General features: G+C 48.6%; 107 protein-coding genes and 1 pseudogene (2 of these 108 only partly in view). 39 read left to right on the top strand and 69 right to left on the bottom strand.

Features of this window, described 5'->3' with window-relative positions:
- From ACOJUO_RS18290 to preA, 3 genes are all read left to right on the top strand, one after another.
- Window positions 1-1,081: the 3' portion of an alanine/glycine:cation symporter family protein gene (locus ACOJUO_RS18290; RefSeq protein WP_422137741.1), read on the top strand. It extends 290 nt beyond the left edge of the window; 1,081 of the gene's 1,371 nt are visible here — the last part of the coding sequence; its start codon lies off the left edge, out of view; the stop codon is at window positions 1,079-1,081.
- Window positions 1,082-1,291: 210 nt separating this feature from the next.
- Complete coding sequence (locus ACOJUO_RS18285) at window positions 1,292-2,641, top strand: NAD(P)-dependent oxidoreductase (RefSeq protein ID WP_422137740.1); 1,350 nt, start codon at window positions 1,292-1,294, stop codon at window positions 2,639-2,641.
- A gap of 13 nt (window positions 2,642-2,654) precedes the next feature.
- Window positions 2,655-3,890, top strand: a complete 1,236-nt coding sequence (gene preA / locus ACOJUO_RS18280) for an NAD-dependent dihydropyrimidine dehydrogenase subunit PreA (RefSeq protein WP_422137098.1) — start codon at window positions 2,655-2,657, stop codon at window positions 3,888-3,890.
- Between the two features lie 20 nt (window positions 3,891-3,910).
- Here preA and ACOJUO_RS18275 read toward each other — a convergent pair whose 3' ends face one another.
- Together ACOJUO_RS18275 and ACOJUO_RS18270 are read right to left on the bottom strand one after the other, a co-directional pair.
- Window positions 3,911-4,714 carry a hypothetical protein gene (locus ACOJUO_RS18275; RefSeq protein WP_422133373.1) on the bottom strand — a complete coding sequence of 268 codons (804 nt, stop codon included), beginning with the start codon at window positions 4,712-4,714 and terminating at the stop codon, window positions 3,911-3,913.
- 89 nt (window positions 4,715-4,803) lie between these two features.
- Window positions 4,804-5,085 (bottom strand): hypothetical protein, encoded by a 282-nt coding sequence (locus ACOJUO_RS18270; RefSeq protein ID WP_422133372.1) that lies wholly within the window; start codon window positions 5,083-5,085, stop codon window positions 4,804-4,806.
- Window positions 5,086-5,463: 378 nt separating this feature from the next.
- Here ACOJUO_RS18270 and ACOJUO_RS18265 point away from each other — a divergent pair, with 378 nt between their 5' ends.
- The 4 genes from ACOJUO_RS18265 to gcvT all read left to right on the top strand — a co-directional run bounded on the left by ACOJUO_RS18265 (window position 5,464) and on the right by gcvT (window position 12,134).
- Window positions 5,464-6,087, top strand: a complete 624-nt coding sequence (locus ACOJUO_RS18265; protein ID WP_422137739.1) for a bZIP transcription factor — start codon at window positions 5,464-5,466, stop codon at window positions 6,085-6,087.
- A 395-nt stretch (window positions 6,088-6,482) separates the two neighbouring features.
- A complete protein-coding gene (locus ACOJUO_RS18260; protein WP_422137738.1) occupies window positions 6,483-7,862 on the top strand; it encodes an L-serine ammonia-lyase in 1,380 nt (459 codons plus the stop codon).
- 172 nt (window positions 7,863-8,034) lie between these two features.
- Entirely contained in the window at window positions 8,035-10,941 is a 2,907-nt protein-coding gene (gene gcvP / locus ACOJUO_RS18255) for an aminomethyl-transferring glycine dehydrogenase (protein ID WP_422137737.1), read from the top strand.
- 74 nt (window positions 10,942-11,015) lie between these two features.
- The gene (gcvT, locus tag ACOJUO_RS18250; RefSeq protein ID WP_422137736.1) at window positions 11,016-12,134 is read left to right on the top strand and encodes a glycine cleavage system aminomethyltransferase GcvT; all 1,119 of its coding nucleotides are present in this window, start codon (window positions 11,016-11,018) and stop codon (window positions 12,132-12,134) included.
- 70 nt (window positions 12,135-12,204) lie between these two features.
- Here the strand turns inward: gcvT and ACOJUO_RS18245 are convergent, their stop codons facing one another.
- On the bottom strand, window positions 12,205-13,506 hold the full coding sequence (locus tag ACOJUO_RS18245; protein ID WP_422137735.1) for an anaerobic C4-dicarboxylate transporter: 1,302 nt from the start codon (window positions 13,504-13,506) through the stop codon (window positions 12,205-12,207).
- Window positions 13,507-14,004: 498 nt separating this feature from the next.
- Here ACOJUO_RS18245 and ACOJUO_RS18240 point away from each other — a divergent pair, with 498 nt between their 5' ends.
- Window positions 14,005-14,976 carry a trypsin-like serine protease gene (locus ACOJUO_RS18240; RefSeq protein ID WP_422137734.1) on the top strand — a complete coding sequence of 324 codons (972 nt, stop codon included), beginning with the start codon at window positions 14,005-14,007 and terminating at the stop codon, window positions 14,974-14,976.
- A gap of 188 nt (window positions 14,977-15,164) precedes the next feature.
- On the opposite strand, the gene nqrF is transcribed toward ACOJUO_RS18240, so the two are convergent.
- The 8 genes from nqrF to ACOJUO_RS18200 form a co-directional block, all read right to left on the bottom strand.
- Complete coding sequence (nqrF, locus tag ACOJUO_RS18235) at window positions 15,165-16,391, bottom strand: NADH:ubiquinone reductase (Na(+)-transporting) subunit F (RefSeq protein ID WP_422133365.1); 1,227 nt, start codon at window positions 16,389-16,391, stop codon at window positions 15,165-15,167.
- Window positions 16,392-16,406: 15 nt separating this feature from the next.
- Complete coding sequence (gene nqrE / locus ACOJUO_RS18230; RefSeq protein ID WP_317141965.1) at window positions 16,407-17,003, bottom strand: NADH:ubiquinone reductase (Na(+)-transporting) subunit E; 597 nt, start codon at window positions 17,001-17,003, stop codon at window positions 16,407-16,409.
- Window positions 17,004-17,006: 3 nt separating this feature from the next.
- Window positions 17,007-17,672, bottom strand: coding sequence for an NADH:ubiquinone reductase (Na(+)-transporting) subunit D (locus tag ACOJUO_RS18225; RefSeq protein WP_422133364.1), 666 nt, complete (start codon window positions 17,670-17,672; stop codon window positions 17,007-17,009).
- Complete coding sequence (locus ACOJUO_RS18220; RefSeq protein WP_422137733.1) at window positions 17,672-18,460, bottom strand: Na(+)-translocating NADH-quinone reductase subunit C; 789 nt, start codon at window positions 18,458-18,460, stop codon at window positions 17,672-17,674. The genes ACOJUO_RS18225 and ACOJUO_RS18220 overlap by 1 nt, the downstream gene beginning before the upstream one ends.
- Window positions 18,460-19,659 carry an NADH:ubiquinone reductase (Na(+)-transporting) subunit B gene (locus tag ACOJUO_RS18215; protein WP_422133362.1) on the bottom strand — a complete coding sequence of 400 codons (1,200 nt, stop codon included), beginning with the start codon at window positions 19,657-19,659 and terminating at the stop codon, window positions 18,460-18,462. The genes ACOJUO_RS18220 and ACOJUO_RS18215 overlap by 1 nt, the downstream gene beginning before the upstream one ends.
- Window positions 19,660-19,662: 3 nt before the next feature.
- Window positions 19,663-20,997, bottom strand: coding sequence for a Na(+)-translocating NADH-quinone reductase subunit A (locus ACOJUO_RS18210; RefSeq protein ID WP_422137732.1), 1,335 nt, complete (start codon window positions 20,995-20,997; stop codon window positions 19,663-19,665).
- Between the two features lie 599 nt (window positions 20,998-21,596).
- A complete protein-coding gene (locus ACOJUO_RS18205) occupies window positions 21,597-22,400 on the bottom strand; it encodes a TatD family hydrolase (protein WP_422137731.1) in 804 nt (267 codons plus the stop codon).
- 62 nt (window positions 22,401-22,462) lie between these two features.
- Window positions 22,463-22,807 (bottom strand): PilZ domain-containing protein, encoded by a 345-nt coding sequence (locus tag ACOJUO_RS18200; RefSeq protein WP_422137097.1) that lies wholly within the window; start codon window positions 22,805-22,807, stop codon window positions 22,463-22,465.
- 129 nt (window positions 22,808-22,936) lie between these two features.
- On the opposite strand from ACOJUO_RS18200, the gene ACOJUO_RS18195 reads away from it, so the two are divergent.
- Window positions 22,937-23,191 carry a hypothetical protein gene (locus ACOJUO_RS18195; RefSeq protein WP_422137730.1) on the top strand — a complete coding sequence of 85 codons (255 nt, stop codon included), beginning with the start codon at window positions 22,937-22,939 and terminating at the stop codon, window positions 23,189-23,191.
- Between the two features lie 65 nt (window positions 23,192-23,256).
- Complete coding sequence (locus ACOJUO_RS18190; protein WP_422137729.1) at window positions 23,257-25,011, top strand: hypothetical protein; 1,755 nt, start codon at window positions 23,257-23,259, stop codon at window positions 25,009-25,011.
- A gap of 141 nt (window positions 25,012-25,152) precedes the next feature.
- Here the strand turns inward: ACOJUO_RS18190 and ACOJUO_RS18185 are convergent, their stop codons facing one another.
- The 8 genes from ACOJUO_RS18185 to fabD all read right to left on the bottom strand — a co-directional run bounded on the left by ACOJUO_RS18185 (window position 25,153) and on the right by fabD (window position 32,602).
- Complete coding sequence (locus ACOJUO_RS18185) at window positions 25,153-26,142, bottom strand: DNA polymerase III subunit delta' (RefSeq protein WP_422133358.1); 990 nt, start codon at window positions 26,140-26,142, stop codon at window positions 25,153-25,155.
- A complete protein-coding gene (tmk, locus tag ACOJUO_RS18180) occupies window positions 26,142-26,783 on the bottom strand; it encodes a dTMP kinase (protein ID WP_422137728.1) in 642 nt (213 codons plus the stop codon). Before tmk ends, ACOJUO_RS18185 begins: the two co-directional genes overlap by 1 nt.
- Window positions 26,783-27,829: an endolytic transglycosylase MltG gene (mltG, locus tag ACOJUO_RS18175; protein ID WP_422133356.1), complete on the bottom strand. Its 1,047-nt coding sequence runs from the start codon at window positions 27,827-27,829 to the stop codon at window positions 26,783-26,785. Before mltG ends, tmk begins: the two co-directional genes overlap by 1 nt.
- Window positions 27,822-28,655: an aminodeoxychorismate lyase gene (pabC, locus tag ACOJUO_RS18170; protein ID WP_422133355.1), complete on the bottom strand. Its 834-nt coding sequence runs from the start codon at window positions 28,653-28,655 to the stop codon at window positions 27,822-27,824. Before pabC ends, mltG begins: the two co-directional genes overlap by 8 nt.
- A gap of 5 nt (window positions 28,656-28,660) precedes the next feature.
- Window positions 28,661-29,914 carry a beta-ketoacyl-ACP synthase II gene (gene fabF, locus ACOJUO_RS18165; protein WP_422133354.1) on the bottom strand — a complete coding sequence of 418 codons (1,254 nt, stop codon included), beginning with the start codon at window positions 29,912-29,914 and terminating at the stop codon, window positions 28,661-28,663.
- A gap of 421 nt (window positions 29,915-30,335) precedes the next feature.
- Window positions 30,336-30,569, bottom strand: a complete 234-nt coding sequence (gene acpP / locus ACOJUO_RS18160) for an acyl carrier protein (RefSeq protein WP_034842413.1) — start codon at window positions 30,567-30,569, stop codon at window positions 30,336-30,338.
- A 182-nt stretch (window positions 30,570-30,751) separates the two neighbouring features.
- Entirely contained in the window at window positions 30,752-31,498 is a 747-nt protein-coding gene (fabG, locus tag ACOJUO_RS18155; RefSeq protein WP_422137727.1) for a 3-oxoacyl-ACP reductase FabG, read from the bottom strand.
- A gap of 171 nt (window positions 31,499-31,669) precedes the next feature.
- Window positions 31,670-32,602 (bottom strand): ACP S-malonyltransferase, encoded by a 933-nt coding sequence (fabD, locus tag ACOJUO_RS18150; protein WP_422133352.1) that lies wholly within the window; start codon window positions 32,600-32,602, stop codon window positions 31,670-31,672.
- 422 nt (window positions 32,603-33,024) lie between these two features.
- On the opposite strand from fabD, the gene ACOJUO_RS18145 reads away from it, so the two are divergent.
- The gene (locus tag ACOJUO_RS18145) at window positions 33,025-33,870 is read left to right on the top strand and encodes an MIP/aquaporin family protein (RefSeq protein ID WP_422133351.1); all 846 of its coding nucleotides are present in this window, start codon (window positions 33,025-33,027) and stop codon (window positions 33,868-33,870) included.
- A 76-nt stretch (window positions 33,871-33,946) separates the two neighbouring features.
- On the opposite strand, the gene plsX is transcribed toward ACOJUO_RS18145, so the two are convergent.
- The 3 genes from plsX to ACOJUO_RS18130 all read right to left on the bottom strand — a co-directional run bounded on the left by plsX (window position 33,947) and on the right by ACOJUO_RS18130 (window position 35,809).
- On the bottom strand, window positions 33,947-34,993 hold the full coding sequence (gene plsX, locus ACOJUO_RS18140) for a phosphate acyltransferase PlsX (RefSeq protein ID WP_422137726.1): 1,047 nt from the start codon (window positions 34,991-34,993) through the stop codon (window positions 33,947-33,949).
- 69 nt (window positions 34,994-35,062) lie between these two features.
- Entirely contained in the window at window positions 35,063-35,242 is a 180-nt protein-coding gene (rpmF, locus tag ACOJUO_RS18135; protein WP_422133349.1) for a 50S ribosomal protein L32, read from the bottom strand.
- Between the two features lie 3 nt (window positions 35,243-35,245).
- Window positions 35,246-35,809, bottom strand: a complete 564-nt coding sequence (locus ACOJUO_RS18130; protein ID WP_422133348.1) for a YceD family protein — start codon at window positions 35,807-35,809, stop codon at window positions 35,246-35,248.
- 253 nt (window positions 35,810-36,062) lie between these two features.
- Between ACOJUO_RS18130 and ACOJUO_RS18125 the strand changes: the two genes are divergently transcribed.
- On the top strand, window positions 36,063-36,647 hold the full coding sequence (locus ACOJUO_RS18125; RefSeq protein ID WP_422133347.1) for a Maf family protein: 585 nt from the start codon (window positions 36,063-36,065) through the stop codon (window positions 36,645-36,647).
- Between the two features lie 99 nt (window positions 36,648-36,746).
- Entirely contained in the window at window positions 36,747-36,863 is a 117-nt protein-coding gene (gene ccoM, locus ACOJUO_RS18120; RefSeq protein WP_422133346.1) for a cytochrome c oxidase subunit CcoM, read from the top strand.
- Between the two features lie 16 nt (window positions 36,864-36,879).
- Here the strand turns inward: ccoM and ACOJUO_RS18115 are convergent, their stop codons facing one another.
- Window positions 36,880-37,806 carry a LysR family transcriptional regulator gene (locus ACOJUO_RS18115; RefSeq protein WP_422137725.1) on the bottom strand — a complete coding sequence of 309 codons (927 nt, stop codon included), beginning with the start codon at window positions 37,804-37,806 and terminating at the stop codon, window positions 36,880-36,882.
- A gap of 506 nt (window positions 37,807-38,312) precedes the next feature.
- Between ACOJUO_RS18115 and ACOJUO_RS18110 the strand changes: the two genes are divergently transcribed.
- A complete protein-coding gene (locus ACOJUO_RS18110) occupies window positions 38,313-39,374 on the top strand; it encodes a porin (protein ID WP_422137724.1) in 1,062 nt (353 codons plus the stop codon).
- Between the two features lie 178 nt (window positions 39,375-39,552).
- On the opposite strand, the gene ACOJUO_RS18105 is transcribed toward ACOJUO_RS18110, so the two are convergent.
- Window positions 39,553-39,753: a hypothetical protein gene (locus ACOJUO_RS18105; RefSeq protein WP_422137723.1), complete on the bottom strand. Its 201-nt coding sequence runs from the start codon at window positions 39,751-39,753 to the stop codon at window positions 39,553-39,555.
- Between the two features lie 475 nt (window positions 39,754-40,228).
- Between ACOJUO_RS18105 and ACOJUO_RS18100 the strand changes: the two genes are divergently transcribed.
- Window positions 40,229-42,421 carry a WD40 repeat domain-containing protein gene (locus ACOJUO_RS18100; protein WP_422137722.1) on the top strand — a complete coding sequence of 731 codons (2,193 nt, stop codon included), beginning with the start codon at window positions 40,229-40,231 and terminating at the stop codon, window positions 42,419-42,421.
- 313 nt (window positions 42,422-42,734) lie between these two features.
- Here ACOJUO_RS18100 and ACOJUO_RS18095 read toward each other — a convergent pair whose 3' ends face one another.
- From ACOJUO_RS18095 to rluC, 3 genes are all read right to left on the bottom strand, one after another.
- Window positions 42,735-43,721 (bottom strand): S49 family peptidase, encoded by a 987-nt coding sequence (locus ACOJUO_RS18095; protein ID WP_422133341.1) that lies wholly within the window; start codon window positions 43,719-43,721, stop codon window positions 42,735-42,737.
- A gap of 82 nt (window positions 43,722-43,803) precedes the next feature.
- The gene (locus ACOJUO_RS18090) at window positions 43,804-44,466 is read right to left on the bottom strand and encodes an HAD family hydrolase (RefSeq protein WP_422133340.1); all 663 of its coding nucleotides are present in this window, start codon (window positions 44,464-44,466) and stop codon (window positions 43,804-43,806) included.
- 76 nt (window positions 44,467-44,542) lie between these two features.
- Window positions 44,543-45,526 carry a 23S rRNA pseudouridine(955/2504/2580) synthase RluC gene (gene rluC / locus ACOJUO_RS18085; RefSeq protein ID WP_422133339.1) on the bottom strand — a complete coding sequence of 328 codons (984 nt, stop codon included), beginning with the start codon at window positions 45,524-45,526 and terminating at the stop codon, window positions 44,543-44,545.
- A 571-nt stretch (window positions 45,527-46,097) separates the two neighbouring features.
- Here rluC and ACOJUO_RS18080 point away from each other — a divergent pair.
- Window positions 46,098-49,049: an Rne/Rng family ribonuclease gene (locus tag ACOJUO_RS18080; protein ID WP_422137721.1), complete on the top strand. Its 2,952-nt coding sequence runs from the start codon at window positions 46,098-46,100 to the stop codon at window positions 49,047-49,049.
- A gap of 299 nt (window positions 49,050-49,348) precedes the next feature.
- Complete coding sequence (locus ACOJUO_RS18075) at window positions 49,349-49,714, top strand: RING finger domain-containing protein (protein WP_422137720.1); 366 nt, start codon at window positions 49,349-49,351, stop codon at window positions 49,712-49,714.
- Between the two features lie 196 nt (window positions 49,715-49,910).
- Here the strand turns inward: ACOJUO_RS18075 and ACOJUO_RS18070 are convergent, their stop codons facing one another.
- The 10 genes from ACOJUO_RS18070 to ACOJUO_RS18025 all read right to left on the bottom strand — a co-directional run bounded on the left by ACOJUO_RS18070 (window position 49,911) and on the right by ACOJUO_RS18025 (window position 59,635).
- Window positions 49,911-50,675 carry a DeoR/GlpR family transcriptional regulator gene (locus ACOJUO_RS18070; protein ID WP_422137096.1) on the bottom strand — a complete coding sequence of 255 codons (765 nt, stop codon included), beginning with the start codon at window positions 50,673-50,675 and terminating at the stop codon, window positions 49,911-49,913.
- Between the two features lie 164 nt (window positions 50,676-50,839).
- A complete protein-coding gene (locus ACOJUO_RS18065; RefSeq protein ID WP_422137719.1) occupies window positions 50,840-52,297 on the bottom strand; it encodes a L,D-transpeptidase family protein in 1,458 nt (485 codons plus the stop codon).
- 171 nt (window positions 52,298-52,468) lie between these two features.
- On the bottom strand, window positions 52,469-53,482 hold the full coding sequence (gene murB / locus ACOJUO_RS18060; RefSeq protein ID WP_422137718.1) for a UDP-N-acetylmuramate dehydrogenase: 1,014 nt from the start codon (window positions 53,480-53,482) through the stop codon (window positions 52,469-52,471).
- Between the two features lie 3 nt (window positions 53,483-53,485).
- Complete coding sequence (locus ACOJUO_RS18055) at window positions 53,486-53,968, bottom strand: low molecular weight protein-tyrosine-phosphatase (RefSeq protein WP_422133334.1); 483 nt, start codon at window positions 53,966-53,968, stop codon at window positions 53,486-53,488.
- A 25-nt stretch (window positions 53,969-53,993) separates the two neighbouring features.
- Window positions 53,994-54,785 carry a 3-deoxy-manno-octulosonate cytidylyltransferase gene (gene kdsB / locus ACOJUO_RS18050; protein WP_422133333.1) on the bottom strand — a complete coding sequence of 264 codons (792 nt, stop codon included), beginning with the start codon at window positions 54,783-54,785 and terminating at the stop codon, window positions 53,994-53,996.
- Window positions 54,785-55,006, bottom strand: coding sequence for a Trm112 family protein (locus tag ACOJUO_RS18045; RefSeq protein ID WP_422133332.1), 222 nt, complete (start codon window positions 55,004-55,006; stop codon window positions 54,785-54,787). Before ACOJUO_RS18045 ends, kdsB begins: the two co-directional genes overlap by 1 nt.
- Window positions 54,987-56,048, bottom strand: a complete 1,062-nt coding sequence (lpxK, locus tag ACOJUO_RS18040; protein ID WP_422137717.1) for a tetraacyldisaccharide 4'-kinase — start codon at window positions 56,046-56,048, stop codon at window positions 54,987-54,989. The genes ACOJUO_RS18045 and lpxK overlap by 20 nt, the downstream gene beginning before the upstream one ends.
- A gap of 97 nt (window positions 56,049-56,145) precedes the next feature.
- Window positions 56,146-56,574: an ExbD/TolR family protein gene (locus ACOJUO_RS18035; RefSeq protein ID WP_422137716.1), complete on the bottom strand. Its 429-nt coding sequence runs from the start codon at window positions 56,572-56,574 to the stop codon at window positions 56,146-56,148.
- On the bottom strand, window positions 56,574-57,203 hold the full coding sequence (locus ACOJUO_RS18030) for a MotA/TolQ/ExbB proton channel family protein (RefSeq protein WP_422133329.1): 630 nt from the start codon (window positions 57,201-57,203) through the stop codon (window positions 56,574-56,576). The genes ACOJUO_RS18035 and ACOJUO_RS18030 overlap by 1 nt, the downstream gene beginning before the upstream one ends.
- A gap of 131 nt (window positions 57,204-57,334) precedes the next feature.
- Window positions 57,335-59,635, bottom strand: coding sequence for a DNA internalization-related competence protein ComEC/Rec2 (locus ACOJUO_RS18025; protein WP_422140080.1), 2,301 nt, complete (start codon window positions 59,633-59,635; stop codon window positions 57,335-57,337).
- Between the two features lie 486 nt (window positions 59,636-60,121).
- Between ACOJUO_RS18025 and ACOJUO_RS18020 the strand changes: the two genes are divergently transcribed.
- Both ACOJUO_RS18020 and ACOJUO_RS18015 read left to right on the top strand, forming a co-directional pair.
- The gene (locus ACOJUO_RS18020; RefSeq protein ID WP_422133328.1) at window positions 60,122-60,649 is read left to right on the top strand and encodes a DUF2062 domain-containing protein; all 528 of its coding nucleotides are present in this window, start codon (window positions 60,122-60,124) and stop codon (window positions 60,647-60,649) included.
- Between the two features lie 196 nt (window positions 60,650-60,845).
- Window positions 60,846-61,136 (top strand): hypothetical protein, encoded by a 291-nt coding sequence (locus ACOJUO_RS18015; protein WP_422133327.1) that lies wholly within the window; start codon window positions 60,846-60,848, stop codon window positions 61,134-61,136.
- A gap of 177 nt (window positions 61,137-61,313) precedes the next feature.
- Here the strand turns inward: ACOJUO_RS18015 and ACOJUO_RS18010 are convergent, their stop codons facing one another.
- Together ACOJUO_RS18010 and ACOJUO_RS18005 are read right to left on the bottom strand one after the other, a co-directional pair.
- Window positions 61,314-61,859, bottom strand: coding sequence for a hypothetical protein (locus ACOJUO_RS18010; protein WP_422133326.1), 546 nt, complete (start codon window positions 61,857-61,859; stop codon window positions 61,314-61,316).
- A 24-nt stretch (window positions 61,860-61,883) separates the two neighbouring features.
- Window positions 61,884-62,222, bottom strand: a complete 339-nt coding sequence (locus ACOJUO_RS18005) for a hypothetical protein (protein ID WP_422140106.1) — start codon at window positions 62,220-62,222, stop codon at window positions 61,884-61,886.
- On the opposite strand from ACOJUO_RS18005, the gene ACOJUO_RS18000 reads away from it, so the two are divergent.
- Complete coding sequence (locus ACOJUO_RS18000; RefSeq protein WP_422140079.1) at window positions 62,197-62,685, top strand: lipocalin family protein; 489 nt, start codon at window positions 62,197-62,199, stop codon at window positions 62,683-62,685. The genes ACOJUO_RS18005 and ACOJUO_RS18000 overlap by 26 nt on opposite strands.
- Before the next feature lie 607 nt (window positions 62,686-63,292).
- Here the strand turns inward: ACOJUO_RS18000 and ACOJUO_RS17995 are convergent.
- The 4 genes from ACOJUO_RS17995 to ACOJUO_RS17980 all read right to left on the bottom strand — a co-directional run bounded on the left by ACOJUO_RS17995 (window position 63,293) and on the right by ACOJUO_RS17980 (window position 69,685).
- Entirely contained in the window at window positions 63,293-64,510 is a 1,218-nt protein-coding gene (locus ACOJUO_RS17995; protein ID WP_422137715.1) for a hypothetical protein, read from the bottom strand.
- Window positions 64,511-65,180: 670 nt separating this feature from the next.
- Window positions 65,181-65,576 (bottom strand): GNAT family N-acetyltransferase, encoded by a 396-nt coding sequence (locus tag ACOJUO_RS17990; protein ID WP_422137714.1) that lies wholly within the window; start codon window positions 65,574-65,576, stop codon window positions 65,181-65,183.
- Between the two features lie 271 nt (window positions 65,577-65,847).
- Complete coding sequence (locus ACOJUO_RS17985) at window positions 65,848-68,178, bottom strand: DUF2357 domain-containing protein (RefSeq protein ID WP_422137713.1); 2,331 nt, start codon at window positions 68,176-68,178, stop codon at window positions 65,848-65,850.
- Window positions 68,179-68,191: 13 nt separating this feature from the next.
- Window positions 68,192-69,685, bottom strand: coding sequence for an McrB family protein (locus tag ACOJUO_RS17980; protein WP_422137712.1), 1,494 nt, complete (start codon window positions 69,683-69,685; stop codon window positions 68,192-68,194).
- Between the two features lie 558 nt (window positions 69,686-70,243).
- On the opposite strand from ACOJUO_RS17980, the gene ACOJUO_RS17975 reads away from it, so the two are divergent.
- Window positions 70,244-70,606, top strand: a complete 363-nt coding sequence (locus ACOJUO_RS17975; RefSeq protein WP_422137711.1) for a hypothetical protein — start codon at window positions 70,244-70,246, stop codon at window positions 70,604-70,606.
- Between the two features lie 90 nt (window positions 70,607-70,696).
- Here ACOJUO_RS17975 and ACOJUO_RS17970 read toward each other — a convergent pair whose 3' ends face one another.
- Both ACOJUO_RS17970 and ACOJUO_RS17965 read right to left on the bottom strand, forming a co-directional pair.
- A complete protein-coding gene (locus ACOJUO_RS17970) occupies window positions 70,697-70,915 on the bottom strand; it encodes a hypothetical protein (protein ID WP_422133318.1) in 219 nt (72 codons plus the stop codon).
- Window positions 70,916-70,995: 80 nt separating this feature from the next.
- Complete coding sequence (locus ACOJUO_RS17965; RefSeq protein WP_257275284.1) at window positions 70,996-71,202, bottom strand: cold-shock protein; 207 nt, start codon at window positions 71,200-71,202, stop codon at window positions 70,996-70,998.
- 465 nt (window positions 71,203-71,667) lie between these two features.
- Between ACOJUO_RS17965 and ACOJUO_RS17960 the strand changes: the two are divergent.
- Window positions 71,668-72,411 (top strand): annotated as a pseudogene (locus ACOJUO_RS17960) (IS5 family transposase); the annotation flags it as partial.
- 619 nt (window positions 72,412-73,030) lie between these two features.
- On the opposite strand, the gene nadS reads toward ACOJUO_RS17960, so the two are convergent.
- From nadS to ACOJUO_RS17945, 3 genes are all read right to left on the bottom strand, one after another.
- Window positions 73,031-73,321, bottom strand: coding sequence for a NadS family protein (gene nadS / locus ACOJUO_RS17955; RefSeq protein ID WP_422137710.1), 291 nt, complete (start codon window positions 73,319-73,321; stop codon window positions 73,031-73,033).
- A complete protein-coding gene (locus tag ACOJUO_RS17950) occupies window positions 73,314-73,634 on the bottom strand; it encodes a type II toxin-antitoxin system RelE/ParE family toxin (protein ID WP_422140078.1) in 321 nt (106 codons plus the stop codon). The genes nadS and ACOJUO_RS17950 overlap by 8 nt, the downstream gene beginning before the upstream one ends.
- A 92-nt stretch (window positions 73,635-73,726) precedes the next feature.
- Entirely contained in the window at window positions 73,727-74,752 is a 1,026-nt protein-coding gene (locus ACOJUO_RS17945) for a hypothetical protein (RefSeq protein WP_422137709.1), read from the bottom strand.
- 126 nt (window positions 74,753-74,878) lie between these two features.
- Between ACOJUO_RS17945 and ACOJUO_RS17940 the strand changes: the two genes are divergently transcribed.
- Entirely contained in the window at window positions 74,879-75,901 is a 1,023-nt protein-coding gene (locus ACOJUO_RS17940; RefSeq protein WP_422137708.1) for a hypothetical protein, read from the top strand.
- Window positions 75,902-76,246: 345 nt separating this feature from the next.
- On the opposite strand, the gene ACOJUO_RS17935 is transcribed toward ACOJUO_RS17940, so the two are convergent.
- A complete protein-coding gene (locus ACOJUO_RS17935) occupies window positions 76,247-77,764 on the bottom strand; it encodes an IS1182 family transposase (protein ID WP_422137198.1) in 1,518 nt (505 codons plus the stop codon).
- 269 nt (window positions 77,765-78,033) lie between these two features.
- Here ACOJUO_RS17935 and ACOJUO_RS17930 point away from each other — a divergent pair, with 269 nt between their 5' ends.
- The 12 genes from ACOJUO_RS17930 to ACOJUO_RS17875 all read left to right on the top strand — a co-directional run bounded on the left by ACOJUO_RS17930 (window position 78,034) and on the right by ACOJUO_RS17875 (window position 92,888).
- On the top strand, window positions 78,034-80,904 hold the full coding sequence (locus tag ACOJUO_RS17930; RefSeq protein ID WP_422137707.1) for an ATP-dependent helicase: 2,871 nt from the start codon (window positions 78,034-78,036) through the stop codon (window positions 80,902-80,904).
- A gap of 71 nt (window positions 80,905-80,975) precedes the next feature.
- Window positions 80,976-82,886 carry a DNA methyltransferase gene (locus tag ACOJUO_RS17925; RefSeq protein WP_422137706.1) on the top strand — a complete coding sequence of 637 codons (1,911 nt, stop codon included), beginning with the start codon at window positions 80,976-80,978 and terminating at the stop codon, window positions 82,884-82,886.
- Window positions 82,879-85,548, top strand: a complete 2,670-nt coding sequence (locus ACOJUO_RS17920; RefSeq protein ID WP_422137705.1) for a type III restriction endonuclease — start codon at window positions 82,879-82,881, stop codon at window positions 85,546-85,548. Before ACOJUO_RS17925 ends, ACOJUO_RS17920 begins: the two co-directional genes overlap by 8 nt.
- Window positions 85,549-85,614: 66 nt before the next feature.
- The gene (locus tag ACOJUO_RS17915; RefSeq protein WP_422137704.1) at window positions 85,615-85,929 is read left to right on the top strand and encodes a hypothetical protein; all 315 of its coding nucleotides are present in this window, start codon (window positions 85,615-85,617) and stop codon (window positions 85,927-85,929) included.
- Window positions 85,926-86,561, top strand: coding sequence for an ABC-three component system protein (locus ACOJUO_RS17910; protein ID WP_422137703.1), 636 nt, complete (start codon window positions 85,926-85,928; stop codon window positions 86,559-86,561). Before ACOJUO_RS17915 ends, ACOJUO_RS17910 begins: the two co-directional genes overlap by 4 nt.
- A 232-nt stretch (window positions 86,562-86,793) precedes the next feature.
- The gene (locus ACOJUO_RS17905) at window positions 86,794-88,563 is read left to right on the top strand and encodes a DUF2326 domain-containing protein (RefSeq protein WP_422137702.1); all 1,770 of its coding nucleotides are present in this window, start codon (window positions 86,794-86,796) and stop codon (window positions 88,561-88,563) included.
- Between the two features lie 371 nt (window positions 88,564-88,934).
- Window positions 88,935-89,456 carry a hypothetical protein gene (locus ACOJUO_RS17900; protein ID WP_422137701.1) on the top strand — a complete coding sequence of 174 codons (522 nt, stop codon included), beginning with the start codon at window positions 88,935-88,937 and terminating at the stop codon, window positions 89,454-89,456.
- Between the two features lie 44 nt (window positions 89,457-89,500).
- The gene (locus tag ACOJUO_RS17895; RefSeq protein ID WP_422137700.1) at window positions 89,501-90,415 is read left to right on the top strand and encodes a metallophosphoesterase; all 915 of its coding nucleotides are present in this window, start codon (window positions 89,501-89,503) and stop codon (window positions 90,413-90,415) included.
- Window positions 90,416-90,563: 148 nt separating this feature from the next.
- Window positions 90,564-90,776 carry a hypothetical protein gene (locus ACOJUO_RS17890; RefSeq protein ID WP_257275279.1) on the top strand — a complete coding sequence of 71 codons (213 nt, stop codon included), beginning with the start codon at window positions 90,564-90,566 and terminating at the stop codon, window positions 90,774-90,776.
- A 401-nt stretch (window positions 90,777-91,177) separates the two neighbouring features.
- Window positions 91,178-91,978, top strand: a complete 801-nt coding sequence (locus ACOJUO_RS17885; protein WP_422137699.1) for a GIY-YIG nuclease family protein — start codon at window positions 91,178-91,180, stop codon at window positions 91,976-91,978.
- Complete coding sequence (locus tag ACOJUO_RS17880) at window positions 91,975-92,061, top strand: DUF4357 domain-containing protein (RefSeq protein WP_422140077.1); 87 nt, start codon at window positions 91,975-91,977, stop codon at window positions 92,059-92,061. Before ACOJUO_RS17885 ends, ACOJUO_RS17880 begins: the two co-directional genes overlap by 4 nt.
- 44 nt (window positions 92,062-92,105) lie before the next feature.
- Entirely contained in the window at window positions 92,106-92,888 is a 783-nt protein-coding gene (locus ACOJUO_RS17875) for a restriction endonuclease (RefSeq protein ID WP_422137698.1), read from the top strand.
- Here the strand turns inward: ACOJUO_RS17875 and ACOJUO_RS17870 are convergent.
- The 7 genes from ACOJUO_RS17870 to ACOJUO_RS17840 form a co-directional block, all read right to left on the bottom strand.
- On the bottom strand, window positions 92,885-93,118 hold the full coding sequence (locus ACOJUO_RS17870; protein ID WP_317146054.1) for a hypothetical protein: 234 nt from the start codon (window positions 93,116-93,118) through the stop codon (window positions 92,885-92,887). The genes ACOJUO_RS17875 and ACOJUO_RS17870 overlap by 4 nt on opposite strands.
- 12 nt (window positions 93,119-93,130) lie before the next feature.
- Window positions 93,131-94,972: a hypothetical protein gene (locus ACOJUO_RS17865; RefSeq protein WP_422137697.1), complete on the bottom strand. Its 1,842-nt coding sequence runs from the start codon at window positions 94,970-94,972 to the stop codon at window positions 93,131-93,133.
- On the bottom strand, window positions 94,973-96,181 hold the full coding sequence (locus ACOJUO_RS17860) for a hypothetical protein (RefSeq protein ID WP_422137696.1): 1,209 nt from the start codon (window positions 96,179-96,181) through the stop codon (window positions 94,973-94,975).
- Entirely contained in the window at window positions 96,181-99,729 is a 3,549-nt protein-coding gene (locus ACOJUO_RS17855) for a hypothetical protein (protein WP_422137695.1), read from the bottom strand. The genes ACOJUO_RS17860 and ACOJUO_RS17855 overlap by 1 nt, the downstream gene beginning before the upstream one ends.
- Window positions 99,730-99,810: 81 nt before the next feature.
- Window positions 99,811-100,290, bottom strand: a complete 480-nt coding sequence (locus tag ACOJUO_RS17850) for a hypothetical protein (RefSeq protein WP_422137694.1) — start codon at window positions 100,288-100,290, stop codon at window positions 99,811-99,813.
- A gap of 55 nt (window positions 100,291-100,345) precedes the next feature.
- Window positions 100,346-100,735 carry a hypothetical protein gene (locus ACOJUO_RS17845; protein WP_422137693.1) on the bottom strand — a complete coding sequence of 130 codons (390 nt, stop codon included), beginning with the start codon at window positions 100,733-100,735 and terminating at the stop codon, window positions 100,346-100,348.
- Window positions 100,735-103,722, bottom strand: a complete 2,988-nt coding sequence (locus tag ACOJUO_RS17840) for a tape measure protein (RefSeq protein WP_422137692.1) — start codon at window positions 103,720-103,722, stop codon at window positions 100,735-100,737. The genes ACOJUO_RS17845 and ACOJUO_RS17840 overlap by 1 nt, the downstream gene beginning before the upstream one ends.
- Before the next feature lie 116 nt (window positions 103,723-103,838).
- Between ACOJUO_RS17840 and ACOJUO_RS17835 the strand changes: the two genes are divergently transcribed.
- Complete coding sequence (locus ACOJUO_RS17835) at window positions 103,839-104,615, top strand: DNA polymerase beta superfamily protein (protein WP_422137691.1); 777 nt, start codon at window positions 103,839-103,841, stop codon at window positions 104,613-104,615.
- Window positions 104,616-104,671: 56 nt separating this feature from the next.
- Here the strand turns inward: ACOJUO_RS17835 and ACOJUO_RS17830 are convergent, their stop codons facing one another.
- From ACOJUO_RS17830 to ACOJUO_RS17795, 8 genes are read right to left on the bottom strand one after another with little or no spacing between them, the layout of a single operon-like run.
- Window positions 104,672-105,415 carry a hypothetical protein gene (locus ACOJUO_RS17830; RefSeq protein WP_422135485.1) on the bottom strand — a complete coding sequence of 248 codons (744 nt, stop codon included), beginning with the start codon at window positions 105,413-105,415 and terminating at the stop codon, window positions 104,672-104,674.
- A 25-nt stretch (window positions 105,416-105,440) separates the two neighbouring features.
- Window positions 105,441-105,842 carry a hypothetical protein gene (locus ACOJUO_RS17825; RefSeq protein ID WP_422137690.1) on the bottom strand — a complete coding sequence of 134 codons (402 nt, stop codon included), beginning with the start codon at window positions 105,840-105,842 and terminating at the stop codon, window positions 105,441-105,443.
- Window positions 105,835-106,437: a hypothetical protein gene (locus ACOJUO_RS17820; RefSeq protein ID WP_422137689.1), complete on the bottom strand. Its 603-nt coding sequence runs from the start codon at window positions 106,435-106,437 to the stop codon at window positions 105,835-105,837. Before ACOJUO_RS17820 ends, ACOJUO_RS17825 begins: the two co-directional genes overlap by 8 nt.
- A complete protein-coding gene (locus ACOJUO_RS17815) occupies window positions 106,421-106,720 on the bottom strand; it encodes a hypothetical protein (protein WP_422137688.1) in 300 nt (99 codons plus the stop codon). The genes ACOJUO_RS17820 and ACOJUO_RS17815 overlap by 17 nt, the downstream gene beginning before the upstream one ends.
- Window positions 106,705-107,700: a major capsid protein gene (locus ACOJUO_RS17810; protein ID WP_422137687.1), complete on the bottom strand. Its 996-nt coding sequence runs from the start codon at window positions 107,698-107,700 to the stop codon at window positions 106,705-106,707. Before ACOJUO_RS17810 ends, ACOJUO_RS17815 begins: the two co-directional genes overlap by 16 nt.
- Window positions 107,697-108,077, bottom strand: a complete 381-nt coding sequence (locus ACOJUO_RS17805) for a head decoration protein (RefSeq protein ID WP_422137686.1) — start codon at window positions 108,075-108,077, stop codon at window positions 107,697-107,699. Before ACOJUO_RS17805 ends, ACOJUO_RS17810 begins: the two co-directional genes overlap by 4 nt.
- Before the next feature lie 51 nt (window positions 108,078-108,128).
- Entirely contained in the window at window positions 108,129-109,115 is a 987-nt protein-coding gene (locus ACOJUO_RS17800) for a head maturation protease, ClpP-related (protein WP_422137685.1), read from the bottom strand.
- A complete protein-coding gene (locus ACOJUO_RS17795) occupies window positions 109,093-110,586 on the bottom strand; it encodes a phage portal protein (protein ID WP_422137684.1) in 1,494 nt (497 codons plus the stop codon). Before ACOJUO_RS17795 ends, ACOJUO_RS17800 begins: the two co-directional genes overlap by 23 nt.
- Window positions 110,587-110,625: 39 nt before the next feature.
- Here ACOJUO_RS17795 and ACOJUO_RS17790 point away from each other — a divergent pair, with 39 nt between their 5' ends.
- Complete coding sequence (locus ACOJUO_RS17790; RefSeq protein WP_422137683.1) at window positions 110,626-110,970, top strand: hypothetical protein; 345 nt, start codon at window positions 110,626-110,628, stop codon at window positions 110,968-110,970.
- On the opposite strand, the gene ACOJUO_RS17785 is transcribed toward ACOJUO_RS17790, so the two are convergent.
- The 4 genes from ACOJUO_RS17785 to ACOJUO_RS17770 are packed head-to-tail and all read right to left on the bottom strand — an operon-like array spanning window position 110,967 to window position 113,946.
- Window positions 110,967-111,167, bottom strand: a complete 201-nt coding sequence (locus ACOJUO_RS17785; RefSeq protein WP_422137682.1) for a phage head-tail joining protein — start codon at window positions 111,165-111,167, stop codon at window positions 110,967-110,969. The genes ACOJUO_RS17790 and ACOJUO_RS17785 overlap by 4 nt on opposite strands.
- A 3-nt stretch (window positions 111,168-111,170) precedes the next feature.
- Window positions 111,171-113,018, bottom strand: a complete 1,848-nt coding sequence (locus tag ACOJUO_RS17780) for a phage terminase large subunit family protein (RefSeq protein ID WP_422137681.1) — start codon at window positions 113,016-113,018, stop codon at window positions 111,171-111,173.
- Window positions 113,019-113,025: 7 nt separating this feature from the next.
- A complete protein-coding gene (locus tag ACOJUO_RS17775) occupies window positions 113,026-113,412 on the bottom strand; it encodes a hypothetical protein (RefSeq protein WP_422137680.1) in 387 nt (128 codons plus the stop codon).
- A gap of 42 nt (window positions 113,413-113,454) precedes the next feature.
- Window positions 113,455-113,946 (bottom strand): hypothetical protein, encoded by a 492-nt coding sequence (locus ACOJUO_RS17770; RefSeq protein ID WP_422137679.1) that lies wholly within the window; start codon window positions 113,944-113,946, stop codon window positions 113,455-113,457.
- 153 nt (window positions 113,947-114,099) lie between these two features.
- On the opposite strand from ACOJUO_RS17770, the gene ACOJUO_RS17765 reads away from it, so the two are divergent.
- A complete protein-coding gene (locus ACOJUO_RS17765; protein ID WP_422137678.1) occupies window positions 114,100-114,273 on the top strand; it encodes a DUF6900 domain-containing protein in 174 nt (57 codons plus the stop codon).
- A gap of 19 nt (window positions 114,274-114,292) precedes the next feature.
- Complete coding sequence (locus ACOJUO_RS17760) at window positions 114,293-114,772, top strand: DUF3489 domain-containing protein (protein WP_422137677.1); 480 nt, start codon at window positions 114,293-114,295, stop codon at window positions 114,770-114,772.
- 411 nt (window positions 114,773-115,183) lie between these two features.
- Here ACOJUO_RS17760 and ACOJUO_RS17755 read toward each other — a convergent pair whose 3' ends face one another.
- A protein-coding gene (locus ACOJUO_RS17755) for a 3TM-type holin (protein WP_422137676.1) crosses the window boundary here: on the bottom strand, window positions 115,184-115,343 show its 3' portion. It continues 200 nt past the right edge of the window; 160 of the gene's 360 nt are visible here — the last part of the coding sequence; its start codon lies beyond the right edge, outside the window — the gene reads right to left on this strand; the stop codon is at window positions 115,184-115,186.

Raw genomic sequence — 115,343 nt, 5'->3', positions numbered from 1 at the left:
GCTGTTCTGGATGTGGTGTACTGCTCTGGTGGGTATGGCCACCAAATTCTCGGAAGCTGTATTGGCCGTAAAATACCGTGAGGTCGACGAAAACGGCAAGCACTACGGTGGCCCTATGTACTACATCAAGAATGGTCTGGGTTCACGCTGGGCATGGCTGGGTACAGCCTTCGCTATTTTCGGTGCGATCGCCGGCTTCGGTATCGGCAACACCGTTCAGTCCAACTCGGTGGCTGACGTCCTGCAAAGTAACTTCAACCTGCCTCCCGTCGTGACCGGTTTTATTCTGATGTTCCTGGTAGGTGCTGTACTGATTGGCGGCATCCGTAGAATTGGCGCGGTGGCCAGTACTCTGGTTCCCCTGATGGCCATTGCCTACCTGGTCGCCGGTCTGGTTGTTCTGGCTATCAATGCTGAGCAAATTCCTGCCGCCCTGAGCCTGGTCTTCACCCACGCCTTTACACCTACTGCGGCTACCGGTGGTTTTGCTGGCGCTGCGGTATGGGCTGCTATCCGCTTTGGTGTCGCTCGTGGTGTGTTTTCTAACGAAGCCGGTCTGGGTTCTGCGCCTATCGCTCACGCGGCAGCAAAAACCAACGACCCCGTTCGTCAGGGCCTGATTGCCATGCTGGGTACTTTCCTGGACACACTCATCGTCTGCTCCATCACCGGCCTGGTCATCATTACTTCCGGTGCCTGGACCTCAGGTGCGACAGGGGCCGCGTTAACTTCTGCCGCATTTGCTGAGGCACTGCCGGGTGTCGGTAACTATGTGGTTGCCATTTCTCTGGCTATCTTCGCCTTTACAACCATTCTGGGCTGGAGCTTCTACGGCGAGCGTTGCATAGTATTCCTGATGGGCCCAAGAGCGGTAAAAGCCTATCGCTTCCTTTGGATTGTCGCCGTTCCAGTGGGCGCTACTGTGAGCCTGGATTTCATCTGGCTTGTAGCTGACACTATGAACGCTATGATGGCTATTCCCAACCTGATTGCCCTGGCGCTGCTAAGCCCCGTTGTATTCAAGCTGGTGCGTGAATACTTCGGCAAGCAATCTGAAGCATCAGAGGCAGTGACTGAGTAAACAGTGCCTCTAATCAGCTCCAACGAAGCTGCAAACAGATCGACCATCTGTTTGCAGCTTTCTTTCCCACCCTCTCATTCTTGAGTACTTCACGCCTTACCCAAACCCTGAAACATATTCAGAGGGCCATAAAAAAGCGCTACCCGACAGCCCTGTCACTGCTACTATTCCAGAACCTGTCGTTTCAGTTACCGGTCAGGAGTCTTTTTTATGACCAGTAAAGATATCAGGAACCATCGAATGTCTGACGAGGTTTATCAGGAGAACTTTTCCGATATCAAGCCTCCGTTATCGTGCTATCAGGCCAATATGGAAGCCAGTCGTTGCCTTTATTGTCACGATGCCCCCTGCATTTCTGCCTGCCCGACAGGTATCAATATTCCCTCGTTTATCCACCGAATCGCTGATCATAATGAAGACGGTGCCGCCCGGGTTATTCTGGAAGAAAACATTCTGGGGGGGAGCTGTGCCCGGGTCTGTCCAACAGAAGTCCTTTGTGAGCAGGCTTGCGTTCGAAACCACTCGCCAGAATGTAAACCGGTGATGATTGGTCGCTTGCAAAGGTATGCCATTGATCACCGGCAAAAAGCTTCTCACCCATTTATCCGCGCTCAGAAAACAGGCCAAAACGTCGCCGTTATTGGCGCGGGCCCTGCCGGTCTGGCCTGTGCACACAAACTAGCCAGACTGGGACATGACATCACCCTGTTCGAGGCTCATGACAAACCCGGCGGGCTCAATGAGTACGGCATAGCCGCTTACAAACTGGTAGAGGATTATGCCCAGGAGGAAATCCGATTCATTTTCGAAATCGGCGGCATAAACCTTGAGACAGGACGCAGAATCGACCTTGCGCAACAGCTTGCCGACCTGACCATTCAGTTTGATGCCGTCTTTCTTGGCATTGGACTGGGGTCTGCGAAAGCCATTGGATTGCCCTGTGAGCAATCCGGAGGTATCCAGGAAGCGCTTGGCACCATTGAAACCGTTCGTCAAACCAAAAACCTCGCCGAACTGCCCGTAGCTTCAAAGGTCGTTGTGATCGGCGGCGGTAATACAGCCATTGATGTGGCCAGCCAGATGCGCCGACTGGGAGCCGATGAAGTGACGATCGCTTATCGAAGAGGTCTTCAACAGATGTCAGCCACTCATCATGAACAATCATTCGCAAAAGAAAGCGGTGTTCGCATTATTCCCTGGCTGAAACCCAAAGGTTTTGAGACAAAAGCCGGGCAATTGCATGGTGTTCGTTTTGTGAAAACAACTCAGGACTCTGCTGGCCAGCTGCTTGAAACCGGCGAGCTGAGAGTAATTCCCGCTGACCGGGTTTACAAGGCCATTGGCCAGACAATAACAGCAGAGTGCTTTTCTTCTGGAAAGCTCGCCAGAAGTCAGAACGGAAAAATCAGAGTGGACGATCAATTCAGAACCTCTATCGGTAATGTCTGGGCAGGAGGCGACTGTGTTGATAACGGGGAAGATCTCACCGTCCATGCAGTCCAGCATGGCAAACTGGCTGCTGAAGCCATCAACCGGTTTCTGCAACCGCTCGAAGTATAGGCAGTAAAAGATGATGGCAGACCTTAGCACCGGTTTTCTCGGGATTCGGTCCCCCAATCCATTCTGGTTAGCCTCAGCACCGCCCACGGATAAGGCATACAACATTTACCGGGCATTTTCGGCAGGCTGGGGAGGTGCCGTATGGAAAACTCTGGGTGAAGACCCGGCGCCGACCAATGTTTGCTCAAGGTACTCTGCTCATCGGGATACTCACGGGCGGATTCTGGGCATCAATAACATTGAGCTGATTTCAGATCGCCCGTTACAAGTCAATCTGGATGAAATCAAACAGACCAAAAAAGACTGGCCCGATCGGGCTTTAATTGTCTCTCTGATGGTGCCCTGCGAAGAAGCGAGCTGGCAACGTATTCTCAATCAGGTTGAAGCAACCGGCTGTGACGGCGTCGAACTCAATTTTGGTTGCCCCCATGGCATGCCGGAGCTCGGTATGGGCGCGGCGGTAGGGCAAGTCCCCGAACTCATTACCAAAGTCACCGGATGGTGTAAACAACATACACGACTGCCGGTTATTGTTAAACTGACGCCTAATGTCACCGATATTGTCCAGACAGCCAGTGCCGCTCTTGCAGGTGGAGCAGATGCGGTGTCACTGATCAATACCATTAACTCCATTACCAGCATCAATCTCGATACCATGGTCGGCTACCCGGCCGTCGGCAATTATTACACCAGCGGTGGTTATAGCGGCGAGGCCGTCAAACCTGTTGCCCTGAATATGGTGGGACAACTGGCACGACACGATGAAACAGCCAAACTCACGATATCCGCCATGGGCGGAATCACGACCTGGCGGGATGCTGCAGAATATCTGTCACTGGGGGCAACAAGCCTGCAAGTCTGCACAGCGGTGATGCTGAATGGATTCAAGATCATTGATGAACTGGTTGACGGACTCTCAAGATGGATGGATCAGAAAGGTTATCAGGCGCTGTCTGAATTTCGTGGGGCTGCCGTTGCCAGCCTTACTGACTGGAACAGACTGGATCTGAGCTACAAAAGTGTTGCTCATATTGACCAGAGTCATTGTATCCGGTGTGGCCGTTGTTTTGCGGCCTGCGAAGATACTGAACATCAGGCCATAGCCTTGCAAACATCTGATGACGGAAAAGACCGAACCTTTGAAATCATTCCGGGGGAGTGCGTCGGTTGCAACCTTTGTCAGATCACCTGTCCCGTTGAGGGGTGCATCACGATGATCAGTCTTCCTGGCTCAAATCCAGAGCTGTAGGTCATTTGAGCCTGCTGGATTTATTGCGTTCCGGCATTGTGTACAATTCTCCATATATCCATAAACACCTCATCAGCGTCGCCTCCCAAAGCATCTTCATATTTTCCATATCTCTCTTCTGCTATTTTTATGGCTGGTTTGGGGTCTGCTCCGTGATCTAAAAGGCATCTGGCGATTTTATAAAACTCTCTCAAATCCTCATCATTTAATTCACAGTCTGAAATACGAAACATTACTAATCTTAAAGGCGTAATCGGTTGTATAAACCCGTTTGGATCGTCCTGATCTGTGGCCTGCCTGTAACTTGGATCAGCTCCTCTGTTCAAACAGTCTTCAACTCTTTCAAAATCATAATTACTTACCGCCTCCATTAATTCTTCGTCAACGGCTCTCTTCTGACTTGCTATTACTACCAAACCTGGATCCGAGGTCAGTAATACTGTGTCAGAACCGCTCGCTGCAACATGTGTAGTCGCGGATGCTACCGGAAACCCTGAATTGAATGTTGCTAAAGAATAATCATTTGATGAAATTGTTTCTGTGCTTCCAGCAGTGGTGCTTTCAGCATAACTGCCTGTACTCGATGGGGCCAACCTAACCGTAAAGGTAAACGGACTGTCATCTTCACTACTGCTATATGGCGCGCTTGAACTCGGCATGATCCTTGAGCTATCAAGCCCGGCACCTAAAAATAAAGCACCCGCCCATAACCGTCCAGCCATCGCTGGAGTTGGAGGCAGCGACGAATCGAAAACCTGAGTAAAGCCTGACTGTAAAGTTAAAGTGGACATCAAAGGCAATAGATAGGAAGCGGAGTGTTTCATAATGACGGAATTCCTCTCAACAGCTACAACCTCTGTAGCCAGAACGAAGCCAAACTTTCAATATTAATCAAAACTCAGGATTTTTCTATTTAACAACTCGTTCCCACGCTCTGAGGGTGTCGCAAAACTCCAACAGCTCGTTCCCATGCTCTGAGTTCGTCATTCCCGCGAAGGCGGGAATCCAGCGCCAACGGTGGATCTCTGCCTTCTCGGGGATGACAAGGCCAGGGGAGCACCGGGCAGTATGGTTCTGGTGGTGAGTCAGTGTGGATTCCCGCCTTCGCGGGAATGACGAGAATGAAATCGGGAATGACGGGGGTGAAGGCGGGAACCAGAGTTTTGCGACACCCTCGCTTTGCGTGGGAATGCATACCTCCCCTGATGTTGGAGTTTTGCGACAGCCTCAAAGGCGGGAATCATTCAGATTGAGTTAATAAGCTTGCAGTTGTAACTGCTGGCGAGTACCCACTCTCCCTATAACAAAGTTGTCAGATTTACTGTCAGAAACGGAACATTCCATGTATGGAGAGTGTCTAGGTTTTATGAGTCATAAATAAACAGAGACAGCAACAATGAATATATCTTCGACTCCGAGCACTTCCTCATTGAATCTTGTGTCGACAAAAGACGCTGAGGGCAGTAGTGATGAAACTGATAAGGCTGATGCAAAATGCAGTATTGTGGATCTGGATCATTGTTATGCCGAACTTTCGCAGGAGCTTACTGATACTCTGACGACCATAGAAAAAATGCCTGTTCTGGAAAGGGTGGCAACTTCTTACGTCAACCCACAGCCTCCTGCAAAGAAAATATCGATTTGCCCGCAGAATTATTCATTGACAGGCAAGAGCCTATCGAGTTGGAGCTCCATCACTACCTGCCAGCTTGATCAAGTTGTTCAGGTAGCTTGTGTCGTAGAAGTCGAAACAGCAACAGGGCCTTCTTCATCCGCAGCAGTCAGAAGCAAGAAGTCAAGGAATAAAAAAGCAAGATCACCTGAAACAAGAAGGCTTGAGAACAGGGAGTCTGCTCAAAGAGCCAGACAAAAGGCAAAAACTCGTATGGCATACCTGGAAGAAGAATTGCAAAACATTAAAATGGAGAATTTGTACCTGCAGGTTAAGAACACTGAAATGGCAGAGCACATTTCCGAAAGGAAAGCAGAAAATATGATTTTAAGAGGAGTATTGCCAGGGGAGAGATTTGTGCCAATTGCTGACAATTATAAATGGGATTCTAACAAAATGGGCGACCCGGAGGATGAAGACGAGTGTGCAGAGAAAATACCGCCAAAGAAGGAATTTGCATCTGCTCCTGAGTACTTCGAACTGGATGATCAAGCAATATTTGATAGCGATGATGATGCCAGCTAGACCATACGAAATATTCGATTCCTAATGGCTGGGTGCTTAGTCTCAACTACCAGATGCAATGACATTAAGTGGTGCAAGCGTGAATGAATGGGCTCATACAAGAGTGGACAAGACAGCAGCACTGTTACCATTACTTTCCCCGAAATCTTATAAATCATTGATTTTTATAAATTTTTACCCACCTCGTTTCCTATAGGAAACAAATGGGTTGATGTGAAACCTCCAGATTTGCTACTCTGCCAATTCTCTGAATGTATGTTGAATTTTTTTAGTCGTTTAATTCAGGGATCTTATCGTGGAAAAACAACGGCTTCTTTCAGACCAGAATCGTTAGTCCGATAAAAATCTAAAATACAAAAGGTTTTTATGAGATAAGAATACAGAGGGAGCAGATCATGGGACTGAGCATTTTCGACCTTTTTAAAATTGGCATCGGGCCTTCATCCTCACATACCGTGGGTCCCATGGTGGCTGCCAACCGTTTTCTGGATGAACTCCACACCAACCAGCACTTCGAGCAGACACACCGCATTAAGGCCGACCTCTATGGTTCTCTGGCCATGACCGGAGAAGGACACGCTACAGATGTTGCCGTCCTTCTGGGACTTCTGGGCGAACACCCTGATAGCGTGAGTCCCGACAAAGTGCCTGAATACGTCTCTGACATTAAGAACAACGATCGACTCAAGCTGGGTGGAATCAGGACTATAACCTTTCATTTCGATACTGATCTGCAATTTCATTTTGGAAACTCCCTGCCCAATCACCCCAATGGCATGTCACTTACGGCTCTCGATGCCGATGGGCAAGTCCTTTACAAGAACCGATATTACTCGGTAGGTGGCGGTTTTGTTCTCAACGAGCAGGAAGCCTCTTCCAATCTATCCACCAACCTTCAAGCTGCCCCCATTCCCTACCCTTTTGAAAAAGGTCAGGACCTACTGGACCACGGCAAAAACAGTGGTTTATCCATCGCCGAGCTGGTGCTTGAAAACGAAAAACATCTGGGTCGCAGTCAGGATATTTCCGGGGATCTGATGGCCATCTGGCAGGTGATGGATCAATGCATCCAGCGCGGTTGCCAGCAAACCGGGAAACTGCCCGGGGGACTGGATGTTGCCCGCCGCGCCAGTGACATACACAAACGCTTAATCAACAAGCCAAAAGAGCATTGGGATGACCTGCAAAGCATGGACTGGGTAAGTCTTTTTGCCCTGGCCGTGAATGAAGAAAATGCAGCAGGGGGCCGGGTCGTCACCGCACCGACTAATGGTGCTGCCGGTGTCATACCCGCCGTTCTGGCTTATTATGATCGCTTTGTTCCCGGCAGCTGCGAACAGGGCATTCAGGCTTTTCTGGCTACCGCAGCCGCCATTGGTATGCTGTACAAAAAAAATGCCTCCATTTCAGCCGCTGAAGTGGGCTGTCAGGGCGAGATCGGGGTAGCCTGCTCCATGGCAGCAGGGGCACTCTGCGCCGTTCTGGGCGGCACCAATGAACAGATAGAAAATGCGGCAGAAATTGGTATGGAACATAACCTGGGACTGACCTGTGACCCGGTTGGAGGTCTGGTTCAGGTGCCATGCATAGAGCGAAACACTATGGGTGCAGTCAAAGCCATTAATGCGGCACGACTCGCCCTACAGGGTACCGGCCAGCATCGGGTCTCACTGGACAGCGTGATAGAAACCATGCACCAGACTGGCCTGGACATGCAGGATAAGTACAAGGAAACCGCCACTGGCGGACTGGCAGTCAATGTTGTCGTGTGCTGAGACTCGTGACAGATGCCAATAAAAGCAAAAATAATCAGCACAAATACCCGGAATGCTCCGTATAACCCGGAGCATTCCCATGGGAGCATGGGCCGAGGTCCGTGGTTCAGGTATTTTCAGACCATCACAGGGCTGTCCCATCCACCGACGGCCGTCAGAGAAAGGTAGAAACATGGCTGTTGATAAACAGGCACTCAGCGCTCTGGAACAGAGCAACGCATTTACCGGTCGTCACATTGGCCCGGATCAGGCTCAGCAACAGGCAATGCTGTCCGAACTGAAACTGGAGTCACTGTCTGATCTGATTGAACAGACCGTTCCCAAAGCCATTCGCCCATCCACTACCCCAGGAGAGAACACCCTGGCGGTTGCAGCGGGCAAGACAGAAGTTCAGGCGCTGGCATACCTGCGTTCACTGGCTGACCAGAACAAGGTGAACAAATCCTACATTGGTATGGGCTACTACAACACCCATATTCCAAACGTCATCCTCAGAAACGTTCTGGAAAACCCCGGCTGGTACACTGCCTACACGCCTTATCAACCCGAAATCTCCCAGGGCCGTCTGGAAGCCTTGCTGAACTTCCAGCAAATGGTCATGGACCTGACCGGTATGGAAGTCGCCAACGCTTCCCTGCTGGACGAAGCCACCGCAGCTGCAGAAGCGATGGCACTTTGCCATAGATCCAGCCGCAGCAAGAACAGGGTGTTCTTTGTTGCAGACGACGTCCACCCGCAAACCATCGACGTCATCAAAACCCGTGCTGAGCACATGGGTATTCAGGTAGAAGTCGGCAACCCTGTTACCGATCTCGAAAAACACGACATCTTCGGTGTACAGCTGCAATACCCTGGCACTTACGGACAGATTACCGATGTCGCCAGCATCGTCGCCAAAGCCAAAGAACAAAAAGCCATGGTGTCTGTCGCCACCGACCTGATGGCTCTGATGCTGCTGAAGTCACCCGGTGAGCTGGGGGCTGACATTGCTTTGGGCAGCAGCCAGCGATTTGGTGTCCCTATGGGCTTTGGTGGTCCGCACGCCGCTTTCTTTGCTGCCAGTGAAAAACTGAAGCGCTCCATTCCCGGTCGTATTATTGGTGTTTCCATCGACCGCCGTGGTAACCAGGCTTACCGCATGGCGATGCAGACTCGTGAGCAGCACATCCGTCGTGAAAAAGCGACGTCCAACATCTGTACTGCCCAGGCTCTGCTGGCCAACATTTCTGCGTTCTATGCCGTTTATCACGGGCCACAAGGTCTGAAGACCATTGCTGAGCGCATCCACCGCCTGACCACTATTCTGCATAAAGGCCTGACCACTCTGGGCGTTCAGTGTAATAATACTTTCTTCGACACCCTGACCCTGAAAGTGGGCAGCCAGCAGGAAGCGATCTATAACCGCGCCCTCGAAGCTGACTGCAATCTGCGTCGCATCAGCTTCGATCAACTGGGCATCAGCATTGATGAGACCACAACAGCGGAAGACATCACGCAGCTGTTCAATATCATTCTGGGACAGGGTCAGGATCTGGATATTCAGACCATTGACAGCCAGTTTGCAGTGTCCGGCCTCAAAGACGAGCATCGTCGTACTGATGCCGTACTGACTCACCCGAATTTCAACAGCTATCATTCCGAAACCGATATGATGCGCTACCTGAAGCGTCTGGAGAACAAGGATTACTCCCTGACCCACGGCATGATTCCTCTGGGCTCCTGCACCATGAAACTGAATGCCGCTGCTGAAATGATTCCGGTGTCATGGCCTGAATTTGCCAACATCCACCCGTTTGCACCCAGAGATCAGGTCAAGGGTTATATGACCATGATCAACGAACTGGAAGCGGCACTGGAAGAAATCACCGGTTACGACAAAATCTCCATGCAGCCCAACTCAGGGGCCCAGGGAGAATATGCCGGTCTGCTGGCCATCCGTAACTATCAGGAAGCCAATAACCAGGTACACAGAAATATCTGCCTGATCCCCTCTTCTGCCCACGGCACCAACCCAGCTTCTGCCGCTATGGTCGGCATGAAAGTGGTCGTCGTTGACTGTGATGAGAATGGTAACGTCGATGTTGCCGATCTTCAGGCCAAAGCTGAACAACACAGTGAAAACCTGTCCTGCCTGATGGTGACCTACCCTTCCACCCACGGTGTTTATGAAGAAGAGATTCGCAACATCTGCGACATCGTTCATGAGCACGGGGGACAGGTCTACATGGACGGCGCCAACATGAACGCCCTGGTCGGCATTGCCAGGCCCGGCAAGTTCGGCTCCGACGTTTCGCATCTGAACCTGCATAAAACCTTCGCTATTCCTCACGGTGGCGGCGGTCCCGGCATGGGCCCCATCGGCGTCAGAAGTCATCTGGCGCCTTACCTGCCAAACCACTGCGTCAGCCCGATTGAAGGCGATAACGAAGGTATGGGTGCAGTATCAGCAGCGCCATTTGGCAGCGCCTCTATCCTGCCCATCAGTTATCTGTACATTGTCATGTTGGGACAGCAGGGTCTGCAACAATCCAGTGAAGTCGCCATTCTCAACGCCAACTACATGGCTGAGAAACTGGCTGCTCATTACGACGTTCTGTATCGTGGCCGCAACAACAAGGTGGCTCATGAGTGCATTATCGATATTCGTCCGATCAAAGAAGCCTGCGGTGTCACCGAAGAAGACATTGCCAAGCGCCTGATGGATTACGGTTTCCATGCACCGACCATGTCCTTCCCGGTTGCCGGCACTCTGATGATTGAGCCGACCGAATCCGAGTCCAAAGACGAGATCGATCGTTTCGTCAGCGCCATGATTGCCATCCGCAAAGAAGTTCACAAGGTACAGGAAGGCGAATGGCCTGCCGAAGATAACCCGCTGTGCAACGCTCCGCACACTATGGAAGATCTGGTAGACAGCGAATGGAGCCATCCGTACAGTCGTGAAGAAGCCGTCTTCCCGTTGAAAGGCTCTATCGATGGCAAATACTGGCCCACTGCCAACCGTATCGATAATGTCTACGGCGATCGCAACTTTATCTGCTCCTGCCCATCTATCGAAAGCTATCAAGAACAAGACTAAAGTCGTCTGAGAACCAGCATTGAAACGGGGAAGTCACTTCCCCGGCTTCTTCACAATTTCAGGGAGTATCCCTAATGACCGAACTTAAAAAAACACCACTGCATAGCCTGCACCAGGAGCTGGGCGCGAAAATGGTTCCTTTCGCAGGCTTCGATATGCCGGTTCAATATCCTCTGGGGGTTAAAGCCGAGCATCTGCACACCCGTGCAAAAGCGGGTTTGTTCGATGTCTCCCACATGGGGCAGGTTCGTCTGACAGGCAACAATCCGGCCAGGGCTCTGGAAGCTCTGGTACCTGTCGACATTATTGATCTGCCTGAGCGCAAGCAACGCTACGCCCTGTTCACCAATGAACAGGGGGGCATAATGGACGACCTGATGGTCACCAACGAAGGCAATGACAGCCTGTACATTGTTGTCAACGCCGCCTGTAAGGATCAGGACATTGCTCACATGAAGGCTCATCTGCCTGAGGATGTTAAGCTGGAGGTTCTGGATGACCGTGCTCTGGTCGCCATTCAGGGTCCTGAAGCAAAATCCGTTATGGCCCGCTTCGCGCCTGAAACAGAGAAGATGGTCTTCATGGACTCCATTCACATGACTATTGAAGGCGTTGACGTTTACATCAGTCGCTCGGGTTACACTGGTGAAGATGGTTTTGAAATCTCAATCCCGGAAGCGGACGCTGACAAATTCTGTCGTATGCTGCTGGATCAGCCGGAAGTCGAGTTCATTGGTCTGGGTGCTCGTGACTCCCTGCGTCTGGAAAGTGGACTCTGCCTCTATGGTCACGATCTGGATACAGAAACCACGCCTATCGAAAGCAGTCTGATCTGGGCCATCAGCAAAAACCGTCGTAAGGATGGTGAGCGTGCTGGCGGCTTCCCCGGCGCAGACAGGATCCTGAGCCAGATTGAAAACAAAGACCTCACCCGTAAACGTGTTGGTTTAATCGGCAGCAGTCGTGCTCCGGTTCGTGAAGGGACTGAGGTCGTCAATGCCGAAGGCGAGAAGATCGGTATGGTGACTTCGGGAACCTTTGGACCCACTGTCGGCGCTCCTGTCGCCATGGCTTATGTTGCCAATGAGTATGCCGCTCTGGAAACAGAAGTTTTCGCACAGGTACGTGGCAAGAAACTGCCTATGACTGTCAGTCGTATGCCGTTTATTGAACAGCGTTACTATCGCGGTTAACCCCCGCAAAAAAGCCCGGCTAACCGGGCTTTTTTTCCGTTCATTAAAAACTCGTTTCTGCTTTGCCCACTCAAATAACCATTGGTGCAAAAGCAAAACCAAAGGCAACACAAAGTGCAATACAGACTGTCCCCGGCATAAAGAATGGGTGGTTAAATACCAGTTTGCCGATACGGGTAGACCCGGTCTCGTCCATTTCTACGGCTGCCAGCAGTGTTGGATAAGTAGGCAGAACAAACAGAGCGGATACCGCTGCGAAAGAAGCGATAGCGGTCACAGGATCAACCAGAGCCAGAGCAGCAGGCATCAGGGCTCGAGTGGTGGCAGCCTGAGAGTAAAGTAGCATAGAGGCGAAGAACAGTGTAACCGCCAGCAGCCATGGGTAGCTGTTCAGTAAATTGCCTGCCAGAGCCTGGATAGAATCAATGTGCGCCCCCACAAACGTATTACCCAGCCAGGCAACACCCAGTACGCAGACGCAGGCACTCATACCGGACTTGAAGGTCTGGGCATTGAGGATATTGCCAGAATCAATCTTGCAGAAGATAGTGATCAGGCCAGCCGCAATCATCATAAATACCATGATGGCAGAGTCGCGGGGCAAAACAGGATTTTCAATCAGACCGACGTTACCGCTGATAGCCGTAGCGTAAAGCACCACAGCCAAAATACTGACAGCAAAAATACCGACAGACAGACCGGCGCCTTTCCTGCAGTCCTGACGGGCTTTGGTCTCACGCAAGGTAATCAGACCAGCTTTCAATCTTTCCTGATAGATAGAATCCTTGTCCAGATCCACACCCATGAAATTACAGATAACAGCGGTCAGCATAACCGCCGCATAGGTAGTAGGAATGCAGATGGCCAGCAGTTGCAGGTAATCAATGCCATAGGGCTCGAGGAAGCCACTGAACACGACCACTGCAGCAGAGACAGGTGACGCAGTAATGGCTATCTGGGAAGCAATCACAGCGATACTCAGTGGGCGAGATGGACGAACACCGTTTTCTTTAGCCACTTCAGCAATCACTGGCAGAGTAGAGTAAGAAGTATGACCTGTACCTGCCAGCAGAGTCATAACGTAAGTGACAGTCGGTGCAAGAAAAGTAATATACTTTGGCTTACTGCGAAGAAGCTTCTCGGCCAGCTCAACCAGATAATCCAGACCGCCAGCCACTTGCATGGCAGCCACTGCACCAATCACCGACATAATGATCAGGATAACATCTATAGGTATTGCCCCGGGTTCGAGCCCGAGGCCCAGAGTCAATACCAGCACCCCCATAGCACCGGCAAAACCAATCCCGATACTACCCAGCCGAGCCCCAAGAAAAATAGCCCCAAGTACAACCGCTAACTGAACCCAAAGCATGAAGAGGTCCCCTCTATCGTAATAATGCTTCAACCAGACAATGGCAATGTCACTGCCTGAAACAAACAAACTTAGCGTTAATATATTAACTAGTTTCCAACAGGGAAATAATAAGTTTATATGCTAACTATTTACGGATTACCGAAACATCTTTCTCTACTCTTCCCATGAATAAAACTCGACTTACTGTTAACTCCTTTTCCGTCGTGTCAGCATTTAGTCGTCAGATCCATAAAAAATAAATAGGAAGGAAAAATGCTTCAGTCGAAAAATAGCAGAGTCAGGAGCTCGAGAGGTCATGAAATTTATGGGTCAACTTCAGGCCACCGCCACAGTTTTTGAAGATAATGCCTGATAGAACTGACCATCGACATAATTTAGGGCGACAAGGTCATCAGCACTTACTCTGCCTTAACCTACAAGTCGATGTTATATGGCTCGCGCCGGTAATATGTTCTAGCCTTATGCCTTCGATTTTCATAATTCGAAGGTAAGTACATGAATTTGCTGAAACTTGTGTTCACATTTTTTATCTTATGTTACCCAATGCAGTTGTTGGCAAGAGACAGGGTGGAAAGATACACTGATCCAGCAGAAGTAGTTCCTGTAGGGCAGCTTCCCTGGATTGTACAGCTAAATAATATTTTTGATCCCTGTTGTATAACAAGGTGTACCGCATTTTTGATCACTCAAAGACATGTTTTAAGTGCGGCTCACTGTTTCCTTTCTGAAAAAAAAGCATTAGATTCATATGTAGATTTCAAAAACATGGATAGCAAAAAAAGAATTAAAGTTAAAAGATTCATTCTTCATCCGGATCTTGAAATGCCAAGAACAGATATTGCAATTATGGAACTTTCAGAAGATGTCATTCTTGACAATCATCCCCTTCTTGATTTTTCAATATATAATTGTTTAAATCTAGCCAGTTTTATAAGAAACCCTTTTGCAGCAGGCTACCAGGGAACCTCAGTACTTAAAAAAGTGAGCTTATCATGGCTAACACGGCGGATGTGCCAACATAAGGATCTTAGATATATCTTAAACTATCCAGGGGATGGAAAAGGTGGAGATTCAGGCTCACCGCTATTTTATAAGTTTAATAATACTGAATATCTAATTGGTATACATTCAACCGGGTCTACTTACAATGGAAGCCCGATAATCTATACGCCAATATTCACTAACGCTGATTTTATAACCAAAAGCATTTACCTTAATTCATCAGCTAATCGAACATACTTTTATGATGCATTGACATCAAATGATTCTGAGTGGACTGATTTAGTTACTTCAACTGATCCGGCTACTTCAACTACCTCGACTGCTTCAACTACTTCAACTACCTCGACTGCTTCAATTACTTCAACTACCTCGACTGCTTCAACTACTTCAACAACATCTATTACTTCTGCTAGTCGAATTTACACATTGATTATACCAATAGCTATTATTTTTTTTGCTGAGTGACGTGATTATCTCTTGAGATAGTCATGGGCAAAAAGTTTCTGAAGTTAACCGTCGGATATTGGTTCAATGATAAATCCAACAAAAAAACCGGTGAACTCTGAGAGTATCGCCGGTTTTTTGTATCGAGAACAACTGAGTGCTCACGAATAAACATCTGCATCAGACTGCTGGATTAACCACCGAAGTGATTAACCACCAAAGTCGTCCAGCATGATGTTTTCAGGTTCAACGCCCTGATCTTCAAGCATCTTGATTACCGCAGCATTCATCATGGGAGGTCCACACATATAGAACTCACAGTCTTCAGGTGCAGCGTGTTGCTTCAGGTAGTTGTCAAATAGCACCTGGTGAATAAAGCCGGTGTAACCTTCCCAATTGTCTTCTGGCTGAGGATCAGACAGAGCTAAATGCCAGGTGAAGTTAGGGTTATCTTTTGCCAGCTTGTCGAACTCGTCTACGTAGAATGCTTCACGCAGGGAGCGGGCACCGTACCAGAAAGAAATCTTGCGGGTAGATGACAGACGCTTCAGCTGGTCGAAGATATGAGAACGCATAGGCGCCATACCTGCACCACCGCCGACAAAGACCATTTCGTTGTTGGTGTCTTTCGCGAAGAATTCACCGAAGGGTCCGTAAACGGTCATCTTGTCACCTGGCTTCAGGTTAAAGACGTAAGAAGACATCTTGCCCGGCTCAAAGTCGGTACCCGGAGGCGGTGAAGCGATGCGGATATTGAATTTGAGGATACCTTTCTCTTCAGGGTAGTTAGCCATGGAGTAGGCACGGATGGTCTCTTCATCCACCTTGGAAACGTACTTCCACTGGTCAAACTTGTCCCAGTCGCCACGGTACTCATCCTGAATATCGAAGTTCTTGTACTCAACCGTGTGCGCAGGCGCTTCCAGCTGCACATAACCACCGGCGCGGAAGTTAACGTCTTCTCCCTCTGGCAGTTTCAGAACCAGCTCTTTGATGAAGGTGGCAACGTTCTCGTTGGAAACAACTTCACACTCCCACTTCTTAACACCGAAGAGCTCTTCTTCAACTTCGATTTCCATGTCCTGCTTGACGTTCACCTGACAGGACAGGCGCCAGCCTTCCTTCTCTTCACGCTTGGTGAAGTGAGAACGTTCGGTGGGCAACATCTCGCCGCCACCATCCAGTACTTTACACTTGCACTGTGCACAGGTACCACCACCACCACAGGCAGATGGCAAGAAGACGCCCGCACCTGACAGAGTCGTCAGAAGCTTGCCACCGGCCACCGTGGTGACGGCCTTATCGGGGTCTTCGTTGATGTTGATGGTTACATCACCGGTGCTGACCAGCCGCGAGCGAGCTGCCAGAATGACCGCTACGAGCGTCAGCACGATAACGGTAAACATGACTACGCCCAATACGATAGTAGAATCCATATTTACACGACCTCCTTAGAGCTGTACGCCAGAGAATGACAGGAAGCCCAGTGACATCAGACCAACAGTTATGAAGGTGATGCCCAGGCCACGCAGGCCCGAAGGCACGTCACTGTACTTCAGCTTTTCACGGATACCGGCCAGGGCGGCGATTGCCAGAGCCCAGCCAACACCAGCTCCCAGCCCATATACCGCAGACTCGCCAAGATTATAGTCACGCTCAACCATGAACAGGGAAGCTCCCATGATAGCGCAGTTCACGGTAATCAGCGGCAGGAATACACCCAGCGCGTTATAAAGTGACGGTACAAACTTGTCCAGGAACATTTCCAGAATCTGGACCAGAGCCGCGATAACACCGATGTAGGTGATCAGACCCAGGAAGCTCAGATCGATACCGGGTGCCAGCGCCCCATCTTTCAGGATATTCTGATAAATCAGATTGTTAATGGGTACAGTAATGGTCAATACGGCCACTACAGCAACTCCCAGACCCAGAGCTGTTTTCACCTGCTTGGACACCGCCAGGAAGGTACACATACCCAGGAAGAAAGCCAATGCCATGTTTTCAACGAACACTGCTTTCACAAAAAGTGAGATGAAATGTTCCATGGCTTAGTGGGCCTCGCTGAACTTGGTGTTAGGAGCCATTTTGAACTCGTTGTCTTCAACCTGATCCGGCTTGCGACTGCGAATCACCCAGATCAGCAGACCGATCAGGAAGAACGCGCTTGGAGCCAGCAGCATCAGGCCGTTAGGCTGGTACCAGCCACCGTTGTTAACAGTCTTGAGGATTTCAACACCGAACAGGTTGCCGGCACCGAACAATTCACGGAAGAATGCCACAATCAGCAACACCGCACCGTAACCCAGACCGTTACCAATACCGTCCAGAAACGACAGCCTGGGACCGTTCTTCATAGCGAAGGCCTCAGCACGCCCCATCACGATACAGTTGGTAATGATCAGACCAACAAACACAGACAGCTGCTTGGAGATGTCGTAAGCGTAAGCTTTCAGAATCTGATCTACCACGATTACCAGGGAAGCAATTACGGTCATCTGACAGATGATACGAATGCTGTTGGGAATGTGGTTACGAATCAGAGATACCGCCAGGTTGGAACAGGCGGTAACACCGATTACCGCCATGGCCATTACCAGGCTGACCTGCATGCTGGTGGTCACCGCCAGTGCCGAGCAGATACCGAGGATCTGCAGGGTTATGGGGTTGTTGTTAACGACCGGTTCCAGCAGGATATCCTTAGTCTTCTCAGACATTATGCATCCCCCGCTTTCAAATTAGTAAGGAACGGTTTGAAGCCATCTTTACCCATCCAGAAATGAATCAGATTGGTTACACCGTTACTGGTCAGAGTGGCGCCGGAAAGACCGTCGACCTTGTAAGGAGACCTGGGATCCGCACCGCCTTTTACCAGGCCTGCTTCCACTACACCTTTATTGTCGTAGATCTTCTTGCCAGGCCATTTGTCCTTCCAAAGTGGGTTGTCTACTTCGCCACCCAGTCCCGGAGTTTCCTTCTGGTCGTAGAAACCGAATCCCTTAACGGTGTTCAGGTCGCTATCCAGAGCCATAAAGCCATACATGGTAGACCAGAGTCCGTAGCCGTGTACGGGCAGAATGATGGTTTCCAGCTTGCCATTTTTCTCAACGATATAGACCTTGGCAATGTCAGCCTGACGCTTGATGCTGGCAATATCTTCAGCACCACTCAGGGCACGGGACTCATCAGGAATCTTGGCTGCAACACGCTGGTCGTAGTTATCAGCGGTTTGACCTTCAGGTGTTTCCTCAACGAACTTGCCTGTTTTGAGGTCAACCAGTCGCGGCTGAACCTGTTTGTAAAGTTCGGCCACTTCGCTGTTGCTCAGCGCCTTGGCATCTTTGGTGAGACCAGAAATACTCAGAATGTTGCGCTGCACGTCGAGCTCAACATTCTGGGTCTGCTGCGGCTTCAGGAAAACAGCTGCAGCAGATACCACAACGGAGCACACCAGAGAGAGCAGAATCGTTACAAATAACGTCTTCTTGATACTATCGTTACCCATCAGGCACGAGCCTCCCTACGCTTGATGTTGGCTTCAACCACGAAGTGGTCAATCAGCGGCGCAAACAGGTTGGCGAACAGAATGGCCAACATCATACCCTCTGGGTAAGCCGGATTAACGGTACGGATCAGGATGACCATGATGCCAATCAGAATACCGTAATACCAGCGACCGGTATTGGTCATGGAAGCGGATACAGGATCGGTTGTCATAAAGATCAGACCGAAAGCAAAACCACCCATAACCAAGTGCCAGTACCATGGAGTACTGAACATCATGTTGGTTTCGGAACCAATCATGTTAAACAGGGTTGCCGTTGCAATCATACCCAGCATGGTACCGGCGACGATTCTCCAGGAAGCAATACGTGTCGCCAGCAACACAGCACCACCAATGAAAATTGCCAGAGTAGAGGTCTCACCGACAGAACCCTGGATGGTACCCAGGAAAGCGTCAAACCAGGTAATGCCATTGGAGACTACCTGATCTATACCTCCCTGCTGCGCCAGACTCAGGGCAGTCGCACCAGAGAAACCGTCTACAGCAGTCCAGACCAGGTCACCGGAAATCTGTGCAGGGTAAGCGAAGAACAGGAACGCACGCCCCGTCAGCGCCGGGTTAAGGAAGTTCTTGCCGGTACCACCAAACACTTCCTTACCGATTACAACACCGAAGGAAATACCCAGGGCTACCTGCCAAAGCGGAATACTGGGGGGAACAATCAGGGCGAACAGGACAGAAGTGACAAAGAAACCTTCGTTGACTTCGTGACCACGAACGATAGCGAACAGTACTTCCCAGAAACCGCCGACCAGGAATGTCACGGCATAAATAGGCAGGAAATAAACAGCACCATAGATGAAGTTATCCCACAGACTTGCCGGATCATGACCCGCCAGCAGGCTGATCAGGGCACCGTGCCAGTCAGCAGGAGCAGCCAGACCACCAGCAATAGCCGTGTTGGCCTGGAAGCCAACATTCCACATACCAAAGAACATGGCCGGGAAGGTGCAGAGCCAAACCATGCCCATCATACGCTTCAGGTCGATCGCATCGCGAACGTGAGCGGTGTTATGGGTCTTGTTAGGAGCTGTATAGAGCAGAGTGTCTACTGCCTCATACAGTGCGTACCACTTCTCGTGCTTGCCACCTTTGACAAAGTGGGGCTCGAGGGAGTTAAGGAGTTTTCTCAAAGCCATTTCTCAGCCCTCCAGCTCGATACGGGTCAGGTTGTCGCGCAGGATGGGACCGTATTCATACTTGCCGGCACATACGTATGTACACAGTGCCAGATCGTCTTCTTCCAGTTCCAGGGCGCCCAGTTTCTGGGCCATTTCCGTATCGCCAACCACAATCGCACGCAGCAATTGTGTCGCCAGGATATCCAGAGGCATGACTTTTTCATACTGTCCCACTGGTACCATGGCACGTTCACTGCCGTTGGTGGTGGTTGTAAAGTTGAACAGCTTGCTTCTGCTCAAGCCGGAAGTCAGAACATTCAGCACAGAGTAACGGTTCACAGTAGGGTTTATCCACCCCATGAACAAACGCTCATTGCCTTCTTCCAGAACAGAAACCTGTGTGTGATAACGACCCAGGAATGCAAAGGAGCCTTTAGCAGTACGGCCACCAAATACAGAACCAGAGATAATACGGTTATCACCCTCTTTCAGTTCACCTGCAGCCAGCTCATCAGTGCTGGCACCCAGTCGGGTCCGCATCAGACGAGGCTTCTCAACCTGAGGACCTGCCAGAGCTACAACACGATCAGTAAAGAGTTTACCAGTGGTGAACAGTTTGCCAACGGCAATAACGTCCTGGTAGTTAATCTGCCAAACGGTCTTTTCAGCACTCACCGGATCCAGAAAGTGAATATGGGTACTGGGCTGTCCAGCCGGATGAGGCCCATCAAACTCTTCTGCAGTCGCAATACCGGCCGGAATACGAGCACCGGGTGCTTTACACAGGAAGATTTTGCCACCGCTGAGTTTGCCGAGGATATTGATGCCCTGTTCAAACGCTTCAGCATGCTCACTGATGATGACTTCCGGGTTAGCTGAGAGAGGATTGGTATCGATGGCAGTAACAAAAATGGAAACCGGGCGAGAACCCAAGGCTGGCACTTTACTGAAGGGTCGGGTGCGAAGGGCAGTCCACAATCCGGATTCATTCAGTTGTGCTTCTACCTGATCAGCAGTCAGGGCTGACAGTGCTTCTGGCTTGTGCTCAGTAAACGAGACTTCATCGTCACCATCGACATCAATAACAACGGATTGTAGTACCCGCTTTTCACCACGATTAATCGCAGCAACTACACCGCCGGCAGGCGCAGTGTAGCGCACACCCGGTGTTTTCTTATCGGTAAAGAGCTCTTGCCCTTTTTTAACTCGATCTCCGACAGCGACGGCCATTGTAGGTTTCATACCTACATAATCAAAGCCAATCACGGCGACAGAGCGAACTGCTCGGCCATCGGATATGCTTTGATCAGGCGCCCCTGTAATCGGAAGATCCAGCCCCTGTTTGATTTTGATCATACCTTTCGCCTAATCAATCAATTTTCAGGTCCGGAATAAACCCGCCTCTCCAGTGATAACCGACAACTGACCAGAACAACCCCGAATACACAGCTTTTCTCCAACCGGAAAGTCAGAATTCAAGCTATGATCTCTACTTCAATCAGATACACAGAAGGGTGTCAGTCAGACCTGAGTCCGTCCTGCAGGCTCCCTGAAGAACGCACCCAGGTAGAATGAACCCTGTTTGGCAGTATTCTGATCCAAGCAAAATGACGGTTAACATCCCCAAGCCTCATGCTGTCGAAGAGCGTGTCGGCCTCATGCTTGAAAGCATAAGTCCGAAAGGCTTCTGTCTGAGACTCAAGTAAAATCGCACATCAATTCATCGTTATGTGGCCGCAGCGGCTCACCATTGAAAAAAATGGTTGCGCAATTATAAAGACAGTCTTCTGGATATGCCATAGGCGAATGATCGTGGAATCCCTTAATGTAGAAAGAAGTCACCATTATCTTGATAGTGGAGATCGACTCAGTGAATATCCACTCATTGATCGTTACCGACAATCTGGAGAGTCGGCTAATTGATTGGATGCCTGCATTTACAACCAACCCTCTCTTCAGTCAGAAGCCGCTTTGGGGAACAACCGGAAAAAATTTTCAGAAGTGACCTCAGCCAGCTTTTCTGGTGAGATACCTTTTAACTCTGCCACACATTTTGCAACATCAGGCAGATAACGAGGCTCATTGGGCTTGCCTCGATGAGGAACGGGTGCCAGGTAAGGGGAGTCGGTTTCAATCAGCAGCCGATCCAGAGGCACCTTCTTGACGACCTCTCTTAATTCAGTCGCATTCCTGAAGGTTACGATGCCGGAAATAGAGATGAAGTAGTTCAGCTCCATTGCCTCTTTCGCCATCTCCCAGCTCTCTGTAAAGCAGTGCAGCACTCCTGCTTTTTCCAGATCGCCATGCTGGCGTATCAACTTAAGGGTATCCTCTCTTGCGTCTCTGGTATGGACAATCATTGGAAGTTGTGACCGCTGAGCTGCCTGCAAATGAATTCTGAACCGTTCCTGCTGCTTTTCTTTATTGTCAGCCGAGTAATAATAATCAAGACCACTCTCACCCAGTGCAATCACTTTTGGGTGTGCCGCATAATGCAACAGGGTTTGCAGATCCGGCTCGGCGGCCTCTTTTTCGAGAGGGTGTATTCCAACCGAGGCATACACATCCTGATATTTGTCAGCCAGACCAACCACAGCATCTGCATGCTCAAGATCAATCCCCACGCAAAGTATTCTTTCAACCCCCGCCTGCCTTGCCGCATTGAGTGCTGCTTCCAGATCACCGTCGTAGCTGTCGAGCTTGAGACGGTCGAGATGGCAATGTGAATCAATCAACATATTCAGTCGTAAAAAATCCAATACTGTTCAGATAATGAATGAAGTCAAAACCTCAGGCAACGAGACTGCCTCAGGCCAGAGCTTTACATGGTACTGGTTTCGCGATCGGACTTGAGCGCCCCCGCCAAATACATTTCTATTTTAGTTCTGACCGTGTCTGTTGCGTCAGTAAACTGAACACCTATCCCGGCCATTCGGGCAGAGCCCTGGGGTGTGATCCAGACCACTTTGCCGGGAACAGGTAATTTATCCGCTTCATCCATCAGAGTCAGACGAATAAAAACCTCATCTCCCAGTGAGTAACGCTTTGAAGTCGGAATAAATAACCCACCACCCGTTATAAAAGGCATATAGGATGAATAGAGAGAAGAGGAGTCTTTGATCGTCAATGACAAAATGCCTGACATACCACCCTTTGCACGGTTCATCATTCTTCTCCTGTTATTGTGATTCTTCTTTTTCCCATAGCCCAGACTGAATTTGAGCTTATCTTTCAGTCAGTGTAACCCGTCCATCGATGAGTTGACAGAGACTATTTTCTCAAGAAAAACTCCGATTTGTGCGCACAAAAAGATCTGGTCGACACTTCCTGTCGCACCGTCAGTGATGACTTGGGAGCTTTCAGGAGCATTGCCGATGCAGGACATCAACACTGCCATCGTGAGGGTGATGGTGATGAGTCAATAATGACCCTCTGTCTGATAGTCTATCCTGCTATCTGGCATCGAATTCGTTATGGACTGAACGCATTCATCTCTGAACAACTGTTTGGACGGAAAAGCACCTGGCTGGCATTGCGGAAAGTTCTTTGACTGTAATTTTCATGTTCGGTGATTGAAGCCTGAACGGGATAGTGTATGACGGATACCAGAGTGATATGAAAAAAACATATTACGCACTCGCTGTTTGCAAATTTCTTTCGTCCTGTTTTATGGTGCAACTGGCAACGATTCAGCTGGCAGTGGCCGTCAATAGCATCTCCGGGCAGATGTCATTAAGTTCGCTTTTGCCTCTTATGGCCACTGTTTACCGGACTATTCCCGAAACAAAACACCATTTGCCTGACCTGAATACGCCACCACAGCCTGCTCAGCATGTCGGAAGCAGCTCATGTCCTTTTGATAAAAAGCTTTCTGTCATTTCTCCACAATACGCTCAGATAAAATTACCAGTCACTCTGGCTGCAGGCAGCGGTTTTGATAGCTCTGATAACAATGACCTTGACGCAGTCGAAAACCCGTTAACCTGTCTCCTTCGTAGCCCCTTGCCTCTGTCAATCCGTTATGTTGAATCCGGTATTCCGGTTTTATTTCAGGATGAAATCTGGCTAAGGCTTGATCAGGAAGAATCGCTGATTCTTGCACCTTCTGAGTTTGCTGCTGCGGCGAGAGTCAGCGATATTGCCGGGGAAAACTGGCCGCAATTCATTGCGGCTGAATCTGTTCAGAGTGACACCGGCAGTGTCAGATCTGTCTTCAGATGGGCTAATAAACTGACACTGGACTCATTATTCGATGACCCGCTATTAAGATTTCTCGCATTCACTCACGGCACCGCTTTTTATATTCAGGACAGTAATGGGCAACCGTCATACATCATCCAGGACAACGGCAAGCTGATATTTATTAGCAGGATTGAGGCCTGCTTGCGGTTCAGTCAGTTCAGCCAGAACTTTCTTGAGTCATTGTATCCGGAGATTTTCGGCCCATCGCTGCCAGCGGGTGGTGGTTGGCATGAATGGAACCGCTGCATTCGCAAGAAGCCTTTCCATCCTGATCATTCAGAACGCCCCTCGGAACCCGACACAGCCTCTAACGAAAGGGATGGCAGGCAAATACGGATCAACCCACAGAAAAATACGGCTGCTGGTGGTGGTCTGTCCTCTGGAGACGGTCGTATGTTCTCCGGAGACGGTCGTCTGTTACAAGTGGAGTACGCTGGAGAGGCTGTCGGTCTTGGTCTCTGCGTGGTCGGAGTAAAGTCTGCCGATACCGTCGTCCTGGCTGTGAGAAAGAAGTCGTTGCAGCTGCTGGAGAGCCACACTATCGGTAAAATCGTCAGGCTTGATGAGCACGCTCACCTGGCCTTCGCTGGTCTGTCTGCTGACGCCCGTATTCTGATCCGGAAGGCTCAGCTGGAGTGCCAGAGCTACCGTTTGTCCTACGAGGACGCTATGGATATCAACTGCATAGCCCGTCATATTGCTGAAATCCAGCAGAAAGCTACTCACTCTGCAGGTTGTCGCCCTTTCGGTGTTGCCTGTGTCATTGGTGGCTTCAACATGGATGGTACCCCTCAGCTCTGGCAGACTGAGCCCGCCGGTGTCTGCGCCAGCTGGAAGGCCTGCTCTGTCGGACAGAAGAGTAAGGCTGTGTTGGAGCTTTTGGAGAAAGAATACAGGGATGACATGAGCCGCGATGAAACGATTAAATTCGCCCTGAAGGGCCTGCTGGAGGTTGCCGACTCTGGTGCTCGCAACGTTGAGCTGTTAGTCCTTGAACGTGATCACTCCTCCAGGTGGTTGGATGACACCGAGCTTGAGCAGCTGGTGACTACTCTGAACAAGGAGCGTGAAGAGGAGGCCGCCAAGAAGAAGCGCCCCCGTGATGAGCAAAAATCAGCAGCGAACTGATTACCCGGATGCGACGATGCGTTTTTATTTTCCTGCCGCCACTTTTTGCGAGGACGTAAGGTTAAGAGGGCGTTTGTAGGGCTCTAATCCTGAACTTGCAGTCTGTCTGATGAAAAACTGACATTGTTCATTCGACATCATTTACAACACCCACTCAAGACAGCGACAGAAGACACCTTCCATTAACATCTGCGGGTTAAGATTCCCCCCTTCGAGTAGTGACTGTCTTTGCGACATCAACCACTCCCTCTCCTGCAGAAGTGCTTTGGCATCGCTTTTTCGAGCCAGATACTCGAGCATTTTCAACTGGTCGCGATTTCGAAGGTCTGAAGGGTCGCCGTTTAAACCCAGCTTAACGGCATCATCGAGCCAACCAATGATCCAGCTGATCGTAAGAGTCAAATCTGCTGACTGCCAGTTTTTTGCCAATTCAACAGGGGTTAGCTTTCCCTTGAAAAGTCCTTTTATGCCATCAGCCAGGGCTTCTCTTTTTTCAAGGAGTCCCTGATCGGCAAATCGTTTGGCCTCCAAAGGCGAGTTAGCGGTGAGATCCAACAATTGCGATACCAGACTTGAGTCTTCCAGCTGCAAAGCTAACCATTGCTCCGCTTCTGATCTTTTGGGAGTCGCAAAGTTTAATTGCTGGCAACGACTGCGTATGGTGGGCAACATATCGCCGGAGCGAGCACTGACCAGCAGGAAAATGGTATCTTCTCCCGGCTCTTCGAGACACTTGAGCAGCGCGTTGGCCGCATTGACATTCATCGCCTCTGCCGGACTCAGGATAATCACCCTGCGCCCCCCCTGCTGAGCTGTTTTATGGGCAAACTCGTTCAATTTTCGAATACTGTCAATCCGGATAGGTCGACCGGGATCATCAGGCTCCAGCACTGTAAAATCAGGATGCGTGCCGGCCTTCAGTAGCTCACACTCCTTGCAGTGACCACAAGCCCCTGTCGCCTGAGGATTCATACACAACAGATAAGCCGCTAATGCTTTGGCAAACTGGAGTTTTCCGGTACCTGGCAGACCTCTTAACAAATAGGCATGGGCCAGGTTGTCCGACTGCTGACAGTGAACCATCTGCTCCCACTGAGCGTTTTGCCAGGGAAAAATACTCCAGTCTTTCATTATCGACCTCCCAGTCTTCTCTCAAGCACTTCCAGCAACTGTTGTTGAACACTTTCAAGAGACTGTCCGGCAGCAATCACTTCAAACCGCCCCGGAGACTGCTTTGCCCTTTCCAGATAGGCATTACGAACCCGAATAAAAAAGTCCATTTTTTCTTGCTCAATCCGATCCAGCCTACCGCCTCGTCCTTTGGCTCTGGCCATACCGGTTTCAGGATCAACATCCAGCAGAATGGTCATGTCCGGACGCAGGGAGCCCTGCACCAGGTTCTCCAACATCTCAACCGGTTGGGTATTCAGACCACGACCGCTCCCCTGATAGGCATAGGTGGCATCGGTAAAGCGATCACAGAGTACGATTTTTCCCGCTTCCAGCCCGGGCAAAATATTATGAAACATATTTTGCGAGCGAGCGGCAAACATCATCAGCAATTCAGTCATATCAGACAAGGGTTCGCCATGATGCCCCAGCAACAGCGAGCGAAGCTCTTCAGCTACCAGGGTACCGCCCGGCTCACGGGTTTCAGTAAATGCCAGCTGATGCTCAGTCATCCAGCTCTTGATAAAATCAACCGCCGTCGTTTTACCCGCACCTTCGCCACCTTCAATCGTCAGGAAAAAACCGGAGGGAGCATTAGCCATTATTGAGTCTCCACAGTCGATCGGTAATCCTCTCGACGCTGTTCGATCTGATACTTTCTGACAGCACGATTATGCTCTGCCAGAGTTTTCGAAAAATAGTGAGTACCGTCACCCTTGGCGACAAAATAGAGTGTTTTGCCATCTTTCGGATGCAAAGCAGCATGAATCGCTTCCCGACCGGCCATGGCAATAGGCGACGGAGGTAATCCTTTTATCAAATAAGTGTTGTATGGAGTGGCTCTGCGAAGCATTTGACGACTAATGTTTCCTTTATAGCTATCACCCAGGCCATAAATCACGGTGGGATCAGTTTGCAGCCTCATACCTTTTTGCAAACGCCTGACAAAAACACCTGCTATTTCACCTCGCTCATAAACGACACCCGTCTCTTTTTCCACCAAAGAAGCCATAATCAGTGCCTCGTAAGGATTTTTGTAAGGGAGTCCTTCGGCACGTTTTCCCCATTCTTCGCCGAGTACTGAATCCATCCGGTTATATGCTCGCCTGAGTATGGATTCAACAGAAGCACCGGACTGGAAGAAATAAGTATCAGGGAAAAACAGACCTTCCGGGTTCAATTCTATTGCCAGACTTTTGTAAAGTGATTGCAACGCCTTGTCGTCCATAGGTGAGGATAGTTTTTCGTGTTGATTCAAGGCAGTCACGACCTCTTCCAGCGTATGACCTTCAACCAGTGTCACGTTGTAGTAGCGCACCTGGCCAGAAGTAAAAATCTTCAGCAACTCCCTGTGACTAATGCCAGCCGGAATCAGATAATCCCCGGCGTGAATCCCGGCGGCAGCCTTCTCTATTCGAGCCAGCAGTACAAAGATTTTCGGGTGTTGAAGCCAGCCCAACTCAGCCAGACTGTCTGCTACAGCAGTCATGGACTCGCCCTGAGAAATAGTAAACTCCAGGTTATCATTACCGTCGGGCGCCATCACAGGTTGATCACCGTACCAACCCAACGCCTCCCAAAACACGACGGCTGTCAGCAACCCTGCAAGACAGAGACCTACCACAACAAACAACAACTTCTTAAGCATTCAAAACTTCCTGAACCTTGTCTCTGAATGTCCGGGTCACACTGCCTACTGACCAGTGTAAATGTCCGCAGGCGATCACCGGCCAGACTCCATTAACGCTGTTACAAACGAATACTTCATCGGCCTTTGCAAGATCTTGCAGGCGATAATCCCCCACCTCTGCTTGAAAACCCCATTGACAGGCCTGCTCCAGAATCAGATCCCTGCAAACCCCTTTGACACCTGATTTGTCGAGAGCGGGCGTCCTCAAGGTTTTACCCGATACCAGGAATAAATTGCTCATGGTTCCTTCTATAAGCCTGTCGTCCATACCCAGCAATAAACCTTCCAGGCATTCGGTACCCTGCCATTCAGAGCGAGCCATGACGTTCTCAAGACGATTAAGGTGTTTAATTCCTGCAAAGACATTATCACCGAGCCTGATTTTACATTGATGCAATCTGACACCTGTGATGGCGGGGTCGTCAGGATAGACCGGAAATGGATGAAAGGAGAGAATCCGACTGGGACGGTCACAACCCTCCGGGTTGTACCCACGACCACCAGAACCACGGGTCACTATCGCTTTGAGCACTCCTTCCTTCAGATTCTGCTTTTGCAGAAAGTCTCTGACTTCATTTTTAAACGCTTCCAGATCAAAAGGAATACCCAGCACAGCAATACCGTAACAGAGCCTTTTACAATGAAGATCAAAAAGAGTGGGGACCCCGGCCTGAACCCGGATGGTCTCAAAAAGACCATCTCCATAAGCCAGACCTCTGTCGCTGACCAATACTTCAGAAGCTGGCTCTCCATTGACCCAGCTGACAGGATGATGATTATCCAAAGTTTTTAACCCAGTTTCGAGAAAGCCAGAGTCACATTAGTACCCCCGAACCCAAAGGAGTTGGTGAGCACATGCTCCATCTCAATGGATCTGGCTTTTCCGGGCACGTAATCCAGATCACAACCTTCACCCGGATTTTCCAGATTAATCGTGGGAGGTGCCATATTATCCTGCAGCGATTTCACTGCAAACACGGCCTCCAACGAACCGGCCGCCCCCAGCAAATGACCGGTCATGGATTTGGTGGAGCTGACGGCAACCTGCCTGGCAGCCTGACCAAAAACAGTGTGCACTGCCCTGGTTTCAGCGATATCACCGGCAGGCGTGGAGGTACCATGGGCATTAATATAGGCCACCTGTTCTGCCTTGAGGCCGGCATCATCCAATGCTGATTGCATGGCCCTGGCGGCTCCACGACCATCTTCAGGTGGTGATGTCATGTGGTAAGCATCACCACTCATTCCTACGCCACTGAGCTCAGCATAAATAGTGGCTCCACGTCGTACAGCATGTTCGTATTCTTCCAACACCACAACACCAGCACCATCACCCAGCACAAAGCCATCGCGATCCTTATCCCATGGGCGGCTGGCCGCTTCAGGCTGGTCATTCCTGGTAGACAGGGCTCTGGCCGCCGCAAAACCAGCCATCCCCAGTGCTGAAGAGGCTTTCTCAGCACCACCGGAGACCATAATGTCAGCATCACCGTAGGCAATGGTTCTGGCAGCCAGAGCAAGGGCATGACTACCCGTTGCACAGGCAGTGGAGGTGGAAAAATTAGGTCCTTGCAAGTTGTAGTGCATGGACAACCAGCCCGCCGCCATATTGATAATAGCCGCTGGTATGAAGAAGGGAGATATACGACGAGGGCCTGACTTCTGAAGCGTATCATAGCTCTGTTCAATAGAAGTGATACCACCAATACCGGAACCAATGACAACACCATAGCGACCAACATTATCGCCTTTCAGCAAATCACTGCCATCAAGCCCTGCATCTTTCATCGCTTCAACAGAAGCCGCCAGTGCGTACTGAATAAAGACATCCATTTTTCGGGCATCTTTAGGGTTGAAGTGATCACCTGCTCGAAAGCCTTTTACTGTACCACAGATACTGACGCTGAATTTCTCAGTATCCAGATGATCGATGGTATGAATACCACTGCGACCAGCCAACACTGACTGCCAGCTCTGATCAACACCCAGACCTACCGGAGATAAAGCTCCAAGCCCTGTTACCACTACCCTTCTGTGCGACAAAACAATTCACTCCTGCATCAGATCTTCTGACTTTCTTTTTTTATACCCGGGCATTGGGGGCGCTGACAATTAATCATCGAGCTCAGCCCTTTCATGAGTCATAAACCAGTTAAGGCCACAGGTTTACAAAAAATCATGCTAAATGATTATGTAAAAATGATGACATTATCTTTGTGTGAGTAGCTTATACCAATCGTGCTTTCTAACTCCCGTGATAAGCACGGAGATTTTTGCCTCAAGACAAGGCTACGATCGTCAACGCAGGATTAAGGCTCAAATCTTCAGCGCAATAGGGAGTTAGAAAGTTCGATTGGCATTATATCCCAGTCAGGTTACTCACTGTAAAAACACAAAAGCCGCACGCATTTTATTGCGTACGGCTTTTTCAGGACACATTTACTCGCATGCAACCCGGACAGAATCAGGAATGAGCGACAACGTAATCAATGGCTTCCTGAACCGTAGTGATCTTTTCAGCTTCCTCGTCCGGAATCTCAGTTTCAAACTCTTCTTCCAGAGCCATTACCAGCTCAACAGTGTCCAGAGAGTCCGCGCCGAGGTCCTCTACGAATGACGCACTGTTGGTGACTTCCTCTGCTTTTACGCCAAGCTGTTCGCAAACGATCTTTTTGACGCGCTCTTCAATGGTACTCATACCTGGTTGTGCTCCTATGGATATTCGGGTGCAGTAGGGCGATTCAAAGCCACCCTGTCTGCGGTCAATTACTATATATAAACGCTTGCGGTAATTTCAAGGACAGGCCTGTTATATTACCGAAAATTTCATCTTTATCGGAGGGGTTTTTGACACGAGTCAAGTGCAAATAACACCAAACACTAGCCCATGTACATCCCACCATTCACGTGAATGGTTTCTCCGGTAATGTAACCGGCTGCGTCACTGGCCAGAAAAGCCACCACACCGGAAATTTCCTCGGGCTGCCCAAGGCGAGCCATAGGCACCTGGGACTGCAAAAAGGTTCTTTGCTCTTCCGGCAACTCACGGGTCATATCGGTATCAATAAAGCCCGGAGCTACTGTATTCACAGAGATCTGGCGAGAGCCAATTTCTCTGGCCAGAGAGCGACTGAAGCCTTCTATTCCGGCCTTGGCCGCCGCATAGTTGGATTGCCCCTGATTGCCCATGGAACCTACCACGGAACTGATGTTGATGATACGACCCCAACGGGCTTTGGTCATGCCTCTCAATACCGCCTTACTCATTCTGTATATGGAGCTCAGGTTAGTATTGACGACATCGTCCCACTCATCATCCTTCATTCTCATCAGGATATTGTCACGAGTAATGCCAGCATTATTAACCAGAATTTGCGGGGCACCAAATTCGGATGTCACTGCTTTTACCACTTCAGTACAGCTTCCAGTCTCAGAGACATTCAAGACCATACCGCAGCCCTTTATTCCCTCAGCCTGCAGCATTTCAGTGATTCTTGCAGCACCCGGGCCAGAAGTAGCGGTACCTACCACTACAGCCCCCTGCTGGCCCAGATCAAAGGCAATGGCCTTGCCAATTCCGCGACTGGCGCCGGTAACCAGAGCCACCTTGCCTTCAAGGTTCGACATAGTTATATCCTGTTGTTCTAGTGCGAAACTACTTCTTCCAAGCGCCTAAAATAAGCACGTTTTTTTCGCTTATAGCTATCAGTCACAGAAGTGCGTACCAGTCAGCCCTGCAGACTTGAATGTAATGCAAGCCCGACAAACTGCCAGATACCGCATACCTGAAAATGACAATCAAGAATGACCTGGCAAATCATCGAAAGAGGATGCCGATTCAAGAGTCAGTACAGGTGACCTGCGCAGAATCCGCTTGTTAAGCCCAGCAAGCACCTTGCCAGCACCACACTCAACAAACCGAGCCACTCCCGCTCCATTCAGATACTGAATCGTCTCCACCCAACGAACAGGACTATAGAGCTGCCTGACCAGGTTTTCACGCATTTTATCCGGCTCTGAACAAGGCTCTGCAGTGACATTCTGAATCACAGCGATTGAAGGTTGGCTCAACTCAACAAGCTCCAGCTCAACAGCCAGCTTCTGTGCCGCTGGCTTCATCAGTGCGCAGTGAGAGGGCACGCTCACTGGCAAAGGCATTGCCTTTCTGGCACCCACCTCCTTAGCCAGATCAACTGCACGGGCCACTGCTTCTTTTTCACCGGCAATAACCACCTGGCCCGGAGAATTAAAGTTAACCGCTTCGACCACACTTCCCCGGGCAGCATTCTGACAGAGTGAAATCACCTGCTGATCTTCAAGTCCGAGGATGGCAGCCATGGCGCCCGTACCGGTCGGAACGGCCTCTTGCATAAAGAGACCACGCTGACGAACAACCCGAACGGCATCGGCAAACTTCATTACCCCCGAACAGACCAGTGCCGAGTACTCCCCCAGACTGTGACCCGCCATAAAGACAGGCTGCTCACCGCCCTTCTCAAGCCAGAGACGCCACAAAGCTACACTGGCAGTGAGCAGTGCTGGCTGGGTATTCTCCGTTTTGTTGAGTTCCTCTGCAGGCCCCTCACTGATCAGCCTCAGCACATCAAACCCGAGCACTCCAGCAGCCTCAGTGAATGTTTGCACGACAACAGGGTCGTCGATATGGTCAGCAAGCATGCCCACCGACTGGGATCCCTGCCCCGGAAAAACAAATGCAAGTAAATCCGTCATTGCTTTGGGTCTAATCCTGATATAGCCAACCTTTGAAAGAAGCACGCCCTTCCCGGCGATTCAGTTCTTCCTGAAAATCCTGACAATTATAGAAAAAGTCGAACCTCAGGTTGGTAAATTTATGTTTACTTCTGAAACAGCCATGCACGCTATGAAATTAATCCATGACTTTTAAGCTCAATGCCTATGTTTGCCGATAGCCTGCAACAAAGCGGACGAGCAGAGACCAGTTGCGAGAAACAAGCCTGTGAACTACCTTTTTTCCTGCCCCTTGCAGACCTGCCGAGACACCCGGGAGAAGCGATAACACCCCGGAGGAACTCACCACCAGGATCATAACATTCTGTAAATTGCTTCAGAAACAGTTTATCTCCCCGCCTGCGCACCGGATGACCAGACTTCAAATCAGGAGAATGATTCAAATGAACTATCTAAAAGGCTTTGCCGGAGAATTTATAGGCACGTTTATCCTTGTGTTATTTGGCTGCGGCTCAGTGGCCGTCACGGTGCTATTTTCTGCCCATGCCGGACTCTTTCAGGTGGCCATGGTCTGGGGACTGGCAGTGATGCTGGCGATTTACGCCACCCGACGTCTTTCCTGCGCGCATCTCAATCCGGCAGTGAGTATTGCTATGGTGATCAGTCGTCGGATGCCTTTGACCTTACTACCCTGCTATCTGATTGCCCAGTTTGCCGGAGCATTTGCGGCAGCCGCCCTGCTTTACCAGCTTTTCTCCAGCTCAATCGTGCAGTATGAATTAGCCCATGACATTGTCCGTGGTTCCGAGTCATCCATAGCCAGTGCAATGATATTCGGTGACTACTACCCCAACCCGATGGCCGGAGAAACAGCCTCTGTTTCCACTACCAATGCTTTTTTTGCCGAGTGTACAGGCACATTCACTCTGGTATTTATGATTCTCGCCCTTACCGAAACCTGCAACACAGGGCGGCCGGATCAGGCTCTGGCCCCGCTATTTATCGGTTTAACCGTTGCCGCCATTATCTCAATTATTGCGCCACTGACCCAGGCAGGACTCAACCCGGCCAGAGATTTATCCCCTCGTCTGTTAGCCTCAATGTCCGGCTGGGCGAGCGCGGCGTTTCCCGATAACCATTATGGCTTTTTGACGGTGTATGTTTTGGGCCCAATTACCGGAGGAATCATGGCCGCTTTGTGTTTCACGGGGATTATTGAACCACTGATGAACAAAGCACCAGCTGAAGAACATGGCAAAAGCAACAAAGCAGCAGCCCCTGACAAATAACAATCCTCTGACTGTGTCTGCCAGCAGCTCCGGGAGGCTGAGCAAGCGAAAAGGGTAGCCAGACAAACAGGCTCTCTCAGAGCAACCGCTCTTCAACCTCTCGGGCAATCCTTGCCGGAACATCATTTTGTGCTTCTTTTACTGCCTGAAGAATCGCTCGATAGAAACCCTCTTCATCGGCCCCACCGTGACTTTTGATGACAACCCCCTGCAAACCGAGCAAACTGGCACCATTATGCAACACTGGGTCAACCTTGCGATTAAATTCCTTCAGCAGAGGCGATATTAAAAAATAAAGACACCGGTTTAACAGAGAGCGCTGAAAAATAGCCCTCAGGCCATCACGCACCAGGTTCGCAACTCCCTCTCCGGTTTTAAGGGCAACATTACCGACAAAACCATCACAGACAATCACGTCAGCCCGGCCACTGAAAATATCATGCCCTTCAACAAAACCGATATAATCCAGCCCCTGCTGTACCTCAAGCTTTTCCAGCAACAGATGATGAGCCAGCCTGACCTGCTCGTTCCCCTTCATTTCCTCAGAACCAATATTCAGCAAAGCTACTTTCGGAGACTCCACACCATAAACTGACGAGGCTAACTGAGCCCCCATAATGGCAAACTGGTAGAGATGCATCGAAGTGCAGTCAACATTTGCGCCCATATCCATTAGCAGAGCACTGCCATTAGAGGTAGGCACACTGGCCGCTATTGCCGGACGATCAATACCAGCAAAGGTTTTAAGCACATAACGCCCCATAGCCATCAGCGCTCCGGTATTGCCTGCACTTACACAGGCTTGCGCCTCCCCTTTTGAGACTGTCTCAAGCACCTTCCACATAGAGGAATCTTTTTTTCCACGAAGTGCCAGCGAAGGCCTGTCATGCATGGCTACCGTTTTATTGGCATGAATCAGGGTATAACGTGACTGATCAGAAAATTCGATATCGGAAATATAATCTTCCATGAGCTGTCGATCGCCGACAAGCAGAAGATGGAGAGAAGAATAATGCTTGAGCGACCTGACAGCCGCCTGGATACGAGAACGGGGACTATCGTCCCCGCTCATTACATCAAGCGCAACCGTTATTGTTCTATCTTCGTTTGCACCTGATGTCATTTTATCTCATGCCTTTGAAAGACAGCGAAACAGTCACTGTATCACTCCTTTGGGCAAACAGCCTGGGGCTTAATCTTCGCTGCTTTCAACCACTTTCTTGCCACGGTAGAAACCTTCAGCAGAAACATGGTGACGACGATGAGTTTCGCCGGAAGCTGCTTCTACAGACAGCTGAGCAGAAGTCAGACTGTCGTGGGAACGGCGCATATTACGCTTGGAACGGGTTTTACGGTTTTGCTGAACAGCCATGTGTCAACTCTCCTGGGTCGTAGTATCTTTTTTCAATTTGGCCAGAACGCTGAAAGGGTTACTGCTCCTGCGTTCTTTATCTGCCTCAATGGCAGCAGCCTGAGCCTCTTCTTCAGACTCAGTGGTGTAATATTGCTGAGCTGAACAGTCTTCAGGCGGATGATAGGCCACCAGCGGAAGTGCCAGAATCAGCTCTTCCTCGAGAATAGGCAATAATTCTACCGGCTCATCACCGTACATTAGCGGTTCAAAGTCTTCCGGCAGGGCTTTGGCCTGCTCGTCGGTCAGTACCCCCATCAAATGGAGATCAGCTCGCACCGATAGCTTGGCCACATCCAGACAGCGCTGGCAGATCATGCTCAGTTCCGCCTCAACATGCCCTTCCAGCACAACCCGGTTGTTTTCGCTCAATGAAAAGCGAAGGTCAACCTGGACTTCGCCTCTGTCATCAACCAGACTGCTTACCAGCCGGTCGAATTGACTCAGCGCCAGCGAACCTTGAAACTGCCTGCCTTGACGCGCGAATTTACGCGGATCAAAGGTTTTGGGTAATTGTCCGATAGCCATGAGCTCACGGGTTGGTTGTCATAAGCGCGCAATAATAGGGGCAAGAAAAGTCTCTGTCAAAGGGTTTAACCGCTTTAGACTGTTTAAGGCTCAGACATGGGGCCAGCAGACTCCAGAGCAACAAAAACAATAGGTAATTTCCGCCTCTGACACGTCTTATTCTGGCCTTCCGGGTAGTTATCCCTTAACGTTTGGAATGACTGCCAAAAACCTCTATCAATGAAAGCTTTTCCAACCTGAACAACCAAAATTTATGAAAATCATTCTGGCTTCCAGCTCTCCCTATCGAAAATCCTTATTGGCAAGGCTTGACCTCGCGTTTGAATGTCATTCACCTGATATTGATGAAACACCCGTTGCAGGCGAATCCGCAGAAATGCTGACCCAACGACTTGCCAGGAAAAAAGCCGATACGCTCAAAGCTCACTATCCCGAGCATCTGATTATCGCTTCAGACCAGGCAGCACAACTCAACAATATCACTCTTGGAAAGCCCGGAACCGAACAGCAAGCCATAGAGCAACTGCTGAAGTGCAACGGCCAGTCAGTGACCTTCTACACCAGCCTTTGCCTACTCAACACCCAAACTGACCGATATCAGCTTGCTGTAGTGCCTTACACCGTTCATTTCAGAACCCTGAAAAGGGTCGAAGTTGAGAACTACATAAAGAAGGAAAAACCACTGGATTGCGCAGGCAGCTTTAAGTGTGAGGGACTGGGCATCAGCCTTTTTTCCAGAATGGAGGGGAATGACCCAAACAGCCTGATTGGCTTACCCCTGATTCAACTAAACCACATGCTGATCAACGAAGGCATCAATCCTCTGCTTAGTCATTAGTTAAGAATTTAACAATCAAGAAAAAAGTTGACCCGGATCAATACCCTGCGCCATTCCCCGCTCTATCCTGTGGAAAACAAAAACTCAGGAGAATCAATTATGTATATGGACACGGTCGTGGTCGCAGGATTATTGGTGGTTGCAGCCACACTTATTTTTGGTTGTGCGGTAGCGGGCTTCATTATCAACGACAACCGTAAAAACCGGGGCAAATAAGCCCTGGTTCACCAGCTCAAAGTCTTTCGACCGGTTTGAAAAATTCCTGGAATTTACTTAACAGAAAGCTTCTCATCCACTGATGCGCCTGGTTAAACTGCCAATGCTCTGGCCACACCAGTTCAAATGTCAGGGGTGGAGAATCTGACAAAATAGGGAGGAGGACATAATCCTCAAACAGGTCCATTGCCAGGTACTCTACATTGGTGACAATGGTAAATGCGTCATTGGATCGAATCGCCTTCAAGGCAGCTTCGAGGCTTGGCAGCTTCAGCCAGGGGTTCTGTAAAAAGGCATACTGTTCACGCAATCCATTAATATACGGACTGGCGGCAATCACCGCCTGGGTTACAACAAAAGGATACTGGTCCATCTCGGTCAGATCGAGTGTGTCCCGACCACTCATCGGATGCCCCTTGCGCATCAGAACATTAAACGACGCTGAGGCAATCACTTCTTTGCAGAGATTCTCAGTGGTATCAGGAAAAGCAACAATGGCCCCGAGATCTAACTCGCCCGACTCCATTGAGTAAATTGTTTCCTCATTCGGCAGCGACACCGAACTGCTGATACCAGGCGCAACCCGCTTAAGCTCAATCAAAGCCTGAATGAGAAAATTATCAAGAACAACCGAACTTGTCCCTATCCGGAAATGATGTTCACTGGTTGCAGGGTCAAAGCTCTGATTCTCAAACAGGGTCTCAGAGTCTGCCATCAGTTTTGAAACCAGCGGCTGAATCTGACGCGCTTTTTCGGAAAGAAAAATATGATTGCCTTCCCTGACCAGAATGGGGTCATTCAAGGCTTCTCGCAGCTGTGACAAAGTCCTGCTCATAGTGGATTGGGTCACATGCATCTGATCTGCTGCGCGGGTTACACTTCCGGTATCCAGAATTGCCTGTAAAGCGGGCAGCAAACTCATTTTCAGCCGATTACTGGCCATGAGCACAACTCTCTCTGTTAGACATTGAAATGCCCATATCGCAAAAAAGGTTGCCTGGCAGCCTGACGGACGACTCATTCGATGCACTGAAACAAACTGTTTTTACGCTCTATGAAAGCACTTTGTTTTAGCCTCTTTTAATAAAGAGGAGAAGACAAAACCCTTTCAGCAACCCTATTATGCCGGAAACACTTTAAAGACAATAAACCCTGAAAACAAAAAAGCCGGCATCAATGACTCTGGGTTGATGCCGGCAAATACACACAACACATGAACCGGAGTAGACGATTCATGACGATTAGATTACCCACCCCAACTCCTCTCAGCCAGTGAAAGAAATCACTCAGCCCATTGAACTCACCAATAAGTAATTTACACACTAAGCGGCCAACTAGCACATTCGCGATTTCGATATAACCATTGATGCTTTCAACGTGACCCGTTAGTACAACTACATAACAATCTTGGCTCAACATTAAACACACAATCAGTTGGGATACGTAACCATGCACAAAAAGATTCTGGCCGCAGCAGTAGCCACCGCAGTGGCAGGTCCAGCAATGGCAGTGAACGTTTTTGACGACGGCACAAGCAGCCTGAGTATTGGTGGCCGTGTTGGTGTTGTTGCCAAGAATAATAATGGCAATAACACCCTGAACAACGACAGCGCTCGTATTAATTTTAAATTCGCGCACAAGTTTGACAGTGGATGGACCGGCCAGGGTGTTGCAGAGTGGGGCTTCCGTGCCAAGGATGAGTACGAGGCTATTGACGACAAAGAAGAGACCTTCTTTAACCGTCTGGGCTACGTCGGCCTGAGCCATGAAGAAATGGGTGCATTCGCTGCCGGTAAAAACTGGAGCGTAACTTATGACGTTTCCGGCTGGACAGACATGTATGCCATCGGTGGTGGTAGCGCTCTGGGTATCTATGACGGTCGCAACGGCGGTGACTTCGACGGTACTGCCCGAGCCGATGATGTTATCCAGTACCGCAACAGCTTCGGTGGCCTGAACATCGGCCTTCAATACCAAATGGAAGATCACTCGGTATCAGGTGCTCAGCGTGATTATGGTTATGGCATCTCTGCCAGCTATGATCTGGCCATGGGCCTCTCTCTGGGTGCCACTTACTCTGAAACCAAGTATATAGACAAGGAAAAGTCCAAGTCCGCCACTGCCGGTCTGAAATTTGAAAACGAAAGACTGTACCTGGCTGCCATGTACGGCGAGCTGACAAATAAAACTCAACTGAATGGCAACATCAACGTCGACGTCGACGTCTACGCCGACGCCAAGTCCAAGGGTATTGAACTTTATGGTCGACTGGCTATGAACAATGTTCTGCAGGGTTTCTCTCTGGAAGCAGGTTATAATGAGCTGAAAGACAACAGTTCAGCAACCACTGACCAGTTTAAGGAAACTCTGAAAGAAACCATGATTGGCGCCATTTATGAAACTGGCCCAATGCAGTTTGCCGTTGAATACGCCATCGATGACAGCAAAAATGATACTGGCAAGAAAGAGGGTGACAACACCCTGTCTCTGCAGGCGCGTTACTACTTCTAATTGCCCATCAGACACAGCATGAAAAAGGCCAGCAAATCGCTGGCTTTTTTTTACAGAAATCCATTTCAGCCTTAATTTCTCAAGCACTCAATGACAAAGACACATTCTGACCTTTAAACATCAGCTTGACATCCTCCCCGCCGTGAAGAGGGTGTCGCAAAACTTCAACAGCTCGTTCTCACGCTCTGAAGTCGTCATTCCCGCGAAGGCGGGAATCCAGCGCCAACGATGGATCTCTGCCTTCTCGGGGATGACAAGGCCAGGGGGACACCGGGCAGTATGGTTCTGGTGGAGAGTCAGTGTGGATTCCCGCCTTCGCGGGAATGACGAGAATGAAGCCGGGAATGACGAGAATGAAGCCGACAATGAAGGGAGTCAACGCGTTCCCACGCCGGAGAGAGTTTTGCGACACCCTCTGAACGACGGGGATTCCTACAGCTAGACGGTCATGCCCGACCGCAGTGTATACCTTACCCAATAGCGGCATACACCTTATTCGACAATCTGCTCTACCTTTCGGATTGTTAACAAACACGGGCAGAAAGCGGAAGGTATTTTACTTTTCCTGTCAGGTAGCGTAATCGCTAAAAACGCCTAACGGATAGTAAAGTAGCACAAGGGGCTTGCTCTGCAAGCCGAGCTTTCATCCCCGTCCTCAAAGTACGGGGTTTTACGCTCATTCGATAAGAATCATTAATCAATACTCATTCTTAATGGCAAATCAGCATATCACCCAATTTGCATGTGGTTCTATTTTTTTGAACTATTGTCCCAAAAAAGACTCTAATCTACTAAATCAACTCTGAATATCATTCTTGATTGCAGGAAAATATCTATCCAGGGAGGGAGCAAGTATGACTCGCATAAATGATAATTACGGCATTGTTGGCCTGTCAGAACCAAAGCAATCTCAGTCAGAGACAACGACCAGAGTCAGTTCGGGGAAGCATGTAACGGCACCTGATAAGCCACAACATTCATTGGCAAATTTGCCCCCCTTGGCACAATCGGAAATTTTTAAATTTCTGGATCTCCGATCTGTTAGCAGCTTAGAAAGGGCATCTCGCCTTTTTCAGGGTGCTACCAAACAAGGCGATACTCTGGCAAAGAATTGGTATGGCCGGTTTCCCTCTTCACACCAGGCTCAATTAAAGACAATACTCAGTAACAAAGATGACAAGCAGCTCACTGAATGGTTGCAGCGCTTTACCGATGATGAGGCGTTAATCGATTCAGTCATGAAACGCCGGGAGAGTGTTTATTTTCCTGCTCTGTTCTTTTTCACTGTCAGTAAAGTGATGTCTCAATGTAAAACATTTAAATTAGAGACAACCAGCATTTCCCATAACAGCAGCATCAACTCAGCGTCCTTAAGCGCCGATGGCCGCCATATGATAACCGTTGGTGACGATCATAGGGTGAAAATCTATGCTCTGGGAGAGGATGGAACACTGGAAGAAAAACTCACCATTTCCCATAGTGGCCGTATCAAATCAGCCAGATTCAGCGACGATGGCAGCAAGGTCGTGACCATCAGCGACGATCACAGTGTGAAAATCCTTGGCCAGGAGGTCGATGGATCATGGCAAGAAAAAACCACCATTCACCATACTGGCAATATCAGGTCAGCTGAGCTCAGCCCCGATGGAAGCCATCTGGTGACCGCCAGTGACGATCACACGGCGAAAATCTATGGCCAGAACGTCGATGGATCATGGGAAGAAAAAACCACGATTTACCATACTGATAAGGTCAACTCAGCCACCTTCAGCGCCGACAACCAACATGTCGTAACCACCAGTGACGATCATACGGTGAAAATCCACAGCCATAAAGCTGGGGGATCATGGGTAGAAAAAACCACCATTTCCAATAATGGTTTGGACAAACCAACTATCTTTAGTTCCGATGGCTGTCGTGTAGTGACCTTCAGTAGCGATAACACGGCGAAAATCTATCAGAAACTCAATGGATTATGGGTCAAAGAAGATACCATTTTGCATAATGCTCCCATGAAGTCAGCCAGCTTTACTGACGATGGTCGCCATTTGATAATCCTCAGTGGCGATAACAGGTTGAGAATGTATACCCGGGGGGCCAGTGGATCATGGATAGAAGAAGACACCGTCGCCGTGACTGGTTGGAGCCGCTCAACGCTCTATAGCGAGCAAGGCCTCTATGTAATTGATATCAAGGACAATGGCACTGCGACAATCCTTGGCCGGAACGGCGATGGATCATGGGTAGAAAAAACCACCATTTCTAATAAAGGTCCTGTCAACTCAGCCAGCTTCAGCATCAAGGGCCACCACCTGGTGACCATCAGTATCGACTACAGAGCGAAAATCTACGACTGGGGTATCGATGGATCATGGAAAGCAAAAACCATCGTTTCCCATAATGATAAGATCAACTCAGCCACCTTCAGCGCCGATGGTCGTCATCTGGCAACCGCCAGTGACGATCACACAGCAAAAATTTATGGCAGGGAGACCGATGGATCATGGGTAGAAAAAGCCACTATTTTCCATAAAGACAAGGTCAGATCAGCCACCTTCAGCGCTGATGGTTGTCACTTAGTGACCATCTGTGACGATCACACGGCCAAAGTCTATGACAAGATGGCCGACGGCTCATGGGTGGAAAGAGTCACCATTACCCATGAGGGTCGAATCAGTTCAGCCGCTTTCAGCGCCAATGGCCGCCATCTGGTGACCACCAGTGACGATCGCACGGCGAAAATTTATGAGCTGGGGGCCGATGAATCATGGACAGAAAAAGTCACCATTTCCCATAATGACAAGGTCATATCAGCCAACATCAGCGCTGATGGGAACCATGTGGTAACGGCCAGTGACGATCACACAGCAATAGTCTATGGCAAGATGGCCGACGGATCATGGGTAAAAAAAGCCACCATTTCCCATGAGGGGCCAATCACATCAGCCACCTTCAGCGCCGATCAACGCCATGTGGTGACCACCAGTAAGGACAAAACAGTACGAGTCACTAAATTGCTGAGGAGTGTGGGCAAGCAGCCTAATTGATTCAATCCTGTAGACATGGGTGACGACTGGATTCAGGGTGAGTGGAACTTCAAAGAGAGACTGAAAAACGACCAGAAGACAGAGGTTCCGTTGTACGCTGGAAAAGCTGATCTCAACTGGATCTGCAACAAACAAGGCCAGCAAATCGCTGGCCTTTCCAGGTTTAATTATACCAATCGAACTTTCTAATTCCCTATTGCACTGAAGATTTGAGCCTTAATCCTGCGTTGGCGATCGTCGCCTTGCTTTAAGGCTCAAATATCCATGCTCATCCCGGGAGTTAGAAAGCACGATGGGTCTTACTCAAAAAACATCACTGCAACGATAAGGAGTTCAACCCAAGCACCTTAACCGCAGTCGAAGCAACCCCGGCACCAAAATCTCTCGCAAAACGCTCGAAAGGAGTCAAACGCAGAGAAAAGTCGACAATTTCTTCTTCACCAATTACTTCGCGTGCTACATAACCGGCACTACCCAGACCATCCAGCAAACCCAGTTTTATTGCCTGTTCTCCTGTCCAGACCATGCCGGAAAAGATATCTTTATTATCAGACAGACGATCACCACGCCCCTGTTTTACGACATTAATAAATTGATTGTGGATCGTATCCAGAGACTGCTGCCAGCGCTGAGTCGCTTCAAAGTCCTCGGGCTGAAAGGGGTCATTGAAGGCTTTGAACTCACCTGCCGTATAGTTACGGCGGGTCACGCCCAGCTTTTTCATAGCCTCGACAAAGCCAAAACCGGAAGAAATCACTCCAATGGAACCGACCAGACTGGCTTTATCTGCATAAATCTTATCTGCCGCCGCCGCCACGTAGTAGCCACCAGAAGCACCGATATCCATGACTACTGCGTAGAGGGGAGTCTTAGGATACAAGCCTCTCAGCCGCCTGATCTCGTCATAGATATAGCCAGACTGAACCGGGCTGCCACCGGGGCTGTTAATACGAAGAATAACCCCCTTGGTACCTTTATCTTCAAAGGCTGCACGCAGCCCGGTAACCACAGAGTCGGCATTGACATCATCGGTTCCGATAACACCGTCCAACTCTACAAGGGCAGTATGGGATGCACTGGCTGGAGCACCAGAAAGATCTACATGCATGGCGTTGTAGAAAACACCAACGGATACAAACAACCAGATAAAAGTCAGAAGCTTGAAGAAAATCCCCCAGCGACGTGCACGACGCTGCTCTTTCAAAGCACCCTGGGCCAGGTTCTCAACCAGCTTCCAGGCACGCCCTTCTTTATCACCTGACTGTTCATAGTCATCACTCTCATTCCATGAACTACTCACTCAACTCACTCCTGCTATTTTCAACAAACTTCTCTGTCCCTTATTCGAACGGAGCACAAAAAAAGTTCTTTTTCTATGACTGTCAGTGTTTGCCCAGCCAATCAATCAAATCATCAAAAGAGTCCACCGTATACACCGGATCATACTCTTTCAGCTTGCTTTCATCCTGAGCGCCATAAGTGACTGCCACACTATCCATACCAGCATTGGCAGCCATGGCCATATCAAACCCGGAATCTCCAACCATAAGCGCCTGATCTGCAGTTACACCGAACTCAGCAAGCAACTGTTCAAGCATCATCGGATGAGGTTTGGAATGGGCATCATCGGCTGTCCGACTGGCCTCGAAGAATGACTGGTAACCGTTAGCGGTCATTGAGCGCTCCAGGCCCGCTCTTTTTTTACCCGTAGCCACCGCCATTTTGATCCTCGTACCTTTCAGATGCTCCAACCCCCGGGTAACCCCGGGGAAAGGACGGGATGGCTTCTGCTCCAGCTTAAGATGAAAGAACCGGTACGCTTCACGATAAGCGGCGACCTGCCCGTCATCCAGCTCAGGATAGAGTCTTGCAACCGCCTCCCCCAGGCTCAGTCCAATTATGCTTTTATAAGTCTCATTTGAAAGAACAGGCAACACCATGTTCTCTGCCGCCCTGACCAGGGCGGTTACGATATTGGGCACAGAATCAATTAAGGTTCCATCCCAGTCAAATACAACCAGTGAATACTCTTTTCTTTCCTTCATACCTGATCAATCTTCTACTGCTTGTCCAGATGTCTGTAACACAAAAAAAAAGACGCCATCAATATCCAAAAAAATATTAATTCCTGATCGTCTCAAGTACATCCTCAAGATCTTCCGGCAAAGGGGCATCAATTGTCAAAGACTGGCCATCCGGCAGAACCAGCTTTAGTTTGGCGGCATGAAGAAACAGTCGCTTCAACCCGAACTGCCTGAATCGTTTATTATCTTCATCTGGCGTGTATTTATCATCTCCAAGAATCGGGTACCCGGCGTGCAGACAATGCACCCTGATCTGGTGCGTTCTACCGGTAACCGGACTGGCCTCTACCAGAGTGGCTGCTTCATTGGCGCAACTGAATCTCTCAAGCACCTGATAAAGGGTTTTTGAACGCTTACCCTCTAAATCCACCGTCACCATCCGCTCTCCGGATCGAAGGGTATTTTTCAGCAAAGGGGCATTCACAAGAACTTTCCTGCTCGGCCAGCGACCCAGGACGAGGGCGTTGTAGATTTTACTGATTTTATCTTCCTTCAGCTGAGCATGAAGATAACGAAGCATGCTTCGCTTTCTGGCAATCATCAGGCAGCCCGAGGTATCCCGGTCCAAACGATGCACCAGTTCCAAACTTCGATCCTGAGGACGGATGTTTCTCAAAGTCTCAATAACGCCATAGGAGATACCACTGCCACCATGAACAGCAATACCGGCTGGCTTATTGATGATAATCAGAGATTTGTCTTCATAGAGGATGGCATCTTCCAGCTTCTGGATAATAACAGCCCCAGGCGTTGCCATGGGAGCCTTTTCAGAAATCCTGACAGGTGGAACCCTTAACAGATCTCCATCCTGAAGCCGGTAATCTGCAGTTACGCGCTTTTTGTTTACTCGTACTTCACCTTTACGGATGATTCTGTAAACCCGGGTTTTGGGCACACCTTTGAGAATCCGTACCAGATAATTATCGACCCGTTGCCCGGCATCTTCGCTGTCAATATTGATCATTTTTACCGCTGGGCGGGGTTCTCCGGCTTGCCGGGAGTCGTTCTGATGTCTATCCATTGCGCTATAGTATCAGCTTTCCGTCATTTGAAGCACTTACAGATTACTGGTATAGTTGTTGCACTGCCTTATGCATATACGAGTAGGCAGTTCGATTTACGAATCCTGAGAGCGGCCGACAGCGGAATTGGCAAGTACGAAAGAGCCATAAAGCCACTTGAACCAGAGCCGATGACACTCAGGACAGATGAAACACCATCACGGCCCAGCCGTGTAAGATAAACAGCGCTACTCTCTGTCAAGCAGTGCACCCCCGGATTCCGGGCGTGAGGAGAACTCCGGGAAGATTGACATTATAATCGGCCTACTTTTTTATCGAGCCAATCGCTATCGATAAACGCCGAAAATTCCCGGTAAAACTGAATTTCCCCGCCCAGGGTGACCCGTCTGAATTAAGACCTGGTCACCGGTTTGATGCTAAATAGTTACAAAGCTGGTTAAAGAAGTACTGGGAAGTAACCCTGATAGCACAGATTATAAACCGGCAGTTCCGCATCAGTGACGGACCGGAAGACAAGAAAACGGGCAGTGCCGGCTTGAGAGGATAGCCTCTTAATGTATTCGGTACTCTATGAAGAGAATGTTAATCAACGCAACTCAGTCTGAAGAGTTGCGCGTCGCGCTGGTTGATGGCCAGCGCCTTTACGATCTGGACATCGAGTCCGGCGCTCGTAAACAGAAAAAAGCCAACATCTACAAAGGAAAAATCACCCGGGTTGAACCCAGCCTGGAAGCAGCTTTTGTCGATTTTGGTGCTGAACGTCACGGATTCCTCCCCCTTAAGGAGATCTCCAGGGAATACTTCAGCTCCCCTCATCAAGGTGGTCGCCCCAACATCAGGGACGTTATCAAAGAGGGGCAGGAAGTCATTGTTCAGGTAGATAAGGAAGAGCGCGGCAATAAGGGCGCTGCTCTCACGACGCTGGTCAGTCTGGCCGGTCGTTATCTGGTTCTGATGCCCAACAACCCAAGAGCCGGCGGCATTTCGCGTCGCATCGAGGGTAATGAACGGGCTGAACTCCGTGAAATCCTGAGCAACCTCAAGATCCCTTCCGAAATGGGTGTTATTGTCCGCACAGCAGGTCTCGGTTGCTCCGGAGATGAACTGCAGTGGGACCTCGATTACCTGCTTCAACTCTGGAGTTCCATCAAGGATGCGGCACAAAAGCCAGCACCTATGCTGATTTACCAGGAAAGCAACGTCATTATCCGGGCAATCAGGGACTATCTGCGTCAGGACATTGGCGAAGTTCTGATCGACAAATCCAGCGTATTTGACGAAGCAGTGGATTTCATCACGCAGGTTATGCCCCAGTACCAGCACAAGGTCAAGCTATACAAAGACAGCATCCCGCTGTTCAACCGCTTCCAGATCGAATCTCAGATCGAAACAGCTTTTCAGCGTGAAGTTGAGCTGCCTTCGGGTGGTTCCATTGTCATTGACCCCACTGAAGCCCTGGTTTCCATAGATATTAACTCCGCCCGGGCAACCCGTGGTGGCGATATTGAAGAAACGGCACTCAACACCAACCTGGAAGCGGCCGATGAAATCGCCCGTCAGCTCAGGCTCCGTGATATCGGCGGGCTGATCGTGATCGACTTCATCGACATGAGCCACAACCGCAATCAGCGTGAAGTCGAGAATCGCATTCGTCAGGCACTCTCCATGGATCGCGCACGCGTGCAGACCGGACGTATTTCTCTTTTCGGACTGCTGGAAATGTCTCGCCAGCGTCTGCGCCCGTCACTGGGTGAAACCAGCGGTGTGGTCTGCCCAAGATGCTCTGGCCAGGGCACTATCCGTGATATTGAATCCCTGGCCCTGTCAATCCTGCGCCTGATGGAAGAAGAAGCTCTCAAAGACAAGACTTCTGAAATCCGTGCCCAGGTGCCGGTCGCTGTTGCTGCCTTCCTGTTGAATGAGAAACGCCAGACCATCGCCAAGATTGAGAAGCGTCACAAGATTCGCATTGTTGCGATTCCCAATCCAAACCTGGAAACACCGCATTACGACGTACAGCGTCTGAGAGATGATCACGTGCTGGAAGGCTCCGAGAGCAGCTACGAAATCATCACTGCCGACGAGCCACAGGAAGAAAAAGTAACCTCTTCACAGACCAGGGCAACTCCACGTCAGGAAGCGGCGGTTAAAAACGTAGCTCCATCTCAACCCGCACCCGCTCTGGCTGAAAAACAAGGCCTGCTGAAGTCTTTTGTCAAAGCAATTGGTGGTCTTTTTACGGCCGAAGAAGCCTCACAAAAGCCTACCCAGGCTGAAACCCAAAAGCCTGCTCCTCAGCAGCGCCAGCCAAGAGATCGCAATAATCAACAGCGCGACTCTCAGCAGCGAGATCATCGTGGCCAACGCCAGCAACGCAACAAGCCACCGCACCGCAAAGAGCAGGCTGATGATCGTCAGGCTCGGAATGAGCGCCGTCGCAGTAGTCGCCAACAGGACGAGAGAAGAGACAACTCGCCCCGTCAGGAACGCGTTGCTCGCCAGCAGCCTGAGGAGCGCAGCTCTCGTCGCCAGCAACAGGAAAGAAGAGATCGCCGTGAGCCTCTGACAGATCAGAAACATCAGGATCAGGCCATTTCCGAGCAGCAGGAAGATAACCGTCGCCGTCGTCGTCCCGGCTCTGCACATCGCAGAAGAAACAACCGTCCCTCCCAGAGAGATCGTAGCCAACTGGAACAGCCCTCACTACCCTCTCTGTCTCAGCCTGAAGAAGGCAAGACGGAAGTACCATCGCAACCTGCTGCCGCCAGAAGGAGTGCAGCTGTAAAAGAACCTGTAGAACAGACCTCTCAAAAACAGAGTGCTAAACCGGCTCTTCAGCAGGACCTAAGGGCCTCTCAGGAAGTAGAAGCCCCACTGAAAGCACCGACTGAAAAGATGGCTGCCAGAGAATCTGAACAGAAAGCATCCCACCAGCCAGAAAGGGTCGATGCTATTGCCGAAACGCCAGCAACAAGACAGGCTGAGGAAGCGGTTAGCAAGGCAGCTCCTGCCAACGGGCAGAAGCCTCAGGCTGAAGATACCCGACCTGCTAACCCACCAGTTGTTGAGGCACCTGAAACTGCAGCGCCTCGCATGACTGAAATGGCCAAGGCAGTCGCTGCCAGCAGCCACAGGGAAGCATCCCCTCTTCAGCAGCCAAATGTTCCGGTTCAGCAAAGCATTGAGCCCACAGTCGAAAAAGCAGAAGAACCTGCCAGACCCGCAGCTCCAGTGATTGAGACCAGCAGGGAAGTCGCTCCAGAACCGGTTGCTGAAGCAGCACCTCAACAGCAGGAGGCACGCAAAGCTGCCAAACCTGAGGCTGCAGCTGAGCCAACATCAAATATTGTTGAGTTCAGCAAGAAAGAAGAACCTGCCCCCCGCCGCAGACGCAGCAGGGCCCACAACGACCCTCGCATGAAGCGTCGTCAGGAGCAACAGCAGGCTTCAACAGCCCAGCAGCCCGAAAGCAAGCCATCTGAAGATGAGCAACCTGCAGTCTCTGCATCACAGGAGAATTAATAATCAAGCCCGGTGAGCAATCATCGGGCTGTTATGACTCCACTGATGAGAGTTCATCATTTCAACACTGTCAGATTGTAATGACACCCATAAAAAAAGGAGAGGCCATGCCTCTCCTTGCTTGTCTTAAAGCTCATAACTTCATGCTTATTACGGGAGTTGGAAAACACGATTGACGTTGCAACTCCGATTACATCGTTACCGCTTTTCAATAACCACCAAAAATGCAGAGGACCAGGGAACTAAAAGAGATAACGCAGGTCTAAAAAATATAAGCCAAGTAAACAGGAGTAAATATTATGAACGTAATCACGAGCCCTTCTGACCAATATTACTGGCCCGCTACTGAATATATGAAAGAGGACGAATGTCCTGTTTGTTATTTTAGTTTTGCAGAAAAAGAAGTATCGGTTACCAAATGCGCCCACAATTTTCACACATCCTGCCTGGTAACCTGGCTAGAGCATGGTGATGTATGTCCTATGTGTAGGACTCCCCTCAAGGAAAGGACAACCCAGCGAGAGGACTCACCTGTTCATTTCTTGATAGAAGCTGATAACGTCACATCTATCCAGCACCCGGAGGGTCCAGACCTTAATACTTTGTATATGTTAAATTTGTTGTTTCAAGCTCGCGTCAACTTCATAAATAGCGATAGCATATAAGCTAGCGGACTTTAATCTCTGAGATAAGAGCTTGTTCTTCTTCACCTGAAAGTCCGCCGTATTCTGGTTAGTATATGGTTGAAAGTCCTTTAACGGATGAAAATTTAATCTGGTATGGCTACAAGTGCTTTTTGGTTCTCTTTAACCATTAACCTTTTTTTGAGTAAAAGCACTTTTTATGAGCGACAGTGATCCGTTATTCGCAAATTACCATCTCTATCGCGCAATTTGCCATAACCTCTTTAAGCGGCTCAGGTGGCTCAACATCCGTGAACAGGACATCAATCTGCTCAAGATGACCCAGCCTGACCATAGCACTGCGACCATATTTACTGTGATCCGCTGCCAGGAAACAGTGTTTGGCATTACCAATCATGGCCTGAGCGACCCTGACTTCATGGTAATCGAAGTCCATCAGGGCACCGTCCATATCGATGCCACTGATGCCCATGACGGCATAATCCACTCTGAATTGCTCAATAAAATCCCGGGTTGCCTGACCGACAATACCGCCATCACGATTACGGACTTCCCCCCCTGCAATGACAACGGTAAAGTCTTCGCGCTGTAGCAAAATTGACGCCACATGAAGGTTATTGGTAACGACTCTTAACGCCTTGTGATTCAACAATGCCCTGGCCACAGCTTCAGTTGAAGTACCGATATTGATAAACAGTGATGCACCATCGGGGATTCTTTTTACCAGCTCGGCAGCAATACAAGCCTTTTCTTCACTCAGGCTCATCTTGCGCTCTGAATAAGCCGTGTTGACTGTACTACTGGACGGCATACCTGCACCACCGTGATGCCTTGAGATCAGGTTCTTTTTGTCCAGCTCATTCAAATCTCTGCGAATCGTTTGGGCAGCCACTTTAAAGTGTTGCACCAATTCATCGGTCGTCATAAAGCCATGCTGACGAATCAAATCAACAATCAATTCCTGACGATGGGTCTGAGGTATAGAAGATACAGCAGCTGTCTTGGCAGTCATCCGAAAACTCTTGTCAGCTAAAACACCCTGCGCAGCAGAGTGTTAATCCATGGAGATATTCCAATCAATCCCTTCAGGATACCAACTTCAAATGCTCGTGGCGAAGAAAATTCGAACGTCTCCAGTGGTTGCAATTACAGTCCGGACAGTAATGCATCATCCAGATTGTAGATATCCTGCCTGAAGCGGACACGACCATGACTGTCTGGCCAGGCAGTGAAGTAAACAAAATAGAGTGGAACAGGCTTTCTGAGTTTTAACTTGCCCGTCTCCGAAGTGGCTTGCAAAGTCCTTGCTTCATTTTCCATTCCCTGGCTTTTAAGAATATTGCCAATTAAATGTTCAATATTTTCAACCCGGGTGCAACCGGAACTGAAGGCTCTGACAGATTCCTTAAAAAGATCCGGCTTGTCAGTATCATGCAGGTAAATACTGTAGGCATTGGGAGAGTCGAGCTTATATTTGCCCAGTGGATTCACCTTCCCCGGCTTCTGCTCCAGACGATAGGGAAAGACTCTGCGATTGTATTTTTTCCAGTTAATCGTGTCAGGATCCAGCTCTCTTGCAGTTGACTTCCAACTTTCATACACAGAAAAACCCTCACGTTTCAGGAATGCAGGATCTTTCTGAGCCCTCCTCAATATCGAAGTCGAGGAAATAGAGCTAGGTACCCGCCAGTATGGATTCACTGTAATACTCTCTATACTTTCCTGAAAAATCGGAGTCTGGCGAGAAGGCTTGCCAACAATGGCGCGATAAAGCCTCTGTTTTCTTTGACTCGTCACCCAGGCCACATTAAAACCGGCAATATCCACCAGCACATGAGGATAAGGCAAGGATCTGGGCATCCACCTCATTCGCTCCATATTCACCTTCAGGACTTTGATTCTCTGAAGGGTTAATGCAATCAGAGCCTGACGAGTGCGCTCACCTACATATCCGTCTGCACGAATTCGATACTGCTTCTGTAATGTCTTGACCACTGACATGTGGGATCGACTGTAATGCCCTGTCGGCAGACGATCAGCCAGATCCAGATCAAATAACCATTGGTTCAGAATCAAAATGGAAGGATGCCGATCCCCTTCTTGCAGCACCATACTGGACGGAAAGTGATCAGCAGCCGTCTCCAGATAGGTATAAAACCGTTGTAGCGCTCTCATCAACAACTCATATTGCGGCAGCCTGGGCTCAATCATATCAAGCGAGTTAGAGTCCATATGCTCCTGCAATACAGGCAAAGTAGCTGTGTCTGCAATTCTCCACCCCGGCTGATAAACCCTTCTGTCCAGTCGCCCGGTATCCAGATAAGCCGCAAATTCGTAAGCGACTTTTCGAACATTCTGCTCGGAGGGATCAATCGCCAGCTGCAACCACTGACTCTGTGGAAATTCAATACCATGCAGGGGCGCTGTTGACATCCAGCTGATCAACTGCTCACTGGAAGCAGCTTGTGAATACCCTTCACTCTTGATTTGGATTTCGGGATCTGAAGATACTGAAGGGACTGATAACCAGTCCTCTGCGGACACGGTTGTAGCAGATAGGTTAACAAAGAGGTACGGCAATACTAACGATAGAAAACCACGCATGAAAGCTCCATTTACAGTACAAGCCTCACTGCATAAAAGGCTTTCATCGAACAGAAAACATCTCGTACTTTCTTAAGAGTAGACAGCCTGAAAAAGGGAGTTTTTCTTTATCATCAGAAGGGAAGGGGAATGCCAGAAAACTGGCACTCGTGATTGGAAAAGCTCAAGAAATTAATAGACTCTTGGCTCCATCTCCAGCTCGACGCCAAATTTATTACGAACCACAGACTGAATATGCTTGGCCAGCCCCAGCAAATCATCGGGCTCTGCTCCACCATGATTGACCAGTACCAGAGCCTGCTTGTGATAAGTGCCTACCGATCCCTGACGAAAACCTTTCAGACCCGCCCTGTCGATCAGCCAGCCAGCGGCCAACTTCCAGCGGCCTTCAAAGGGATAAGCGACGATATCAGGGTAATCTGCCTGTATCTTCTTCAAAAGTGCTTCATTCACTACAGGATTCTTAAAGAAGCTACCGGCATTACCCAGTTTCAGAGGGTCAGGCAATTTTTCCCTGCGAATATCAGAGACAGCCTCACTGATCACAAGAGCATCAGGGTTTCCGTCTGAGCGCCGCTCTACTTCCTGCTGTAAATCACCATAAGAGAGTTTGGGCGACCATCTGGCATCAAGAGCAAACGAAACAGACGTGATTATAAAGCGGTCTCGAGCTGATTGCTTGAAGATTGAGTCACGATAGCCAAACCGGCAATCCTCAAGAGAAAAGCTTTTCAGTTCTCCGGACTGGATATCCAGTGCTTCCAAACTGCGAAAGTAATCTTTGATTTCAACGCCATAGGCCCCAATGTTCTGAATCGGTGCTGCTCCAACACTCCCCGGAATCAGGGAGAGGTTCTCAAACCCGAACGCCTGTTCAGACAGAGTCCAGCGGACAAACTCATGCCAATTCTCACCCGCTCCCGCTGTCACGGTGACACATTCATCTTCACGGGAGATCACCTTTTTGCCAGGAATATTGATATGGACAAACAGAGCCTCCTGATTACCACTTAACACCAGATTGCTACCACCACCCAGGGGAACGAGGGGTAGATTCTTTGTGTTTGCAAAAGCAATGGCCTCGCGGAGATTCTCAACCGAAACGGCATCAACGAAATAACGGGCATTGACCCTGAAACCAAAGGTGTTCAGGGTCTGGAGGGAATAATTTTCAAGAATTCTCATGAACTACCGCAATTCACTCCGATCATGATGTTTGATGTGCTCCAACAGTGACGCCCCGCCCTTCTCAACCAGAGACAGCACCTCGGTAAAACCCTGCGCCCCACCATAATAGGGATCAGGCACTTCACGTTCCGAAACATCACTGAAAGACAGAAAAAGTTGTACTTTATGGCGGTACTCAGGCGGGCAGATATCCAGCAAATCCCGGAGATTACTCTCATCCATGGCCAACACATAGTCAAACTCTTGAAAATCGGAGGTCAAGACCTGCCGTGAACGAATAAACGACAGATCATAGCCCAGACGTGAAGCTTCTGCTATTGACCGGCCATCGGGCTCTGCTCCCTTGTGCCAGCTACTGGTACCGGCTGAATCCACCCCGATCTGACCAGATAAACCGGCCTGCTCCACTAAATGAACAAACACACCGTGAGCGGTGGGAGAACGACAAATATTACCCAGACAGACAAAAAGTACCCGAATCATTCTTTTACCCTTGCTTGGCTGCCAATCAGGAAATATCTGCCAGCCTGTTCTCCATGAGCCCCCTGATCACTTCAAGATCATCTTCCGTATCAACCCCGTGGGGAGGTGTCTCCATGGCGTCAGCCACATGAACACGATGACCATTCCAGAGCAGTCGCAACTGCTCAAGCGACTCAACGGACTCAACCGGACTCTGTTGCCACTGTACGTATTGATTCAGCAGGTTGACACGATAGGCATAGATACCGATATGGCGTCTGAAAATATCCACCTTAGGCAGAACTTTAGCACTGTCAGCAAAGTCATCTCTGGCCCATGGCACAGGAGCACGACTGAAGTAGAGAGCAAACCCTTCATGATCAGTTACTACCTTGACTACATTGGGATTAAACAGATCTTCCCGATTTCGCACAGGCTCCGAAAGGGTCGCAGCACCGGCCGAGTCAGCCTGGATGAGATTATTAGCCACCTGATTAATGACTTTTGCCGGAATCAGTGGCTCATCCCCCTGCACGTTAACAATCACCTCATTGTCACCCATCTCATAAAGGCGGGTAACCTCCTGAAGACGATCGGTTCCGGAAGGATGGCCGGAGAGCGTCATGCAGGCCTCGGCATCGAAACTTTCAGCCACTTTGACAATACGCTCATCATCCGTCGCGATAATGACGCGAGTGGCGTGGCTCTCACAGGCCCGCTCATAGACGTGCTGAATCATGGGCTTACCACAGATATCAATCAGCGGCTTGCCGGGCAGACGACTGGAGCTGAATCGGGCAGGAATAACAACAGTAAACGCAGCATTGGAAGCACTCATCAGGCTGACGTATCCTCTTGGGAAGAAGTCGCCTCACCACCTTCAAGCCGCTCATCAGCAGTCAGGGTGCGGGCTTCGTTTTCCAGCATAACAGGAATACCATCACGAATGGGATAGGCCATGCCGCAGGGACGACAAATCAGCTCAGCCGCTGATTTGTCGTATTTCAGATTGCCCTTGCAGTGGGGACAGGCCAGAATCTCAAACAGCTTCTTGTCCATGGGTATCCTTATCAGGCCGGCTCTGCGGCCCTCGAGTTTCAATCAGTGTCAGAATTCGTTCAAAAACCGGCTCAGGCACCTGTGCCTGGACCGGCAGAAACCAGAAACGGGATTCTGCGAAAGCAGAACATTTTACTGCATCCTTGGCCGTCATGATAACGGGCAGATTGTCCCGAAACTGAAAATCTTCTTTCCTGAACCCATAATGATCGGGAAAAGGATGGGGAATCACCTCATACCCGAGCTTTTCCAGCGTTCTGAAAAAGCGCTCAGGATTACCTATGCCTGCCACTGCATGTATTTTTCCGGAGGCAGGAGGCAGATCTGCTTTTTGCCCATTGACAGGCTTAAGCACACCTGGCTCAAGGGAAAAATGCTCAGAGTGACAATCCAGCGTTCCGGAGGGCTCGCCATTGATCAGCACCTGATCCACTTCCCGGAGTCTGCCAGGGGGTTCCCTGAGAGGTCCGGCAGGCAGAATAAGACCATTACCCAGCATTCTCTGGCCATCAATCACCACCAATTCAACATGGCGATCAAGATTATAGTGCTGAAGGCCATCATCAGCGATGATCAGATTACAATTTTTCTGTTCAATCAACGCCTTCGCTGCTGAAACCCGATCCGGGTCGATCATAATCGGAATATTCAACTGCTGAGCCAACATCACAGGCTCATCCCCGACCAGAGCAGGATCAGAGTCAGGCAATACTTCTGCGGGTAAATGAATACCCTTTCCGGACCCAAAGCCCCGACTGGCAATCCCGGGCTTGAATCCCTGCTGGATTAATTTTGCCACCAGACTGGCCACAAAAGGCGTTTTACCGGTGCCCCCTACCGTAATGTTGCCAACGATAACAACAGGAACAGGCGACTGCCAGCGCTCGGAGCGCTCTAGTTTTAACCTGCGGTTTTGGGCTATTCGAGCGTATAAAAAGGACAATGGAAGCAACAGTCGGGTCCAGCACCCACGGCCATACCATGACTTGAGAACCGAGTCACTGAATACTGCCTGCCAACGACGAGATTCCTTGCTTTCCATGAGGGGTCAGTTGCTCTCGTAAGAAAAAAATGCCAACGCAGTCTCTAGGAGCCTGCGTTTGTACCAGAGGTAACAGGCCTTTCAGGCTCATTTACCCTTACTGTTCCGATTCTACTGGTTTGCGCGTTGTCATACTGAGGTTGGCAAAACCGAGCTGACCGGCAGCATCCATGGCGGTGACTACTGACTGATAAGGTGTCTTGGCGTCTGCCGTAATAGTAAGAGGCAGATTGGAGTCTCCCTCACTGACTTTTGCCAGAGCGTTTTTCAATGTCTCCAAACCACTGTTCAAAAGAGACTGGCCATTCACCGCATAATGACCTTCACGGCTGATGGTAATTTCCACCTGAGTTTTCTCAACAGACGCGCTCTGCTCGCCACTGGCTTCCGGTAAATCAATGGCCAGCTGGGTCTCTTTGGTGAAGGTCGTCGAGACCATAAAGAAGATCAGCAACAGAAAGACCACATCAATCAGCGGTGTCAGGTTCAGCGAGACTTCTTCCCGGGACTGGCGACGAAATTTCATCACTTGCCCTCGCGGTCTTTCAGCTTACGCTCTCCCTGAAGCACTTCCACCAGCTTGGTGGCTTCCTGCTCCATGGTCACCACCAGCTCATCCACACGACGGGTAAAATAACGGTGAAAGATCAGACTGGGAATCGCAACGGTCAGACCGGCTGCAGTGGTGATCAGGGCTTTGGAGATCCCCCCGGCCAGCACACCGGCATTACCTGTCCCTTCCAGCATGATCACTGTAAACACATCAATCATGCCAATAACCGTGCCCAGCAGGCCCAGTAAAGGGGCAATGGCAGCCACCGTTCCCAAAGTATTGAGATAACGCTCCAGCTCATGGATAACCCTGCCAGCCTGCTCCTCAATACTTTCTTTCATGATATCGCGGCCATAGCGGGCATTACTGATGCCTGCAGCAAGGATTTCACCCAACGGTGACCCACCCCTCAAGCCACTGACTTTCTTGTTGTCCAGATCATTATTCTTTATCCACTTCCAGACCTGAGACAAGGTATTTCTGGGCGCAATACGCGACGGTCTGAGTGTCCAGAGACGTTCAAAAATAATCGCCATGGCAATGACAGAACTAAGCAGGATTGGCAACATCAGCCAACCACCGGATTTCACCAACTCGAACACAGCTCATTCCCTTCCAGAAGCCTGTTTAATGGAAAGACTTTATCACAGAGCATCGGTTTAAAACCACGCACACCTGCGTATCAACCCTAATATTGCCAACAACACGAGTGCAAACATTGGAGACCCCCTCCTCAGCGCCACCAGTATCTGGCACTTTCACTTTTGTATTTCTTCACGGTCTCAGGCTCCTTCCCCATAACAAAGCTGAGGGTTCCTGAACTGGCCGTGTTGAAGAGAGTCGCTCCCAGTTGTTCAACCCGGCTCAGGGTCTCTGCCGCCGGGTGTCCAAATGGATTTCGATAACCCGATGACACCAATACCTGTGATGGGTTGACCTGAGATAGAAACGCCTTTGAGCCTGAAAAGCGGCTGCCATGATGGGGAAGCAGAAGATAATCTGCCTCAAGGTTTTCAACCTGACTGATTAAATAAGACTCGGTTTTTTTGCCAATATCGCCGGTCAGGAGCAACTTTTCAGTGCCTGCTGTCACTTTCAAAACACAGGATCGCTCATTATCAGTCACCGATAACCGACTGCCTGACAATACCTCGAACGCCACTCCATCCCATTGCCATTTCATTCCGGGCAGACAGGGACTCATTGCCCCTTCAAACCCGGCAACCGCAGAGCCTGAAATAATCTCTGCTTCAGGATATCGCTGATGAATCACGTCAAGCCCACCGGAATGATCATTGTCACCATGGGAAATCATGACACGGTTCACCCGGTCAATACCAAAGCGATTAAGGTAAGGAACAATAATGCCATCCACCGAGTTGAAACGACCTCTGGAAGCCACTCCGGTATCATACAGCAGTGTCTTTCGACGAGTTTGCAAGACCACTGCAACACCCTGCCCCACATCCAGTACGGCTACTTTCACTTCACCTGTTTCAGGATAATCCTTGATGGGGAAAAACAGAGGCAGAAGAAAAAAGGGGAAAAGCACTCTTAACCCAAGCCCTCTGGGTGAAGCCAGAATCAATACAGCTGCTGCCATCAGGACAACTTGTATCAGTTCTATGCTGACCTCGGGCATAAAGACTGGTAATGATGACACAGCGGCTAATCCCATATCCCATAACCTGAAAGCACCATCCAGAAAATGAAGAATCCCGTTAGAGACCGAAGTGAAAACAGGCTGAAGGGCCAAAGCAAGAAAAGCTGCTGGCACGACCAGCAGTCCCATAACAGGAATCGCAACGAGATTAATCAGCGGTGAAAACAGAGATACTGACTGCTCATTGAATAACAACATGGGAGCCAGCATCAGGAAAACCAGCCATTGAGGTTTCAGCCAGAGCTTCGACCTGCCTCCCATACTGACATCGTCATCAGCTTTCATGCAAAGCCGTCCACAACAACCGAAAAGCAAAATACCCACCGCCGAAAAGGAATACCAGAATCCGGCACTGGTTATAGCCAGAGGTTCGATAGACAATACGACACAAAGCGCCAACAGGAACAACGTCAGGGGTCTGGCTTTAATACCCAGTAAAGGGCCTGATAATGCCAGACCGGTCATCACCAGTGCTCTCTGAACCGGTACCGTAAAACCTGCCATAAAGGCATACATCAGGGCAAACAGGAGCCCTGCTCCAGCGGCGTACCGGGGTAAGGTAATCTTCCTCAGAGGAACAACGCCTGTTCGTGCCAGCATCATCATTAACCAGTAACCTGCTGCTGCCATAAGACCTATGTGCAGACCCGAGATCACCATTAAATGAGTGGTACCCGTCTGATTCAACCACTGCCATTGCTGCTGAGAGATTCCTGACTTGTCACCAATTAACAGCGCCGATAACAAGCCAGCAGAATGCTCGCTGCAATGTTGATAGAGCCAGTGTCGCACAGCACTTCTAAGGCGACTTCTGAAGAAAACCATGCTATCTGAAGTCGCTATTTTCTCGCCTGTTTTGACATACCCCGTAGCCTGAATATTCTCTCTGGCTGCCCAGGCCTCTCTGTCGAAAGCCCCGGGACTTCGATTGCCGTGAGGGTGCTTGATCCGAACCTGTAATGTCCATAACTCTCCAGCCTGAACTTCAGGTGCCCGGTACCAGCTGAGTCGAATCTTTTTAAGATACCCGGCAGTCTCTCCCTCCAGCGTTTTCACATTAAAATCAAAGCGGGTAAGATGCGGGTGATAAGCAGGAATATCAGAGATAAATCCTGTTACTATCATCGCTCTACTTTCTTGCTCCGTGTTGATCCAGCTCTTCTTAAGCCCATCAGCATGTAAAAATCCTGTAAAGATTCCTATTAACCCCAACCCGACATAAAGGAGAACAGGCACCGAAAAATCATTCGGGAAATAACTAGCACCGGGCAAAATGCTCCGAAGGCTTCGATAAACTTTATAAAATCTCCGGAATCTCGACACTCTGCTTAATGGCACTGAATCTGCGGTTTGGGCGGCTCCAGCCTCCATGATGACAGACAGCAGCCCCGTTATAATCAACAGCACGCCCAGGACGCCGATAACCCTGATAGACATATCGCCTGGTATTGTCGGAAAAAGAACCGTCAGCACTATTCCCGATAAATAGCTACAGTACCCTGTGGGAAGATTGATAGTGTGTTTCATTTAATCAGTGCATAATGTCGCGCTTTTTGCAGAGAAGACAAGGGTCAGACCCATGATGAGTTTAACGCTTGGATCAGGCTCTCAGCATAGTCATCAAGATTGGATTATGCTGAAAGGTGTGCTGGTTAGATGGCTTTTAACCAACCAATTCTGCAAGGCAATGACAGGCTGAGTGATAAACACTCACAAGATTGCCTGATCAAAACAACCGGAGACGACCGACTTTTAAGGTGAGAATCACTAAACTTGATTCGCTGCTTATGGAACGGTATTTCCACACTGAAGACTGGAAATCAGTCTCAGATCAAAGAAAGAGTACAGTTAAGGGACATGGCGAGGAAACTGATAAAACGCTATCTGCCGGATCCGGGAACCATTAAGAACAACCGACATCTTCGGTTTCTGGGCAGTACTATCCATGACGCCAACCTCTGGCACCTGAATCGACGCTCTGCAGCCAGTGCTTTTTTTGTGGGTGTGTTTTGTGCTTTTATCCCCATCCCTTTCCAAATGGTTGTGGCTGCTGCCATGGCCGTTGTATTCCGCTGCAACCTGCCCCTCTCGGTGGCTCTGGTCTGGATCACCAATCCGGTCACTATGCCAGCCATATTTTATTTCACCTATAAGGTGGGATGCTATATTCTGGATGTCCCCATCAGCGAAACCTCTTTTGAGCTCTCGGCACATAGCGTGGGTGTTGAATTGGCCAGAATCTGGAAACCTCTGTATCTGGGTTCATTAGTTACCGGTGTAATTCTGGGTTTTCTTGGCTACCTGCTGATCAGGCTATACTGGCGCTGGAATGTCGTTCACAACTGGCGCCAGCGACGCAAACGTACAATATGCAAAAAGTCATAGACCCTTCTTTGCCCAAGTTTCCCTATGGCCAGTATTCCAGTCCAGGGTTATAAAAGGGTAAATTTCACTTAAAATGCGACATTTTTATTCTATTACTATGGACAGGAGATCGCTGTCTTCCTATAGTTATCGCCATGAGTTAAAGCACTCACGTTTCGAAAACTTTTTTTGACTTCTCGGTAATCCAAATACTGCCATGCAAAGAAGCTTCCAAAAGCGCAAGCCAAAGCTGGAAGGTCGCGGTGTGCTTGAGAACATCAGCACCGAAGGCCCTCACAGTGACTGGCTGGGTATGCCCGATTATTACATTCATACACTGACCATATCCGATGATGAGTATAAGTACCTCTCAGCCGACAAGACCTTGGATGTTAATGTGGGCGATACCATCGTCTTCCGCTATAAAGAACAGAGCAATGAAAAGCGTATCGACAAACGCTCGCTGGGTATCTACATTGATCCAAGCCAGTATATGAACGATAGCTGATCGATACTTCCCGAGCTGCACTTCCGCTGAAGTGCAGTTTGTGCTGGGTGCCAATCCATATAGCCTTCCTTCCAGCAAGCTCCCCATTGATGGACCCGATAAAATTCAGGGCTGCAGCTGCATGCCCAAACATAAGTCTCACATCATCGTTATTGATAGCCATCCATGGCTCCACCCTTATTCTACGTAAGGATATGCAAGCGTCATTCGATGGTTAGAAAGCTTTATAGTCACCTTTGATTGCCATGAAGGATCATACCTCTCCACAACACCTCGCACTGTCAGATAACTCTTAGAACCCTTTCCTGTGAATTCACCATTAATCTCCCCACTTAGCGTCTTCCCATGAAGATTGATGTTCTGAAACCAAAAACTGAAATGGTTACCATTGCACAGGTTGGCCAAATCCGCTGAGTTGCCATAGGGATTAACCAAAAAATACTCTTCTCTGCCATCAGGAACCAGTTGCAGGGTCAAAATCATAAGACCGCCAGGATTCACATGCAGTTTCAGGAGGAGTTTGTTAATGCCTATGTTATGCAATTTGGCCAGATATTTAGCGTCAAGCCTGTAGGTCCCTGCTGGAATGGCGCAAGGAGTAATCGCATGTCCAAATACATGTGGCGGGGGCATTGTGTCGTAGTTAGGATAAGGTGGGAACTCAAAGCCAATGGCAAAAACCAGCTGTGGAATAGCCCATAGGCTGTACCAGTATCTTTTCATGATATTTTACCTTTTCGTCAGGAATCAGAGCGTTAATGCGTATTGACCAGATTCTTCAGGATAGGCGAAAGATAAGGTCTGTTCTGCTAATACAGGGTGGTTATTATTGTCTCGATCGAAAGCCAACGAATTCTGGCATAAATCCATCAGTACCATAATCATCAATTCGTTGGCGATGGTGCCCAGGGCGTAAAGATCAATAATCTTTCTGGACAGAGGGGAAACCCCATCTTCACGACAATAGATGTTTAATTGCTTCCAATCCCCTAAAATCCCCATATCATTACCATGAATAAAAAGAGGATGACTACTTGTGAAACTCATTGCCTGCCTGGCTATGTTCGCACTACTTTCAGGCTGCACAGGAATTCCTGAACACGTAAAGCCAGTAAAACCTTTTGACATCGAAAAATATATGGGCAAGTGGTTTGAAATTGCCCGACTGGATCACTCCTTTGAGCGAGGACTGAGTCAGGTCACTGCCGAATACACCCTACAACGGGATGGTTCTGTCAAAGTGATCAACTCTGGCTACTCTGAAAAAGACGATGAATACCGTCAGGCAACAGGCACGGCAAAGTTCGTTCGACACAGTTATGAAGGCTATTTAAAAGTCTCTTTCTTTGGCCCCTTTTATGGCTCTTATGTCATCTTCGAACTGGACCAGAAGGACTACCAGTACGCTTTTGTCAGCGGTTATAACAAGCATTATCTATGGCTTTTGTCCCGAACCCCTGAAGTGAGCCAGAAGTTAAAAGAACGGTTTATCCAACAATCCGCCAAGCTCGGATTTGATACTGACCAGTTAATATGGGTCAAACAGTGATAGTCAGAAACAAAACCGTCAGGGCTGAGAACGCGCAACTTTCTCAATCCCTCGGCTGGCCACCTACCCAGCTGGATCATGCTTAACATATTCAAATATCTGACACTCCCCGCTCATCGCTTCACTCTGGGCGAGGATTCTCGATCGCTCAAATTACCATTGGTCGCCAGCACAGTCACAATCAGCTTTCCAGTATTCGACTGGAAATGAATTCCTATCATTTTATTTATTTTCAAACGGAAGATTACAGCGAGGTAAAATACGGAATCTATGTCTCAGCGGGTGGAAACATTTACTTTATTGCCAGATCTGGCGTTCATCAATTCAGGGATGGGGGCACTCTTTGCCTTCATGTTCACGCAATGCTCTACCGTTTTAAAGTTCGGCAAGTAAGGTATGTAATAAACATTATCAGGCGCAAGTACTCAATTCTACGTTTAAAGACAGTTGTTCTTTGATTCCGATAAACTGGATTAAGCACCAATGGCATACCTTGTGAAAGTTCAACTACCGGCAACACCCCTAAAGCAAAGACGAAAAGAAAATTTCTAATACAGCAACTCAAGATACGTTGAGTGATAGAGACGAAAACATAAGCCTATGACTTTTATTTTTTTGTCGAAGCTCTGATTACTTCCATAAATTTATCTCCGGACTCAGAGTCATACATTTTATTTTCTGTTAGAATTTGATCTATTTCTGCCACCTTGAAAGACAAGGCGATAGATTCCTCTTTAGTAATATTCGCCAAAAGCAGCCTTAAAAAACACATAGCTGTTTTTACCTTCATACGATCAATTTTGGCTAATGCTACACAGGCAGAAGTGATATTATCTGCATCAGATCCATTCGTACCGGAAAACAGATTTATCTTACATAAAGCCCTTGATTTATTTATTTTATGCAATCGGTCAAAAAATAAATCTTTCCTGCTGGTACCAGTATGGTGGTGAGTTGAAAGAAGGGAAGAATAAGCACAAACTGCATCTTCAGCGAGAGGCATAGCTCTCATGTAAGCGGTACTTTCCAGCCCCTTAACCAATCCAACATAAGGGTTCATGTCATAGAAATCAAACAAGTATTCATAGGCATTGGAAATATTGAAATAAGACACTTCAAGTCCTTCTCCCACCAGTATTTTAAATAAACTGGCCATGTCTTTTTCTGAAAAATAGTTTGCTTCTACAGCCTGTATATAGCATTTTTTCAAGGCTGACTTAAATTCATCAAATCGTCTTTGAGATGAAAAGCAGTGCAGCTCTCCCATTGCTTCTTTGTACATTTCAGCAGATTTCAGAACTTTTGATTCGTATATCTCAATGGGAATCCCTTTACGCTTTAAAAAATCCAAAGATAAATGAACCACCTCATAATACTTTTTTGAATTAACCGAAGTTAAATTACTTAAATTCTTTAGCAACTCTCCAGTAAAATTCAAAAGTACTGGATCAATGTCAACTTGTATTATTAATTCTGATATAGATGAAAGCTCAGGAATACAAGATAATAAGCCTGACTCACCCGTGACAATTGATACTCTTCTTGCGCTTATGGGGCATAATTCACGAAGCCCGGTTATCGTACTAACTAATGAAAGCTCACTGCCTCTAATACCACCCGGATACTCGTTAGTGAACCAGAAAGTTGTTTCTGGAGTAAGATTTGTTATTTCCGAAATAGGAAAACGCTTTGCAAGCTTCTCAGCAACCCCTCTCACAGTATAATGTGAAAAATTACCAGACAATTCTTGTTTAGAAGCTGAATTACAATGCTCTCTTGTTATACTTTCCGTACTTTTGGCTGATATGCTTAGGTCAAGATTCATTTTTGATTACTACCTTATAAACCACCTATACCTTTAGACAATGTTTTTATTCTTTTGTTCAAAATAACAAAACGAGGAGGTAAGTCCTGCACCATATGTAACAGAACCCCGGAAGCTTTCTGATTTGTCGCAATTCCAAGCCACGTGCCTGAGAGTCAGGTAGCGGGGATAAGCTCGGAAGCTTTGTCCACTTTAACAAGGAAACGTCGTAACAGTGTTTTCCAACAGTTGCTCAGGGCTATTCCCCCGACACCAGTTCCAGAAGATCATCGATCGTCATAATAGCGTCCATCAACCCAGAACATGGGATGCTCCCCCTCCCAAACGGCTTTAAATGAGCCCAAAATGGAGTTAACCATTTAAACTGGATTAGTCCGAGCGAACCACCCATGACTATTTCAGTACTGGGTATCAATATTGGCAAGAACAGCTACCATCGTTTGGTGTTGATGAACAGGGTCGCAAAGTTATCAGAAAGAAGTTGTCCAGGAAACATCTGCTGGAATACTAAGCCAATCTTGAGCCATGTATTATTATCGTGAAAGCCTGTGGCAGTGCTCATTACCAGGATCAGTTACTTAAGACATATGAGCATACTGTCAAGTTAATCTCATCCCAGTTTGTTAAGCCTTATGTCAAAACCAACAAGAACGAGTGCAACTATTTTTCATCATTTATCAAACAGTAATTGCACCGTTTTCATGGACAAGAACATACGTTCCCGGTCACTTTCTTTCGTTAAGGATTCAAAGCCAAACTGTTCATATAAGGCCGCAATATTATCATTCAAACAGTCAACAATAACAGCATAAGCCCCCATATGAGCATTAATGTCGTATAAGTATTCAAGAGCTTTGATCAAAGCAATCTTTCCAAGCCCCCTACCCTTGAAGCCTTTATGAACCGCAAGCTGTGCTAGCAAAAAAACAGGCACAGGATAGCCCGGTAGTTTTTTGGCTAACGACGCTGGAAGCGTTTTTCTCGAAATAGAGCCCGGCGCAATGGTGTAAAATGCACAAATCGGGCATTTACCATCCGGCATAGGTTTAGCGGTTGGCAAAAGCATTGTCCGGCTGATAAAGAATCTAATGAGCCGGTTCAAAGCTGAGAGTAGTGGCGCCAAAGAAACCTTGACTATTGGGCTCCACGCAAGAGGCCATTAAAACAGCCAGATCCATACAAGCTTTCAGATCGGCAGGAACATCTGCATGAAAATGTAACTAAACGCCCTCATCTGCAGTTTTCATCAACTCATATTTCTTAACCGACAATTGTCGTTAGCCGAGTCGATCTAACGGGCAGGTCTCTGTAATCTGCCAGAAGCAAACATCTACCCCTTACTTCTTCACTAACGATGAATAAAGTTCAGGCAGCTCATCCCATCCATAACCTGCTGTCAGGTCATCCCTGGAGACCAGTTTTAACTCAAAATGCACCTTACGCTCTTGCCACAACGGTATTTTCAAACGTAAGGCAGATCCCAGGCTAAATAGCCAGAACCACTCATCCGGGCTGGAAACAACCGGAGTACCCGTCTGTTCTTCCGTGAGGTTCCCCCTTTGCACACGCTCTGCTTTCAGGATCGGATAAATATAGTTCACCCGTCGCTGAACACCATCAGCATCATCCAGAGCCACTGCAAGGTAACGAGCTTCGGTAGCGATATGTTGCTGGATTTTCTCTCGCTCAAAGGCAACGAGCTTTGTGTGATAAAACCGGGCATCGCCGTTTTTAAACTGGTTTATATACTCCTGATTCCGGTCAGGTCCCAACTGATTTGCCAGAATAGTCAGCCCCTGATAATGGGCGATCGAATAACCTTTACCCGGAATTCGTGCAGCGTCCTCCACAAAATACCGTTCACTGGTCGCATACGGATATTTTGTCTCAGGAACACCCAGTTTTCGTTGCAAAAAAACAGATAGCCAATGACTCCCCTTGTTATCAACCTGAGGTAACAGACTAAAAGCACCGATGCCCACTTCATTAATCGCGATACTGTATGGGTTGCATTCACAAAGCTGATTGAAATAGCCCGGATACAACACATAGGCACCAAACACCGGACGGGTTTTCACAAACCCTCTGTCATCAAACTTACAACGATGAATCAGGGCATCCCGATAACGATGCATTTGATTGATGGCATCATCGGGCACCCGGTCGGAGCCTGAGGGGGTTCCCTGATCATCCGCAGGCGTCTCAATCCGATACTTGGCATCAAATAACCAGATAATCCCGGCCCCGTCAGGAAAGGTAGCCTCGAGCAAAATATCCGGTTTTTGAGTCACCAACCAGGTTCTGATCTGACCGTCTTTCTTTCTGAATATCGGTTCATGAGCCAAACGGATTTTCACCCCGTCAGACCGCCTGAAATGAAAAGCTCCGGCCATCCCATCCTTTAACGAAACACGGATTCCACTGTCTACCAGAGGTATCCGCCCACAAGGAACCTCCTCAAAGCCCAGGTCCACAATAATCCTGCGTATCTCCAGAAAACACCAGACTTCATACATCTCTGCCACATTGCGCAAGGAGAGTTGATCGGCCCCATCCAGAAGCTCAAGATACCATTTAAGCTGTTGCCAGATTTTATAAACTTTCGAGTAACCAGGCTTTTGCTGTAATACCAACGACTCCCGCTTCAGCCCCCGGTATTCTCCAACGTCCCTGAAAAACGGCTGTTTCTGAAAATGCCGCAAAGCCTTCTGCCAACTTTCCAGCTCTTTCATAAAGCTGGCGGAAAAACGCACTTTACCGGATTCCGGAGCCAGACACGCCAGCTGTTGAACCCGGGTCAGCCTGGTGACGCCATGACCAATCACCGCTTTAATAAAACGGTTTTCCGGCGTATCCACGTGGAGTCGCTTTTTGCTCAGCGTAAAAGACTTCTCATAATTTTTATTGGCCTTTTCCAGCGCCAGCCGCTCTTCCTGCTGTCTGGATAGCCTGCCCCTCAACCGACTCATCGGAACGGTGTGCTTATACTCCATCAACCGACTATGCGGCGCATTCACCACATGCTTCAGCCCGGCCAACAACTCCTTATGAAGGGATTCAAATCGTGCAAACCACAACAGCAAGAATTGGGAGTGCGGCTTTTTAACGGCGCTTAATGAATGACTGGTGCCTTCTGCCAATGAGTAACGCCACAGTGGAAACGCAGCATCAACAGCCTCGTTCATTGCCCTGAAATCCGACAGCATATCCATCTTCACCGGCAAAATATCGAAAGCAATCGACTGTTCTATTAGCCGTCCCTGATAGGAATAGGCCAGTTTAAACTGAAAAGTACCGACATGGTTGCCCGCATTGATACTTCCCCGTAAAGAGCAGCTACGGGGACTGAAACGAAAAGACTCTTCAATAACCTTTAGCTTATGTTGCACCGTCGGCAGCGGATCACCCGCTTCCGGTGGCTGGTGAAACAGAAACTCAATCTCGTAATATTTGTTTTCAAAGAAGACCGCTTCACCAAGACATAATTCAAACACCGGCTCTGTGGCATGTTTTAACAATAACGGGGGAGAAAACCGCACCTCAGAAGTCGGCACGGCATTGCCACGCTCCGTCAGCGTTCGTTCCAGCCGCCGCTGACTGGAACGAATATCTTTTGACCAAATGACGCAATCAAAATGCCCGGTTTCAATAACAGCCAGTTCCGGCATAATCTCTACTCACTCAGGGCCAATAACTGGTAAAGGTATGACTCTCAAGCCGCGCTAACATCCACTCCAGTTTTTTTCGAGAGCGACACGGGATGCCTTTTTCCACATCACGGAACAGGTCCGGACGCTGCCCATCCCAGATATCGGGCAGTAAGCCTTTGAGCTCGTCGGTCAGTTTATCCAACAGGTTAACCGCATCCTCATCGATCACCACTCGCAGCTTATCCTCATCACCATCAATGCGGGGCAGTACCTTGGTCATCATGAAATCATCCCAAACCGCTTGCAGCGCTTGCTCATCTCCGGGTTGCAAACACGCCACATAGAGCAACAACTCGTTCAGGGCGCGATAGGCCAACTCAAAAGGGGTTCGTTTAAGCACCTGATTCACCCGCTCAAGAAAGGCAACCGTACGCTTTCCATCAGTGTCGAAGGTACCTGTCAGCTGCTCCCGCCTGGCCGAGGTCAACACTGACCAGTGAAATACTCTATTCTCCGGTTGTCCCTCAAAGAACTGACCATAATCATTAGGATAAAACTCGCCATAATCCAAAGTCAGTGCCCGGTCAATCACCTTGCGGGAAAAACCATGAGTGGTTTCATCCATATTAACGGTACCGGCCACCAACAGATTGGGTGGTATGCCGATGCCGTGCTGTTGAAAGTAACCCCACAGCGGATCATCCATCAGCCCTAAATCCGCCTGAAGCTCCAGGTCATCGGATTGATTCAGTGCTTGCAAGTCCAGCAACGGTTCACAACAATACTCTCCGACCTCGTTGAAATCCCGTGTTTCCAATACCGATAGGTAATCCGCAAAATATTGCTCCACCGGTGCCAAATTCATCTCATCCAGACAGAGCCAATAGGGAGGCGAAGCAGAATTCAGAGTTCCGGTTCCGGCTGCGGAGGCATCAGGCGCAACCGACTTCCAGGCACGGATAATAAACGCAAGCACTTTGGTGGCAATGTATTTCGGTTTATCAACCCGGGAGACATAACCTAACAGATCAGAAGGCTCATGCCAGTCAGGCCTTACCGGGATCAGACAGAAGTTCCCTTCAGGGTCATCCGGATCATGGAACTCTGCCTGCTTTCTGATAAAACGGGATTTACCGGTGCCGGAGATTCCGGCCAGAAGGAGGAAGGGTTTGGGGAGGTTGAGTCGATTGTTTTCAGATACTTCTGCAGGTTCAACCGCACTCAACTCGTACTCACATATCCTCTTGATAGTTGAGTCATAACCAAGAATATACTTGTCAAAATCAATATGAAGATGATCAAATAAAGGGGGTAGATCATGTTCTTTACGATATGTTCGATCAATGTCCCGGAGCGTAATTTTTCCTGTTTCCAACGCTTTTAACAACGCCCCAACAACGATGACCGGTATGATGCGCAATTGGTTACCTTGCGCCATTCGTATATAGATATTTTCCGCGTTTATTTTTTCTATTGTTAGTGATCTGCCCCCTTCACCGAGAACAACACCTTGCTTAATCTTCATCCGTTAACCGACGTTAGGCCAATAACAGGTAAGAGTATAGAAAAAAATAGCTGAAACATAGACGTTTATTAAAGCGTGATCAAGATTACTCAAACAAGGTTAATAAACATATTGAACTCCCTCCAAAGCTTCCTCTGCTCTGGTCAAAAAATCATTTAACATAGACTATCGTACATGTTTAGCCGGATAGGGAAAAACACTTGATAGCGTGTACGACTCAGTATCTCAGTCTTTTCTTAATACAAGCAATACAGTAGCCAGCTTGACCCACAACAGTTAACAACAAGCTTATGCAACCAGCCACAATCAGTAACCGACTGATGGCTGTCAACCATCTACTGATCGCCCTGCCAACCCTGGCCTGGTGCTTTACGCCATGACCAATGGCATTTTTGCGGTGTGGGACCCTCACCGCAATTATTGGCTGCCGCAAAAGAACGGTGAAGATATTCAGGAGCGAACCCCGGCTTTTGTGTTCTCACCCTCAGACGTGCGGGATGGACTGGCTGGGGCTGGCAATGCTTCCCTTTGCAACGGGTTGATTCGGGATTGGGCCAGTTGGCAGAAAGAAAAGAAGAAGCCTTATCAGCAGTTGAAGACCCTATTGGCATGGCGGAGCATACCTTTGTGATCAATTTTTCACCCGATGAAATATCACCTAACCCAGCCCTGCCAGCCAAGCAAAAGGCACTGGCTCGAAAAACCATTACCCGCCTGAAGCTTGATAGTCATCAGAATGATAAAATGGTGGACGACAGCATTGGCGGCATTGATATAGGCAGAAGCCTGAATGGTACAAATATGAATGACTCCCTGGATTCCGATATGCATGGCTCTTTAAGTTCATCATTTGATGGCTCATTTGGTTCTTCATACGATGACAGTTTCAGTTCAGGAGGGGGAATAAACAATGACGGGTAATAATAAATTTACGAGAACCTGAATTGCGCCCTGATGCCTGATGTTCTCAAACCTCCACCTCATGCAGCGCCAAATCCGGCACAGCCCCCTTTACCTCTCCCCCTGAATAAAAGCCTTCTGCCCTAGTCCCACAGACTCTCTTCTCACTGTCACGACTGAACCACCGCTTAGCTCTGACTGACTCGTTCCATTGCCATTGAGCGCGGTGATTGTAGCTATAACCTTGCTTCCTTCCGGGATAAGCGCCTGAACTGTTGCCAGATGTTGGTAGTAGCCATGGTCTTCCCTTTTACTCTTCCCTGAACGCAAAAAAGGCAACACCCTGAGGTATTGCCTTTTCACCTTCACCAATGTGAAGCATCTCAGCTACATAGTACGTAGCTCAATCTTTACAGAGGACGGATGTCTTCTGCCTGAGGACCTTTCTGACCCTGGGTCACTCGAAATTCAACCTGCTGGCCTTCAGTCAGGGTTTTGAAACCGTCGCCAACGATCTGACGGAAATGGGCGAACACGTCAGGACCATTCTCCTGAGCGATGAAACCAAAACCTTTCTCTTCGTTGAACCACTTAACAGTACCGGTAGTAGTAGACATAATCATATCCTGATTTTTTTTAAGCAAAATACCTTGCCGTGTATGCCACGGATAAGGCGGTAAAGCTAGAAGTTTTGTTATCGCTTATGAAGAACAGGACAAGCTACTACGCTCAGAACACTAAATCTATACATAAAGAATCAAACGCACTTATAACCTGGTGCCCATTTTACATGGCTTCGAGCTTTTAGCAACGAGTATAAAACAATCATTAACGGTGGTAACTACTCAATTAGCATTAATTCTGTGAGTAGTGCCTTTCTGGCTCGATGATTTGTACCACTCGTCCAGAATCTGCCTTTACGCTTGCCGAAAGGCACAATGCCCTCCAACTCTCTGCATCCTCCTGAACCTCGACCAGGGCGCGTTATTATCCAACCGACCGAACAGATAAAAACATCAGTAACCTGACCGGAAAGACACCTGAAAGTGATCTAGAATGCGGCGTTTAGGTCTGCTACAACTCGCACAGTACTCAAAGATAAACAATGGGATCGGGTCAAAGACATGCTGCCGGGTAAAGTCTCTGACCCCGGACCAACAGCTGACAACAGGTTATTCATTGAGTCGATTCTCTGGCTTGCTCGTACCCGAGTACCGTGGAGAGACATGCCTGAAGAGTTCGGTGATTGGCACAATAATATACAACCGATTCAGTCGCTGGAGCTCGAAAGGAATATGCAATCAAGTCTTTGAAAAACTGAGTCAGGATTGTGATACGGAATACCTCATGGTTGACGGATCAATCACCCGTGTTCATCAACACGGTGCTCCAAAAAAACGGATAACAGTGCCGAAGCAGTTGGAAAATCAAGGGGAGGTTTAACAACCAGGATCCACACTGCAACGGATGCACTTGGTAATCCTGTTCGCTTCATTCTCACAGCTGGACAAGCATCAGAGTAAGAACAGGCAAATGCCATGATAGAGGGATTTTCAGCGGACTTCGTTCTTGCTGACAAGGGATATGACTCAAATGCACTCCTCCTCGAGGTCAAGAAGTCAGGTGCTGAAGCAGTGATTCCTCCGAAGCGAAATCGGATAGATCAGCGAAAATATGACAAAGAAATCTACAAGTAGCGAAATCTAATTGAGCGACTATTCCAAAAGCTCAAGAACTTTCGGCGAGTTGCAACTCGCTATGAACGCTTGGCACGCAATTATATGAAAATGCTTCAGATAGCAGCCATCATGATCTGGTTAGCTTGACAACATCAGTAAATTGATTGTCTGGTTAGAAAAGAACGCTCCCTGGCATCAAGCAGCTGGCTGAGAAAGAGAAGGTGGACAAGGCCAGGGTCTCAAAGTGCATCCGCCTGACCTGTCTGGCCCCGGATATTCAGGAGGATATTCTGTGCTATCAGGGTACGTGGCAGCTGTCGATGAAAGACTGTATGAACCCCTTCCCGATGCTCTGGTCTGAGCAGCGGGAACATTTTAGAAAGCAAACCACCGCAACATTAGTAGACTCTGGTTTGTAATCAGTTTTATCTGCCCACCATAAAATCGCCCACGAACCCGACATCGACCTCCAGTCCAAAAACTAAACTAACGTACTGTTTTGAAAAGAAAAACCAAAATGGAGGAAGTGACACCCCAATTCCTCCAAAAAAACCGAGAAGAGAGAAAAACAGAGAGGAACAGGAGGAAAAACAGTGAAAAAGCCCGTTTTGCAAAACCGGCAAAGGCTGCAAAAAGCCTTTAAACATAGAGCTAAAACAGAAAAAACCTGTAGACGACAGCCTACAGGTTTTTTGTTATATGGCGGTGGTGAGGGAGCTTAATATAGTCTTTTCTGATAAAATATATATTTTTAATTTCTTATTTTTTACCCATGCAAAGCTCGCAGCGCTCCCTCAGGATCAACTGCAAAAATACGCAAAAGAGCTTTTGCGGGCCCACTCGGTTGCCGACGCCCCTGCTCCCAATTTTCCAACGTTCGCTTACTGACACCAATCAGTAATGCAAACTTGCCCTGACTCAACCCAACCTGCTCCCGGATAGCCTTTACTTCAGGCTCAGGAAACTCAGTCACCCTGGTAGGTTCTCTTTTACCTTTAACTATTTCATCCATTTCATGGACACTGGCCAACAGCTCATCAAACATTGATTTATCCATCAGACCACCTCTCCACCATTTTTTTCAGCATTTTCTTTTGATCTGCAGTCAATTCTTCCTGCTCATTTTTTGGATAGGCATAGAGCATATAAATTTGGTCATCTGCAGTTACCCAGTAGTAAATGATGCGGACACCACCGCTTTTACCCCTTCCTTCCAGTTTCCAACGAAGCTTTCTTAAGCCACCAGAAGCCTGAATGATTGCACCTGCATCAGGTCGGTTAACGAGGGATTCCTGTAACAACTTATACTCTTCATCACTCATTAACTCTTTGATTCTACGTGTAAAGACAGCTGTTTCTATGATTACCATAAACTGAATTATACGCCATTGACGTATCTTGTCAAAGTTCAATTACCGGTAGTGTTGCTTACCGGTAGTAACCAATTAAGGCCATCGCTCCCTCACCGAAGCGGCTTGCCTACCCGAGTCACATGATCAAAGGTATAAACATGCTCCACCGGGTTTTCATTGCAGCGTCCCACCAGTCGTCCGGGAAAATGCCAGCCACCCTTTCCAACCGTGACTTCGCCTGAACACACCTTACAGTCTGCAATATAATGAACCAGCGCTATCTTTCGGTGACTGTATTCTCCAGCATCATTTTTCGTTGGCCGGTATTCCAATAACCAATATTCCGGACTCAGTGAAACCCAGTCTGGCAGCATGGCCACACGCTTATCTACCAGACGGAATATAAAACCAAACAAAGCGAAGAAAACGCCAAGAAAAATAGCCCCTACTACCATAAAACCTGCCAATGCTCCTTTGAGTTTTGGTAAAAAGAGCGAAAGCGCCGGGCTCAGCATCAAACCGGAAAAAACCAGCAGGGGGATAATGACCACCGACAGGAACAACAAGAGTCGCCAACCTTTCATGTCTACCCCATCAAGGAACCGGGCAATCAATGGGCCACTCTTTTTCTTTTGCTCATGATACCGAATACCCATTTCTGGCACAGGATAAGCCGTTTGAGCCTCAGAAAAAGCCACCGTTTCATCTTCCGTCAGATAAACAGGTTCTAGATAATATTCATTGCGATTACCTTTACCACCGCCCAGCTTTTTAGCAGGAACACCGTAGCACGATAGACTGTTATCCAGAGCAATATCCTTGACACGGACATCATCTTTGAGCGACTTCATCAGAGCTGAAAACTTACCAGAAATATAATCTGAAGCGCTCTCTTGATCAGCCTTTATTTTCTTCTCTGAATGTTGCTTAAGCCATTCGACAAGATCTTCTGGATCAAACAAAAGGTCTTCACTGGCAATTTCTGCTGTTGCCAACTCTTTCGTCTTCTCAGCCAAAGCCAAAAAAAGCCACTCATGTAGAGTTAAATAACTTTTTCTCTTTCTTATCTCCTCGAGATACAGCAAAACACTCTCAGCCGCATCAAGACTGGCTTGGCAGGCAGTATCCGCACCCATTCCTTTACCCCTTATAACCCCTTTTAGCGGGGTTTATCTCTGTTTGGAACGACTATGCCATACCAGTATTAACCTCACCAGCACTCGCTGGCTCACTGATCAGAATAGATACTAGAGGATTGGATCATGGATATCGAAAGCACATTGAACAAGCAGCAGGCTGAGTTAAAATTCGGAGAACAAAACGGCCAGCTTCTCCACATTTCAGAAGTTAAAAGCGGACTGGATTGTGACTGCATTTGCCCAGGCTGCAAAACACCCCTGATTGCCAGAAAAGGTGAAGTCAGAACGCACCATTTTGCTCACCACCAGGGTCAGGAAAGCGAAAGCTGTATAGAAACCACCCTTCACCGCTTTGCCAAACAGGTCATTGCATCTCATAAAAAAGTTCTCATACCTGAAGATCATATTTCTGCCAGTTCAGTGGATAAAGCAGGAAAAATTCACACAGCCAGAGAACGGGTCACCAGTGAAATGATCGATTTTGAAGAGGTAGGTCTCGAGGTACTGAAACCCGGTTACCGATCTGATGCAACCGGCTATCCCTATGAACAACAGGATCTGGATATAGAAATCCGGGTCACCCATGAGGTAGATAACATCAAAAAACAAAAAGTGCTGGAAGCCAATACCTGCATGATGGAAATCGACCTCTCTGGTCTGGACAGGGACGCATCTCCAGAGGCCATTGCAATAGCTGTAATATCAGAAGCGCCCAGGAAATGGATTCACAACTCTGTCCACCTGCAGCTCCAAAAAAAGCTGCAACAAAAAGCCGATCTTATGATGATGCAGGCAAATCAGGCAATGGAAGAACATGAACGCCAGAATGATGCCCCCTTAACCCCGAGCCATCCAGATCACTTTATCTTGCTCGGCTATAAGACAGGCCACGGCTATTCTCCCAGATATCAGAAGAACTTTGAACTTTCCAAGCTTTATACCGTGCGACAAGTGGTTTCGACTAATACCCGTAATTTCACCGTTACAGGATCAGGGGGTTACGAGATGGAAGAGTTCGACCTGGATGAAAGCTGCATCAGAAAGTTGGAAAGCCTCAAATACCCCATTGAAGTGAGCTTGACTATGGGTAGTAAACTTCAGGGTAGGAAGTTTGTGCCCGTAGTCTTGGATATAAAAACCCACTGACGCTGAAGGCCCCTTTCATCTCAGGGGCTACTACCGGCCCACCCACTCTCATCCGGCAAACATAACTAAACATATTCACGTTTAAATTCAGTAGTCTACTGGTCTTACAATCAGTCTCCCAAGCTACCGTGTCAAATATAAGGGCGTCCTATTATTTTCCGTACCGCTTTATTTATATCTTTCCGGTACAACTTGGTTCTCGTGCAGCTCACACCTCTAGGAGCCTGACCGAGAATAGCGCAACCAGACCAACAGAAGTTTTCCCAAATCTTAAAATGAGCAAAAAATATCCAATTATTAGTGGGATTTTGCTCATTTTTGCATATTTATGCCTTCTCACAGCCTCTATGCTGCCTTTTTAGCCTCTTTCAAATCTTCAAGACGGATTGACCTCGTGGAAGCCGCTTTTACAAATTTTTTGATATTATGCGCAGTGCATACCAGTGAAAATTCCGCTGAAACTTTTTCTTTGCCGCGGAGACTGAACCCTCGGAAACCAGATTCTTTTATCTGTCCAAATGGTGGCTCCGCAATAACTTTACGACGCTCATATATGGCTTTCGCACCGGCTGTCTCCATTTTCTTATTCATAGCCTGACGTGCTTTTTCAAACTTATCGGTACGGATAACCCTGCCAGCCTCTTTCTTTGAATCACTGCAATTCCGACGATAAGGGCATTCCCTGCATACCGTCTTGTTTGCCCGGTAGCTTTTTCTTTTGCTTTTGCTGGCCGGGTTCGTTACCAGCTTTTCCCCTGCCGGACAGATAAATACATCAGCTTCGGAATCATACGCAAAATCCGCTTTGACAAACTTCCTGTCAGAGCTTTCAAGGTCGTCAGCGGCAGGCTTCTCCGCCTTGTCGGTTGCGATATAGGCATCAATCTCATGTCGCTCGACTGTATGTAAGTTTGACCCTGAAAAGTAACCATTATCCATACTCCACTTATCTACAGCCGCGCCATCAGTGGCTCCTGATAATGCCCTCAGCGCCGGCTCCACTTCCTGTACATCGTTGGCGTGTTGGCTGACATGCTGGCCAACAATGATCTGGTTATCGGAATCAACTGTAATTTGAGCATTGTAGCTGTACTCACAATACCCCTTCTTGCTCATCATGCGGGCATCGTGATCTGCAAAACTGATCTGCTTTTTGTCGTCTATTGGTTTGTCTGGATTTAAAGCTTTTTCACGTTCTTCAAGTGCTTTCTTGGCCTCTTTGATTTTTTTCAGGCGCTCTTCTTTAAACTGGAGGTCTTCAGGAATGCTGTAACCATTGGTTGCTTTGTAGGCGTCATCTTCTTCCTGATCACACTGACTGGCTTTTTTGATCAGCTCATCCACTTCGGCACTGAGTTCTGCCTCTTTCGCTTTGAGCCTCCCGTAGCTCATGGCCTTGTGTTTTGAGCTGTTGGCTTTGAACTTGGAGCCGTCCAGGCTGATATGACCCAGTGATGCCATTTTGAGTTCAATGGCCAGTTTGACTGACTGTTTGAAGCAGTCATGGAAAAACGACAGATTATCCTTACGAAAGTCACCAAGAACCCTGAAATTCGGGCAGTTCATTTGTGAGATATACATGAACGCCAAGTCTTGTCGACACCGTCGCTCAATCTCACGGGAACTGAAAACACCATGGCTGTATGCGTAGATCAGAATAGCGACAATGAGCTTTGGAGGGTATGCGTGCTGACCAAGGTGGTGATATTTTTTTTCGACTTCAGACGTATTAATGTTCTGAAAAATGCTTTCATAAATAAAACAATCATGATCTTTGGGAAGCAAATCGAAAACGTTGGTTGGGAACAGCAGATGCTGATCAAACTCAACAGGACTGTCCTTAAACTTTGGTGGTGGTGACATTTGGCATAATCAGAGTTGGTTTAAGGCTTATCATAACAGATAAGCCTATTCTCGGTCAGGCTGCTAGCCTTCAACCAACAGTATTTTTTCAGATCCTCACTTCGCAAATACACACTATCGTCTTAAAACTAACGAGCGTACAATCAACTTCATTCCCAAAATCCCTAAATAGAGCTATTTGGCCCCATGCTCCCCAGAGTCAATAAAAGATGATGGCACAAGCTTAGGGCGGTAGCATGCCTGCAGAAAAATCAGGGAAGACAGAACCAATGAGCAACCCAAACCTGCCACAGCTGGAGGCCATCCAGCACATTGACGGTCCGCTCCTGATCATTGCCGGACCGGGGTCGGGTAAAACCTATACGCTGGTTGAGCGCATTATGAACTTGCTGGTCAATCATGATGTGCAACCGGAGCAGATACTGGTCGTTACCTTTACCGAAAAAGCGGCACAGGAACTGAAAACCCGGATCAGCAACCGGCTGCTGGTAAGCAACTTATCGTTCAATGTGAATGAGATGTATCTGGGCACCTTCCACTCCATCTGCCTTCGACTATTGGATGAGTATAGAGAATATACCCGGCTCAAGCGTAGTTATTTGCTGATGGATCAGTTTGATCAGCAATATTATCTGTACCAGAACCTCAACCAATTCAAAGATATTGAAGGTATTGAGCATATTCAGGGCGAGCACAAGAAGCCCGCCTGGGTGAAGTCTGAAAACCTGTTGCAGTGGCTGAACAAAGCTGCGGAAGAAGCGCTCGATCCTGAAACGCTGATTCAATCCGGTGACGAAGCCATTGAAGCCCTAGGCAACTGCTTTCTGAAGTATCGGGAGCTATTAGTCGAGCGCAATGCGCTTGATTTTTCCACGATTCAGTTGGAAGCATTGAACCTGCTTGAACAGCATCCACAGGTTGTGACAGCGCTACAGGAGAAAATCAGATACCTGATGGTGGATGAATATCAGGATACCAACACCATTCAGGAGCGTATACTCACACTGCTGATGGATGATCGGCAGAACCTTTGTGTGGTGGGCGACGACGATCAGGCACTCTACCGCTTTCGAGGCGCCACCATTCGTAACATCCTGGAGTTCCCGGAGCAGTTTGCCGATGGCAAATGCAAAACCGTAAAACTGACCACCAACTATCGTTCTCACCCTGATATCGTTGAGTTCAATAACTGGTGGATCAATGACAAGGCGTGGGAACGTCAGGGCGTCAGCTACCGTTACGCCAAGAATATCGAACCTCGGAAGGACAGCTTTCCCGACAGTCCAACCGTGGTCAGTGCCATTGCCGATGAAGGCGATAACTGGCATAACGAAGTGTACCACCTGCTCACCAACTTAAAAGAAAACGGGCAGCTCAGCGATTGGAACCAAGTGGCTTTTCTGTTTCGTTCTGTCAAACATGACCGGGTTCGGGCGCTGGCTCAATCTTTAGAAGACCGTGGCATTCCGGTCTACTCACCAAGAGCTAATCTGTTTTTTCAGCGTGAAGAAGTGCAACTGATGATCGGGGCGTTGCAGATGCTCTTTCCCTCTGTCGTTCAGGAACGGGAAAAAGAGCGTCAGGGCGGCAAGAGTCTGGCCATCTGGGCTTATCACGACCGTTGTCTGCGTTTGTTTATGGAGGCGTTACGAAAGCCAGAACAGCAGGATTTGCTGGAGTGGTGCAAACGGATGTCTCGCTACCACTTAACGCTGTCCAAAAATGCCGACTACGCATTTAGCAAACTGTTTTACGACCTGTTGGCGTACCCGCTGTTCAGCAGTTATCTGGACAGTGTGGATAACCCGAGAGCACAGCGCAACCTCGCTACGCTGTCAAAGTTGTTGGGCAAATTTGAGTACCTGCACCACGTCAGCGTATTGAATCCGAAATACCTGCAAAAGAATCTGAATTCGCTGTTCAACCAGTTCCTGCGCTTTCTGCACGATGGCGGCATTGATGAATACGAAGACATGGCCGAGTACGCTCCTTCGGGCTCAGTGTCGTTTCTGACCATCCACCAATCCAAAGGGTTGGAGTTCCCAGTAGTTGTCGTCGGCTCGTTAGGTGCATCGCCAAGAAAGCAATACACCGAACTGGACGAAGTGCTGGAGAATGGTTATCTCTCCAAACCTCCGTTTGAACCCATTGAAGAGACCAAGTACTTTGACTTCTGGCGACTCTATTACACCGCCTTTTCACGCGCTCAGAACCTGCTAATACTGAGCGATCAGGAGAAGAACGGTCACGGCAAAACGCCCTCAAAATACTTTGCCAAGTTTGTGGAAAAACTACCGAGCTGGCGAGATGCCCGCAGCACCATCAATCGGCTACCGCTGGAGCCGGTCAAAGATGTTAACATCAAAAACGAATACGCCTTTACCAGCCATATCACGCTCTTTGAAACCTGCCCGGAACAGTACCGCTTCTTCAAAGAACTGGCCTTTCAACCGATTAAGGCCAGCCCAATGCTGTTCGGTACACTGGTTCACGAAACGCTGGAAGACATTCATAAAGCCGCTTTGCGCGGTGAAAGCAAAACCATCACTGCCGAGAACATTCGTGGCTGGTTTGACGACAACTACCGAAACCTGGCCAACCGTGAACGCATGTACCTTGGGGACTCTACGCTTGAGGCCGCCTTCAAACATGTGATGCGCTACGTCAAAGGGAAAAAAGGCAACTGGAGCGATATCCGTGATACTGAAGTGGATATCTCTCTGGTAAAAGACAGATACATTCTAAAGGGCAGCGTTGACCTGATTCGGGGTGAAAACGACAGCGTCGAGATTGTCGACTTCAAAACCGAACGCAAACCCGATATGGATCGGGACCGGGAGCGCATCCTGCACCACCAGCGTCAACTGGAAATATACGCCCACCTGGTGGAACAGCGCACCGGCCTTCACGTTAGCCGCATGCATCTCTACTTTACGGGAGAGACCCATGGCCTGCCCACCATTAGCTTTAGCAAAAATAGTGGCTCTATTGAGAACACCATTAGTGCATTTGATCAGGTCGTAGACCGGATCGAACAGCAAAACTACCAGATGAGCGAAAGACCTCAAAAAGTCTGCCCGGACTGCGATATGCGCAGCTACTGCGACCGGCGCAACTGGCATTTCTGCAAAGCCTCCTAATCACTCTCTGTTTCTATTTATATTGCTGCGAGCTGCTGTCTCGCAGCTCTTGCTATATCAGGAAGCCCGATATGTATCAAAAAAAGGACGACCAACTGCTGTTTGATCAGCCTTCACCGGTTACCACTGAAGTGGATAAATACACCTTTGAGCCTATCAAGGGTTATCCCATGCTGAATTGGCGTGGCAAGCGTCCATTTACCGGTACTCAGTACTTCCCGGCTCAGCGTAAAGAGGTTTATGGCGAAGAAGTGAATGGCTGGATCAATAAGATTTTCTGGGGGGATAACCTACAGGTGATGAGCCACCTATTGAAAGAATATCGTGGCCAAGTTGATTTGATTTATATCGACCCTCCTTTTGACTCGAAGGCAGATTATAAGAAAAAAATCAAATTAAAAGGCAAAGAGATAAGAAACGACCGAAGTAGCTTCGAAGAAAAGCAATATACTGACATTTGGAATAATGACGATTACTTACAATTTATGTATGAACGGCTCATTGTTTGCCGAGAGTTATTATCTGAGAAAGGCAGCTTATATTTACACTGTGATCATAGAGTAAGTAGCTATTTACGCATTATTTGTGATGAAATCTTTGGAAAACCCAATTTCCAATCTTGGATTACATGGAAATCCTCTCCTGGACATAGTGATCATGCATTTTTTGGTGCTATGCAAAATCATATATTATTCTATAGCAAAACTCAGGAGCCTGTTTGGAATATCCAATATACTTCATATGATCAAGAATATTTGACTCAGCATTATAGAAAAATCGACGAAAATGGTCGTAAGTTTGAAGATGACAACCTTACTGCTTATGGTTTATCAGGCGGTGGTTATGAATATGAGTGGAATAGTCATACCAAACTTTGGCGCTGCCCAAAAAGCTCAATGCAAAAATTAGAAAATGAAAATAGAATTTATTACACGAAAAATGGTGTTGCCAGATATAAAAGATATCTAGATGAGATGCCCGGGTCACCTTTATCAGACCTGTGGACTGATATTAATAGATTAAACTCCCAAGCTAAAGAGAAACTAGATTATCCAACACAAAAACCAGAAGACTTGTTAGCCAGAGTTATACAGTGTTCTTCAAACCCAAGTGACTTGGTTCTAGATTTCTTCATGGGCTCAGGTACAACTCAAGCTACAGCAATGAAGCTTGGTCGCCGCTTTATAGGCGCAGATATAAATCTTGGAGCTATTGAAACCACTACCAAGCGCTTGATTCATAAAGCAACTGATATTGAAATTAAGAAAGATGAAGGGGGCACCTATTACACCGGTTTTGAAGTTTACAACGTCAATCACTACGACGTATTCCGCAACCCTGTCCAAGCCAAAGAACTGCTGATTGAAGCTCTGGAAATCCAACCACTGGCGAATAGCGTGTACGATGGTGAGAAAGAAGGCAAAAAAGTTAAAATCATGCCGGTCAATCGCATCGCCACCCGTGAAGACCTGAACGAACTGATTGCCAACCTCCCCTACAAGCAGTTTGCGAAAAAGCACGAGGAAGCCCCCAACAAACCGGTCGAACACTTGTTACTGGTCTGCATGGGGCATGAGCCGAATCTGGCTGCGCATCTGCAAAGCGAAGCAGGCTATAAACTGGATGTCGAAGTGGTGGATATTCTGCGGGATAAATCCGAACTTCAATTCAAGCGGGACTCCGAAGCGAAGGTGGTTATTCGTGATGACAAGCTGGTCATAGATGCCTTCTATCCGATGAACCTAATGCAGAAGCTGAGCCAGCAAAAAGAGGACGTGAGCGAATGGCGAGAGCTGGTTGAGTCCATCAAAATCGACTGGAACTATGACGGTGCTGCCATGGAACCGGCTGAAGTGGATGTGCCTGGCAAGAATGAGCTTGTAAAAGGTGAATATGCCGTGCCAGCGGATGCGGGCACCATCAAGATCAAGATTACGGATCTGCTTTCCGAGTCCTGGGAAGGGGAGATCGAGCATGGCTAAAACACCTCAAGCCAGCTTCGAGCTGGGCAACGCTTTTTATGTTCACCTTCTCTCTTTTTATAAGCAGAACCGAGGGGCTATTCGTAAGCACTATAAGAACCTGACGAAAGTCTTTTTAGACTACAACGACAGTGAAAAACGAGCCGACGCTTTTTTGCGCACACCGCAATTTGAAGCATTGGAGATGTATGTTTTTCTGAAGGAGTTTCTGGATAACCAGCCGGTTTATAAGCTGTTTGAAGCATGGTACGACAGCAAAGGGAAATTTGGCAACCGGGTTGTTGGCATTCAGGCGGGCGAAGGCGGTGTGATCCAGGGCGATATGCTCTGGAATATGTCGAAGCAGGACTACAACGGTGTGTTCAAGAAGATGAAAGCCTGCAATGGCGGGCGCATCTATTCCAACTACATTTTCGCGCTGACCATGGGAACGGGTAAAACCATCTTGATGGCCACCTGTATGCTTTACGATTTTCTGCTGGCCAGAAAGTTCCCAAAAGATGCCCGCTATATTCACAATGCGCTGGTTTTTGCACCAGATAAGACGGTGCTGCAATCCCTGCGGGAAATCGAAAGCTTTGACCACAGTAAGGTTATGCCGCCTGAATACCTCAATGTGATTCCGCTGAAGTTCCACTATTTGGTGGATGCTGGGGTTTCGTTGAACACCATCGATGGCTCGATGTTCAATATTGTGGTGTCCAACTCTCAGAAGATTATTCTGAAAAAGCAGAATAAGGAGTCGGTGGCCACTGAGCAGCTTTTCCAGAGCGGCAAGGAGTTGTACAAAACCAGCCCGCTGCTTGGGGAAATGGGTGCTTTGCTGGATCTGGGTGAAGAGTCTCTCTCTTCTGAACCTACAGAAGAGGCAGACCTGGTGACCAACCAGCGTTTTGAAAAGTTGCGTCGACTGGATCAGCTGGGCATCTTTGTGGACGAAGCGCATCACGCTTTTGGCAATAAGCTGGCGCAGGATATGGGCGTCAAGACCGCCAAGAACAGCCTGCGCAAAACCATTGATGAGCTGGCCACCAATCTGAAGGCACGGGGAAGTCAGGTGGTGGCCTGTTATAACTACACCGGTACGCCTTATGTGGGTAAAGAGGTACTGCCAGAGGTGGTTTACGCCTACGGGTTAAAGCAGGCCATTGAAAGAGGCTATCTGAAAGAGGTGGAACTAAATGATTACACCACCACTCGTTGCAAAGAGTTTCTGAAAATTTCTATTCAGGACTTTTTACAAAAAACAAAAGGTCTTAGTCCTGAAGGCATGTTGCCCAAAATGGCAATTTTCGGAACCACTGTTGATGAAATTCAAAATGAGGTTCGCCCAGCGGTTGAAGAGATCCTTGCTGAAGAGGGTATTTCTCTTAACCGGATTCTTGTCAATGTTGGTGATAGCAAAATCACCACCGATGACGACATTCGTGAATTTAACCGTTTAGATACCCCTCAATCAGAAAAACAGTTTATTCTTCTGGTCAACAAAGGTCGAGAAGGTTGGAATTGTCGCTCTCTGTTCTCAGTAGCTCTACACAGAGAACCGAAACATAAAGTCTTTGTACTACAGGCTACAATGCGCTGTTTAAGAGCGGTAGGTAATGTACAGGAGACTGGCCTAGTCTATCTGACAAAAGCAAATCGGGTTTTATTGGATAATGAGTTGCAGTCCAACTTCAGGGTAAGTGCTGATGAAATTACCGTAAGAACAGAAAAACCAAAGGTTGAAGTGCGGGTTACCCAACCGACCATTAAAGTCCCCATCAAACGCATTCGTCATAAATACGAGTTGAAGGAAAAGCCATTTGCCAAAGGCCAGAAGCTCGGATTGCAGGATGAGTATGACAATGGGCACTTCAATAAGTACAAGTTGATCCATACCACGCAAAAAGGTATGGCCATGCCGGGACAGATGAATACGATTGGCAAAGCCACCGAGGATTTATCTGCCCTGAGGGAGCAAAAGAAGTTTAGTCAGTTATCCCTGACTGCAGAGATTGCCCGCTATCTCAATAAAAGCCCGCTATTGATTGAGAGCTTAATTGAAGATACCTATGAAGGCTTTGATGGTGTTCTTAAGTGGGTGAATCAGTACAACGATGTTTTGTACGACTTTGTTATCCCGAGGCTGTTTGGGGCACTGTTTGAGGTGCTTTCCACACGGGAAACTGAAACCTTTGAAATAGACCTAGTGAAAGAACCGCCGACTCAGCCCGGTTACTATGAGATCCGTACTGATCCGTCAAATGTTGTCACACAAACCAGTGCCGGTCAGCTTGCTGGCAAGAGCTTCCATCTGGATAACTATTGCTTTGACTCTACACCAGAGAAAGAATTTTTCTGGCAGATGCTCAATGAAAACAAGGTGGACAAGGTTTGGTTTACCGGCATGTTGACCCATGGCCAAAGTGAGTTTGTTATCAATTATGTGGATAGCGAAACTCAGACCGTCCGTAGCTATTACCCCGACTTTTTGATCAAAAAGCCCGATGGTTCTTACGTCATCATCGAAGTCAAAGGCGAGCATATGCTGGCTTCGCAAAACGTGCAAGACAAGAAAACCTACGCCGAGATGATGAGCGGTGATGGGGATATGAGTTATATGCTGATACCGAGTAAAGCAGCCCAGGATGGAGTATTTGATCGGTCTTTTTTGAATTAAACACACTTTAAGCGGAGGTATTACTCCGCTTTTTTTCTACTGTTTTTACTATTAGGAATTTTTCATATGTTCGAGTTTGCATCACCATTGGTGAGCTTCTGCTGGTCTGCTGTTACAGGCGGTGCTTGTTACGATGCTCTGAAAGGGCTTTTGGGCACTGCTTTTGATCAGCTATCTGTCTATAAAAAAGAGGGCAAGGAGGTGCTCTTTGAAGCTGAGCTACTGAGCATACTCGACACAAATGAAGAGATAAAAAAAACTATTGCTGATATGGCTGAAGGCAATCACTCTACAGAAACCACGGTTATCACTACCGGAAACATACAGGCTGGTGGCTCTGTAATTGTTGGTAGTCACAACTCCGTAGGTAGCTCGAAGTGATTGAAAATAAGATCTCAACTGGTGACATAAGTGCAGGTGGCCATGCCACTACGGGGAATCATAACAAGGTAAATAGTGATAATAACACATATATTAAGCATCAAACAGTCCTTAAAACTGATAATTCTAATCAGAATATTATTGAGGATAAGCATACACTTATTCAACTTGATGCTCATTCGTTAAGAGATGCAATAGAATTATGCCATAACGGCTTCTACGACAAAGAAACCGCTAAATCTGGCGATGAGTTTGATACAAATGTCATCTCCTTAAATGAAAAGCATGAACTTAACGACATGTGTCCTGATTTTTGGGATGAGTGTATTTCACCAGAATTTGAAAGCAGGTTTAATGAGTTTGAATGTTTTTTGAAAAAAAGAGAAAATAGTGACTTACTCCACAAATTAGAGTCAGTAGCAAAATCCGTTAATAGAGAGTTGTTGGCTAGAAGACGAAAAAGTGAACATCTTCAATTTCAGGAAATCATTCAGAACATTGCCAAGACTCTTTTGGAATCTCAATATGAAAAACTCTCAAATAAGCATGAAACTGTCGAGTTTGTACTCTATTATCTATATTCTCAGTGCCTATTAGGTCGTAAAACAGTTCAGGAGAAGAAACAGTGCTAACTCCAACAAGACTGATGCAGTTTGACTATTGCTTGCTCGCCGTAACCAGCCATGTTATTGCCTGTCTGCTTGAGCGAAAGACTGCGTCACTAGATGAGCTACTGCGTTACTCAAGACTGTCGTCAAATGAGATATGTGAGTCGGATATTCTAGTCGCCATTACATTTTTATACGCAGTAGGCAAAGTGTCTATCGATACTGAGACGTCAACCATATCACTTACGACCACCAAATGATTAAACTATCAAAATTATACTGCAATAAGCCAGACATTTTTCCTGACATTAAATTCCATGATGGGATAAATATTGTCCATGCAGCTATATCAAAGCATCAAAAACAAAAAAACACTTACTCACATTCAGTCGGAAAAACAACGCTTCTTGAGATAATTGATTACACCCTTTTAAAAGAAATAAAAGGGGATTTCTTTCTAAAAGTTCACAAAAATTTATTTTTAGATTTCGAATTCTATCTTGAAATACAAACTGGTAAAACCCTTTTCACTACAATCAAACGAAAAGTCGAAGGAAAAACATTTTTAGCTACTCATACAGAACCATTAGATGCCCGCAACTACTCTAGCGATTTCTGGATTGAAAAAAACCTGGGAATAAAAAAAGCCAAACAAAAATTAAGCTCAATTGTTACACTTGAGATTCTACAAAAGATTAGTTCTGATTATCGACAAGGACTAAGGTACTGTATAAGAAGACAAGGTGAATACAGTCGAACCTTTAAAGTAAAAAATGTAACGGAAAAAGATTCTTCATGGAAACCTTATCTAGGAGCATTACTAGGCATTAACCATTCAACACTTGTTGAAAAATATGAACTTAAGGAACATATAGATAAGCTTGATGCGGCTATTAAGCAAGTAGAAGACTTATCCAATATTTCCAGCCAAGCCATCGAGGCAGAAATACAAATCGCCACAACTCGACTTGAAGAATTAACAAGCCTTACAGATAACTTTGATTTCAATGTAGCTGATCAAAAAGACATTAAGCACCTCGTTCACAATCTTGATAAAGAAATATCTAAGCTCAACAATGAGCTTTATACTTCTGAACATCAAATAAAATCCATTAATGAATCACTGCAAGCGCAATTTAAATTTGACGTTAGTACTATCAGGAATCTGTTCGATGAGATCACCCTTCATCTTCCAGATCAACTTATGCACACTTATGATGAACTGGTAAACATCAATGAGCAACTAGTTAAGGATCGTAATAAAAGGTTAAAAAAAACCAAAGCTTTACTTGAAGAAAAACAAGAAAATATCTCCAATCAGCTAGCAGCACTAAACAAAGAGCGCGGCATATTAGCACAACAGATTCTTGATGAAGATGCCTTTAAAAGATACAAATCTTTACAAGCAAGAATAAGTAAAGAAGAAGCAAAAATTGCTGTACTCCATGAAAAATTAGAAAAACTGGATGCCACCTCTGAATTGAAACATAAATTAAATTCAGCATCTTCCCAGCAGCAGCAATTAGCAGACAAAATCAGTTCGGATTCCCGGCAGTCGCACAATGAGATATTAAAATCAATAGGAAAGATTTTCAGCGCATTTGTTAAATATGCAACAGATTTAGATGCTTTTTTGTATGTTGACGTTAATAAGGAGGGGAACCCGCAATTCCATACCAAACTTCACGATCATTCTTCTCAAGATAAAGGTGAGTCTTTTCGTCAAATAATTTCTGGCTGTTTTGATCTAAGCTTACTTACATATTATTCATCCCAGAGTTTTTATCGTTTTTCCTATCATGACGGCTTATTGGAAAGCATTGCTGATCCACTTAAAGTAAAAGTACTGGATTTGTGGAATAAAGAAGGCATTCATCATGGCCTTCAACTTATTGTCACCATTCACGACAGTGATATTCCATTATTAGATAATGGTAGTAAAATGCCTATTGATGAACGTTTAATCATTAGAAAACTGCATGATCAGGGAGATGACGGTCGTTTATTTAAAATGAAAGCATTTTGAATTTTGAATTGGGAATTGGGAATTGGGAATTGGGAATTGGGAATTGGGAATTGGGAATTGGGAATTGGGAATTGGGAATTGGGAATTGTAGGCTAGGGTGAGTAACTAATTCTTTACTATACCTCCATTTCAAACTGCGATAAATCTGATACAGATAACTCTTATCTCCCCTTCTGTATAAATACCATCACTCCAATACTAGCACCCTCCCCCATCAACAATAATGACAGAAACATTATAAAGCTCTACAAACGCACTATTTTACCAAAAATATTTTTGACCAGTTGAACATAACGTATTAGTCTGAACAGCAGCGCCGATTTACCCAAACTTGCAGGCGCTTAATAAGTTTCGCTAAACAGGCACTAAAAATGAAAAAGCACCTTTATTTGTCAATTGATGGTCAGTCAGTCTGCGGTCTCGTCACCGACCTCTCCCGATCTGGTTTAACAGTAGAAATAACATCCCCCTTCTCTGGATACAGGACAGGTCGTCATGTGCCCACCTATGCCAGGGCAAATCGTAATTATCTGGAAATCGGAGAGCAGGTCGCTTCTGAGCTTCTTACAGAACTTTATCATGATCTTAAGTTGCTAACTGAGAAACGCGATTTACTTACAACAGAGTTCAAGCGTATTCTCTCGAAGCTGTCACAACACAAAACCAGCCAGAAGGAATTGGCAGCGAAAACGTCAGAGCTAAAACAACAGTTTAAAGCTGGCCTGCAGGATCAAAAACATTACCAGCAATCGCTGAAAGCTATTCGTGACCATGAAAGCCAACAAGTCATGCAGTCAAGGGAGCTTGTTAAACAGTTTATTGATGACCACCTTCCTGGCTGGCATCACAGTCTGGATCATGACCAGTTGATCTCTTTTCTCTCATCAGACTGAATCTGATAACCTTCTCACTCCTCCGCTATGCAATGAGAATAAGAATGTACGACATTATTGGAGATATTCATGGACGGGCTGATGAGCTGAAAGCCTTACTGCTCAAGCTTGGTTATGAACGACGTAAATCGGCATATCGCCACCCTGAACGGAAAGCCATTTTTGTTGGGGACTTTATAGATGGTCAGGGGCAACACCGTAAAACCTTTGACATTTGTCGTTCGATGGTCGAGCAGGAAACTGCACTTGCTGTGATGGGTAACCATGAGTTTAATGCCATCTGTTATTCGATATCGGATGGTGTTGGCGATTTCCTCCGCCCACATAATGAGAAGAACATCAGGGATCATGCGGAGTTTATTGCTGAGTTTCCATTTCAATCCAGCATACATCAGGAGGCTATAGGCTGGTTTAAGACACTGCCACTGTTTCTGGATCTGGGAGAATTGAGAATCATCCATGCAGTATGGCATCACACCAGCTTTCCTATTGTCGCCCCCTTTCTCGATGAAAATAACTGCCTGACACCGGATGCTTATGTTCCAGCTTCTGATAAATCACACCCGCTCTACCATGCAATAGAGTACCTATTGAAAGGGGTAGAGCTGGAACTACCACCAGGCGTTAGTTTCAGAGATAAAAAAGGAAATCTGCGAACCGCTGCCCGCATTCGCTGGTGGGATGAACAAGCGATTCATTGGTCAAATGCAACCATCGGGACAGGACAGGCAGAATTGCCCAACACTCCACTGCCCGAACAAAGTTATCGCTACACGGATACAGTACCGTTATTTGTAGGGCATTACTGGATGAGTGGACAGCCCAGGCCAATGAGTGACCAGGTTGCCTGTGTTGACTACAGCGTTGCACGCCCTGGAGGAAGACTGGTGGCTTATCGTTGGTCGGGTGAGCAGAAGCTTATTCAGGATAACTTTACTTGGATAGACAGAAATCAATAATAAGCAACAGTGTGCAAGGAGTTATGCATGAGCGCTCTTGATATTGTTTACAACCATCGAAAGAAACAGGACGGGAATCTGTTCTCAGAAATCATATGTGGCGTTATTGAAGAAAAATAACCGTTGGCTGCTGTAAGGAATTTTTATTATGGATTTGGAATTGATGTTCAATTTACTCGCTTGGGGATTCTTTCTCTCTGGGGGTTACTTTGCCTTTAAACTTATCATTGGTGGCATCATCAGGCTTGCCGATCAGGAGCTGACCTTTGGGTATGTCATCAAATACTGTCTTTTGACTGGGTTATTTTTTGTTTTTGGGCTGACCTCTTTTTTTCTGGGTATAGGCTCTGGGAGTTGGTAGCTGAGAATTCTGCTCAAACAACCACTTGTACGGCATATCACGTGCTACCATGATTGATGACAGTAGAATCCAATTGTTTACTTTTGGTATTGTTACCTCCGGCAAACAATGACCCAAAATCACCGGTTTGAAATGAACTCTCGATTAACCACTTGATGGCCGATTCAATATTGTTACCAGCAATCAGGGAAAGGAGCCATGCTCAACCAAGAGGACTCCCTTATGATGAAGCAAGCAAGAGAGAAAGGCTGCTATCCTGAGGATATTACCTGTCAGACTGGATACACAGTCAGTAAGATTAAAGGATTACTCAAGCGCCACGGGCCACTATCTAGCCCAGTCTTTTCTTGATATAAGCAACACAGTAGCCAACTTGAACGACGACAGGTAACAATAAGCTAATGCAACCAGCCACAATCAAACTCTTCCTCGTCAAGGGCAGCCCAACAGGTCTTCGTACCGCAGAGATCTCAAACTGGACTGGCAAGGCCATTGCTGGTCCCCGCAGTGATCTTGATGACTTTCTGAGCCGCACAGAACTTAAAAGTCCGGGCGTTTATCTTCTTTCTGGTATTGATGCAGATTCAAATGAGCCTGTGATCTACATTGGTGAAGCAGAGGACGTATCCAGTCGTCTTAAGCAACACGCCAAAAATGAAGATAAAGACTACTGGGTTCATACGTCAGCCTTCGTCAGCAAAGACGACAACCTGACCAAAGCTCATATTCGTTACATTGAAGGAAAGCTGATTCAACAGGCGTACAACAGCAAGCGAGTGGTTGTGATGAACAGTGCATCCAGTGGTTCTTCACTGCCTGAAGCTGATCGAGCCGAGATGGATGTTTACATAGAAAGGATGCTGCAATTATTACCCGTACTGGGCATTCACCACCTAACATCCACCAGCCTTTCTCCTGAAAAACCCAAGCTTCTTAACCCTGACAAACCTTCTGATGCTTCTAACCAGATACTCTTATGCAAAGTGAAAGGAAAGCTCACAGCAACAGGAAAGCGATCAGAAGGCGGGTTCACTATTTTCCAAGGGTCTCAAGCGGTAGAGCAAGCGGTTGACTCCTGCCCAGAAAGAATAATTAAATTTAGATCGAAGCTCATTGAAAAAGGCATACTGGCTCTTGATGACGGCTGTTATATTTTTACTAGGACTATGAATTCACCAGCCCCAGTGCAGCTGCCGTCATAATCAGAGGTCGAAGTACCAATGGTTTAACTGCCTGGAGAACAGGTGATAATCGCACCTTGAAAGACTTGGAAAGGGAACCATAGAAAATACAAACAGTTTTCCACACAATAATAAGGTATGAGCAACAATGGCCCGCAAGCAATCTTTTCTGGATGACCTCAGCAGACTCCCTTGGTGGTTCAACCTGATACTGGCAATACTTTCCTACTTTCTCCTCAAGGTTGTTGTTCCGTCCATTGAAACCGAAAATCCCATCTTTAAAGGTATCACTATAGCGTTGCCATCGATGGCTTGGGTTTTCAGTCTCTTATTTTGCCTGGCGGCCCTCGCTTCAGCTATCCATTCCTGGCAGCGTGGAGAACTGTTCAATAACCAAACCAGCCTGAAGAGCATTCAGAACCTGACTTGGCAGCAGTTCGAACAGTACATTGGGGAAGCCTACAGAAGAAAGGGCTACTCAGTTGAGGAAACTGGTCTGGGTGGAGCCGACGGAGGGGTTGATCTGATACTCCGGCAAGAAGGCAAAACACTGCTGGTACAGTGTAAAAACTGGAAACGCAGAAAGGTTGGCGTACCCGTTGTTCGGGAAATGTTCGGTTTGATCAAGGCGCAAGGGGCCACTGGCGGTGTGCTGGTGACTGCAGGTGCTTTCACCAGGGAAGCGCAAAAATTTGCACATGACACCGGGCTTGAATTGATAGATGGTCAAAGGCTGGTCCGTCTGGTCAATAGCGTCCGGGAAGCCCCTCTCAAAAATGATGATGCCCTGTCCAATCAACCCAAGGATGAAAAGCTTTGTCCCAAATGTGGTTCTGCCATGGTAAAGCGCACTGCGAGACAGGGAAGCAACAAAGGTAAGCAATTCTGGGGTTGCAGCAGATTTCCTGCTTGCAGAGGTATTCGCAGTTAAACGGACGCTTCATACTGCGCCAAATCCGGCGCAGAGCCCTTTACCTCTCCCCCCTGAATAAAAGCCTTCTGCCCTACTCCCACAGAATCTCCTTTCACCGTCACTATTGAACCATCCCTAAGCCGGGCCTGACTCGTTCCATTGCCATTGAGTAAGGTGATAGTAGCTATAACCTTGCTTCCTTCCGGGATAAGCGCCTTGAACTGCTGCCAGATGTTAGTGGTGGCCATGTTTTTCTCCACTCAGTAATGACGTTCTAGTTCGATGCTCTGACTGACTTTACCCTGTCTGGTACTAATGCTGGTGGACAGGCATAAAGCTCGCCAGTTACCTGGCACATCCTGCATCTCAACTAACTGACCTGGCTCAATCAACCCGGGAGCCATATTCGCGTCCGTCAGAGGCATCTCCAATGTGGTAATACTTTGATGGCCACCTTTGGCCAGTTCGTTTCTACCTCGCTCAGTATTCACCTGTGTCTCCGTTAGCCAGTCTTCCAGAATGTCCGATGCCGGGTTGTCACCTGCAGTGCCCTGGCGTTTGACGTTCACTGCGACACCTGTGTGAGTGCCCGATACGTAGACGGCATTGTATTTCGGCTCTGGCCTCCAGCTGGCGCTCAGGTTAATGACCATGCTGGCCGGTACGATCTTGTCCATGGTGGCAGTGTTCCAGCTCCAGGGACTGGCCGGATAACGGGGTTTGATGTTCAGCTGGTCGGCATCCCGGGAAGGAATGATCACCGCACCCGCAGTGCTGGCCAGTCGAGCGATGACGGTCATGGCGGTTTCACTCTGGTAGCTGAAGCTGCCTCCAGGGATGATCCAGTCGGGTGTGCTGTAGTCATCCAGGAGCGGATAGAGTGCAGAGAAGCCGGTGTTGGCCAGCTCTTCAGTGATTGCTTGTTTGGCATTGAGGTTGCTGCTGTTGGATTTGCTGCGCTTGGGTGCATAAGGAGCTGCCAGCAGCTGTGTACGACTGGTTCCGTATATCGAGTATTTTTCTTGACCGAACGCTCTTGAGCCGGTGTAGCGCTCCACAATGAAGACCCACTTCCAGCCATTGATGTCGACCTCGATCTGTTTGGGGCCATCCTGATCGGGTTCTACTAATGCCAGGCTGCTGGCTCCCCAAAGCTCACCACTGAGTGCCCAGCTGAAGCTGTCGATGTCGAGGCTGATGTCCATGTTGCTCATCTCGATCGGTGTCCTGTCGGGCAGCGTCACCACACTGATGGTGTTCATAAGCAGATAAGTCTCTCTGATTTCTGGTTCTTCGGGTTGTGGCTTTTCGATGACATCAATCTCACCGCCATAGTCACTGTCGACTGTGTCATCTTTGGCTTTTCTGCCGGGTCCCCACGGGATGATGACGAGTTCATCCTGAGTGCGGTTACTGCTGAAGGCTGACTGCTGCAGAGAGTCTCTTGGTTGAATGGCCCTATTGGGAGCACTCTCGCCCAGATTGAAATACACGTCTGGGGTAGTCAATGGTGAGTAACGTTTGGCCGCAAAGGTAAAGTTCAGCAGTGCAGGTGCTGGTAACTGGTAGCCATTAATCGTGATCTGGTGCGCCGGGCCATACTCGTCACTGCGATCAAAACGCTCTGTATTCTGCCGATCTATCTGTCTGCCTTGCTGCCACTGTTCAGAACTTTGCTGCTCTCTTGGCTGGATACTCTGCTCCCTGGACTCATCGATGCTGAGTTCTTTGGCAGGCGGTTGCTGCCAGAGAGCCTGTTGCTGACTCTGGAGATCACTGGCTTGCTGGTGACTAATCCTGACTTCTTCCTCCAATTCAGGCACCTTGCCCCAGAACAGTCCGAGCTGTGGAGTTTCCAGAACGGTGCCTTGATGACTACTTTGCTGAACACTGGCCTGAATCGTCATTGAGTGCTGAAACGGTCCTCTGGCAGATACCTGATAGGTGTTGCCTGTCTGCCACTGGCTCTGGCAGGCACTGACGACAGTGGGCGGTGGAATAAAGGCATAGGTGGGCTGTGGATAAAACTCAAAAGGGGAGGCGGGTTGATAAGCCTCCCGGGTAAAGTTGAAGTCTTGTGTCTTCTCAGGAAAGTAGGCCACTTAACTCTCCGGTACGATCTCGGGTGTCACCGGGCCATGGGCCAGAGGCCGAGTGTAGGGCTTGGCTTTGAACTGAGCTGTGCCGATAGCCTGAACACTGTCGTCAAACCACCAGGTGGGTTCGGTACCATCACCTGTACCAGCCACAGTGCAGATATAAACGTAGCCCTGGAAGCTGGCCGGACGGATTACATTGCCCACATCATAGGTGCTGTTGGCCAGCCAGACTTCGCCATAGTCATCCATGGCCACCACAATCACGGCTCCTTCATAGGGGCTGGTGTCCAGGGAGTAACTGCCACTGTTGCTGTCGCTGAGCACACTGTTCAGAACCGCATGTTTTGTTTCCTGGCTGCCATCGACTTCCAGTTGTGCCTGAGTGATGGCAAAGACCCGGCGAGCCACGGGCAGATCGTCTTCCATGACGGTGCCCTGGATGCGGGTGGTGTTGCCGTTTCCCGGGATGATGATGCCGCCACCATTGCCTGAAGAAGGTGGACCGTTGGTGTCGCTCCAAACGACAGTGGTGTCGTCAGTGTTAGTCCACTGCAGTTCTGAGGCAATATTGTTACGGCTGGTGATGATTTTCAGTGGGTTGCCACTGTCTTCAAAGTCCCAATGCCAAACAGTTACATAATCACTGGAGGAAGAAGTGACGGGTGTGGATGAGTTGTTGTAGCCATTGGTCAATGTTGCACTTGCTATGAACAATGCTTTTGCACTGCCCAACTGGGCACCATCATTTCCCAAAATAGCTCTGGTGTAGGCTGAAAAAGTATTAGCTTTGGTATTGGCATATAAGGACAGAATGTTTTGGCTAGTTCCGTTGATAAAAATTCTAACTCTATTCGATGCGGTATTTTGCGAAGGACTCACTGTCACAACCACTTCAAAGAGTTCATCAAAGGGAACACTGCCTTCAGAATACCCTCGATAGGAAAGCCCACCGTTGTTATAGCAAGTGACTTTTACTGATCCACTGTCTATCCAGATCAGGGTCTGGTAACCGGTGCCCGTTGCACTACTCGAGTCCGAATAAACTCTGAAAAGTGGGACGTATTGATCTGCTTGACTGGCACTGACTTGTATCAGTGCATGAAAGCACATTTCTCTGCCTGGATAAAATCCGGTACTGTCATTCCAGCCGTTTGTTGCAGGACTCTCCAACCTTCCCTGTGCGTTCTCTTCAGAAAACCATATCCCTGCCATCAGTCAGCATCCCCCCGAATCTGTAATGTGAACTGGTCACTGGTTTCTGTGCCCTGTCCAGCCAGCACAGTTCGACAAATCCACACCGGAGCCAGACAGCCGTCTGTATCAAAACGAATAACATTGCCCACAGCCCATCCGGTTCCCCAACCCTCAGCTTTGATGGTGAAGTAAGGTGTACCAGTTTCCGGATTAATCGGCGCTGCATCAGCGGCAGTAGTGGCCGTATCAATAATCCCGAGCTTCTCTTCCACAATCTGGAAGGCGGAGCCGGACGTGAAAATAATCGCCCACTTGCCGAAGATGGCTCCCTTGTTGGTCACCACCAATGGATAGTTAATGGTGTTGTACTGGGCAGTGGTGTTATCGCCGATGCGCTCATCGGTCCAGTTGGGATCGCCACCGTCCCAGACTTTCTGACTGAAGAAGTTGTGAACCCTGGCTTGCAGGTCACCATAAACCACGGCGCTGCTGACCTGTGTTTCATTGGCTGGTAAGTTCCAGGGCACCGGAGCGATGATGGTGATCTCGCCATTAATCTGCACGTCGCTGGCCACGCTCATATGCTCGACCCGATCCTTGATGGTAAACGGCGCTGTCAAACTGTTGCTCTCTGCATCTTGTAGCAGGAGTGGATCGGCAAAGGTGACGGTGCCTGCTTCACGATCCGTCGTGTATTGGGCTGGATCGAGGGCTTGGCCCTGACTGTCCTCCACAGTGATTTCTGCCTGATGATCACGGTTCAGGGTGACCAGTTGGCCCGCTGTGGGTGTGCCTGCATCGGTGTTTTGGCTATGACTGATGACCACAATATCCCCCGGCCGATAAATCGGCACCTGGCCATCGGGTGGCAGACGTACCGGGTCCAGACCGATCAGCTCGGCATCCAGTGGCAGGCTGGTTTCCACTATGCAGTTGTAGCGCACACTTTGAGGGATGACATAGATAGGATGGGTGCCGTTTGTGAAGGTCAGCTCACACCAGCCGGTGGTGGCATCCATGGAGCCCTGAACCTCTGGCGTGTTAATGTCGCCATTGAAGTCTGCGGTGGCGGTGATGATCTCGGCATTATCCACCCGCACTGCGGTGAGCTGAAGGCTTCCGGTCCGGATGGGTGCACCTGGTGTTCTAAAGGCTACCGCATCGACTTTAAAGCCACCGGAGATGGTGGCAGCTGCCTGTACTGTTGCTGTGTTAAAGGTACCCGAGGGATAAACGGCCAGTGTCGCCACGCCTCCGGTGTAATCAAGGGTGCCTACCGATGATCCGGCATTCGTCTGACTGCTGACGTTTTTGTACAGCGCACCGTCTCGGTCAAAGTAAAGCTCGCCATTCCACTCCAGAATGACACTGCCGGGCAGCAGTGGATCTTCAATCAGTGGCAGCAGGTCGATAGTCAGCTCTGGCGCACTCAGGGTATCGGTATTCGCCTGGTGGCTAAGGCTGTTGCTTTGCGCCTTGCTGGTCACTGTGTTGCCTGTGAAGACTTCGGTCTTGGTGGTGTTGGTGTAACTCAGTCGGTATTTGTAGACCTCTTTTCTGAGTGTGTATTCTGGGTAGCTGTAGTTCTCTGTCGCCTGAAGAGTGAAGTCACCGGTCTGGTAATCAATCGTACCGGCAATATCACGCCAGTTACCGCTACCATCGTCAGTGTAACTTTTAAATCGCTGAGACGTGGTCTGGTAAGTGGTGTAGTCACTGCTGCGACTGCTGGCATGTTGTGGCACATTGCTTTGTCGATCCACCGAAAACTGAACCTGAACGGAGCCTGGCAAGAGAGGCGCACCGGCAATGGTGCCGGTTATTAAACCTGAACCATCTACTGCCACATCCACAATACCACCGGCCACTGCGCCTTCTTCGTACTGAATCTCGATCTCGGTGCCCTGGTCTGGCAAGGCATTCAACACAAAGCCCAGCTCACCCGAGGCGTAGTAGATACTGCCTGATCCATCGCCCGTCAACAGTCCGTTACCCTGATCGGTCAGGGTCTTGGTTTGCTCACTGGCCAGATAGGTGATGACGACACTGCCTGGCTTGATACCTGGCTTCGCAGTGGTGTGCCGAAACGAAAACTTATCCACCGCCACCGAGCCGGTTCGCAGGGTGATTTCATCATCCGCCTGGGCGATATAACTGAACACCAGCTTGCTGTCAGGATCGGGCAAACCATCCAGAGTCACGGCCACGCTGCCAGTGCTAAAGTCCATAGTGCCCGAGCCTGATCCAGCCAGCAGACCATTGCCCGGATCGCTCAGGTCTTGCCACTTGCCCAGAGAGATATAGCTGACCACCAGGGTGCCAGGCTTGGGCTTGGCCTCGGCAAAGTTGAAGGTGTAGTTGAAGCCCCGGTTCTGGGAGGTGATGTCCAGGGTGCCACTGATGGCGGCTCCGGTGATGCCAGTGGCAGGCTGGTATAGTGCGGTGGCCGTACTGGTATAGTAACTGCTGTTGCGCCAGACGTTCAGCTCACCACTTTCATAGTCAATGGTCAGGTTGCTGTAGTTATTGGCCCCGCTTTTGTGTACCAGCTGGCCGGTTTTGTCGTCTTCAAAGGTGCCGCCTTCTAACGACAGCGTCACGGTTCCGGGTAAGGCTCCGGTCTGTAAAAAGGCACGACTCTGGTTGCCGGACAGGTGAACAAAAGAAAGGCTGACATTGCGCTGGCTGGAGGAGGTGGCCACCATCCTTTTATCGGTGTAGCCCCCGTATTGATCGACCACCGGACTTTCAACCCGGGCGCTGGGCACCAGAGGCGAATAAACGCTGTTGACCTTCAGAGTCAGATCGCCCTGGGTAATGGCTGCTTTGGTTGGTTGGATGCCGTAGTAGCGAGAAGTGTCTGCAATCTGTGTCGACTGCACTGAGGTTTTCGCTTCGCTGGCTCCTTGCCCATCCACTGGCATGACGGTCCCCGCAGGTGTCGCAGTGCCACCGGCAAAGCGATCAATCAGGGCTGCACTGATTTCCATATCCAGCCGCCGACGCTCAAAGTCGACATAGCTGCCTGCGCTGTAGGCATAGGTGAAGGTTTCGATGCGGTGCTCCACTTTGGTGATGCGGACGTACTGCTCTTTTTTACTGTCACTGTTGTACAGTCGATAAACTTCACCAATTTCCGGCAGGGCTTTCTCTTCTCGCTGAATGCCGACAATGCTGCGCTGGCCTACCAGCTGATCACCCAGCAGTTCAAAGCTGGCTGATGTGCCCGGCACCACATAGGCTTCGATCCGATCCCGGGCGGCATTGCGCTCATCGGTCTGGCTGTCGGTGTTGAACAGCAGCACACTGACATTGTCGTCATCCGGTGCATCGGTGAGGATGATATGGCTGCCGAGATAGGCGTCGTTGTTGTTGGTGCTGATGCCGATGTAGGCTTTACGCAGGGCGACATCGCCGATGGTACGGTCAATCCGGGAGATGTCCTGAAAGAGGTTATTCACATTACCGTCGATCACCACAGTGCCAGTGGCCCGGCCACCGCCGTCCTCCTCGTCACTGAGACGCTGGCTTTCAAAGAGTTTCACATCATCGTTGTTAATGGGCATAGAAATTCCTTTTCTTTAGACGAAAAAAAACCACCCTAATGAGTGGTTTTTATGCTGGAGAAGGATTAAATAAGAATTCAATTACCAGTACGGAGACCCTTCCAAGTCTACTCCCTGCATTCTTATACGCATGGACGTACTCTGCGTAATAACTTTATTTTCAAGCAAAAATGCCATCACTTCTTCTGAGTTTTTATTGGATAAATAGTCCAGAGAAAGCCCTTTACCTTTCATCCGATTAACAATTGAAGTGTACCAAACCTTATCCTTTCGAGCCCTTTCTTCGTCTGCATCCGAATTAGGATTTAACCTTGCCTCTGCTAAAGCAGTGTTGATTTCTTCCAGTTCTCTTTCCAACAACGATTTATCTGAAACAGATGTTGCAGTTGGCTGCAAGTTACTCTTTTTGGACTCTGGAGCTTCTTGTTTGGTTTCTTCTGGTTTTCTTTTGCAGGCTTTTTCAACTTTTCGAGATTCCCAAGAAGCATCATTTTCGGGCGCTTCAGACTTCTCGGGTTCAGAAAATGTAACCGACTTTCCCTCTGTTTTCCTTATATTCATCAGCTGACTTCCTTGTTCTGCTAGTCCTGACAGTATAGTTGTTGAGATAACCATTTCATGTGCCTTGAACTACCAATAATCGAAGAGAGAGCTGATAAAAATGATGGTCATCAGGATATGCAGAAGGTAGAACCTGCCTTGCTTCAATTGGGCTACCGTTAGTTCGGTCAAAAATGACAGTAAATTGACGCCCATCAGGAAGTTTCAGAAGCATGCTTTTATTGGCTAATTCACTGAGAGACTGCAGTTCAACGACTGTTGAACGATCTACCCAACCGGCGTCCAAACCTCCCGATAACTCTATGGGTCTACCCGATTGTTTTGACTGCTCCTGAACCAGCAAGCCTCCGGTCAGGCTGCGATCCTGGCTCTGCTCCACAGGGTTCCAGTCGAACTCATTAATCCATAACAAATCGTCAGGCAGTGTGATGGTATCCAGTGTCATCAGGCAGACCTCATTCCGGCATTTTTCAGAGCTTCCAGCAGTCGTCTTTCATCACCCGGCTTAACGCCAACATCCACCTGACCTCCCGGGTATTCCAGACGAATGACTTTCTCTGGTGATCTACTTTGGGTGGGTTGCCGTTGGGTTTGAATACGTGATTTTTCCTGTTGAGCTTGCTGCTCCCTTTGTTTTTGTACTTTCTCTTGTTGCTGAAGCTGATACTGGCGCTGCTTCTCAGCCCGGATCGATTGATTGAGCGAGAGCGCCTTTTGCAGGTTGCTCACCGCCTGAAAGTCACCGTCCTGTTTGGCGGTGGCCAGCTCCAGCTCGAGGTCTTTCTTTCGGGCTTCATAGCGACGTTGCTCGATATCGCCCTGCCTACCCTGAAGGCGATCCAGTTCATCCTGAAGGCTGTCCAGTGTGCCTTGGGTGCTGTCTGACAGCCGTTGCATACTGTCATTGGCTTGCTCGATGGATTGATTCAAACGGTCCAGGTCTTGCTGGTCGAGCAGGTTCAGTTTGTCAGCCAGGTATTGACCATCGCTGGCCATCTGTTGGGCCGACACAGAGCCGTTTTCATAGCTCTGCACCAGGTCTTCCAGGGCGATCTTCTGCTCATAAAATTCAGCTCTTACTGAAGCGGCATTGGTCGCTGTATCCTTCATCCAGTGTCCGATGCCGGTGGTATCCAGTCCGACATTGGCAGTGGCCAGAGCCTGGACTTCCTCTTTGGTTTCAGCCAGTGTCGCTTTCAGCTGTCCCAGCTCACCCAGAGTGTCAGTGGTATCGATCTGAGTAGCGCCTTGCATGTTGAGGAAAGTGTCTTCTGCCTGGGCGCTCAAACCATAGAGCTCGGAGGTGATGTTGTTGTAAAAACCCACTAAACCATTGAGTGTGCCGGATGCACGTTCTGCCCCCTGTGCCTGTTTATCACCGGCCTCATCCACGGCATCACCCAATGACCGGGCAGCCCCTGCTGCAGACCGGGCACCGTCTTCCAGCTCAGCCAGCTTCTCTCTGCTGGCCGCTAATGCTTCGTTGTATTGTTCTTGGGTCAGGGTACCGTCAGCGAAGGCTTGAGACAGTTTTACGGCCAGATCAGCCAGCTCTGTGCGGGTTTCTGCGGCGTTGATTTGTTTCAGGGCATCGGCGGCATCGCTGAAGGCTTTCTTGGCGGTTTGACCGGATTGGACATAGACCGAGTTGAGTTTGACGACGTCTTGCTCAACGGACGCTGTCGTTTTCTGGCTTTCATTACGGATAGCTTGCTGGGTACTTTGACTGGATTGAATAATAGCCTCACCCAGTGACTGCCAGCTGTGGTTAATGTCCTGCACATCTTCTTTTACCGCTTCCCTGAAACCTGCTGACACCGCTTTCAGCGATTCACTAAAGGACTGGAGTTTTTGGGCCGACTCTGTCGCACCTAATGCATTCAACAGACTGCCCATCCCCCGGGAAACTGAAGAGATAACCTCACTGAATACCAGACCAAAAGACTTAACAGCCAGGGTAAAGCCATTAAACAACAACTGGACAGCATTACCCGTCAGAGTAAAGGTATTGTTGAGACTGGCCAGTGTGGAAGCAATACGCTGGCTGGCAGACTGAATGCTGGCTACCACTCTTTCAAACGTCAGGCCAGTAAAGTTAGCCTTGATCGCCTCACCCATCTGCACAAACGCATCACTGATAGACTGAGCCAGTCGAGACAGACGACCATCTTCAGACATAATACTGATCTGGTCCGAAAGGCTTTTAAGTTGTTCCTTGGCATAAGACAGTGCGCCACTCTGGGCCACTTCATCCAGAAAGTTCTGCCAGCTGTCTTTCAGGTTGCTGACGTAACCGGACAGCAGGGACATATTCTCAGCGGCAGCCCCGGCAGAGCTCTTGCCAATTTCCTCGATCAGCAGGGCAATGGTATCCCGACCCAGTTTGCCTGCTGTAGATAGCTTCTGAAGCTCCTGAACATTTTTACCGGTGGCTTTTTCCAGTAGTTCCCAAACCGGTACGCCTCGCTCGACCAGTTGCAGAATCTCTTCGCCCTGCAACTTCTGCTTGGCCCAGGCCTGCCCAACCGCCAAAGAAATCCCATTCAGGCGCTCCATGCCACCACCCAGCTTGGAAGCCTGATCAACCATGGCCTGCATACTGCCGTCCATGGGATCAAGACCGAACGCCTTCAGTCGTACAAACGCCTCCGCCACCTGCTCCAGCTGATAAGGGGTTTCACGGGTAAACTGCTTGATCCACTGAATGGCTCGCTCACCCTCAGCCACCGAGCCCATCACAGCATTGAGTTGCACCCTCAAGCGTTCAAACTGATCCCCGGTTCCCAGCAATCCCTGAATCGCCCGCTTGACGCTATACAAACCCACACTGGCTGCCACCAGAGCTCCCAATCGTTGAGACAAACGCCCCATACTGCCTGATGCGCGATCTGCATCTCGAGATAATTGCCTGATGCCGGAACGTTTGAAGGTGCGGGAGGATGTCTTAGCTTTGGCATCCACTTTCTGCAAAGCTGATGCGGTTTCTTTGAGTTCCTTTTGCAGACGCTGTTGTTGGGTAGTCAGATTCCGATTCGAAAGACCCGCCTGCACCAAACTGCCGCGCAGCTCAGATAACTTCTGGCGCTGAGCCTGGTAAGCCCGGCTGGCCGACACCACCGATTTACGGGCAGACTCCAGGGAACGCTGAAGGGATCGGGAAGGCTTCTCAGTCTGCTGAAACTCTCTGGCCAGTTTCTCGACTCTGGCTTCTGCTTCCCGGAAGGCTATACCAGCACCACGCACCACCGCCGCCTGCTTTTGGAAAGACGACAGCAGGCGATCCTGTTTCTGCAACTCAGAGAGTTTTTGCTTGAGGGTTTGGGCTTCTTTACGGAAGGACTCGAGAGAAGTGGAAGACCGGAGGACGGTTTTCGATAGGGTGTCTTTGGCTTTTAGTACCAGCCTCAGAGCTGACTGCTTGATGTAAGACATAGTTCCCTCCATGGGCATGATGAAAGAAAATTTATGATGTCGAGGGTATACTGCGTATGTATGAACTATCTGATATTCCTGATTTGACTTCTAACTTCTGCTAGCAGACTTAAATTATGATCAAAGAAAACATCAAGAAAGAAATCCTGAAAAGAATCAGGGACGCAGAAAAAGAACACAATGTAAGAGTACTTTATGCAGTCGAATCCGGTAGCAGGGCCTGGGGCTTTGAGTCCCAAAATAGCGATTATGACGTAAGGTTTATTTATGCACATCCAACAGAATGGTATATCTCAGTTGACTTGGAGTTTAAACGTGATGTTATTGAATACGAGATCGTAGATGAAATTGATATTAATGGCTGGGATATCAGAAAAGCCTTACAACTTTACTGGAAATCTAACCCCGCGTTTGTAGAATGGTTACAGTCACCTATCGTTTATTTTGATGATAAAATATTTGCAGACGGTGCAAGAAAGCTTCTTGATGACATTTATTCTGTAGAGAGAGGAATTTATCACTATCGGAGCATGGCTAAAACAAACTATAGGGGTTACCTAAAAGAAGAAATAGTTCCACTCAAAAAGTATTTTTATGTTCTCCGCCCATTGCTGTCTATTATGTGGCTGGAAAAATACGAAAAACCAGCTCCAATCGAGTTTAATAAGCTTCGAACACTGATTCCCGAAGGTTCAAGCTTGGATAAAGCTATTTCTAACCTTCTAGAAAGAAAAAAGAGAAGTCTTGAAAAGGAGAACGCACCAGCTGTTCCAGAATTAAATTCTTTCATTGAATCAGAGCTTAATCGTTTAGAAAACTATCAAGGTTCTCCAGATATAGATAAATCACATATGGAATCATTAAATTCACTATTTCGTCTAAGTCTGAGCTAATCCTCACTGCAAGAACAAACTTATTAGCAAACGATGCCCATAGGTATCGGCTATTATCATCCTGCCAAATCCAACTGCATAAAAGAACTCAGCCCATTCCCTGAAATCGCCGTATCCGCCAGCACATCGACTTGTAGGGGAATGCTGGCGAAGTCATCCGAGATAAAACCCAGATTCTGTACCGGAGAGAACTTCACCCGATGCACCCGGATATTGAAGGGCAAGCCCTCCTGAGCATCATTCAATCCTTCCATAAACAAGGTAAACTCCCGCCCAGACTCTACGAGTGCTTGAACCATATTAGCCTTGAGTGGGGTGTAACTAACCTTGATGCCCTGGTCATCAATACCTCCACCTTCAATGACCTGAATGCCAGATTTCATCAGTTGGTAGTCATCACCTTCTACTAATACGGTATCCAGACTGTCTTTTACCGTAATGGTCTGATCCAAATCAGGTAAATGCCCGAAAGGAATCAATTCACCCGCCACACCATAGGTTTCTTGCGCTTCATCAGTCACCGGGGTGATCGCAGCCTCTGTGACACTGCCTCGAAGTGCCAGGGAGATATTACTAGCGGTAAAATCATGAGCTACCAGATTGGCAGTAATACCCGACACTCGGCTAATAACATTGCGATTGCCACCACCGCCCAGATAGTTTTTCAGCTCTTTACGATCTTCTTCAAAGCTGAAATTAAACTCACTGACATTGCCGATGGGCAGCAGTGGTGCGGATTTGTCGTAGGGTTGAATATGGATACTGCCTGCACCAATAAAACTGCGGTCGATGGTAGACATAGAATTCTCCTTCCTTGAAGAGGATTTAAAAGACGGTTTCGAGGGTTAGGGTGATATCTGCAAAGGACAATTGTCCCTGGCTGGGGGCAATATCAAATTGGGTTTCAGAGAAGGTCAGCTTGCGGCAATGTTCTGACAGGGCTTTATCATTGCTCAGGGCTTGGCGAATCGTTCTGGAGAGCTCCAGCAAGGCATAAGTTGCCCGTTCATTGGTCGGCACCACAGCGCTGAGATTAAAAAGCCATTGATCTTTACGACGGCTGCCCTGTTGTTGTAACTCACTGATTGATTCCAGTTGCACCAGTAAGGCTGGCGGCTTCAGACCCTGTTCAATGCCGGTGGCAGCATAGCCCAACAATACCTGATTACACACTGTCTCCAGAACACCTACCAAAAGGCTAACCAGTTGTTGTTCTGGGTTAAGCATGACCGGCTCCGTTGATGATGAAATTCAGTTCCTGTTGCACCAGGGTGGTAAACCGCTCCAGTAAAACGGGCTCAAGCTTTTCCAGTACCTGAATGGCACTGTTCAGAATCGGTAAGGTCTGCTTTTCCAGGGGCAAGCCCATCCACATCATGCGACCGGATTTTTTGGAGCGCTGGTATTTATGCCGCCAGCTGGCTTTTCGCCTGAAGACCATAGGATGTGTAGCATTGACCGGCTGCATTAAAAAAGCCCCTTCCCAGAAATGCTTGCCGGTTCTGACGCCTTGTTTCGTCTGTCTTGGTTTGCCCAGATAATGAGCCGGTATATCCCAGGCACCAATCCAGATCACCAGACTGTAGCCTTCACTCCCTCGCTCACCCGGTTGCAGGAGATTAACCTTGACCCGGCCCAGCTCTTTCAGCTTCTTTTGAGTAATGCCTTGCTCTCGGGCTAATGCTCTCAGGGTTCGTCGTTCAGCAAACCGGGATAACTTCCTTAATGATCTTCGTATAGCGAGCTGGAGAGTTTCCGGAGTGTGTTGGAAGAAACGGATCAGCTCATCAATGCTGTCATCCAGCTCAAGCTCCAGCTTCATGGAGTGACCACCAGTTCATCTGACCATCGCCTTTCAGTTTCCGCTCTACTGTCCAGCGTTGTTCTGCTGAAATCACCTCATCGCCCCGGCTCACCTTTACATCCGTGGCCAAGGCCAATGTGGTGACCTCTTGCAACACCTGTTCATAAGGACCCGTAGGCACCAGCTCGCGAGTCAGAATGCCCGTCACTTCCAGCCTACTGTCATCTGACTTTTTCAGTGTGACAGCCTCCCCAAAGGTGGCCAGCACCTGCCGATTCAGATCACTTAGCTCATCTTGCATTTGATCACGGCTCTTGGCTTAAGACAGATGGGCAGTGGGTTGGACTGAGTGTGGACCTGAACGCCCTTATCGAAGTCGAGAATCTTCTGCTTCGCATACCTTGGCAGACCAATGGTATTGACGGTTTCGATAAAGTCCGCTGGTGCAAACCAGGTGCGGAAGATGCCAGTTCCTTCAGGGATTACATAGGCTTCATCCGGTTTAATGAAAGGAATATCGCCTACCTGTCCACGATACTCTTCCCAATCGATATCACCGAACCGGAATCCGGTCTTCGGATCATTGCGCAGTAAAGCGCTGTCCTGATAGCGGTGGTAAGCATCTTTGACATAGTCGTGTCCAACCAGAGCATCATAAAAATCCGCACCGCAGAAGGCCCTTAATCCAGTGTAAGGCTGAGCGCCCAGAGCCGTGTCTACCTTCCTGCGAAGAGCCACACACTCTAACCGGATATCCGTTTCAGCCGCACTGAATTTAAAGGTATGGGTTTGCTGAGTGACACCGAATTCCTGAAACAGGTCGTAAATAACACTGGAACCATCGGCATCGAGAATCTGTCCCTTGATAGCTCCCAGTCGCAGGTGCTCCAGGGTCACTTCATGATTGGCATTCATGGACGACAGTCGATCATTAACCACCGTTTTCACCCCTTCCAGGGCGCTCTCGGAGCCAAAGGCTCGTACATTGCGCACCTCATCAGCAATGATGGTGGAGTCGTAGGGAATATGAGGGATCACAAAACTGCGTACCTTGCGCTTGCCTCCTCGAGCCTGAGTTGCTGGAGCACCGCGCTCGGAAGTGGGCAGCAGGATCAATTCACCGTTCCTTGACTCTACAATCGCCGTGGTGGTGTTAATGCCACTTTCATTAAACAGCCCCAGTTCACCGATACGCCCTGGCTTATAGGGCATATCGTTCAGAGTGGCAGTCAGACTGGTAAGACTGAAGGCATCGTTGTTAAAAATATCCAGCAAGTTCATCCCTGTTCTCCTGTCCTGAGAATGATATCCAGTGACGACAGCTCCTCGACCGCCGTCGTTTTTTCTTCGTCAGTGATGCCTTCCGGCCAGACCAGTAACTCCTGATCCACTTCTGCCAGTCGGGCAATGATGACGCCCTCGCCGCCTGTGGCATCGGTAATGACATGATCCCAAAGCACTCCAGCGGCCATTTGCAAACCCGTGACAGCTGCCGGATCAATAGGGCCATAAACATCTGTAGAGGTATTCTTGCCAAGAATGGTTCCGGGCAGTAGCGCCAGATCCGGAGCCAGTTCGACCAGCTCGCGACTGATGCTGTTGTTTCCTTCGGACACGATAAATTCGCCAGCATGCACCGGCTCTGTCATCACAGGCATGGTTCAGTTCCTTTGAGTGAGAAAGGGAAAATTAAGAAAGGGTGAGTGGTTTCAGGCTGCCGATTGAGCGTTACGCTTGCGGTAAACGGCCTGGGTATCCACCAGAGGCTGGATTTTTTTATCCTGCTGATCGGGTGTCAGCTGGTTATTGATGCTGTCGTCATCCTGCAAGAGCAGATCAAACAGTTCGGTACGCACCTGAGCTTCCGTCTTGCCAGACTGAATAAACTGTCCAGCTCGATCTTCACAGTGCGCTGCTGCACACAGCGATTTGATCGTTTCACATTCCGCCAGACGAGCTTTGACGTCTTCGATACCCTGCTGCTGGCGGACAAAAGTTTCAGCCATTTCCGGGTAACCGGCCTGATTACACAAGGTCATTACTGCCAGGGCATGAGCGCCTTTATCCCCATTTTCAGATTCAGAGTTTGCGGGCTGAGGTGGATGCATAAAGCTGGAAAGATCAAAATGGGCCGCCATTTTTACCGGCGCTTCCACCTCATCAATCAGGCCATGGCCTTGGGCTTCAGTGGCGGTGAACCAGGTCTCCTCGTCCATTAGTTTCAGCATGGCTTTCAGATCCAGTTCACAGCGATTGCAGTAGGTCTGGGCAATGACCTCGGTGGTTTTGTCCAACATATCCGCCATTTTGCGCAACTCACCGGCATCACCTCCGACCCAACCGAAGGGGTTGTGGATCATTAGCAGGGCATTTTCAGCCATATGTATGGTGTCGCCTGCCATAGCAATGACACTGGCGATACTGGCTGCCAGCCCTTCAACCCGAACATGGATGTTAGCCTTGTGGTAACGCAGGGCATTGTAAATGGCGACTCCGTCAAACACTGAGCCACCGGGGCTGTTGATCCGAACGGTAATGTCATCCGTGTCCAGATCTTTCAGGCTGCTGACCAGTTGCCGGGCAGATAAGCCTGCCCAATCGCCAATCACATCATAAATCAGCAACTCCGCTGGTTGGCCTGACTGATTTTTCAACGTGAACCAGGCCCGGTTCTTATTGAGCGGCTTTTTGTTCATCGTTATCGGGTTCCTCTTCCATGATGGTGTTGTTTATTTCCTGAGTTCTGGCATCACTGTCGTATTGCAGCTCCAGCTCGTCGGCTCGCTGGTTATCTGCTGCGATCTCATCGTCAATTTGTTCGCTGTCGTAGCCTTGTTCAGAGACCACTTCTGAACGAGATTTGAAACCACTACGGACTGCCAGATTCTGGGACTGCACATCCTGAACCGGATGAATATAAGCCCAGCCCTGGGGAATCCATTTCACCTTACGATAGTGCGTTGGGTTTCGATGAAAGCTCGGGGCTGAGATAGCCCCACTGAGCACGGCCAGTTCCAGCCATCGCTTCCAGACCGGGCGACAAAGTTGGAATACCATCAAATTATGCTGGATCTGTTGAATACGACGGCGGAACTCATTAAGCACCACCCGTAAAGCCCGGTCACTGACGCCTTTCATATCGCCGGACAGAATCTCATAAGGCAGGCCAATACCCGCCGACACAGCCATCAGCTGTTGGCGGATAAAGTCCGGGTAGTTACTGGCCGCTCCTGGTGGTGTGTTAAACGTTATCTCCTCACCCGGTGATAGCTCCTGCATAGTGCCCGGCTCCATTGCTACCATAGGAACACCTTGCAGGTCATAGACAATGGGCCGACCGGTTAAAGGATCGACCTTTTCCGTTTCCGGAGCCGGTTTGGTGATAAAGCCGGTGAACAGGTTGGCGATTTCCTGCCGAAGCAGCGTGGCATCATCGAATTTGTCCAGGTGATACATTCGAAGCAGCACCTGGCTCAACAAAGGTTGCCCACGCAGCTGACCTGGCCGCAGCGGTTCATAAAGATGCAACACCTGATCGGCAGGCACCCGTCGCAGGTCGGCAGTATCCAGTGTGGTGTAATCCGAAGGATGCTGCTTGTGCATCCAGTAAGCGACACGCTGCCCGATGGCATTAAACTCGATACCGGCCCGGATCTTGTGGCCCTTTTTCAGTTCTTCGTTGTAATCCCAGGGGACAAACTCCGCTTCCAGCAATTGCAGCTGCAGCGGCACACTCAAACCATCGCCGGGTTTTCGGGGACGGAATCGAACAAAACACTCTCCAGCTTCAAGCACTGATCGCATGGCCAGAGCCTGCTGCCCGTAAAAATCGAGCTGACCATCGGCATCGGACTCATCGGTCCAGTCCAGAAACAGGGCCTGTAACTCTTTACGAAACCCATCATCACGGGCTTCTGACTTGGGCTTGATGCCGGTGCCGACAATATTGGCGACCAGCTTTTCCAGCCCGGAAGCGGCCCAGGGATCGTTACGAATCGCTGCCCGGGAGCGGTTGATCAGGGTTCCAAGGTTTACGGTCAGTGAGTTATTGGGTCCGGTAGAAGGCGCAATCCAACTCTGGCTTCTTCGCCCCTGACCTGCCGAGGTATAAGCCAGGTTTTTCAGTTCGGGCAGTAGCCAGCCTGCAATACGTTGTTTCAAGCCCATTCAATCATTCCCGAAAGCTGTGCTAATGTAAAAATCACTATGAAAAAGAAAACAGACACCGACTGGAAACGCTTGGAAGCAATGTCAGATGAAGACATTGACACCTCTGATATCCCTGAGCTGGGCGATTATTTCTTTGATCATGCTGAACAACATTCCTTCCATGATGAACCGCTGACTTGGAGGCAAAGGTTCTGCCTTTCACTTCGCCTATGGTTTATGTGGCTACCAGCTCTCATTGTATTTTTAGGAACCTGCTACTTTTTTTGGGCCGAATCCACATTATGGTTAACAGACCCCATACTGGCTTTTGCTTGTGCAGCCTTCATAGCTCTTTTTGCCACCGTCATTTGGTTTTGTATCCTTTTCGGCTTGGGAAATTAAATACCCTTTGACGAATAGACCCCATATTGCCGGGGTCGCTTCTGTTGCTTGATCAATTCCCGCTCAATGGCCTGCAGTCGCCTTTCCATTTCTGAGAAGCTGGCATACTCCACCTTGCGACCTTCAAATTCCACTGTGCGGGTTTCTCTTAGTAATACCGCACGCTTCAGGACTTTATATTCAGCATCCGTAATCATTGGCTACCCATTCAGATAAGAGCTGCGAGAGAATCGTCGGGATCGGGCTTGAGAGAAAGCGTCGGGTTCAGAGTCATCAACCATAACTTCCGGCTCTGGACGTTGAGCGGCCAGTTGCTCCAGATTCAATCCACGGTGTTGCTGCAGAATACGCACCGCAGTCAGGGCATAAACCCGACAGTCCAAAGCTTCATTCCGCTTCTTGCGGGCATCCCATTCAAAGTAAGCGACCCCGTGTTTGTATTTGCGCACCTTTTCTTCTGCCGTAGCCTGTTTGAAGTAGTCTTCATCAAAGCTGTCCTTCACCGGCCAGTGGCAGTAACCTGCACCAGGCTCCAGAATTCGGTATCGCTGATAGATCAGTTCTTTGGCCGTGTCGGTGCCCACCAGAGTCAGGTAGACGCCTTTCTTGTTGCGAGTTTTCGGGAAGGTAGCGATGGGTTTGCCAGACTGGGAAGCCCCTTTGATCGGAATCAACCAGTCAGCACCTTGCTTACGGGAGAAGGCATACACCTCATCGGTAAAGTGACCACCGGAGTCCATACAAATCTGGGCGAGGTTCATTAAAACTCCATCCTGCCGTCGATAAGTCGTTCTGAGTTTGTCTGCCAGAATCTTCCAGATCTCCGGACGACTCAGATCACCATAGAGCCGAATGTAATCGATGGACCAGCTCTCTTCACCGGCACCCCAGCCCATAACTTCATACTCGACCCGGTCATCCTGAACATCGATACCGCAGGTCAGCACTTCTACTGGCCAGGGCACCTCGGCGATATAGTGCTCACGACGCTGGTAAAGTAATTCGTAATCAACGGTTTCTCCGGCTTCCTGCCAGGTTTGGCCCAACACAGTATTGGTCCAGTCTTTCAAGAGAACCGGATCATCTTTAGCCGCCAGAAAATCCGCCACGGCATCTTTCCAGCTGTACCAGCCATTCGGGCTGTAAAGTGAATTCAGATGATAGCCCCGGATTTTGCCGTCACTCTCTGGATTCTGAGGCTCCCACTGCCCATTCTCCAGTAATCTGGGTTTGTCATGTTCCTGCATTTGGTGCTGACACTGGATACATTCAAAACAAGCCGTTTCCGGGTTCTGGTTTTCAAACTTTATCTGCTGCCACTCTATGGGTTGCAAGTGCCCACAGTTAACACAAGGCACATGGTATTGCCGCTGGTCACTGGCCTGATAGGCCGATTCAACCTTGCTGGCCCCGGCAATATTGGGTGTCGACACCATCAGGATTTTTCGATTACGGGAAAACGTCGCCGTCCGTTTAATGGCCAGATTAATAGGACTGCCTTCCCCATCCACATCATCTTCATAAGCATCTATTTCATCCAGAAAAAGAAAACGGGCAGGCATGGAGCGCAACCCTGTGGCGGAGTTGGCTCCGGTGATGATCAGTACACCGTTAGGAAACTCCTTCACCATTTGAGTATTGCCAGAATCCCGGGAACGAGGGTCTTTCACCCGCTCCCGCAAAATCGGCATCTCTTCAATCATCGGCGCTATGCGCTGCTTGGAGGTTCTCTTGGCCATATCCAACGTCGGCAGCACATACATCATGGGACCGGGCGTATGATGGATCACATAGCCCAGCCAATTATTGCCACATTCGGTGCCACCGACCTGTGCACCTTTCATAAAAACGACACGTTCCACATCCGAAGAGGGTGACAGACAATCCATAATTTCTTTGAGGTAAGGCGTCCGAGCGGTTCGCCAGCGACCGGCCTCTTTGGCCGCTTTCATGGGCAGAATGCGGTATTCATCGGCCCATTCCGACACTGTTAAGCGGGTATCAGGTTTTAAGCCTGCAAAAAATCCTTCAAAATAGGGAGATGTCACTTTGTTGCTACTTATCTGGAATTACGACGACCTCTATGTTGTGCTCGGCACAGAGCTTCTCCATTTCCACATCACTTTGTTTACAAATGGCCACAACTCGAATTGAATTAGGTTTGAATCTTTTCATAAGTTCTCGGCTAAAAAATGCTTGTCCCATAAGATACATTCCTAATCGGCTTGCCTTTGTTTGAATGACTATGATGTCCTTACCTTGAAGGTCATAAACTGGGCTTTTAGCAATCTGTTCTTTCTCACCAAGCACAATGACACCATCAATGTGCCTGCCAGCCGTGTTGTTCTTATCAGATCTTCTAACCGCATAAAACTCTTCGATTAGAAGCCCACCTACTTCCTTCCAATACTGCCTTGTTCGCCAAGTTTCGTGTTTACTCATAGATCTATCTTTTTTGTCATTCCATTCTCTCTGACTATTAAACTACTTCGGCTGAATCAGTTGCTCCAATACTGCCAGAAGGTCCTCTTCCAAGAGTCTTCGTACTATTGATGGATCAGTTTCTGCAGCAAGTATGTCGGCTTGTCGATCTGGAATACCTAACAAAGCATCCCTCAGCATTCTTCCCGCCCGGTAAGCATCTTCTCGAACTTTGCTGGCTTCGGTGAGTTTTCCGGCCTTTTCCTCATACTCCATCTTCGCCATCTTGGCTCTGAAAGCTTCCCGCATGGTCCGAGCCGTAACGAAATCCACCGCCTGTCTTGAATCAGTGGGGGCCACTGGCAAGTGGTCTTGGGAAGCAGGTTTCCTCAGCACAGTCGAGGGCTCAGCCTGGGCCTGAATCGCCTTTAGGGCCTCATCCGGGTTGACCTTGCCCTTGTGCAGGCGAATCTTACCGGACTTGACCAATTTGGCCACATATTGGCGGCTCCAGCCTTGACGTTTGGCGAATTCCGATTGCGAGATGAGTGTCATAGCGATCTGTATAACCTCCCCTGTCCCGCCTTGGCCGGATGCGCCCTCCTTTTTCGACAACCTATTGATTATTAATAGTTTTTTCCTTGATAACCACCGGTTATGGAGCCTTACTGTACATAACGCAAACAAGCATCAAAAAGGAAACAGGCCATGAATAAGAAGACCGAACAAGCCCTGGAAACCATCGCCCAAAAAACCCTGCTAATGGACACCCTCAAAACCCGAAACACCTCGGAAGACTTCGAGGAAGTCGCCGTCTGGCAAGTCAAAAAGGCTTTGGAACAGGCTTATCAATTGGGCCTGAAACAAGGCCAAAAACAATAACCCCAAAAGGAGAAGCACCATGAAAACAACAAAACTCACTGCTACCCAAGAGACTGTTCTGAAGCAAGCCGCTGAGACAGGAACCCTTGACGCTTCCAAACTCACCCTAAAAGGAGGTGCCCGGAAGAAAGTGCTGGACAGTCTGACCAGCAAAGGCTTTCTGATCCCCATGAAAAAGGCTGACACCTACGACATCAGTCCGCAGGGCAAGGCAGCCATTGGCCTCCCGGTAGACGACCAACCCGTCCAGAAAGGCAAGATCCGCACCGGTACCAAACTCCACAGGGTGATTGAGCTGCTGAGCCGACCCGAGGGCGCTGAGATCTACGAAATCATGCGGGAGACCGGCTGGCAACAGCACACCGTTCGCGGCACCTTGGCAGGAGCCTTAAAAAAACGACTGGGGCTGACCATTGAATCGGAGAAGCCTGAAGGCAAGGATCGCATTTATCGGATCACCGCCGGACTGGAAGCGCTCTTTCAGGGTGAGACTGCATGAGCACCCGCTCCTGAATTGCAAGGCGGCTGGCATTTTCCTTATGGGAGCCTCGATTCTGAGAGGCTTCATTCTACTGGCCGTTGAACTCAAATTTTAGTTGTACCTCAGATCTGTCAACCAGGTTGACAATCCAGACCGCAAAGGTTGACAGTTTGGTTGACAAAATCCCTAGCTGGTTGACACCGGAAAGCCCCGCCATTACTAGGCTGAAGCCCAATCTGTCAACCTGAGTGTCAACCCCGATTTTCACTCTGTCGCTGGCGCTATTCCGCGCTGATGCATACCCGCACTAGAAGACACCTCCCAGGGACCCCGGGACAGCCGTCAGAAGACGCTTATCAAGCGTTCTCTTCGATCCCGAGACGCTCCCTGTATTTAAAAAGAAGCGCTCAGAGCGGCTTAAATTAAGCCTCAACCTTTCCATGTTCTTGTCACCTTCTCCAGCCCACGGCTGGCAATGTATCCGCCAATGCCCAGCTGGATAATGCTGAACAGTTTCAGTTCAACAGCCTCAGTTAGATTCGGTGCTGACCAACCCATCCAGCGACACACGACTAATGCCGTAAAGACC

The sequence above is a fragment of the Endozoicomonas sp. ALC020 genome (genome assembly GCF_049275935.1).
Classification (GTDB): Bacteria; Pseudomonadota; Gammaproteobacteria; order Pseudomonadales; family Endozoicomonadaceae; genus Endozoicomonas_A.
Note: the sequence above shows the minus strand (reverse complement) of the source record. Positions and strands in the feature narration are given on the sequence as shown.

What these genes read in the sequence shown, in the direction of transcription:
- ACOJUO_RS18275 (WP_422133373.1), bottom strand. Translation starts at nt 4,714, where the DNA reads ATGAAACACTCCGCTTCCTATCTATTGCCTTTGATGTCCACTTTAACT.
- ACOJUO_RS18270 (WP_422133372.1), bottom strand. Translation starts at nt 5,085, where the DNA reads ATGCATTCCCACGCAAAGCGAGGGTGTCGCAAAACTCTGGTTCCCGCC.
- ACOJUO_RS17995 (WP_422137715.1), bottom strand. Translation starts at nt 64,510, where the DNA reads ATGAATCTTGACCTAAGCATATCAGCCAAAAGTACGGAAAGTATAACA.
- ACOJUO_RS17930 (WP_422137707.1), top strand. Translation starts at nt 78,034, where the DNA reads ATGAGCAACCCAAACCTGCCACAGCTGGAGGCCATCCAGCACATTGAC.
- plsX (WP_422137726.1), bottom strand. Translation starts at nt 34,993, where the DNA reads ATGACATCAGGTGCAAACGAAGATAGAACAATAACGGTTGCGCTTGAT.
- ACOJUO_RS17790 (WP_422137683.1), top strand. Translation starts at nt 110,626, where the DNA reads ATGAAAAAGAAAACAGACACCGACTGGAAACGCTTGGAAGCAATGTCA.
- ACOJUO_RS18225 (WP_422133364.1), bottom strand. Translation starts at nt 17,672, where the DNA reads ATGTCTGAGAAGACTAAGGATATCCTGCTGGAACCGGTCGTTAACAAC.
- ACOJUO_RS18115 (WP_422137725.1), bottom strand. Translation starts at nt 37,806, where the DNA reads ATGGCCAGTAATCGGCTGAAAATGAGTTTGCTGCCCGCTTTACAGGCA.
- ACOJUO_RS17765 (WP_422137678.1), top strand. Translation starts at nt 114,100, where the DNA reads ATGAATAAGAAGACCGAACAAGCCCTGGAAACCATCGCCCAAAAAACC.
- kdsB (WP_422133333.1), bottom strand. Translation starts at nt 54,785, where the DNA reads ATGAGTGCTTCCAATGCTGCGTTTACTGTTGTTATTCCTGCCCGATTC.
- ACOJUO_RS17870 (WP_317146054.1), bottom strand. Translation starts at nt 93,118, where the DNA reads ATGGCCACCACTAACATCTGGCAGCAGTTCAAGGCGCTTATCCCGGAA.
- ACOJUO_RS17890 (WP_257275279.1), top strand. Translation starts at nt 90,564, where the DNA reads ATGGATTTGGAATTGATGTTCAATTTACTCGCTTGGGGATTCTTTCTC.
- gcvT (WP_422137736.1), top strand. Translation starts at nt 11,016, where the DNA reads ATGACCGAACTTAAAAAAACACCACTGCATAGCCTGCACCAGGAGCTG.
- fabD (WP_422133352.1), bottom strand. Translation starts at nt 32,602, where the DNA reads ATGACGGATTTACTTGCATTTGTTTTTCCGGGGCAGGGATCCCAGTCG.
- ACOJUO_RS18285 (WP_422137740.1), top strand. Translation starts at nt 1,292, where the DNA reads ATGACCAGTAAAGATATCAGGAACCATCGAATGTCTGACGAGGTTTAT.
- ACOJUO_RS18220 (WP_422137733.1), bottom strand. Translation starts at nt 18,460, where the DNA reads ATGGGTAACGATAGTATCAAGAAGACGTTATTTGTAACGATTCTGCTC.
- ACOJUO_RS18065 (WP_422137719.1), bottom strand. Translation starts at nt 52,297, where the DNA reads ATGCGTGGTTTTCTATCGTTAGTATTGCCGTACCTCTTTGTTAACCTA.
- ACOJUO_RS17925 (WP_422137706.1), top strand. Translation starts at nt 80,976, where the DNA reads ATGTATCAAAAAAAGGACGACCAACTGCTGTTTGATCAGCCTTCACCG.
- ACOJUO_RS17920 (WP_422137705.1), top strand. Translation starts at nt 82,879, where the DNA reads ATGGCTAAAACACCTCAAGCCAGCTTCGAGCTGGGCAACGCTTTTTAT.
- ACOJUO_RS17980 (WP_422137712.1), bottom strand. Translation starts at nt 69,685, where the DNA reads ATGAAGATTAAGCAAGGTGTTGTTCTCGGTGAAGGGGGCAGATCACTA.
- ACOJUO_RS17940 (WP_422137708.1), top strand. Translation starts at nt 74,879, where the DNA reads ATGGATATCGAAAGCACATTGAACAAGCAGCAGGCTGAGTTAAAATTC.
- ACOJUO_RS18010 (WP_422133326.1), bottom strand. Translation starts at nt 61,859, where the DNA reads ATGAAAAGATACTGGTACAGCCTATGGGCTATTCCACAGCTGGTTTTT.
- ACOJUO_RS18190 (WP_422137729.1), top strand. Translation starts at nt 23,257, where the DNA reads ATGAAAAAAACATATTACGCACTCGCTGTTTGCAAATTTCTTTCGTCC.
- ACOJUO_RS17805 (WP_422137686.1), bottom strand. Translation starts at nt 108,077, where the DNA reads ATGCCTGTGATGACAGAGCCGGTGCATGCTGGCGAATTTATCGTGTCC.
- ACOJUO_RS18015 (WP_422133327.1), top strand. Translation starts at nt 60,846, where the DNA reads ATGCAAAGAAGCTTCCAAAAGCGCAAGCCAAAGCTGGAAGGTCGCGGT.
- ACOJUO_RS17830 (WP_422135485.1), bottom strand. Translation starts at nt 105,415, where the DNA reads ATGTCTACCATCGACCGCAGTTTTATTGGTGCAGGCAGTATCCATATT.
- ACOJUO_RS17850 (WP_422137694.1), bottom strand. Translation starts at nt 100,290, where the DNA reads ATGAATATAAGGAAAACAGAGGGAAAGTCGGTTACATTTTCTGAACCC.
- ACOJUO_RS17795 (WP_422137684.1), bottom strand. Translation starts at nt 110,586, where the DNA reads ATGGGCTTGAAACAACGTATTGCAGGCTGGCTACTGCCCGAACTGAAA.
- ACOJUO_RS18025 (WP_422140080.1), bottom strand. Translation starts at nt 59,635, where the DNA reads ATGGAGGCTGGAGCCGCCCAAACCGCAGATTCAGTGCCATTAAGCAGA.
- nadS (WP_422137710.1), bottom strand. Translation starts at nt 73,321, where the DNA reads ATGGATAAATCAATGTTTGATGAGCTGTTGGCCAGTGTCCATGAAATG.
- ACOJUO_RS17810 (WP_422137687.1), bottom strand. Translation starts at nt 107,700, where the DNA reads ATGAACTTGCTGGATATTTTTAACAACGATGCCTTCAGTCTTACCAGT.
- ACOJUO_RS18020 (WP_422133328.1), top strand. Translation starts at nt 60,122, where the DNA reads ATGGCGAGGAAACTGATAAAACGCTATCTGCCGGATCCGGGAACCATT.
- ACOJUO_RS17775 (WP_422137680.1), bottom strand. Translation starts at nt 113,412, where the DNA reads ATGAGTAAACACGAAACTTGGCGAACAAGGCAGTATTGGAAGGAAGTA.
- murB (WP_422137718.1), bottom strand. Translation starts at nt 53,482, where the DNA reads ATGAGAATTCTTGAAAATTATTCCCTCCAGACCCTGAACACCTTTGGT.
- ACOJUO_RS17785 (WP_422137682.1), bottom strand. Translation starts at nt 111,167, where the DNA reads ATGATTACGGATGCTGAATATAAAGTCCTGAAGCGTGCGGTATTACTA.
- ACOJUO_RS17860 (WP_422137696.1), bottom strand. Translation starts at nt 96,181, where the DNA reads ATGGCAGGGATATGGTTTTCTGAAGAGAACGCACAGGGAAGGTTGGAG.
- ACOJUO_RS18185 (WP_422133358.1), bottom strand. Translation starts at nt 26,142, where the DNA reads ATGAAAGACTGGAGTATTTTTCCCTGGCAAAACGCTCAGTGGGAGCAG.
- ACOJUO_RS17760 (WP_422137677.1), top strand. Translation starts at nt 114,293, where the DNA reads ATGAAAACAACAAAACTCACTGCTACCCAAGAGACTGTTCTGAAGCAA.
- ccoM (WP_422133346.1), top strand. Translation starts at nt 36,747, where the DNA reads ATGTATATGGACACGGTCGTGGTCGCAGGATTATTGGTGGTTGCAGCC.
- ACOJUO_RS18090 (WP_422133340.1), bottom strand. Translation starts at nt 44,466, where the DNA reads ATGAAGGAAAGAAAAGAGTATTCACTGGTTGTATTTGACTGGGATGGA.
- ACOJUO_RS17950 (WP_422140078.1), bottom strand. Translation starts at nt 73,634, where the DNA reads ATGGTAATCATAGAAACAGCTGTCTTTACACGTAGAATCAAAGAGTTA.
- lpxK (WP_422137717.1), bottom strand. Translation starts at nt 56,048, where the DNA reads ATGGAAAGCAAGGAATCTCGTCGTTGGCAGGCAGTATTCAGTGACTCG.
- rpmF (WP_422133349.1), bottom strand. Translation starts at nt 35,242, where the DNA reads ATGGCTGTTCAGCAAAACCGTAAAACCCGTTCCAAGCGTAATATGCGC.
- ACOJUO_RS18265 (WP_422137739.1), top strand. Translation starts at nt 5,464, where the DNA reads ATGCCTGTTCTGGAAAGGGTGGCAACTTCTTACGTCAACCCACAGCCT.
- ACOJUO_RS17990 (WP_422137714.1), bottom strand. Translation starts at nt 65,576, where the DNA reads ATGCTTTTGCCAACCGCTAAACCTATGCCGGATGGTAAATGCCCGATT.
- fabG (WP_422137727.1), bottom strand. Translation starts at nt 31,498, where the DNA reads ATGTCGAACCTTGAAGGCAAGGTGGCTCTGGTTACCGGCGCCAGTCGC.
- ACOJUO_RS18055 (WP_422133334.1), bottom strand. Translation starts at nt 53,968, where the DNA reads ATGATTCGGGTACTTTTTGTCTGTCTGGGTAATATTTGTCGTTCTCCC.
- ACOJUO_RS18100 (WP_422137722.1), top strand. Translation starts at nt 40,229, where the DNA reads ATGACTCGCATAAATGATAATTACGGCATTGTTGGCCTGTCAGAACCA.
- ACOJUO_RS17855 (WP_422137695.1), bottom strand. Translation starts at nt 99,729, where the DNA reads ATGCCCATTAACAACGATGATGTGAAACTCTTTGAAAGCCAGCGTCTC.
- ACOJUO_RS18075 (WP_422137720.1), top strand. Translation starts at nt 49,349, where the DNA reads ATGAACGTAATCACGAGCCCTTCTGACCAATATTACTGGCCCGCTACT.
- ACOJUO_RS17905 (WP_422137702.1), top strand. Translation starts at nt 86,794, where the DNA reads ATGATTAAACTATCAAAATTATACTGCAATAAGCCAGACATTTTTCCT.
- ACOJUO_RS18080 (WP_422137721.1), top strand. Translation starts at nt 46,098, where the DNA reads ATGAAGAGAATGTTAATCAACGCAACTCAGTCTGAAGAGTTGCGCGTC.
- ACOJUO_RS17840 (WP_422137692.1), bottom strand. Translation starts at nt 103,722, where the DNA reads ATGTCTTACATCAAGCAGTCAGCTCTGAGGCTGGTACTAAAAGCCAAA.
- ACOJUO_RS17965 (WP_257275284.1), bottom strand. Translation starts at nt 71,202, where the DNA reads ATGTCTACTACTACCGGTACTGTTAAGTGGTTCAACGAAGAGAAAGGT.
- ACOJUO_RS18000 (WP_422140079.1), top strand. Translation starts at nt 62,197, where the DNA reads ATGTTCGCACTACTTTCAGGCTGCACAGGAATTCCTGAACACGTAAAG.
- ACOJUO_RS17885 (WP_422137699.1), top strand. Translation starts at nt 91,178, where the DNA reads ATGCAACCAGCCACAATCAAACTCTTCCTCGTCAAGGGCAGCCCAACA.
- ACOJUO_RS18035 (WP_422137716.1), bottom strand. Translation starts at nt 56,574, where the DNA reads ATGAAATTTCGTCGCCAGTCCCGGGAAGAAGTCTCGCTGAACCTGACA.
- ACOJUO_RS17875 (WP_422137698.1), top strand. Translation starts at nt 92,106, where the DNA reads ATGGCCCGCAAGCAATCTTTTCTGGATGACCTCAGCAGACTCCCTTGG.
- tmk (WP_422137728.1), bottom strand. Translation starts at nt 26,783, where the DNA reads ATGGCTAATGCTCCCTCCGGTTTTTTCCTGACGATTGAAGGTGGCGAA.
- preA (WP_422137098.1), top strand. Translation starts at nt 2,655, where the DNA reads ATGGCAGACCTTAGCACCGGTTTTCTCGGGATTCGGTCCCCCAATCCA.
- ACOJUO_RS17915 (WP_422137704.1), top strand. Translation starts at nt 85,615, where the DNA reads ATGTTCGAGTTTGCATCACCATTGGTGAGCTTCTGCTGGTCTGCTGTT.
- ACOJUO_RS17845 (WP_422137693.1), bottom strand. Translation starts at nt 100,735, where the DNA reads ATGACACTGGATACCATCACACTGCCTGACGATTTGTTATGGATTAAT.
- gcvP (WP_422137737.1), top strand. Translation starts at nt 8,035, where the DNA reads ATGGCTGTTGATAAACAGGCACTCAGCGCTCTGGAACAGAGCAACGCA.
- ACOJUO_RS17770 (WP_422137679.1), bottom strand. Translation starts at nt 113,946, where the DNA reads ATGACACTCATCTCGCAATCGGAATTCGCCAAACGTCAAGGCTGGAGC.
- ACOJUO_RS18125 (WP_422133347.1), top strand. Translation starts at nt 36,063, where the DNA reads ATGAAAATCATTCTGGCTTCCAGCTCTCCCTATCGAAAATCCTTATTG.
- ACOJUO_RS17895 (WP_422137700.1), top strand. Translation starts at nt 89,501, where the DNA reads ATGTACGACATTATTGGAGATATTCATGGACGGGCTGATGAGCTGAAA.
- ACOJUO_RS18240 (WP_422137734.1), top strand. Translation starts at nt 14,005, where the DNA reads ATGAATTTGCTGAAACTTGTGTTCACATTTTTTATCTTATGTTACCCA.
- ACOJUO_RS17900 (WP_422137701.1), top strand. Translation starts at nt 88,935, where the DNA reads ATGAAAAAGCACCTTTATTTGTCAATTGATGGTCAGTCAGTCTGCGGT.
- nqrE (WP_317141965.1), bottom strand. Translation starts at nt 17,003, where the DNA reads ATGGAACATTTCATCTCACTTTTTGTGAAAGCAGTGTTCGTTGAAAAC.
- ACOJUO_RS17800 (WP_422137685.1), bottom strand. Translation starts at nt 109,115, where the DNA reads ATGAACAAAAAGCCGCTCAATAAGAACCGGGCCTGGTTCACGTTGAAA.
- acpP (WP_034842413.1), bottom strand. Translation starts at nt 30,569, where the DNA reads ATGAGTACCATTGAAGAGCGCGTCAAAAAGATCGTTTGCGAACAGCTT.
- ACOJUO_RS17835 (WP_422137691.1), top strand. Translation starts at nt 103,839, where the DNA reads ATGATCAAAGAAAACATCAAGAAAGAAATCCTGAAAAGAATCAGGGAC.
- ACOJUO_RS17815 (WP_422137688.1), bottom strand. Translation starts at nt 106,720, where the DNA reads ATGCAAGATGAGCTAAGTGATCTGAATCGGCAGGTGCTGGCCACCTTT.
- rluC (WP_422133339.1), bottom strand. Translation starts at nt 45,526, where the DNA reads ATGGATAGACATCAGAACGACTCCCGGCAAGCCGGAGAACCCCGCCCA.
- ACOJUO_RS18130 (WP_422133348.1), bottom strand. Translation starts at nt 35,809, where the DNA reads ATGGCTATCGGACAATTACCCAAAACCTTTGATCCGCGTAAATTCGCG.
- ACOJUO_RS17935 (WP_422137198.1), bottom strand. Translation starts at nt 77,764, where the DNA reads ATGTCACCACCACCAAAGTTTAAGGACAGTCCTGTTGAGTTTGATCAG.
- ACOJUO_RS17985 (WP_422137713.1), bottom strand. Translation starts at nt 68,178, where the DNA reads ATGCCGGAACTGGCTGTTATTGAAACCGGGCATTTTGATTGCGTCATT.
- ACOJUO_RS18145 (WP_422133351.1), top strand. Translation starts at nt 33,025, where the DNA reads ATGAACTATCTAAAAGGCTTTGCCGGAGAATTTATAGGCACGTTTATC.
- ACOJUO_RS18260 (WP_422137738.1), top strand. Translation starts at nt 6,483, where the DNA reads ATGGGACTGAGCATTTTCGACCTTTTTAAAATTGGCATCGGGCCTTCA.
- ACOJUO_RS18210 (WP_422137732.1), bottom strand. Translation starts at nt 20,997, where the DNA reads ATGATCAAAATCAAACAGGGGCTGGATCTTCCGATTACAGGGGCGCCT.
- nqrF (WP_422133365.1), bottom strand. Translation starts at nt 16,391, where the DNA reads ATGGATTCTACTATCGTATTGGGCGTAGTCATGTTTACCGTTATCGTG.
- ACOJUO_RS17820 (WP_422137689.1), bottom strand. Translation starts at nt 106,437, where the DNA reads ATGAAGCTGGAGCTTGAGCTGGATGACAGCATTGATGAGCTGATCCGT.
- mltG (WP_422133356.1), bottom strand. Translation starts at nt 27,829, where the DNA reads ATGCTTAAGAAGTTGTTGTTTGTTGTGGTAGGTCTCTGTCTTGCAGGG.
- ACOJUO_RS18110 (WP_422137724.1), top strand. Translation starts at nt 38,313, where the DNA reads ATGCACAAAAAGATTCTGGCCGCAGCAGTAGCCACCGCAGTGGCAGGT.
- ACOJUO_RS17825 (WP_422137690.1), bottom strand. Translation starts at nt 105,842, where the DNA reads ATGCTTAACCCAGAACAACAACTGGTTAGCCTTTTGGTAGGTGTTCTG.
- ACOJUO_RS17945 (WP_422137709.1), bottom strand. Translation starts at nt 74,752, where the DNA reads ATGGGTGCGGATACTGCCTGCCAAGCCAGTCTTGATGCGGCTGAGAGT.
- ACOJUO_RS18200 (WP_422137097.1), bottom strand. Translation starts at nt 22,807, where the DNA reads ATGAACCGTGCAAAGGGTGGTATGTCAGGCATTTTGTCATTGACGATC.
- ACOJUO_RS18045 (WP_422133332.1), bottom strand. Translation starts at nt 55,006, where the DNA reads ATGGACAAGAAGCTGTTTGAGATTCTGGCCTGTCCCCACTGCAAGGGC.
- ACOJUO_RS18215 (WP_422133362.1), bottom strand. Translation starts at nt 19,659, where the DNA reads ATGGCTTTGAGAAAACTCCTTAACTCCCTCGAGCCCCACTTTGTCAAA.
- ACOJUO_RS18245 (WP_422137735.1), bottom strand. Translation starts at nt 13,506, where the DNA reads ATGCTTTGGGTTCAGTTAGCGGTTGTACTTGGGGCTATTTTTCTTGGG.